This window comes from Paraburkholderia jirisanensis, assembly GCF_054782355.1.
This window is the reverse complement of the sequence record NZ_BAAGSQ010000026.1, coordinates 1191977-1305878: the sequence shown is the minus strand read 5'-3', so window position 1 is coordinate 1305878 and position 113902 is coordinate 1191977. Positions and strand designations below refer to the sequence as shown.

The 113902-nt window shown below is 62.3% G+C and carries 104 protein-coding genes (2 of these 104 cut by a window edge); 58 read left to right on the top strand and 46 right to left on the bottom strand.

The genetic code is table 11. From position 1 onward, the window contains the following. Positions 1–1326 carry the 3' portion of an SUMF1/EgtB/PvdO family nonheme iron enzyme gene (locus tag ACYVNQ_RS22175; protein ID WP_460904780.1) on the top strand. It extends 603 nt beyond the left edge of the window, so only the last 1326 of its 1929 coding nucleotides appear in the window; its start codon lies off the left edge, out of view; it ends in the stop codon at positions 1324–1326. Positions 1327–1407: 81 nt separating this feature from the next. Here ACYVNQ_RS22175 and ACYVNQ_RS22170 read toward each other — a convergent pair whose 3' ends face one another. Then, on the bottom strand, positions 1408–3582 hold the full coding sequence (locus tag ACYVNQ_RS22170) for a serine/threonine protein kinase (protein ID WP_460904779.1): 2175 nt from the start codon (positions 3580–3582) through the stop codon (positions 1408–1410). Between the two features lie 388 nt (positions 3583–3970). Between ACYVNQ_RS22170 and ACYVNQ_RS22165 the strand changes: the two genes are divergently transcribed. The 4 genes from ACYVNQ_RS22165 (at position 3971) to ACYVNQ_RS22150 (ending at position 6069) form a co-directional block, all read left to right on the top strand. After that, positions 3971–4240 carry a hypothetical protein gene (locus tag ACYVNQ_RS22165; protein ID WP_460904777.1) on the top strand — a complete coding sequence of 90 codons (270 nt, stop codon included), beginning with the start codon at positions 3971–3973 and terminating at the stop codon, positions 4238–4240. A gap of 132 nt (positions 4241–4372) precedes the next feature. Next, positions 4373–4648: a hypothetical protein gene (locus ACYVNQ_RS22160; protein ID WP_460904775.1), complete on the top strand. Its 276-nt coding sequence runs from the start codon at positions 4373–4375 to the stop codon at positions 4646–4648. A 169-nt stretch (positions 4649–4817) separates the two neighbouring features. Next, entirely contained in the window at positions 4818–5048 is a 231-nt protein-coding gene (locus ACYVNQ_RS22155; RefSeq protein ID WP_460904773.1) for a hypothetical protein, read from the top strand. Between the two features lie 430 nt (positions 5049–5478). Continuing rightward, on the top strand, positions 5479–6069 hold the full coding sequence (locus ACYVNQ_RS22150) for an IMPACT family protein (protein WP_460904771.1): 591 nt from the start codon (positions 5479–5481) through the stop codon (positions 6067–6069). A gap of 31 nt (positions 6070–6100) precedes the next feature. Here the strand turns inward: ACYVNQ_RS22150 and ACYVNQ_RS22145 are convergent, their stop codons facing one another. Further along, positions 6101–6922 carry an H-NS histone family protein gene (locus tag ACYVNQ_RS22145; protein ID WP_460904769.1) on the bottom strand — a complete coding sequence of 274 codons (822 nt, stop codon included), beginning with the start codon at positions 6920–6922 and terminating at the stop codon, positions 6101–6103. A gap of 656 nt (positions 6923–7578) precedes the next feature. Here ACYVNQ_RS22145 and ACYVNQ_RS22140 point away from each other — a divergent pair. Together ACYVNQ_RS22140 and ACYVNQ_RS22135 are read left to right on the top strand one after the other, a co-directional pair. Next, positions 7579–9591 (top strand): bifunctional DedA family/phosphatase PAP2 family protein, encoded by a 2013-nt coding sequence (locus ACYVNQ_RS22140; protein ID WP_460904767.1) that lies wholly within the window; start codon positions 7579–7581, stop codon positions 9589–9591. Positions 9592–9744: 153 nt separating this feature from the next. Beyond that, complete coding sequence (locus ACYVNQ_RS22135; RefSeq protein WP_460904765.1) at positions 9745–10782, top strand: VTT domain-containing protein; 1038 nt, start codon at positions 9745–9747, stop codon at positions 10780–10782. A gap of 49 nt (positions 10783–10831) precedes the next feature. Here ACYVNQ_RS22135 and ACYVNQ_RS22130 read toward each other — a convergent pair whose 3' ends face one another. After that, positions 10832–11923, bottom strand: a complete 1092-nt coding sequence (locus tag ACYVNQ_RS22130) for a diguanylate cyclase (protein WP_460904763.1) — start codon at positions 11921–11923, stop codon at positions 10832–10834. Positions 11924–12357: 434 nt separating this feature from the next. Between ACYVNQ_RS22130 and ACYVNQ_RS22125 the strand changes: the two genes are divergently transcribed. Next, positions 12358–13947, top strand: coding sequence for an inorganic phosphate transporter (locus ACYVNQ_RS22125; RefSeq protein ID WP_460904761.1), 1590 nt, complete (start codon positions 12358–12360; stop codon positions 13945–13947). 138 nt (positions 13948–14085) lie between these two features. Here ACYVNQ_RS22125 and ppk2 read toward each other — a convergent pair whose 3' ends face one another. Continuing rightward, positions 14086–15012, bottom strand: a complete 927-nt coding sequence (gene ppk2 / locus ACYVNQ_RS22120) for a polyphosphate kinase 2 (protein ID WP_460904759.1) — start codon at positions 15010–15012, stop codon at positions 14086–14088. Between the two features lie 178 nt (positions 15013–15190). Further along, complete coding sequence (ggt, locus tag ACYVNQ_RS22115) at positions 15191–16921, bottom strand: gamma-glutamyltransferase (RefSeq protein ID WP_460904757.1); 1731 nt, start codon at positions 16919–16921, stop codon at positions 15191–15193. A gap of 1032 nt (positions 16922–17953) precedes the next feature. Here ggt and ACYVNQ_RS22110 point away from each other — a divergent pair. The 3 genes from ACYVNQ_RS22110 (at position 17954) to ACYVNQ_RS22100 (ending at position 24338) form a co-directional block, all read left to right on the top strand. Further along, on the top strand, positions 17954–19156 hold the full coding sequence (locus tag ACYVNQ_RS22110) for a hypothetical protein (protein ID WP_460904755.1): 1203 nt from the start codon (positions 17954–17956) through the stop codon (positions 19154–19156). A gap of 45 nt (positions 19157–19201) precedes the next feature. Continuing rightward, entirely contained in the window at positions 19202–23344 is a 4143-nt protein-coding gene (locus ACYVNQ_RS22105; protein WP_460904753.1) for an RHS repeat domain-containing protein, read from the top strand. A gap of 97 nt (positions 23345–23441) precedes the next feature. Beyond that, positions 23442–24338: an RHS repeat-associated core domain-containing protein gene (locus ACYVNQ_RS22100; protein WP_460904751.1), complete on the top strand. Its 897-nt coding sequence runs from the start codon at positions 23442–23444 to the stop codon at positions 24336–24338. Positions 24339–24711: 373 nt separating this feature from the next. On the opposite strand, the gene ACYVNQ_RS22095 is transcribed toward ACYVNQ_RS22100, so the two are convergent. From ACYVNQ_RS22095 to ACYVNQ_RS22075, 5 genes are all read right to left on the bottom strand, one after another. Next, positions 24712–26115, bottom strand: a complete 1404-nt coding sequence (locus tag ACYVNQ_RS22095) for an MFS transporter (protein WP_460904749.1) — start codon at positions 26113–26115, stop codon at positions 24712–24714. Positions 26116–26277: 162 nt separating this feature from the next. Then, positions 26278–27042 carry a phosphocholine cytidylyltransferase family protein gene (locus ACYVNQ_RS22090; protein WP_460904747.1) on the bottom strand — a complete coding sequence of 255 codons (765 nt, stop codon included), beginning with the start codon at positions 27040–27042 and terminating at the stop codon, positions 26278–26280. Between the two features lie 34 nt (positions 27043–27076). Further along, complete coding sequence (locus ACYVNQ_RS22085; RefSeq protein WP_460904745.1) at positions 27077–28084, bottom strand: flippase-like domain-containing protein; 1008 nt, start codon at positions 28082–28084, stop codon at positions 27077–27079. Continuing rightward, entirely contained in the window at positions 28081–28899 is an 819-nt protein-coding gene (locus ACYVNQ_RS22080; RefSeq protein WP_460904743.1) for a HalD/BesD family halogenase, read from the bottom strand. The genes ACYVNQ_RS22085 and ACYVNQ_RS22080 overlap by 4 nt, the downstream gene beginning before the upstream one ends. After that, positions 28896–29594, bottom strand: a complete 699-nt coding sequence (locus tag ACYVNQ_RS22075; RefSeq protein WP_460904741.1) for a CDP-alcohol phosphatidyltransferase family protein — start codon at positions 29592–29594, stop codon at positions 28896–28898. Before ACYVNQ_RS22075 ends, ACYVNQ_RS22080 begins: the two co-directional genes overlap by 4 nt. A gap of 270 nt (positions 29595–29864) precedes the next feature. Between ACYVNQ_RS22075 and ACYVNQ_RS22070 the strand changes: the two genes are divergently transcribed. The 5 genes from ACYVNQ_RS22070 to ACYVNQ_RS22050 all read left to right on the top strand — a co-directional run bounded on the left by ACYVNQ_RS22070 (position 29865) and on the right by ACYVNQ_RS22050 (position 34169). Then, positions 29865–30299 carry a hypothetical protein gene (locus ACYVNQ_RS22070; RefSeq protein ID WP_460904739.1) on the top strand — a complete coding sequence of 145 codons (435 nt, stop codon included), beginning with the start codon at positions 29865–29867 and terminating at the stop codon, positions 30297–30299. Between the two features lie 234 nt (positions 30300–30533). Next, positions 30534–30965, top strand: a complete 432-nt coding sequence (locus ACYVNQ_RS22065; protein WP_460904737.1) for an HIT family protein — start codon at positions 30534–30536, stop codon at positions 30963–30965. 699 nt (positions 30966–31664) lie between these two features. After that, positions 31665–32816: a porin gene (locus ACYVNQ_RS22060; protein ID WP_460904735.1), complete on the top strand. Its 1152-nt coding sequence runs from the start codon at positions 31665–31667 to the stop codon at positions 32814–32816. A gap of 348 nt (positions 32817–33164) precedes the next feature. After that, positions 33165–33503: a sugar ABC transporter ATPase gene (locus tag ACYVNQ_RS22055; protein ID WP_460904733.1), complete on the top strand. Its 339-nt coding sequence runs from the start codon at positions 33165–33167 to the stop codon at positions 33501–33503. A gap of 117 nt (positions 33504–33620) precedes the next feature. Continuing rightward, a complete protein-coding gene (locus ACYVNQ_RS22050; protein ID WP_460904731.1) occupies positions 33621–34169 on the top strand; it encodes a metal-dependent hydrolase in 549 nt (182 codons plus the stop codon). Between the two features lie 52 nt (positions 34170–34221). Here ACYVNQ_RS22050 and ACYVNQ_RS22045 read toward each other — a convergent pair whose 3' ends face one another. The 5 genes from ACYVNQ_RS22045 to ACYVNQ_RS22025 all read right to left on the bottom strand — a co-directional run bounded on the left by ACYVNQ_RS22045 (position 34222) and on the right by ACYVNQ_RS22025 (position 39479). After that, on the bottom strand, positions 34222–34356 hold the full coding sequence (locus ACYVNQ_RS22045) for a hypothetical protein (protein WP_460904730.1): 135 nt from the start codon (positions 34354–34356) through the stop codon (positions 34222–34224). Between the two features lie 110 nt (positions 34357–34466). Beyond that, on the bottom strand, positions 34467–35639 hold the full coding sequence (locus ACYVNQ_RS22040) for an NAD(P)/FAD-dependent oxidoreductase (protein ID WP_460904728.1): 1173 nt from the start codon (positions 35637–35639) through the stop codon (positions 34467–34469). A 36-nt stretch (positions 35640–35675) separates the two neighbouring features. Then, positions 35676–37175, bottom strand: a complete 1500-nt coding sequence (gene amaB / locus ACYVNQ_RS22035) for an L-piperidine-6-carboxylate dehydrogenase (protein WP_460904726.1) — start codon at positions 37173–37175, stop codon at positions 35676–35678. 217 nt (positions 37176–37392) lie between these two features. Next, entirely contained in the window at positions 37393–38811 is a 1419-nt protein-coding gene (locus ACYVNQ_RS22030; RefSeq protein ID WP_460904724.1) for a heavy metal sensor histidine kinase, read from the bottom strand. Next, positions 38808–39479, bottom strand: a complete 672-nt coding sequence (locus tag ACYVNQ_RS22025; protein WP_460904722.1) for a heavy metal response regulator transcription factor — start codon at positions 39477–39479, stop codon at positions 38808–38810. Before ACYVNQ_RS22025 ends, ACYVNQ_RS22030 begins: the two co-directional genes overlap by 4 nt. 146 nt (positions 39480–39625) lie before the next feature. Here ACYVNQ_RS22025 and ACYVNQ_RS22020 point away from each other — a divergent pair, with 146 nt between their 5' ends. The 7 genes from ACYVNQ_RS22020 (at position 39626) to ACYVNQ_RS21990 (ending at position 45992) form a co-directional block, all read left to right on the top strand. After that, positions 39626–40255 carry a DUF5666 domain-containing protein gene (locus tag ACYVNQ_RS22020; protein ID WP_460904721.1) on the top strand — a complete coding sequence of 210 codons (630 nt, stop codon included), beginning with the start codon at positions 39626–39628 and terminating at the stop codon, positions 40253–40255. A gap of 98 nt (positions 40256–40353) precedes the next feature. After that, on the top strand, positions 40354–40998 hold the full coding sequence (locus ACYVNQ_RS22015) for a cytochrome b/b6 domain-containing protein (RefSeq protein WP_460904719.1): 645 nt from the start codon (positions 40354–40356) through the stop codon (positions 40996–40998). Next, a complete protein-coding gene (locus ACYVNQ_RS22010; RefSeq protein WP_460904717.1) occupies positions 40995–41825 on the top strand; it encodes a molybdopterin-dependent oxidoreductase in 831 nt (276 codons plus the stop codon). The genes ACYVNQ_RS22015 and ACYVNQ_RS22010 overlap by 4 nt, the downstream gene beginning before the upstream one ends. Positions 41826–41999: 174 nt before the next feature. After that, positions 42000–42791 carry an indole-3-glycerol phosphate synthase TrpC gene (gene trpC, locus ACYVNQ_RS22005; RefSeq protein WP_460904715.1) on the top strand — a complete coding sequence of 264 codons (792 nt, stop codon included), beginning with the start codon at positions 42000–42002 and terminating at the stop codon, positions 42789–42791. Between the two features lie 463 nt (positions 42792–43254). Then, positions 43255–44259, top strand: coding sequence for a catalase family peroxidase (locus ACYVNQ_RS22000; RefSeq protein WP_460904713.1), 1005 nt, complete (start codon positions 43255–43257; stop codon positions 44257–44259). 141 nt (positions 44260–44400) lie between these two features. Next, the gene (locus ACYVNQ_RS21995) at positions 44401–44964 is read left to right on the top strand and encodes an RNA polymerase sigma factor (RefSeq protein ID WP_460904711.1); all 564 of its coding nucleotides are present in this window, start codon (positions 44401–44403) and stop codon (positions 44962–44964) included. After that, entirely contained in the window at positions 44961–45992 is a 1032-nt protein-coding gene (locus ACYVNQ_RS21990; protein WP_460904710.1) for an anti-sigma factor family protein, read from the top strand. The genes ACYVNQ_RS21995 and ACYVNQ_RS21990 overlap by 4 nt, the downstream gene beginning before the upstream one ends. A 423-nt stretch (positions 45993–46415) precedes the next feature. Here ACYVNQ_RS21990 and ACYVNQ_RS21985 read toward each other — a convergent pair whose 3' ends face one another. Beyond that, positions 46416–47864, bottom strand: a complete 1449-nt coding sequence (locus ACYVNQ_RS21985) for a helix-turn-helix transcriptional regulator (protein WP_460904708.1) — start codon at positions 47862–47864, stop codon at positions 46416–46418. Between the two features lie 406 nt (positions 47865–48270). Between ACYVNQ_RS21985 and ACYVNQ_RS21980 the strand changes: the two genes are divergently transcribed. After that, entirely contained in the window at positions 48271–49059 is a 789-nt protein-coding gene (locus tag ACYVNQ_RS21980) for a winged helix-turn-helix transcriptional regulator (RefSeq protein ID WP_460904707.1), read from the top strand. Positions 49060–49506: 447 nt separating this feature from the next. Then, positions 49507–50136, top strand: a complete 630-nt coding sequence (locus ACYVNQ_RS21975; RefSeq protein WP_460904706.1) for a helix-turn-helix domain-containing protein — start codon at positions 49507–49509, stop codon at positions 50134–50136. Positions 50137–50165: 29 nt separating this feature from the next. Here ACYVNQ_RS21975 and ACYVNQ_RS21970 read toward each other — a convergent pair whose 3' ends face one another. Continuing rightward, on the bottom strand, positions 50166–53135 hold the full coding sequence (locus ACYVNQ_RS21970; protein WP_460904984.1) for an FAD-binding and (Fe-S)-binding domain-containing protein: 2970 nt from the start codon (positions 53133–53135) through the stop codon (positions 50166–50168). Positions 53136–53493: 358 nt separating this feature from the next. Continuing rightward, positions 53494–54633 carry a LysR substrate-binding domain-containing protein gene (locus tag ACYVNQ_RS21965; RefSeq protein ID WP_460904705.1) on the bottom strand — a complete coding sequence of 380 codons (1140 nt, stop codon included), beginning with the start codon at positions 54631–54633 and terminating at the stop codon, positions 53494–53496. 110 nt (positions 54634–54743) lie between these two features. Between ACYVNQ_RS21965 and pcaH the strand changes: the two genes are divergently transcribed. Beyond that, positions 54744–55448, top strand: coding sequence for a protocatechuate 3,4-dioxygenase subunit beta (gene pcaH / locus ACYVNQ_RS21960; RefSeq protein ID WP_460904704.1), 705 nt, complete (start codon positions 54744–54746; stop codon positions 55446–55448). 3 nt (positions 55449–55451) lie between these two features. Beyond that, a complete protein-coding gene (pcaG, locus tag ACYVNQ_RS21955) occupies positions 55452–56045 on the top strand; it encodes a protocatechuate 3,4-dioxygenase subunit alpha (protein ID WP_460904703.1) in 594 nt (197 codons plus the stop codon). Between the two features lie 169 nt (positions 56046–56214). Here pcaG and ACYVNQ_RS21950 read toward each other — a convergent pair whose 3' ends face one another. Beyond that, positions 56215–56469 (bottom strand): H-NS family nucleoid-associated regulatory protein, encoded by a 255-nt coding sequence (locus ACYVNQ_RS21950; protein WP_460904702.1) that lies wholly within the window; start codon positions 56467–56469, stop codon positions 56215–56217. Between the two features lie 467 nt (positions 56470–56936). On the opposite strand from ACYVNQ_RS21950, the gene ACYVNQ_RS21945 reads away from it, so the two are divergent. Beyond that, positions 56937–57575 carry a LysE family translocator gene (locus ACYVNQ_RS21945; protein ID WP_460904701.1) on the top strand — a complete coding sequence of 213 codons (639 nt, stop codon included), beginning with the start codon at positions 56937–56939 and terminating at the stop codon, positions 57573–57575. A 10-nt stretch (positions 57576–57585) separates the two neighbouring features. On the opposite strand, the gene ACYVNQ_RS21940 is transcribed toward ACYVNQ_RS21945, so the two are convergent. The 3 genes from ACYVNQ_RS21940 to ACYVNQ_RS21930 all read right to left on the bottom strand — a co-directional run bounded on the left by ACYVNQ_RS21940 (position 57586) and on the right by ACYVNQ_RS21930 (position 61226). Next, on the bottom strand, positions 57586–59226 hold the full coding sequence (locus ACYVNQ_RS21940) for an acyl-CoA synthetase (protein WP_460904700.1): 1641 nt from the start codon (positions 59224–59226) through the stop codon (positions 57586–57588). A gap of 111 nt (positions 59227–59337) precedes the next feature. Next, positions 59338–59646, bottom strand: a complete 309-nt coding sequence (locus ACYVNQ_RS21935) for a hypothetical protein (RefSeq protein ID WP_460904699.1) — start codon at positions 59644–59646, stop codon at positions 59338–59340. Between the two features lie 152 nt (positions 59647–59798). Continuing rightward, a complete protein-coding gene (locus ACYVNQ_RS21930) occupies positions 59799–61226 on the bottom strand; it encodes a M23 family metallopeptidase (protein WP_460904698.1) in 1428 nt (475 codons plus the stop codon). A 741-nt stretch (positions 61227–61967) separates the two neighbouring features. Between ACYVNQ_RS21930 and ACYVNQ_RS21925 the strand changes: the two genes are divergently transcribed. Beyond that, on the top strand, positions 61968–62948 hold the full coding sequence (locus ACYVNQ_RS21925; RefSeq protein ID WP_460904697.1) for a 2-dehydropantoate 2-reductase: 981 nt from the start codon (positions 61968–61970) through the stop codon (positions 62946–62948). On the opposite strand, the gene ACYVNQ_RS21920 is transcribed toward ACYVNQ_RS21925, so the two are convergent. The 3 genes from ACYVNQ_RS21920 to oxlT form a co-directional block, all read right to left on the bottom strand. Continuing rightward, positions 62849–63280 carry an aldehyde dehydrogenase family protein gene (locus ACYVNQ_RS21920; RefSeq protein ID WP_460904983.1) on the bottom strand — a complete coding sequence of 144 codons (432 nt, stop codon included), beginning with the start codon at positions 63278–63280 and terminating at the stop codon, positions 62849–62851. The genes ACYVNQ_RS21925 and ACYVNQ_RS21920 overlap by 100 nt on opposite strands. Positions 63281–63430: 150 nt before the next feature. After that, positions 63431–64441, bottom strand: coding sequence for a LysR family transcriptional regulator (locus ACYVNQ_RS21915; protein WP_460904696.1), 1011 nt, complete (start codon positions 64439–64441; stop codon positions 63431–63433). Positions 64442–64466: 25 nt separating this feature from the next. After that, entirely contained in the window at positions 64467–65807 is a 1341-nt protein-coding gene (gene oxlT / locus ACYVNQ_RS21910; RefSeq protein WP_460904694.1) for an oxalate/formate MFS antiporter, read from the bottom strand. Between the two features lie 361 nt (positions 65808–66168). On the opposite strand from oxlT, the gene ACYVNQ_RS21905 reads away from it, so the two are divergent. Further along, positions 66169–67113, top strand: coding sequence for a LysR family transcriptional regulator (locus ACYVNQ_RS21905; RefSeq protein WP_460904692.1), 945 nt, complete (start codon positions 66169–66171; stop codon positions 67111–67113). Between the two features lie 99 nt (positions 67114–67212). Then, positions 67213–67509, top strand: a complete 297-nt coding sequence (locus tag ACYVNQ_RS21900; protein ID WP_460904691.1) for a hypothetical protein — start codon at positions 67213–67215, stop codon at positions 67507–67509. A 102-nt stretch (positions 67510–67611) separates the two neighbouring features. Here ACYVNQ_RS21900 and ACYVNQ_RS21895 read toward each other — a convergent pair whose 3' ends face one another. The 6 genes from ACYVNQ_RS21895 to ACYVNQ_RS21870 form a co-directional block, all read right to left on the bottom strand. Next, complete coding sequence (locus ACYVNQ_RS21895; RefSeq protein WP_460904690.1) at positions 67612–68397, bottom strand: hypothetical protein; 786 nt, start codon at positions 68395–68397, stop codon at positions 67612–67614. Between the two features lie 50 nt (positions 68398–68447). After that, positions 68448–69263: a fumarylacetoacetate hydrolase family protein gene (locus tag ACYVNQ_RS21890; protein ID WP_460904689.1), complete on the bottom strand. Its 816-nt coding sequence runs from the start codon at positions 69261–69263 to the stop codon at positions 68448–68450. A gap of 152 nt (positions 69264–69415) precedes the next feature. After that, entirely contained in the window at positions 69416–70663 is a 1248-nt protein-coding gene (gene frc, locus ACYVNQ_RS21885) for a formyl-CoA transferase (protein WP_460904688.1), read from the bottom strand. 21 nt (positions 70664–70684) lie between these two features. After that, positions 70685–70810 carry a hypothetical protein gene (locus tag ACYVNQ_RS21880; protein ID WP_460904686.1) on the bottom strand — a complete coding sequence of 42 codons (126 nt, stop codon included), beginning with the start codon at positions 70808–70810 and terminating at the stop codon, positions 70685–70687. A gap of 597 nt (positions 70811–71407) precedes the next feature. Next, on the bottom strand, positions 71408–72130 hold the full coding sequence (locus tag ACYVNQ_RS21875; RefSeq protein WP_460904684.1) for a GntR family transcriptional regulator: 723 nt from the start codon (positions 72128–72130) through the stop codon (positions 71408–71410). Next, positions 72108–72332 carry a hypothetical protein gene (locus ACYVNQ_RS21870; protein ID WP_460904683.1) on the bottom strand — a complete coding sequence of 75 codons (225 nt, stop codon included), beginning with the start codon at positions 72330–72332 and terminating at the stop codon, positions 72108–72110. Before ACYVNQ_RS21870 ends, ACYVNQ_RS21875 begins: the two co-directional genes overlap by 23 nt. A 532-nt stretch (positions 72333–72864) precedes the next feature. On the opposite strand from ACYVNQ_RS21870, the gene ACYVNQ_RS21865 reads away from it, so the two are divergent. Together ACYVNQ_RS21865 and ACYVNQ_RS21860 are read left to right on the top strand one after the other, a co-directional pair. Continuing rightward, the gene (locus ACYVNQ_RS21865; RefSeq protein WP_460904682.1) at positions 72865–74265 is read left to right on the top strand and encodes an L-lactate MFS transporter; all 1401 of its coding nucleotides are present in this window, start codon (positions 72865–72867) and stop codon (positions 74263–74265) included. A 10-nt stretch (positions 74266–74275) separates the two neighbouring features. After that, a complete protein-coding gene (locus ACYVNQ_RS21860) occupies positions 74276–74404 on the top strand; it encodes an MFS transporter small subunit (RefSeq protein WP_460904681.1) in 129 nt (42 codons plus the stop codon). Between the two features lie 189 nt (positions 74405–74593). On the opposite strand, the gene ACYVNQ_RS21855 is transcribed toward ACYVNQ_RS21860, so the two are convergent. The 4 genes from ACYVNQ_RS21855 to katE all read right to left on the bottom strand — a co-directional run bounded on the left by ACYVNQ_RS21855 (position 74594) and on the right by katE (position 79883). After that, positions 74594–75814 (bottom strand): sensor histidine kinase, encoded by a 1221-nt coding sequence (locus ACYVNQ_RS21855; protein WP_460904680.1) that lies wholly within the window; start codon positions 75812–75814, stop codon positions 74594–74596. An 87-nt stretch (positions 75815–75901) separates the two neighbouring features. After that, positions 75902–76663: an ABC transporter permease gene (locus ACYVNQ_RS21850; protein WP_460904678.1), complete on the bottom strand. Its 762-nt coding sequence runs from the start codon at positions 76661–76663 to the stop codon at positions 75902–75904. After that, positions 76663–77586 carry an ABC transporter ATP-binding protein gene (locus ACYVNQ_RS21845; protein WP_460904677.1) on the bottom strand — a complete coding sequence of 308 codons (924 nt, stop codon included), beginning with the start codon at positions 77584–77586 and terminating at the stop codon, positions 76663–76665. Before ACYVNQ_RS21845 ends, ACYVNQ_RS21850 begins: the two co-directional genes overlap by 1 nt. Positions 77587–77780: 194 nt before the next feature. Further along, complete coding sequence (gene katE, locus ACYVNQ_RS21840) at positions 77781–79883, bottom strand: catalase HPII (RefSeq protein ID WP_460904676.1); 2103 nt, start codon at positions 79881–79883, stop codon at positions 77781–77783. 269 nt (positions 79884–80152) lie between these two features. Between katE and ACYVNQ_RS21835 the strand changes: the two genes are divergently transcribed. The 4 genes from ACYVNQ_RS21835 (at position 80153) to ACYVNQ_RS21820 (ending at position 84280) form a co-directional block, all read left to right on the top strand. Beyond that, the gene (locus ACYVNQ_RS21835) at positions 80153–80536 is read left to right on the top strand and encodes a hypothetical protein (RefSeq protein WP_460904675.1); all 384 of its coding nucleotides are present in this window, start codon (positions 80153–80155) and stop codon (positions 80534–80536) included. Between the two features lie 260 nt (positions 80537–80796). Beyond that, positions 80797–81897, top strand: coding sequence for a ligase-associated DNA damage response exonuclease (locus ACYVNQ_RS21830; RefSeq protein WP_460904674.1), 1101 nt, complete (start codon positions 80797–80799; stop codon positions 81895–81897). Continuing rightward, positions 81897–83561 (top strand): ATP-dependent DNA ligase, encoded by a 1665-nt coding sequence (locus ACYVNQ_RS21825; RefSeq protein WP_460904673.1) that lies wholly within the window; start codon positions 81897–81899, stop codon positions 83559–83561. The genes ACYVNQ_RS21830 and ACYVNQ_RS21825 overlap by 1 nt, the downstream gene beginning before the upstream one ends. Before the next feature lie 137 nt (positions 83562–83698). Continuing rightward, positions 83699–84280 carry a TetR/AcrR family transcriptional regulator gene (locus ACYVNQ_RS21820; RefSeq protein ID WP_460904672.1) on the top strand — a complete coding sequence of 194 codons (582 nt, stop codon included), beginning with the start codon at positions 83699–83701 and terminating at the stop codon, positions 84278–84280. Between the two features lie 161 nt (positions 84281–84441). Here ACYVNQ_RS21820 and phaP read toward each other — a convergent pair whose 3' ends face one another. Beyond that, positions 84442–84978, bottom strand: coding sequence for a TIGR01841 family phasin (gene phaP / locus ACYVNQ_RS21815; RefSeq protein WP_460904671.1), 537 nt, complete (start codon positions 84976–84978; stop codon positions 84442–84444). Between the two features lie 68 nt (positions 84979–85046). Then, positions 85047–85241 (bottom strand): hypothetical protein, encoded by a 195-nt coding sequence (locus ACYVNQ_RS21810; protein WP_460904670.1) that lies wholly within the window; start codon positions 85239–85241, stop codon positions 85047–85049. 364 nt (positions 85242–85605) lie between these two features. Between ACYVNQ_RS21810 and ACYVNQ_RS21805 the strand changes: the two genes are divergently transcribed. Beyond that, positions 85606–86016 (top strand): GFA family protein, encoded by a 411-nt coding sequence (locus tag ACYVNQ_RS21805; protein ID WP_460904669.1) that lies wholly within the window; start codon positions 85606–85608, stop codon positions 86014–86016. A 70-nt stretch (positions 86017–86086) separates the two neighbouring features. On the opposite strand, the gene ACYVNQ_RS21800 is transcribed toward ACYVNQ_RS21805, so the two are convergent. Further along, positions 86087–86239, bottom strand: a complete 153-nt coding sequence (locus tag ACYVNQ_RS21800; protein ID WP_460904668.1) for a DUF6496 domain-containing protein — start codon at positions 86237–86239, stop codon at positions 86087–86089. Positions 86240–86459: 220 nt separating this feature from the next. Between ACYVNQ_RS21800 and ACYVNQ_RS21795 the strand changes: the two genes are divergently transcribed. Next, entirely contained in the window at positions 86460–87032 is a 573-nt protein-coding gene (locus ACYVNQ_RS21795; protein ID WP_460904667.1) for a DUF1349 domain-containing protein, read from the top strand. A gap of 195 nt (positions 87033–87227) precedes the next feature. Here the strand turns inward: ACYVNQ_RS21795 and ACYVNQ_RS21790 are convergent, their stop codons facing one another. After that, positions 87228–88121 carry a LysR family transcriptional regulator gene (locus ACYVNQ_RS21790; RefSeq protein ID WP_460904666.1) on the bottom strand — a complete coding sequence of 298 codons (894 nt, stop codon included), beginning with the start codon at positions 88119–88121 and terminating at the stop codon, positions 87228–87230. A 174-nt stretch (positions 88122–88295) separates the two neighbouring features. On the opposite strand from ACYVNQ_RS21790, the gene ACYVNQ_RS21785 reads away from it, so the two are divergent. The 4 genes from ACYVNQ_RS21785 to ACYVNQ_RS21770 all read left to right on the top strand — a co-directional run bounded on the left by ACYVNQ_RS21785 (position 88296) and on the right by ACYVNQ_RS21770 (position 92291). After that, positions 88296–89666, top strand: coding sequence for an MFS transporter (locus tag ACYVNQ_RS21785; RefSeq protein WP_460904665.1), 1371 nt, complete (start codon positions 88296–88298; stop codon positions 89664–89666). Between the two features lie 290 nt (positions 89667–89956). After that, positions 89957–90871, top strand: coding sequence for an amidohydrolase family protein (locus tag ACYVNQ_RS21780; RefSeq protein ID WP_460904982.1), 915 nt, complete (start codon positions 89957–89959; stop codon positions 90869–90871). 189 nt (positions 90872–91060) lie between these two features. After that, positions 91061–91225, top strand: a complete 165-nt coding sequence (locus ACYVNQ_RS21775) for an FmdB family zinc ribbon protein (RefSeq protein ID WP_460904664.1) — start codon at positions 91061–91063, stop codon at positions 91223–91225. Positions 91226–91490: 265 nt separating this feature from the next. Next, on the top strand, positions 91491–92291 hold the full coding sequence (locus ACYVNQ_RS21770) for a DUF4410 domain-containing protein (RefSeq protein WP_460904663.1): 801 nt from the start codon (positions 91491–91493) through the stop codon (positions 92289–92291). Between the two features lie 73 nt (positions 92292–92364). Here ACYVNQ_RS21770 and ACYVNQ_RS21765 read toward each other — a convergent pair whose 3' ends face one another. Both ACYVNQ_RS21765 and ACYVNQ_RS21760 read right to left on the bottom strand, forming a co-directional pair. Continuing rightward, the gene (locus ACYVNQ_RS21765) at positions 92365–93273 is read right to left on the bottom strand and encodes a LysR family transcriptional regulator (RefSeq protein WP_460904661.1); all 909 of its coding nucleotides are present in this window, start codon (positions 93271–93273) and stop codon (positions 92365–92367) included. 271 nt (positions 93274–93544) lie between these two features. After that, complete coding sequence (locus tag ACYVNQ_RS21760; protein WP_460904660.1) at positions 93545–93940, bottom strand: hypothetical protein; 396 nt, start codon at positions 93938–93940, stop codon at positions 93545–93547. Positions 93941–94365: 425 nt separating this feature from the next. Here ACYVNQ_RS21760 and ACYVNQ_RS21755 point away from each other — a divergent pair, with 425 nt between their 5' ends. The 3 genes from ACYVNQ_RS21755 to ACYVNQ_RS21745 all read left to right on the top strand — a co-directional run bounded on the left by ACYVNQ_RS21755 (position 94366) and on the right by ACYVNQ_RS21745 (position 95557). Beyond that, positions 94366–94584: a hypothetical protein gene (locus ACYVNQ_RS21755; RefSeq protein WP_460904659.1), complete on the top strand. Its 219-nt coding sequence runs from the start codon at positions 94366–94368 to the stop codon at positions 94582–94584. Between the two features lie 206 nt (positions 94585–94790). Beyond that, on the top strand, positions 94791–95039 hold the full coding sequence (locus ACYVNQ_RS21750; protein WP_460904658.1) for a hypothetical protein: 249 nt from the start codon (positions 94791–94793) through the stop codon (positions 95037–95039). A 185-nt stretch (positions 95040–95224) separates the two neighbouring features. Beyond that, on the top strand, positions 95225–95557 hold the full coding sequence (locus tag ACYVNQ_RS21745) for a hypothetical protein (protein ID WP_460904657.1): 333 nt from the start codon (positions 95225–95227) through the stop codon (positions 95555–95557). A gap of 128 nt (positions 95558–95685) precedes the next feature. Here the strand turns inward: ACYVNQ_RS21745 and ACYVNQ_RS21740 are convergent, their stop codons facing one another. From ACYVNQ_RS21740 to ACYVNQ_RS21730, 3 genes are all read right to left on the bottom strand, one after another. Then, on the bottom strand, positions 95686–96057 hold the full coding sequence (locus tag ACYVNQ_RS21740; protein WP_460904656.1) for a DUF3331 domain-containing protein: 372 nt from the start codon (positions 96055–96057) through the stop codon (positions 95686–95688). A gap of 246 nt (positions 96058–96303) precedes the next feature. After that, positions 96304–97257 carry a helix-turn-helix transcriptional regulator gene (locus tag ACYVNQ_RS21735; protein WP_460904654.1) on the bottom strand — a complete coding sequence of 318 codons (954 nt, stop codon included), beginning with the start codon at positions 97255–97257 and terminating at the stop codon, positions 96304–96306. 187 nt (positions 97258–97444) lie between these two features. Then, positions 97445–99928 carry a PAS domain-containing sensor histidine kinase gene (locus ACYVNQ_RS21730; protein WP_460904653.1) on the bottom strand — a complete coding sequence of 828 codons (2484 nt, stop codon included), beginning with the start codon at positions 99926–99928 and terminating at the stop codon, positions 97445–97447. Positions 99929–100131: 203 nt separating this feature from the next. Between ACYVNQ_RS21730 and ACYVNQ_RS21725 the strand changes: the two genes are divergently transcribed. The 7 genes from ACYVNQ_RS21725 (at position 100132) to ACYVNQ_RS21695 (ending at position 106063) form a co-directional block, all read left to right on the top strand. Continuing rightward, entirely contained in the window at positions 100132–100782 is a 651-nt protein-coding gene (locus ACYVNQ_RS21725; RefSeq protein ID WP_460904652.1) for a response regulator transcription factor, read from the top strand. 131 nt (positions 100783–100913) lie between these two features. Then, positions 100914–101327, top strand: a complete 414-nt coding sequence (locus ACYVNQ_RS21720) for a response regulator transcription factor (RefSeq protein ID WP_460904650.1) — start codon at positions 100914–100916, stop codon at positions 101325–101327. A gap of 339 nt (positions 101328–101666) precedes the next feature. Next, positions 101667–102563 (top strand): LysR family transcriptional regulator, encoded by an 897-nt coding sequence (locus tag ACYVNQ_RS21715; protein WP_460904649.1) that lies wholly within the window; start codon positions 101667–101669, stop codon positions 102561–102563. An 89-nt stretch (positions 102564–102652) separates the two neighbouring features. Beyond that, positions 102653–103225 (top strand): TetR/AcrR family transcriptional regulator, encoded by a 573-nt coding sequence (locus ACYVNQ_RS21710; protein ID WP_460904648.1) that lies wholly within the window; start codon positions 102653–102655, stop codon positions 103223–103225. A 78-nt stretch (positions 103226–103303) separates the two neighbouring features. Next, a complete protein-coding gene (locus tag ACYVNQ_RS21705) occupies positions 103304–104170 on the top strand; it encodes an SDR family NAD(P)-dependent oxidoreductase (protein ID WP_460904647.1) in 867 nt (288 codons plus the stop codon). A 27-nt stretch (positions 104171–104197) separates the two neighbouring features. After that, positions 104198–104893 carry a Rossmann-fold NAD(P)-binding domain-containing protein gene (locus ACYVNQ_RS21700; protein WP_460904646.1) on the top strand — a complete coding sequence of 232 codons (696 nt, stop codon included), beginning with the start codon at positions 104198–104200 and terminating at the stop codon, positions 104891–104893. A gap of 201 nt (positions 104894–105094) precedes the next feature. Continuing rightward, positions 105095–106063, top strand: a complete 969-nt coding sequence (locus ACYVNQ_RS21695; protein WP_460904645.1) for a TIGR03571 family LLM class oxidoreductase — start codon at positions 105095–105097, stop codon at positions 106061–106063. On the opposite strand, the gene ACYVNQ_RS21690 is transcribed toward ACYVNQ_RS21695, so the two are convergent. Then, positions 106048–106683, bottom strand: coding sequence for a cupin domain-containing protein (locus ACYVNQ_RS21690; protein WP_460904644.1), 636 nt, complete (start codon positions 106681–106683; stop codon positions 106048–106050). The genes ACYVNQ_RS21695 and ACYVNQ_RS21690 overlap by 16 nt on opposite strands. 358 nt (positions 106684–107041) lie before the next feature. On the opposite strand from ACYVNQ_RS21690, the gene ACYVNQ_RS21685 reads away from it, so the two are divergent. The 3 genes from ACYVNQ_RS21685 to ACYVNQ_RS21675 all read left to right on the top strand — a co-directional run bounded on the left by ACYVNQ_RS21685 (position 107042) and on the right by ACYVNQ_RS21675 (position 109883). Then, on the top strand, positions 107042–108310 hold the full coding sequence (locus ACYVNQ_RS21685; RefSeq protein WP_460904643.1) for a M20 family metallo-hydrolase: 1269 nt from the start codon (positions 107042–107044) through the stop codon (positions 108308–108310). A 58-nt stretch (positions 108311–108368) separates the two neighbouring features. After that, entirely contained in the window at positions 108369–109067 is a 699-nt protein-coding gene (locus tag ACYVNQ_RS21680; protein WP_460904641.1) for a DUF1989 domain-containing protein, read from the top strand. Positions 109068–109133: 66 nt separating this feature from the next. Then, positions 109134–109883 (top strand): helix-turn-helix domain-containing protein, encoded by a 750-nt coding sequence (locus tag ACYVNQ_RS21675; RefSeq protein ID WP_460904640.1) that lies wholly within the window; start codon positions 109134–109136, stop codon positions 109881–109883. An 80-nt stretch (positions 109884–109963) separates the two neighbouring features. On the opposite strand, the gene ACYVNQ_RS21670 is transcribed toward ACYVNQ_RS21675, so the two are convergent. Then, positions 109964–110491, bottom strand: a complete 528-nt coding sequence (locus ACYVNQ_RS21670; RefSeq protein ID WP_460904639.1) for a MarR family winged helix-turn-helix transcriptional regulator — start codon at positions 110489–110491, stop codon at positions 109964–109966. Between the two features lie 350 nt (positions 110492–110841). On the opposite strand from ACYVNQ_RS21670, the gene ACYVNQ_RS21665 reads away from it, so the two are divergent. Both ACYVNQ_RS21665 and ACYVNQ_RS21660 read left to right on the top strand, forming a co-directional pair. Further along, on the top strand, positions 110842–112104 hold the full coding sequence (locus tag ACYVNQ_RS21665; protein WP_460904637.1) for an amidohydrolase/deacetylase family metallohydrolase: 1263 nt from the start codon (positions 110842–110844) through the stop codon (positions 112102–112104). 26 nt (positions 112105–112130) lie between these two features. Next, a protein-coding gene (locus ACYVNQ_RS21660; protein WP_460904636.1) for a xanthine dehydrogenase family protein molybdopterin-binding subunit crosses the window boundary here: on the top strand, positions 112131–113902 show its 5' portion. 649 nt of this gene lie beyond the right edge of the window; 1772 of the gene's 2421 nt are visible here — the first part of the coding sequence; its start codon is at positions 112131–112133; the stop codon falls past the right edge of the window.

The following is a 113902-nucleotide window of genomic DNA, read 5'->3' as shown; positions in this document are numbered from 1 at the left end:
GCGACGGCCCCACGAGGATTCGCAGCAGATGGCGCCGCACATGGCGTTTTTACTGCGGCATGGCTGCGTGAATTGACGCGCGCGCAGAGTCTGGACGTGAGCGCGCAATTGCAGCGTGCCGCGGCGTCGACCACTGCTGTCACCCATGGAAGGCAGACACCGTGGCTTGCCTCGACGCTAACGCGTCCGTTGTTTATTGCGCAGACGAACGAGAGCACGGCTCTCACCGCCGCGGTCGATGCGCAAGACCTGCGAGTCGTCGTTTCGCAAAGCCGCGGCATCATCCCCAAAGACAGCAACGAGCAATATGAACTGACGTTTTGGGATTCGATCAAGGACAGCAACTACGCGAGCGACTACGAGGCCTATCTGAAGGCTTATCCGAATGGGCGCTTTGCGACGCTTGCGCGCGCACGCATCGAACGTTTGAAGACCGCCGCGCCGAAACAGCCTCCAGCTGCGCCGCAAAGCGCACCGGCGCAAGCGCAACAGGCTCAGCCGGCGCCGGCCGCACAGCAACCGCAGGCGCAGCAGCAAAACCCGCGTGCCGTACCTGCCCCGACTCCCGCCCCCGCGCCTGCGCAACCGGTTGCCAAAGCACCCGTCGCCTCCGGCGACAGCAAGGATTGCGCGAACTGCCCGGTAATGGTCTCGCTGCCCGCCGGCTCGTTCACGATGGGTGGCACGTTCGGCGATCCATCTGAGCGGCCCCCGCATCATGTGACGATCGCCGCACCGTTCGCGATCGGCAAATACGAGGTCACCGTCGAGCAGTGGAATGCCTGCGCCGATGCGAATGCATGCCCGCGTCTGTCGCCGGAAAGCAACTCAGTCAAGAATGCACCCGCACGCGACCTGAGCTGGGACGATGCGCAGCTCTACGTCAAATGGCTGGCGAAGACTACCAGTAAGCCATATCGGCTGCCGACCGAAGCCGAATGGGAATATGCAGAGCGTGGCGGCACGACGACGAAGTACTGGTGGGGCGATCAGATGCGCAAGGGCCAGGCAAACTGCAAGGACTGTGGCGACCCGTGGCACAAGGAAGGACCTGAGCCGGTCGGCTCGTTCGCCGCGAATCCGTACGGTCTGTACGACATGAACGGCAGTGTCTGGGAATGGGTCAGCGACTGCTGGCACAACTCATACCAGAACGCGCCGAACGACGGCCATGCGTGGGATGCGCCCAACTGCAATGTGCGCGTGATTCGCGGTGGCTCGTGGCGCGAGGGCAGCGACTACATGCTCGCGACGACGCGTTTCAAGTACAGCCAAAGCGTGCGCCAGTCGCAGGACGGCTTTCGTGTGGCGAAAGATCTGAAATGAAATGAGGCCGCGTCGGCAGCGGTTGCGGTTGCGCAGCATTCGCTGCGGTTGCCGCATTAACGGCTTGTTCGCGCCCGATGCCTAGCGCGCCTTGCTTGAAATCGGCGCAATATCCGCCACGATGTGCTGCGCGCCATACTTCGCCGTAACCTGCTTAAGACGTGCATCGAGCGCACGTAGATAATCGGCGCGCGGCTCGCTCTCGGGCCGCAGGCCATCGAATAGCGGCACCGGCGAAACCAGCAGCACCACCAGTTCCGGTCCGAACGGCTTCGATACGATCCAGTCTCCACTACCGCCGATGGTCGCCGTGTAATTCGGCGGCGCCTGATTGGCCTTCGCGCGCGGCCCCGGCACCATATGCACGACACTGCCGTCAAGCACGTAGTAATCGACATACACGTACGAGTCGTAACCCGGCGTGGTTACGTCGACGATCAGCGGATCGCCTTCAGTCAACTGGCCGCCAGATGCGCGCGTCTGAATGGCGGCCACGTGGCCAGCCTGCCAGTTGCGCGTCCAGTAAGGGGCGTATGCATCGATCACTTCGCATTTGTCGGCGTCGACCGGTCGCACGTCGGTGTAGAGCGCGTCGACGCCCGGCAGCGCGCCGATCGTCTCCTTCAGCTTCGCAGCGCCATCGCGCTGCGGCACGAAACCGCGCACCTGGATCGTGCGATCGTTGATCGTCGCAGCGAGCGCGGAGCATGGCAGTTTGGCTAGTAATGGCGCGACTACCGCGAGCGTGGGCGGTGGTGCAGGTACGGCGCGCGCAGCCGGTGCTGGCTGCGCGGGCGATGCGCCGGAAGCGGCAGCGTCGGCGACGGTCGGTGCCGAAACCGGGGCGCCTTGCGCGGGCATCACCGGTGCCGAAGCAGTCGACGACTCTTCCAGTTGGCCACCCGCTGCACTGCGGTATCGATACACGCCGATGCCTGCCGCGATCAACACCGCCAGCCCCGCGACGCCCGACATCAGTTTCCAGTCGAGCCTGCGTGCAGATTGCGCTGCGCCATTCGTCTTGCCACTAGTCTTGCCGCCAGTCTTACCATTGCCCGGCCGCGCTTCATCCGCGCCGGCGGCAAACTCTTCGACGAACTGCTCAACGCTCGGCGTGCGCGAAGCGCGCTCGAGCGATAGCGCTGCGCGCAACGCACGCCACGGCCGCGCACCAAGATTCTCCGGACGCGCCGGTTGACGCCGCGCGGCACGCGCCTGGGTTGCGGACATCCGGTCGAACGGATGATGCCCCGTTAGCAGCTCATACGTAATGCAGCCGAGCGCATAGATATCGTCGCGCGGATCAGGCTCGAGGTGCTCGAGCATTTCCGGGCTGGCGTAGGCCGGTGTCAATGCGCCGAGACTGCCAGGATCGAACACGGTCGCATCGTTCTCTTCCTCGGTGCGCTGAAAGACTCGCGCAATGCCGAAGTCGATCACCTTCACTTCGCCGTGTTCGGTCAGGAACACATTCGCGGGCTTGAAGTCGCAATGCACGAAGCCGCGCTCATGCGCATAGGCAAGCGCATTCGACATGCCGCGCACGATCGGCAGCGCCGCATTGAGCGGCATGCCCTTGAAATCCTGGGTGCGCAGAATCTGGCTCAGCGGCTTGCCCGACAAGTGCTCCATCGTCAGATAGACGATCGCACCATCGCGATCGAAGTCGTACACCGTGACGATGTTGCGATGCGCCAGCACCTGCGCCTTGCGTGCTTCGCGCTGCAACGCGATCAGCGATTTCGGGTTACCGCGAAACTGCACGTTGAGCACCTTGATCGCGACGTATGGCTTGCGGTCCGATGCTTCAAGCTTGCGCAGATCGAGCGCCTTGTAAACGGTGCCCATGCCGCCTACGCCCAGACACTCTTCGAGCACGAAGCGGTTGTTCAATGTATCGCCAGTGCCCTTCACCTGATCGAAGGCTGCGCCCTGCGCCATTGCGCTGCCGGTGGTACCGGTCGTGCCGGCCGCCACCACAGAGGGCGTGACGGGCTGCCCGGGCACGGTCTGCATGCGCGTCTCTTCGCCGCCCGCTGCGACACTCGATACGGGTAACTGCTCGATCCTGCGACGCACCTCCGCGTACAGGTCAGCCGCCAATGGCAGGCGCGCGTGCGCTTCGCCCAGTATCTGCATGAGCTGCGTCGAACTCGCGCCCTCGGTCGTCAACGTGCTGTCGAGCTGTGCGACAAACGCGTCGTGCGACAGTGCGCCATTCTGGAAATCGCGGATCACGTGCGCAAGGTTAGTCATTTGGGCAGAGCGACGCAGTTCCTGTTGGGCGAAGAAAGATGCTGTCGTAATCAATTACATGCGCTCGTTCGATAGTAGCCCGCACATTTCGCTTTCGCAAACATTGGGCAGATTCGCCCGCATGCCGGTATCAACCCGACCTGTTGCGAAGCGGCCAACAGCATTGGGCGTGCAGTTGGCCTCGAACCGTCATCCGCGGCGCGCCATGCTTGCGTTCGAAGCCGCGTCGCTTGCCTGGCCAAACCCGCAGAGCCTTGCCCTGCAAAGGCGCAGGCGTTTTGTGCCCATTTCAGCCAGCGCATGGCACAGCCTATGCGTTAGTGACACTCGAGCAGACAAGATGCTCAACCAACCGCAAGTCCATCTGATCCTCTTTAGGAGAACTTCCATGAAAGCGCTGACCATCAAAGACCTCGCCGTGACCGAACAACTCGACAGCAAGGCCATGCAAGCCGTACGCGGTGGCTACATTGCCTACCCGGCATTCCCGAGCCTCTCGTTCAAGTTCGATAACAGCAAGACGGTCGACGCACAGCAGCTTGTAAATCAGACCGGCGACATCAGTGCTGTCGCGAACAACAACAACGCCTTCGCGCAGAACATGAACCTGAAGATCACGCCGACGATGACGGGCACCAACAACGTCAACGTCTACTAAAAAGATCACGCGGCTTGCAACGGGGGCCGGGAGCACGCGCAACGTGCTCCCGGCGCAAGGCAAAAGCCGCTCGCGCTGTCTCGTCACCACGCGTCACCGTCTCTCGAACTTCACGATTCCTTGGAGAACATCATGTCGTCCATCATCATTCGCGACCTGTCCGGCACCCGGCTGCTCGAGCGCCGCGCGATGTCCGCCGTATCGGGCGGCGCAGCACCCGGCAATTCATGGCTGGCTGGCCTCGGCCCGGTCGCTAACGTCAACGTCGGCGTGAGCCAGAACATCACGCAGATGCAGTTCGTCAACGTCGAAGCCTTGAACAACATCGGTGTGATCGGGGCCGGCTTTGTGCCGCCGAACCTGAACATCAGCCCCAAACTGTGGGCTAGCACCAATGCGGTGGTCTGAGCGTACGCCGAAGTGGAGGTCCGCGGACCTCCATACTGTGCGCTAGCGCGCGCTGCCGGATACCGGAAGCGCGCGCGATTTCCTATACTGGTTGATCCTGCTGTGCCGCGCCAATGCGGCATTTCATGCGATGCGCTGCAGCGCACGTTCACCCGCTTATGGAACAGCCATGGCCAAGCTCGTCATCAAAGATCTTTCCGCCAGCGTCGAACTCGATCGCGAAGCAATGACCGCGATCGTCGGCGGTGCGCGCAGCGGCGCCCGCTTCGCGGTAACGGCGCAGACCCAGCCGGCGGCGGCGCAAACCGTCGCGCGAGTCGTCGACTATCCGCCTGGATTTCCATCCGCGCAGCCGGTAGCCGACTCGCGTTTTCCGCGGCAAAGCCTGTTGCGCAAGTAGTTAATCTGCGTCGACGATTGAGAAAAGTCGTAACGGCCGCGCGTCAAATCCCGCATCAAGCCAAACGTACGAATACGCCAGCCGTAAAAAAGCCTCTCTACCCGCGTGCGGGTGGAGAGGCCATGAAGCACACTCGACTGCTCACAAAAGAAGGTGACGGATCGCCGGATTGAGGAGTCCGGCATCGCCCCAGCCAGAAGCTAGATCCGTCATGCCTGCGATTATGCGATGAGAGCCGCGCTTCGTCATTGCACAATTTGACAAGACACCCTTACCGGATCGCGCAGAATGCCGTCGCCGCCCTTGCGATATACATTGTGCGGTTTGCGTTCTGCCAACGAATATCGGCGGGTGGCGAGCTAATCACGCGTATCCGTTAACATGACGAATCGGCGCACCGCCCGGCGCGCTCCGCTACCGATTAACCGCCTTGCCAACCTATACGCTGCCAGCCGTACTCGAAGCGGAACTCGAAATCCGCAAAAGCCGTTTTATCGCCTACGCGATTCCGGTTACGGACCGCGATGCCGCTATGACTGAACTGCGCCGTCTGCGCACCGTCCATCCAACGGCAACCCATATATGCTGGGCGTTGCTAGCGGGCGGCCAGTCGGGCATGTCGGATGACGGCGAACCATCGGGCACCGCGGGCCGGCCGATTCTGGAAGTGCTCAGACACCACGACCTGGACGGTGTGCTAGCCGCCGTGGTGCGTTATTACGGTGGTGTCAAACTTGGCGCCGGAGGGCTGGTGCGCGCGTACACGGATGCGATCGCAAGTGCGTTGCAAGACGCGCCGCGGGTAGAACGCATCGCGTTCGCGCAACTGGTGGTGGAAATCGGCTATCCGGATGAAGCGCGCGTGCGCCGCTGGCTGGAGCAGCAGCACTATGCGCTAGAGAAAAGCGCTTATGCGATGAATGTGCAGCTGGTGGTACGCCTGCCGGCTAGCGCACTGGATAGCGCGCGCGCCGCGCTGCGCGACATCACGCAAGGCCGCGCCGGGTTTCCCGATACCTGAGCAGGCCGTGACCTGCTCAGGTCGGCCTGCTTCAGCTTAGCGTGATTGCACCATTGACCCGATCCGGGCCGGCCACATGCGACGACGAAGGCGAAGCCTTTCTCGTGGGACCCGCATGCTTGACGACCACATGCTTGACGACGCCGCTCGAGCCATGCGCAGCTGTCTTTTTGGCTGCAGCCTTTTTGACGGCGGTTTTCTTTGCGGCACCCTTCTTTGCTACCGCTTTCTTTGCCGCGCCAGGTGCTGCCCGCTTCGCTGCGGTCTTCTTCGCTGCGGTTTTCCTGGCAGCCGTCTTCTTCGCAGCCGCGCCCTTCACACCCGCCTTCTTTGCCGCAGTCTTGACAGCGCTCTTTGCCGCAGTCTTGACAGCGCTCTTTGCCGCGCCGGTCTTGCGTGCAGCAGCGCCCTTTGCGGTAGCCTTTTTAGCCGCGGCTTTCTTCGCCGCAGTCTTCCTGCCAGCCGTCTTCGCACTTGCCGCTGCCTGCGCGCCGCCCGCTGCGCTGCCGCCATCGATCAAGAACTTGCTTCTATCTTTCACGTCCTTGATCCATGCCGGCGGCCGTGCATGACCGCTCCAGGTTGCGCCCGTTTTCGGGTCGCGGTACTTCGGCGGCAACTTGCCTTTACTGGCGCTAGCACTGGTTGCCTTGCCGTCGAGACCGAGCCGTTTAGCTTGTGCCCGATCGCGTCTTGCCTTGGCTCGTGTTTCGATGTCATGCGTGGTTAGACCATGCTTGAGCATCAATTCCCGGATCTGATCGAGCGCACCTTGCGCACGCCTGGTGACGAGCGCTTCGGCTTGCTCTTGCAGTTTCTTAATGCGAGCCTGGATCTGCTCCAATTTGGCCATACTGATCTCCCGAGTTAATGACACAAGCGGACTATGCCATGGATAAAGCTCGAAGTGCGATGTTTTGAACGCAAAGTAAGGTAATAACAACAGTATTTCGATCCGCTAAGCGGGTGAAAAGCCGTTCGACAGCAATCGGTTTATGCAAAAGCGTCAGCAACACGGCTTATTACGGTTTTACATGCGCCGGCTTTACACGTGGCAGCACGCCGATCCGTTAGCGATCTTTAACAGAAACAGCGGCAATAGTTGCAACTGTTCATCGCTTGGGCAAGCGTATGCGGCATTTAGTTCAGCCTTTTAGCGAGCCTGCCAGATTTTGATCATTGCGGCGTAAGACCGCGCCATGCAAACCGCACCGTCCTTGCTCTTCGCAAAGCGCAAGAAAACTTCAGCTTCACGCATTGCATGGCGAATGAAAGACCGCGCATACGAACGCTGCACTGCGAATAAAGAGCCGCGCTTGCCCTGCATGCCCCTCCTAACCACCCCCATATGCATGGCCCGCACCGACGCATACCGCCTTCATGCTGTTGTGCGCGCAAGCGTCCATTGCCCTTAGACTGTTAGCTTTCGCCATAGGCTGTCGCGCTGCATCGCGCCGCGCACATGCCTGCGCAACAAACCATATTCACCTGACCATCGGGAGATCTCACATGGAGCACGCGTACGTCCAGTTGCTGCACCTGCTTGCGGGGCACGCTGGATGGACGTATGCCGTCGTCTTTCTGGCAGCATTTCTGGAATCTGTAGCGATCGTCGGCGTCTTCGTGCCGGGCAGTACCGCAATGTTCGTGGCCGGCGCGCTGGTCGGCACCGGCACGCTGAACCTGGGCTGGCTGCTGGTCTGCGCGATCGTGGGCGCAGTGGCCGGCGACGGCATGAGCTACTGGTTCGGTTACCGGTATCGCACGAAGATCGCAGGGATATGGCCGTTTCGCACTCACCCGAAGCTGCTGGAAAGCGGCGAACAGTACTTCAGAAAACACGGTCTGAAGAGTGTCGTGTTCGCCCGTTTTGCCGCGCCGTTGCGCGCCATCGTGCCGGTCGTCGCCGGCATGCTCGAGATGCCGCCGGGCCGCTTCTATGCAATGAACGTGCTGTCCGCCGTGCTATGGGCGCCCGCGCACATTCTGCCCGGCGTCGTGTTCGGCGCATCGATCCAGCTGGCCGGTGCGGTGTCGTTCAGGCTCGTCGCGGCACTTGCCATCGTGGTCGGCGCGATCTGGGCCATCTATGTGGTCACCCGTTTCATCGTGGCGCACGCGCGCAACTGGGCCGTCGCGTCGCAACACCATATCTCCGCCTGGGCACAGCAGCGTGACGGCGCCATCGGCCGCTTTGTGCGGGACCTCGTCGATCCGAGCCGACAGAGCGTCGGCCTGGTGATCGCGATGTCGATCGCGGTGCTGCTGTGCGCCGGCATCTTCTTCGGGGTACTGCAGGACGTCGTGCAAGGCAATCCATTGGTGCAGGTGGATCAGTCGGTCTACCGTTTCATGGAGTCGATCCGCTCGCCATGGATTGCCGATGCGCTGTCGTGCATCGCTGCGCTCGCGTCAGTACCCACGCTGATCGCGCTAAGCGCAACCGGTGTGTTGTGGATGACGTACGAGCGCCGCTGGCGCACCGTCGCCTACTGGCTGATCGCCGTGGCCTTCTCGCAGCTGCTGATTCTCGCGATCCAGTCGATCGTGCAGCGCGTGCCGCCGTGGAGCGCAAGTGGCGGCGACTTCGCCTTTCCCAGCAATCACGTTGCGGCGAGCGTGATCGTCTATGGCTTTCTCGGCTTCATCCTCGTAAGGCGAGCCGGCGTGTTCGTCGGTATCGTCGTGACGACGTTCTGCACCGCGATCCTGCTTGCCGCTGCGTTCGCCGGACTTTATTCGGGCCGCTTCTCGTTCTCGGATGCACTCGGCGGCGCCGCGTTCGCCGCGGTATTGGTCGCACTGGTGGCGCTGATCGCCGTGTGGCGGCATCCGGAAGCGCCGGCGGCGCGTCCGTTCATGCCGATGGTCGCACTATGCGTGCTCGCGGTGAGCGCCGCGCTGCAGTATCACGCGCATCCGTCTTCGATTTCGATGCCCGAGCAGACGAGTCGTGCACCTATCGTCATTAGCGAAGCGCAGTGGACGGATTCGCTATGGAAGACCTTTCCGTGCTATCGCTCCGATTTGACAGGCGATCGGCGCGAACCGATTACCGTGCAATGGAACGCCAGCGCGTCCGATATCGCTGCGCAACTGGAAAATCGCGGCTGGATTACCGGCACGCGTTTTTCGGCGCGCAGCCTGTTTTCGCTGATTTCGCCGGATGTGCCCGCGATGGACCTGCCGGTGCTACCGAAGCTCAACGACGGCGAGCCTTCGCCGCTGGTGTTTGCACGTCAGCGCGAACGCGCCGACGAACGCGACGTGCTGCGCTTCTGGCCGTCCGGCTACGTGGTCCGGCACAAGGCAGGGGCACCGGCCACGCCGATCTGGCTCGGCTCGATGGTGCACGAACGGCTGCTGCGTCCGTCCTGGCCATTCAATGTGCTGCGCACCGACCGTCAGTTCGACCCAATGATCTCCGCTCAAGGCAAGGCTGACTGGCAGGCATTCGAACTTTCCAGTAGTGTCGGCTGCAAGGGCATACCGGTTACGCTGATCGCAACGCTGTCGCATTGAGTGGCCGGCGGGCTTCGCTCATCGGGCTCGCCTGCCACTTCGTTTATTGCCACCACGCTGCGGCGGCCGCGCTTTCCATGCAACAATGCCCGCATCCCGATCGACCGCCGCGGCGCACCGCAAGTCCGCGGCGAATGGCAAGGAGCCCTTCGCGTGATCGAACTTCCGGCTGCCGCAATTGCAACGTGGGGTAGCGCGCTGGTATTTCTCAACGTGCTGATCTCGCGCCTCGGCGTGCCGATTCCGGCCGTGCCGCTGCTGCTGTTTGCCGGCGTCGCGATCGTCGACCACCGCCTGACGTTCGGACACGTGCTGGCGGCAGCGGTGCTCGGCGCGCTGACCGGCGACGGCGTGTGGTTCACGGCCGGGCGCATCCTCGGCCGCCGGCTGATTCATGCGCTCGCACGGCTGTCGGTAACCGTCGAAAAACGAGTCAGAAAGGCGCGGGCACTGTTCGTGCGCTTCGGGCCGGCCATCGTGGCGGTATCCAAATTCGTGCCGGGTCTCGCGATCATCACGCCGCCGCTCATGGGTACGACACGCGTGAGCCCGCTGGTCTTCTTCGCCTGGGACACGCTCGGCGTGACCGCGTGGGCTACCTTCTGGCTGCTCGGCGGCGCGGTATTCGAGCGGCATCTTCGAATGTTCGTCGAAATGGTGCGCGCGCACGGCGCCACGATTCTCGACGTGCTGTTCGTGATCGCCGTCGCGTATCTGGTCTATCGCCTCGTGCTGCGCTGGCGTGCGCAGCCGCCGTTGAAGCTCGTGCGTGTCACCCCCGAGCGCATCGATGCGATGCTGCGCCCCGCGATGCCGCCGATGATTCTCGATGCGCGCGCGGCGCAGGAGCGGCACAACAAGCCATTCCATCTGCCACGCGTGCTGCATATCGAGCGCAATTCGCTGGACGAAGTGGACGTGTCGCTCGTCACGCACAACACCGTTGTTTACTGCGTATGCCCCGATAGTGCGACTGCGCGCACGCTGTCGCAGCAGATGCGCGATAAAGGCTTCAAGCGCGTGCGCGCGCTTAGAGGGGGTCTCGATGCGTGGGAACGGCGCGGCTATGCGGTCGAACCGCTGCCGTCGCAACGCACGCCGTCCGGCGGCGGCCCGCTCGACGCAGCACGCGACGGCGAGCGCTGCGACAACATCACGCTGCGCGGCATCGCACCGCGGCAAGCCGCCTGAACGCCGGGCACGCGGATCGCTGCTGCCCGCGCCCGCACCGCACCGCGCTTCAGATTTTCGCGCTATCGGCGGCCTCCGGCAGCTCGATACCGGCCCCCGCTACGACAATCCGGTCGCGTCCCTGCGCCTTCGCCTGATACAGGCTGCGGTCTGCTTCGATCAGCCAGCGATGATAGTCAGGCATGTCAGGCATCAGTTGCGCGATGCCCGCGCTGATGGTGCACGGGCACGATGCGCCTGCATCTTTTGCCTGCGCGCGCACCTGCACCAGCAAATCGCGCGCGATCGCTTCGGTTTCGCGCAGCGTCGCGCCGGGCAGCACCACGCCGAATTCCTCGCCGCCATAACGGCCAATGCTGTCGCCCGCGCGAAAATGCCGGCGCAGCATCCCGGCGAACGCCACCAGCACCGCATCGCCGGCCGGGTGACCGCGTGTGTCGTTGATGCGCTTGAAGTGATCGAGGTCGATCAGCAGCAGACACGACGCGTAGCGGTTGGCGCGGCAACGCTCGAACTCTTCGGCAAGCCGCCCTTCCCAATGGCGCCGGTTCCATAGTCCCGTCAGCCCATCGGTACGGCTGAGCTGTTCGAGTTCGGCCGTACGCGCGGCCAGCTTGTGCGAAATCCGGTAAGTCGACCAGCCGAGCGCAAGCGGATACACAAGCAGAAACGGCAGGCACGCGAGGATGGTCGTCATGCTCGACATCGGGCTGAATGCAAAGCCGCATAACAACACGCCGAGCGCGAGCCCAACCCCATGCGCGCCCAGGCCGCGTACGAACAGGCGCATGCCGCCCGCCGCAATGTTGTCCATGCCGAGCATCGCGAACACCAGCACGCCGGGCAGCACGTTAAAGCGCATCGCGGCCACCCAGAACGCGCCGAATACCGAATCGACCATCAGGTTGCGACGCTCGCCGCGATACGGCACGTGGCAAGCCAGCGCGGCGCGGCGCGCGACATGCGGCCACAAGAAGCCGTGAAAACCCAGCAGGCTCCACAGCAGGATGCCACGCTGCTGCTCGGCGAATACCGATGCGACGCACAGGAATCCGAGTGCGGAACCGGCCATGCGCATCCGGTAGATGCGCTCGACGAAGCGCTTGCCCCGGCCCGCCGTCTGTTTTGTTTCTGACACCATCTGGCACCTGCGCAATTAACTGCGAAATTCGAAAAGCAACGGTGGGTGCAGCGCCGTGTGTCTGGCGTGTTTAGCGTTCGATCGAACCGCCCTATAGGGGTAAAAATTCTACCAGCTTATTTAAGCAGTTCTTAATCAGCGGCTGATTTTGATCGGGGTGCCTGTTACCGATGCGTATATTTACCCGAGCAATCGGGGCTAACCCGGCTAAATGCGGTGCAAACCGGGTGCAAACGCAGTGCAAACCGGGGCGCCCACCCGTCATCCCCTCGCCTTGATATGCGGCATCGGCCGCGCCTCATTTTCAGCTATCACTCACGGTGATTTGTCTGCATTTTCAGGGGCATATCCGTCATGCGATTGTCATAGTCACGACATACTTGGCCCGCAGGATCAATGGTTCCTTGCGACCATCTTTCTTCGGAGCCACCGCCATGCCCGAACTTTCATTCCCCCAAGCGGGTTCAGCAACCGGGAAAAGCCGCAGCGCCGGCCTAGTTGTGTTCCTGCTGGTGATTCTCGGCGGCGCCGCCTATTGCGCGACTCACCTGATCGGCGATCTGCAGCCGGTGCGTGAATCGTCGTTGTGGCCGTATCTGCTGCTCGGTATTGCCTTGCTGATCGCACTCGGTTTCGAATTCGTCAACGGCTTTCACGATACGGCGAATGCAGTGGCCACTGTTATCTATACGCATTCGTTGTCGCCGAACATCGCGGTCATGTGGTCGGGCATGTGGAATTTCCTGGGCGTGCTGACTTCGACCGGCGCAGTCGCGTTCGGCATCCTGCAGTTGCTGCCGGTCGAGCTGATCCTGCAGGTCGGCAGCAGTTCGGGCTTCGCGATGGTGTTCGCGCTGCTGATCGCCGCGATTGTGTGGAACCTCGGCACCTGGTACTTCGGTTTGCCGTCGTCGAGCTCGCATACGCTGGTCGGCTCGATCATCGGCGTGGGCCTGATGAACCAGCTGATGCAGGGTCCGTCGGGCACCAGCGGCGTCGACTGGAACCAGGCGCTCGGCGTCGGCAAGTCACTGCTGTTTTCGCCGCTGGTCGGCTTTCTGCTGTCAGGGCTGCTGTTGCTCGTGCTGAAGTCCCTCGTGCGCGTACCTGCGCTGTACGCGGAACCGAAGGGCAACGAACCGCCGCCGTTCTGGATTCGCGGCCTGTTGATCCTCACCTGTACCGGCGTGTCGTTTGCGCACGGCTCGAACGATGGTCAGAAAGGCATGGGCCTGATCATGCTGATCCTGATCGGCACGGTGCCGACCGCCTATGCGCTGAACAAGGCCGTCACGCCTGCTGAAACGCAGACCTTCCTCGCCGTTTCGCAGCAGGCCTCCACCATCATCGCCAAGTACGTGCCGGCTGGTGCGCCGCCGTCGGTGGCACCGCGCAGCGATGTCGAGCGCTACGTGCAGACTCGCCAGTTGCAGGCCACCACGCTGCCGGCGCTGGAGCAGCTGACGCAACGCATCGGCGCACAGGTCGGTTCGTCGGGTTCGATGGGCAATGTGCCGCAGGACAAGATCAACAACGTGCGTAACGACATGTACATCGCGTCGGAAGCGATCCGGCTGATGGAAAAAGCCAACAACCCGGCCTTCTCCGTCGACGATAAAAAGGCGATCGACAACTTCAAGAAACAGATGGACAACGCAACCAAATTCATCCCGACGTGGGTGAAGGTGGCCGTGGCGATTGCCCTCGGCCTCGGCACGATGGTCGGCTGGAAGCGTATCGTCGTGACGGTCGGCGAGAAGATCGGCAAGCAGCATCTGACCTACGGCCAGGGCGCGTCGGCGGAACTGGTCGCGATGCTGACGATCGGCGCCGCGGATGCATACGGCCTGCCGGTTTCGACCACGCATGTGCTGTCTTCCGGCGTGGCAGGCACGATGGCCGCGAACGGCTCGGGCCTGCAATGGAACACGGTGCGCAGCCTGCTGCTTGCATGGGTACTGACGCTGCCGGCTTCGATTGCGCTGGCAGCGGGCCTGTACTGGCTGTTCCGTACCGTGAGCTGATTGCGTTGATCGCGGCCGATAAACCACCGGCTTATCGGCCGCTAAGCTGCAGGTAACAAAAAACGCGGCGGAGATTCAATCTCCGCCGCGTTTTTACTTGTCCCGCGATATTGCGCTTAATGCGTCAACACAACGCCATCAATACAGGTCCGGCACGATCATCTGTTCGGGCACCGGCTGGCGGTTATAGTCCGGATGATGCACACGCTCAGGCAGCGTGATCACCGGGTGCTCCACTTCGTTGTATGGCACCTGGCTCAGCAGGTGATGAATGCAGTTCAGCCGCGCGCGCTTCTTGTCGACCGCCTGCACCACCCACCACGGCGCTTCCTCGATGTGCGAGCGCTGCAGCATCACCTCCTTGGCCTGCGTATACGCTTCCCAGCGGCGCCGGCTCTCGAGGTCCATCGGGCTCAGCTTCCACTGCTTGAGCGGGTCCTGAATACGCGCCTGGAAGCGGATTTCCTGCTCCTCGTCGGTGATCGAGAACCAGTACTTGAGAATCTGGATGCCGCTGCGCACCAGCATCTTTTCGAACTCAGGCACCGAGCGGAAAAACTCTTCGTATTCGTCGTCGTTGCAAAAGCCCATCACGCGTTCGACGCCGGCACGGTTGTACCAGCTGCGATCGAACAGCACCATTTCGCCGCCGGCCGGCAGATGGCTCACGTAACGCTGGAAATACCATTGCGTGCGCTCGCGGTTGTTCGGCGCCGGTAGTGCGGCAACGCGGCACACGCGCGGGTTCAGGCGTTGTGTAATGCGCTTGATCGCACCACCCTTGCCTGCTGCATCGCGGCCCTCGAAAATCACCACGACGCGGTGGCCGGTCTGCACGATCCAGTCCTGCAGCTTGACGAGTTCGCCCTGCATCCGGAACAGCTCACGGAAATAGGTCTTGCGCGAATCGCGCTGTTCCTGCGACAACGTACCCGAACCGTCGAGCAGGCGGTCGTCGACCTCCATCTCCAGTTCCTCGTCGTACGCGTCGATGAGGTCTTCCTCGAAACGCTGCTGCCTCGCGGCGAGCGACGCTGCGTCGGTCTCACGGTCAAACTCGTTCATCGCGATTCTCCACGGTTAGGCGCCGCATACCGAAACGGCGACGCCGAATGATCGATTATCGAAGCGCGAAGTGTCAGTCGTGTTACCGGGCTTTCAACAGGACGACATCGCGGCCATTGGCTTTCCCGAGTTTACCAAAGGGCAATGCGCGGACCACGCGAGGCGGCCCGCGCACGCCTTACTGGATCACCCGCGTCACGCCGCGGCCGCGCGGATCCGACATCGGCTCAGGCGTGTCGCCATTGATCTTGATCGCCTGAATATCGCCGTTGAAGTTCTGCGCCTGCAACGTGTAGCCCTTTGCTTCCAATTGTTTCGCGAGCTCCCCGTTGATCGGCAGGTAGGGCTCGTAGAAGATCGTGTTCGGCGGCAGCAACTGGTGATGAAAGCGCATCGCGGCCACGGCGTCCTTCAGCGGCATGTTGAAGTCGTACACGTTGTTGATCACCTGGAAGATCGACGTGAAGATGCGCGAGCCGCCGGGCGTGCCGATCACCAGCGACACCTTGCCGTCCTTCGTCATGATGGTGGGCGTCATCGACGAAAGCGGGCGCTTTTTCGGCTCGATCGCGTTCGCGTCGCTGCCGACCACGCCGAACATGTTCGGCACGCCAGGCTTCGCCGCGAAGTCGTCCATTTCGTCGTTCAGCACGATGCCGGTGCCTTGCGCGACCACACCCGAGCCGAAATAGCCGTTGATCGTGTACGTGTTCGATACCGCGTTGCCCCACCTGTCGACCACCGAGAAATGCGTGGTTTCCGCTTTCTCCGGCATCGATGTGCCGAGGCCCGGCTGGACGCTCTTTGTTTCAGAAGGTGTATCCGGATTGACCTCGGCCGCGCGCTTGGCGAGGTAGGGATCGTCGATCAGCTGTGCGACCGGCACCTTGTAGAAATCCGGGTCGCCGAGATATTGCGCACGGTCCGCGAATACGCGCTTTTCGATCTCCGAGATCAGATGGATGTATTGCGGCGAATTCAGTTCGACATTGTTGAAGTTGGACTTCAGGTCCGCTTTCATTTTCAACAGCTGCACAAGGCCTACACCGCCCGAGCTCGGCGGCGGCGCGGTGATCACGTGGTAGCCGTTCCAGTTCGCTTCGACCGGCTGGCGCCACACCGCCTTGTACTCCTGCAGATCGCGTTTGGTGATCAGCCCATGCCCGTGCATCGATGTGGCGATCAGGTCGGCGGTCTTGCCGTTGTAGAACTCTTTTGCACCGTTGTTTGCAATGCGCGTGAGCACGGCGGCGAGATCCGGCTGCTTGAAGGTCTCGCCTTCTTTCATGCTGCCGAAGTAGGTGTCGAAATTGGTCTTGCCGGAGAATTCTTTGGCTGCGTTATCGCGGCGCTGCTGCAGCAGTTCGTCGACCACGAAGCCATCGCGCGCATATTTGATTGCCGGTTGCAGCACCTGCTTCCACGAAAGCTTGCCGAAGCGCCGCTGCGCTTCCCACATGCCCGCTACTGTGCCCGGCACACCGACTGCGTAATATCCGATCAGGCTCTTGCCCTTGATCACGTTGCCCTGCTCGTCGAGGTACATCGTGCGGGTCGCCGCGAGCGGCGCGCGCTCGCGATAGTCGATGAAGTACGGCTTGCCGTTCACGTACAGCGTCATAAAGCCGCCGCCGCCGATATTACCGGCTTCGGGATAGGTAACCGCGAGGGTGAAGGCTATGGCGACCGCGGCATCGACTGCATTGCCGCCTTGCTTGAAGATCTGTTCAGCGGCGTCGGCGCTGAACTTGTCGGCTACGGCGATTGCGGATGCATCGAGTACCGCTTGCTGTTTTGCGGGCCCTTTCGCATAAGCGGGAGTGGGCTCGAGAAAACCACTCGAAAACGACACGAGCCCAGCGAGCGCCAGAGCCGTGATGGAGAGCTTCGTTCTATTGTTTGCCTTCATTGGCTGTCCCCCATGACAGGTTTACGTGGTTCACGGAAAGTCTGTCATGGGCTTATAACATGTCAATGCGCTGTTGCGAAGCCCGCGGGAAGGGTTAGGTGCTAGCGCAGCTGCGCTCATCAATGCTTACGCCGTGGCTTTGTCAGCCGTGGCCCTGCTAAAACGCACGACTCCTAGAAACCAGCCAATACGGGTTTTCGATCCATTGCCACACCGCGACGTCTACGTCGGACAGATCGAATGTATGTTGAGGGAACAGCGAGCCGGCAATCAGTCGCAGCCGTGTCGCAGGGCGCCTGCGGCCAACACGAAGCCTTCCCTTATCGACACCCCCGCCGATCCCAATGCACCAACGGATACTCAGGCTGACCGGTTCGCCCGGCGGATGGCGCAGCAGATCCTGTTCCGACACGTGCTTCTTCGGACCCCATCGGAACCTCTTCAGAAATTGCAGGCTTCGCGCAGCGATATGCCAACTTGCTGCAATTCCGACAACACCATTCCTGCCCAAAAGCTCCGTGGTATAGAGCTTTCTGCTTTGTTCAGAGCTACATTGATAAATAGTTCACGAGTTTCGTGTGTTACGCAAAGAACACTCCTTCGAGCGCCGAAATCAGAATACCTGGACCGATTTTCCGAAAAAGAAAGCGGTCATACTTCACGCAAAGCCTTTTGCAATAGAACCATTACTGCTCGCATGGAATTCACATAAAAACATAAATCACACCACCTCATCTATAGAAAATTATGTCCACAAACATCAAACATAGTTTCATTGAAAACAAACATTTCATGATGTCGCCGAACTCATACAAACATACCCCTTCACTTATCCCTTTCACTCACCTTGAAATAATTCCATCTATAAGCTACCAATAGACATACACCAATTCAAAGTGACAATCCACGAGGATCTATAACGTCCTGTTGATCTATCGGCCGCCCAAGTTTAGTAAGTGACGCCCGCGTAAGTTATGCCTAAATGGCAGATGTAAAATGTAAAACGGATAGCAAACACTCAGGAGATTCACCATGCTTTCCAAGCGCAGCGCAGCAGATTCCGTTGATCCAACACTGATCGAGTTGAGTATACTTTCAACGGAATCATCTCTTCAAGCGGGTAACCCAGCTTGCGTTTACAGCAATGGCGTAATGACCGCTAAAATCTGGTTAGGTTGGGTTTATAACGATAAAGACAGTACGCTGAATACATCTGATATAGAAAGCTACCTTCAGACCCAACAAAATCTTACATGGGGATATATAGATAGTGCGAATACAGCAGGAGGCTCTTTGGATGAATTGGGCTGGACGGTATCAACAACAGACAACGGTTTCGATCACGACTACTCAACCGCCGTAACAATTGAACCATCAACAACTCCGACATCCGATAACCTTCAAGGCAGTATTCCATATTATGTACTTCCAAACTACAACGCGTCGGATGGAAGAAATATCTATTGCTATTTGACACAATGTAACGACGACCCCACGAATGTGGAAACATACAACAAATATTACAGTACACTAAAACAGCAGTTTCCTTGCAGCGTGACGTGTAAACCTTGGATTTTTTATGTCGACGATTTTGAATTTCGGAACATTCCACAAGACGACGATAACAGCATGATGTTGAAGCAGATTTGCTACAAAAGCGATCCAACGTCGACCGGCCCAACCTTTATTTTGAGAAAATGGACAGATTTTCGTCCACGTACAAATTATTATGACGAACCGTACTCCTATCTCCCGTTTGACTGCGGATACGACGGCCAGCTTTTTGCAATAGTTTACTCTGGAAACGATTCCAACTGGAATAATAACAATACGATATTCCTGATTCAAAAGAACGAAACACTTGCGAAGGAGCTTGCGACTTCCAGAACCTTTAAGTCACGAGACCTCTACTACTACAACTACTCCAATCAATCCGGCACGGTATTTTATGAATGTTCGAACTGCATGTACAACACAGGAATGCCTCACAACTACAAGTGGGATGATGAATTGCCGGGAGTACTCATAGGCGGGTGCTTATATAAATACATTGAATGCACAGAAAATGGCAACGTTAAAATTCAGGTGAACTCCTATCCGAATGAACCAAAATATCATTTTTACGCAAATGCACAGGATAATTTTGGAACAAATGTCGAATTCGGATTACAGCTTGTCACCCAAAAATGGCAGTGCCCGGAAATTGATAGCGTTTCCTCTGTTCAACCAACGTGATTTTATGCCAATTTCGAAAAGCCACAATCATTATTCGCCTTGGACATGAAATTAATCGATTGGCAAGACTATTTTTCCTGGAATGGTGGAATTATGGCGCAATATTCAGCAGCTCGCAATGAAGATGGGTATCTTTCAGGCACACCAGATGCTCGCACCGGTCTTTTTTCCAAAACTCTGACGCTTGGAAAGATTTCTGGCAATTATCATAGTGGCCCTGAATTCTCCGTGAAACTAGGTTTCGACCCACAGACTCCAAGCTCAACATCGACATGGGGCAGTTTCGGGCTCGGCTGGACGCTATCGTTGTGTGCATATACTCCCGACGCGACGGCCCTACCGCTTGTAAAAGGTCATCTGACCTTACTCTCCGGTGGAACGTATTATACAGAGCCAACTACGGGAGAGCTGAAACTCGAAGGCTATTTGCTGAAAGACATGGTCGTAAATTGCACGTCAACACCTGACCTGACTTTTAGCATTGTTCATAAATCCGGTGCGCGAGAGTTATACGAAACTATTCCGATGGATAATACAGGCGCAGCCTATCTTACTCAAATTACCGATAAAACCGGGCGGTCGCTTTATCTGTCCTACCACTGGGATGGCTCGACAAGTCAACTAGTTTCGGTGTCGGATGACACGGAAACCATGTTATTCGAAACTGCACTCGATTCAACTCTTTCAACGATCACGCTTTACCCGGGAGCTGCGGAAGAGAGCTCATTCTCCCTTCAGCTCCAGGGAGGACAGTTGGTACTCTGCACTGGACCGGAAAACTATCAAGCTGAATTCAGCTACACGTTCCCGGCAGTCAACAATCAACTGACGATCGCAAGCGTAACAGACAATCAAGGATTGCAAGAGTTTGTCGATTACGGAATCGGGATAACTCAACCAGGCGGTGTGCTAAGGCAGGCGACAGTTTCCACCTACCGTCGAATAACCGACCCAAAATCTCCGGATAGCGACTATCTGGCAACCTACCTCTTTGACGATAGCGAGGCGAATTATTTGGGGTATCCCGTCATCGGGACGACGGACTCGAATCGCGACAGCTTGCTCAATTACGCCGATGCGTTTTCCTACACAACCAACTACACAGAGAGTCTGGGCTCGAACGGCGAAGTCAAAAAAACGACGACAACCTATAACAAATTCCACTCAATTACCGAACAGGCCGTTAGCTACGGTAGCAGCGGCTGCATAGTTACGAAGACCTGCGAATATAACGTAGACGATACCAAGGCCGTTGATGGCCAGGTGCCGACGTACAAATTGCCCACGAAGCTCACACAAACATGGACAAATACAGCTGACGGCGCGTCGTCTCCATATGCAGAGTCCCACGCGTTCAGTTGGTCCGACGCGGGCAACATCGAACGGATCATTGCGAGCACAGGAGTGGTCACGGATTTCACCTACTACCCTGCTGATAGTAATGAGACCAATTGTCCGCCAGACCCGAATGGATTTGAGGCACACCTCAAGAGCAAGACAGTCACCCCGGCGAAGCCTACCGACGAATCCTTGCCGGTCGCGCCGACACGCGAAACGCTCTACAGCTACGAGCTATTGCCCGTGTATGCCGGTGCCCCTGAAGATGGCGCACAACAATTCATCGTCCAGACACAAAAATCTCTACAGGAAGTGGCGGCAGGTGAAAATCCAACCGCAACTGCTATTTCTACTCAGCATTACACCCATATTAGCGATACTGCCGACCTCCTGTCCCATGGCCGCCTTTGGAAAGTCGCCGACGATGTCTACCATCTTGAAAGCGGGTCCACCGTCGCCTGCACCACACAGCACGAATTCACTTACTTGCCCGTCGACGCAACGACATCAATCCCGCAGCGGCAGGTATTGGTCACAACGACAGGCTATGACGGCGTGACTCAACAGATGTCCTTTAGCCGAAGCTGCCTCACCGGAAAGATCATCCAGATAGCCGATACGACGACGTCGTCTAAATCTGGAGCAGGGTCCGAATTGACCATCGATTTCACCTATGACGGACTTGGGCGATTGACGAGCAAGGTGGCTTGCATGGGCTCTCCTGATTTTAAGTCGGGTCAGACGTACATTTACGATGCCGTCGATTTAAATTCAGATAAACCTTATGCCTGCAAGACCACGATTGATGCCTATGGCGTCGGCACACGAACGTATTATGACGGCTCGAAAAACGTGCTATTCGAGGAGACTCAGGATGCCGACATGGTGGTCAGCGACAATGCATCGGCTTACTACGAAATGAGCCGGACCGAATATAACCCGATTGGACAAACCTTGTCGAAAACACTGACCGACTACCACAGTAGTTGGGCGGGTGCAATTGCAACCAGGACGACATATGAATACGACGACTGGGGCAACCAGTACAAAACCACACACGCTGATGGGCATCAGGAAATTTCTCAGGAGGACCCGCTGACGCAGACAACCACCAGTTGGCTAGTCGTCGATGGAACAAAGGAACAAACTGAGAAAACGGTAAAAGACCTGTTTGGCAATCCCCTGACGATCACACGTCTAAGCAGCGAGGGCAACACGTATTCTGTCGAGAGTTACGTGTACGACGGTTCGGGACGCGAAATCAAACATACTGATGTGCTTGGTGGCGTTACGGTTACCGTCTACGACTGCTTCGATCGTCCATCGCTCGTAACACGCGCAGATGGCAGTCAGACACAATTTGCGTATGCAAATTTCAGCAAAGACCAGTTAGCAACCAAGCTCTCAGCATCGGACGCAGAGAACGCTGACCAATATGACTTCGGTACACGAACGTTTGATGGTTTGGGCCGGCTGACACAATCGATAATAGGGGGACGAACGACCGTTTACGAGTACGACGCAAACGACGCTGCGCCTACTCCCGGTGCGATTACATTGCCGACGGGCGTTAAGCTGACTTATACGTACCAACCGGAAATCAGCTACGCCTTGCTCAGCATCGAGTCGAGTGCCAGCGATGAGCCGACGCAAACTTACGATTACGTTCCCGCGACTGCACTACAGAAGAGCGCAGTTCAGGCAGCAGCGGCGAATGGCGACAAGTCTTCGTGGAGCTATGATTATTTCCTGTCCGGCCGAACGAAAGGGAGGATACTCACCTACGTCGTGGATGGAAAGTCCGCGACTCGAAACGATTTCTACACTTATTCACTTGGCGGTCGACTCGTCGACTACACGGATGTTCAGGGACAAAAACACAGTCATACATACAATTCGTTCGGTCAAGTGACAACCAGCAACCTGGACGCAGGTGCTGTTTCTCAATACGTCTATGACGGCGGCGGAAGATTGAGCAATGCCGTCACGCAGGATATCGAGGGATACACGCTGAGCACAACGCTTACGTACGACGTGCAAGGCCGCGAGGAGACCAGGACGCTGACAGTAACGTCGCCATCGGACAATACGGGCAAAGGACAGACCTTGAACACGCAAAAGCAGACGCTTACGTATAACGTGGCCGACGCGGTTGTGGGAAAGGTGTTGGAGCGCGACGCGAACGTCATTCGAACAGAAAACTATTCATATACATCGATCGGGCAGTTGCAAGAATATCAGTGTAGTGGGACAGAATATCCCGAATCACCAGGCGGGTACAGACTGTTAGATCAGCAATTCGAATTTGATTTCATCGGAAACATAGTGGCTGTGACGTCCAGCGTGCTGGATGCCACTGGCGCAAGTATCGAGAATCGAGCGACCTATCAATATGCGGGCACCGATCGAACTCAATTGACCGGCATTACCAACGACAAAATAGCCGAATGGAATGCCACACTAGAGTATGACAAAAATGGAAATCTGACCAAAGACGAACAAGGACGATTTTTAACCGTCAACAGTCAAAACCAGCTTGTAGAGTTGAGCGATTCGTCGCAGACCTTGCTCGGCAACTATTGGTATGACGCGACCGGTACGTTGCTGGCGGAGAAAGCAGTGTCAGATACGGATGCTACGACGTTGTACTATCAGTCGGGGCAACTGGTCTCCGAACTGCGGGGAACAACGATTGCCACCTATCTCAAAGGATCGGCGCGAGTACTGGCCGATGCCGGAACTAAGACTGTCCAGTTGCTAGGCGCAGATCAACAGGGGTCGATCGTGCAGATTACCGACGAGGGCGAGGTGTCATACCGTGCATACGATCCATATGGCTATTGCAAGTGAAAAATAGGCCCAGGAGCGCATCGCCTGCCGTACGATGCGCATCCACGCTTACGCCGTGCAGTACGCCAGTTTCACAATCGGGCTGGAGGATTTAACGATGAAAAGCGATTTGGATACAGTCTCGCTGGGATATATTTGCCAACGCCGCTCAGCATTGACTGGAACATATCTACTTGGCAATGGCTACCGGAGCTTCAACCCTATCATCCGCCGCTTCAGTGCGTGGGATAGTCTCAGTCCTTTTGGCGATGGGACCGCGCATGGCTATGGATATTGCGCAGGCGATCCGATTAACGCAAGTGACCCTTCAGGACATCTTCCCATAATTAAAGCAATCCGCAAGATAACCGAAGAGTTTGTAATAGAGCGGGTCGTTCGCCGCCGCGGGACGGAAGCAATGGCGCGCGAGGTGAGCCAAGGAGCAGACACAATTGGAAGAGTAGTGACCAACGTCGTGGACCAAGCGGTCACTAGTGCTATGGATTCGCCCTTACTCAGCGCAGCGGATAGTGTTGCTGGTCTCGCAATTCAGGAAGGGGCGCCACGAGGAATTCGCACCATACAGGAGGCATTTGGTCATGCCGGAAGCGCTAAAATCACAAAAGTTGAAAGGTTGTCCAGGCCCCGTGGAGCTGGACGTTATATTAAACACACGGTTCACGACCTTGGCGTCGAATACGGCAATCGATGGCTTGAGCGCATGGAAGGATCCACGAATCTTTCCATGGAAGGTCTTTCAGAGCAAACCACACAACTGTACGGTGTGCCTGAAGGAATGGAGAATAAGACGCCAAGGATGAAAATTAAGGGAAGAGCACAGCGCCCACTGGACAGCAACAGAGTTCGCTACGATGTGATGCCCAGTAGCCGTACTTCAGAGTTCGACGCGGACAATGAAGTTGTCCAGGCGCTCAGCCATGTGCGCCGTTCTTCGTCGATGTCATCGACTGAAGAAGGGGCAATTGAAGAGTTACTTGAATTCACTCATCTTTAAAATTCTGGTGATCTTTGGCGATCGCGCGTGGGGACTGATACGCAGGCCAGCGAATGCGAACGCCGCCATCTTGCGACCGAACCGGCGCCGCTCCGTTGAGTTCTGGCCAGTTAGATAGTTCGTTGGCCCGCATCTCCACCAAGAGTTCCGGATTCGCGCACACTTATGTCGCGCTCGTATGGCGCAATGAATCCGCTGGTCGAAACCCATGAAGCGCCACGCCCATGAGCAGCGGATCGACCGTGCCTTCGCGATCGCAGGATCTACAGATCGAGCGCATCATCATCGGGCGTGATGCGACTTCGACTTGTGCCGTCGCCGTGGTCGATGTCGCCCACAGACGGCCATAGTCTAGATCAGGCATCGCGCATTTTCACGCACTGCCGCGCTTCCCCCGCGCCAACTCATCGCCCGCGCCCTGCGGCAATTTAGCCGTTACCGGAATCGACGCGAACGAGAACAGTCCGACCGCGAGGAACGCCGGCCAGAAGTCCGCGAACACGATCGCCTTGTGCCCCTGCACAGCATGCGAAATCTGCAGCACGATGCCCGCGATCGTCACGCCGAGGCCCAGCGAAAGCTGCTGGATCACGCTAGAAACGCCGGTCGCACGACCGACGTCGCGGCTCTCGATGTCCGCGTAAGCAAGCGAATTCAGCGACGTAAACTGCAGCGACGGAAAAATGCCGCCCACCAGCACGACGCACCAGATCAACCAATGCGGCGTGCCTGGAAAGAACAATCCATACACGGCAATCGCGACACCGGCCAAACCCGCGTTGACCATCAGCACGGTGCGAAAACCAAAACGCGCGAGCACCGGCGACGCGATGGTTTTCATGAAGATTGCACCGAACGCCGATGCACAGGTAATCGAGCCCGACTGAAACGCAGTCATGCCAAGCCCTTCCTGCAACGCAAGCGGCAACAGGAACGGCACTGCGCCAAGACCGATGCGAAACAGCGAACCGCCCACTACGCTCGCGTGAAAACTTGGAATACGCAGCAGCTTTAAATCGAGCACCGGAAATTCGACGCGGCTCGAATAAAACCAGTAAAGCAGCAGCAACGCCACACCGATCGCACACATTGCGAGCGACGTAAAATCGGACACGAACTCGCCGCCTACTAACGAAAGCCCCAGCATAAACAGCGCCGCACCGCTTGCAGACAGCAGGAAACCGAACCAGTCAAGCCGCCCCGGGTGCGCCTCACGCAGGTTCTCGATATGCCGGTTCGTCAGCCAGATGCCGAGAATGCCGATCGGCACATTGATAAAGAAAATCAACCGCCAGTGCAGATACGTCGTGATGAAGCCACCAAGCGGCGGCCCGACCACCGGCCCTAGCAACGCAGGGATCGTCAGATAGTTGACTGCGCGGATGAACTCCGACTTCGGCATCACCCGGAAGATGATGATGCGCCCCACCGGCACCATCAGCGCACCGCCGACACCTTGCACGAAGCGCGCCGCAACCAGCAGCGGCAGCGATGTGGACGCGGCACACATCAACGAGCCCGCGACGAACACGCCGATCGCCGTGCGGAACACCGTGCGCGAACCAAAACGGTCAGCCACCCAGCCGCAGATCGGAATGAACACGCCGAGGCCGATCACATAACTCGTGACGGCCAGTTTCAGTGTGATGGGGTCGGTGCCGAAGTCGCGTGCGATGACGGGCAGCGACGTGACGATAACGGTGGAGTCGACGTTCTCCATGAACATCGCGCACGCGACGATCAACGGAACGATAAAGGCGCCTAACGCAAGGGGCATGACAACGAGATCGCGGCGCAAAAACGCCGACGCAAAACCGCAATTATCGCATCGCGGCGATGACAGTTGAAATTATGCGAAAGCAGGTCGTGCGGATGGCGCCAGTCGTGCATTGAGCACGCCATGCCAATCCGCACGACCTTAGGACTGTTTCAGCGAGACTTAACGCCCTGCCCCGACCAGCGGCTGCAGCACCGGCAGAATCTCGGCGCTGGCGCGCTCGACATCGTTCGGGAAGTCGATTTCGATCCACGGCGCGCCGGTCACGTCGGCCGTTTCGAACTGATGGCTTTGCTCGAGCAGCAGGTCGCGCACCGCTTCTTCGTGCGGCAGATTCGCGCGGTTGCTGTCGATATAGCCCGCGACGATCTCGGCAAAGCGCTGCGCCGCCTCTTCCTTCAAACGGAAAAAGCCGACCGATTCGCCGATCGTGTCGTACTGCAAATTCGCCGCCACCTGCTTGCGCAGTTCCACTGGCACGCCGTCCTTCAGGCACAGCTTGACGGGTTCGTCGCCGGTTTCGAAATCGCGGTCGATCAACAGCCGGTTCGCCGATTCGCCTGCTACCAGCGGCGCCAGAATCCGTTCGTCGTACAGCACGTCGGCGTCCATCAGCAGCACGTCGCCGCCGCGCGTCAGCGCATCGGCCACCGTGTGCACGGTCAGCACGCTGCCGAGGTCGAAGCGCGGATTCAGCATGATCTCGACCTTGTGCGGCCAGTTGATCCGCTGCAGTTCCGCTTCGACCGTTTCCGGCTGGAAACCAAGCGCCAATACGACTTCGGTGACGCCTGCCGCGTCGAGCATCTGCAGATGACGCTCGAGCAGCGTCATGCCGTCAAAGCGCAGCAGGCATTTCGGAAACTGTTCGCCGGCCGGCTGCTGAAGGCGCAGGCCGAGACCCGCGGCAAGAATAATGGCGCGCATTCGCGGTCCTTTCTGTGACTGGGGGTGAATCGGATCAATCGGTGGCGGGCAGGCGCGTAGTGGCGCGCCGGCGTTGCCAGCTTCTTTCGCTGAAATGCATGTACAGAAGGCCCGGCACGCCGAGCAGCAGTTCGCGCGCGCGCTTCACCAGCGACAGCGCAAGTGCCGCTTCCGGCGGCAAGCCAACCAGCGGTGCAAGCAGCAGATAACCGCCTTCCTGCACGCCGAGCGAGCCCGGAATCGCGAACGCAGCGCCACGGATCGCCTGGCCGATGCTTTCGAGCAGCAGCGCATCGACCCAGTCGACCGGATGGCCGAGAAAGCGCAGCGCGAGCCACACTTCTGCGGTACCGACGATCCAGCCCGCGAGGCTCAGCGCGAAGCTCGCGGCGACGCGCGCGCGGTTTTCGTACATCGCGTGCACCGCGGCATCGACGGCGTCGGCGCGGGTGGTCAACGACGACCAGTCGCGCTTGCCGAACAGCTTCGACACGACACGCAGCGACCGCCCGAACAGGCCGCGCCGCTGCGCGATATAAAAACCGACGATCATCGCCGCCAGCACCGCAGTCGCGATGATCGCCGCCGTCTGCAGGTTATGCAATGCGCCGTGCGCCGCGGATGCCCCGAACAGCAGCAAGCCGAGCATCGCGAACACGATCTGCGCGACCGCCTGCATCGTCGTGCTGACGGTGATCGCCGCCGCCGAATCGCGCATCGACATGCCGCGTTGCGCGAGCTGGCGCACCATCATCACCGGGCCGCCAATCTGGCCGGCCGGCAACAGGCTGTTCACCGATTCGCCGATCCAGCGCGCGTACACCGCGTCGCGCTCGGTGAGCGGATCGCGCCGACGGTCGAACAGTACGGAAATTGCGCCGGCATCGAGGGCGAGCGGCACGAGGTGCAGCACGGCGACCAGCGCCACGCCCCAACCTGCCGCCATCAGCGTCGACGCGACCGGGCCGAAGCCCTGCCATGCGAGCAGCGCGACGAACAACCCGCCGCCGATGGTCAGCAGGATCAAGGCTGCCCGGCTCACGCGCGCCCTCCGCCGCCTTTCATGAACTGCTTGAACACCTGACGGAAGCCGAAGTACGCGATCGCATCTTTGAAGTTCGAAATCACGCGGCGCCACGGCCGCATGTTCGGGTTTGTCACGTATTCGAAAGTCAGCGACACGCGGAATTCGTTTTCACCGGCCGGCGAGATGCGGTGGCGCAGCGTGTCGCCATCGAAAAACACCAGGCCGCCCGGCGGAATCTGCACCGAACCCGGCACGTCGGCGACCTCCGGGTTGCGCGTGTGCAGTTCGTAATCGAGGCGGCACGACGATTCGTCGATCACGCCGAGCAACAACGTATAGCGGCGGCCATCGTAATACGACGTGTCGTAGTGCCAGCCGATGTGGTCGCCCGGGCGCGAGTAGTAGTACAGCGCGTAAGCATGCGGGTCGTCGGCGGGCGACACCTGCAGCTTTTCGCCGGTCAGCTGTTCGAGCCAGCCGATCAGCTTCTTCGAGCGGTACAGTTCGGCGATGAACGGCGCGAGCCGGTCGATCGTATGGCGGCTTACGCTGCCACCCTGCTTGTGGCCCGGCAGATAGTTGCGGTTGATTTCGCTGGTCAGCGCACGCGCCGCGGAGACCAACTGCGCTGTGGCGTCGGGCTCGAGAAAGTCGGCGAGATACAGGAACGAGCCCTGGTCGCTGAACTGCTTGCGCAATTGCGAACCGTCGAGGCCGCGCGCATGGCGCGCAATGGCTTCGTTGGGGTTCGAGGCGGCGGTCGTGGGGACGGCAGCGAAATCGGCAGGGTTCGAGGCGGGCGCGTATTGGGGCTCGGCTTGCGTACTCATCGGCTAACCCATGCTTGACTGGTTTCCTGGGCAGGACGGCTGCGGCGCATCACGCGCCAGTAATCGATCACGACCCACGCGGCAAACAGCGGCGCTCCAATCGACGCCGCCACGAGAAACGGCGTGACGCCGCCGAACAGCGTGACGAGCGGCAACAGGTACAACACGTCTTCCGTCTCGAAGCCGGCCATCGAAGCCTGTTTGGTACCCGCCTTGCCTTCCATGTCTTCGATGCGCATGCGCAGGAAGAATATCAGCGCCACCGCAACGCCCGCCACGCAGCCTAACAGGAACGGTGGCACGGCGACGCCGAGCAGCGCCTGCACGTTCGCCGCCTTGATGCCGTAGCCGAGACCGCCGAACAGCAGCACGGTGACGAGCGCATCGCTGGCGAGATCGTAAAAATGACCGATGCGGCTTGACTTGCCGCTGACTCGCGCGAGCTCACCGTCGGTGTGATCGACGAAGTTCGACAGGACGATCAGCAGCGCGCCGATGTTGGTCCACAGATAGCCGCCGCGCGCAAGGTAGATGCCGCCTGCGAGGCCGATCAGCAGGCGAACCGTGGTGAGATGGTTCGGGCTCACGCGGGTGTTCACGAGCGGCATGATGAGCCGTCGCGCGAGCCTTGCATCCCACATTCTGGGTAGTGGAATCGATTTCGGCTCTTTTAGAGGGTGTTCTTGCGAAGTCATAACCCGGAAATATATACGGGATTGCAAGTGTCTGCCTGGAATCACCCTAAATCTGTTGGTTTTCAGGGCTTGAGCGGTTGACCACCGACAGCAGAAATTGACAAATCCCGCTAAAGTGCCGGTCTTGTTACCGAATTGCTGTCATCGAGCTGACCCGCAGCTGACTGCATTTTACTGATCGACCGCCACACGCTACGTGTTTGTATAGTGACCTTCGCGGGGTTCGAAACCCTGCTGTCACGGGGCTAGCAACCGGACATGAAACCGGACATGAAACGTTTTATTTTCGGCGGCATCGCAGCGTTATACGCCGCGCTTCTGCCGCTCGCGGCCAGCGCCGCCGCACTCGACGAGCCGCTCGCCTGCAATCAGTCCGCGCACCGCTTTATCGCCGACCTCTCCGAGCAGCAGTTGATCGACCCGCAGCCGATGCGTGTCGAAAGCAATTCGATCAACGCGTTCCAGCCTTCGCACGGCACACTGTTGACTGCCTTCGGGTTCAACGTGATCGCCGTGGTCGGCTTCGAGCAGGACGATCCGCTGTTCAAGCCGGGCAAGGGTGAACCCATCGGCAAATCCGCGTATGGCGCGGTCGTGCTGGGTCGCACCGAGAAGGTTCAGGCCGCCGTCACGGCGGCGGGCAGCGATGCGATCGTGCATCACGTCGGACCGCTGGTTACTGCGATCTTTTGCAAGCGCAGCTAAAGGGCACATGCGACGCGAACTTCGTGCTCAGTTCGCAGGCAGCACGGCCCTCGCGACTTATCCCCACATTTTGTTCACAACGATGTGGACAACCTGCGCATACCCAACGTAAGTACCGGAGCGCAAACGGATCTCGCCAGCCGCGCGCGCCGCGAGCAACGCGCTTGCCGGCTGCCATGCGAGGCGTCCGCTAGAATGACCGCGGTCACGTCACTCTTCCCTTCTGGAGTCCGCATGAGCGAATACGATCCGCAAAATCCGTTTGCACGCATCCTGCGCGGCGAACTGCCGTCGATCCGCGTGTATGAAGATGAATTCACCGTCGCGCTGATGGACATCATGCCGCAGGCCGACGGCCACGTGCTGATCCTCACGAAGGAACCCGCTGCGGAATTGTTCGAACTGTCCGCCGACGGCGCCGCAGCCTGCATGCGCACCACGCACAGGATTGCGCGCGCGGTGAAGGCTGCACTTGTGCCGGCTGGTGTGCTGGTCGCGCAGTTCAACGGCCACGCGGCAGGACAAACGGTGCCGCACGTGCATTTCCACGTGATTCCGCGCGAAGCGGGCGAAGCGTTGAAGCCGCATGCCGCCGAACCGGCCGACACCGGCAAGCTGCAGGAAATCGCCACGCGCATCAAGGCAGCACTAACTAAAGACGCCTAAGAAGAACGCGTATCGGTGCTCCATCCGGCAAGCGTGCCTGACGAATTGCTCACAACCGATTGAGAATCGGCACGAATGCCGGATATCGCGCAAAGCTGATGCAATTCATACCGTGCATTGCAGGCCGCCGGTAATCCCGGCGTCGGCATCTTTGCTAATTCGCACGAAATTATTTCCCATCGCGATCAGAATCGACGACAATAAATTCGCAATTCGGTTCAATAAGACGCGATGCGAAAAAAAACGCGGCTGGAAAGCCGCGTTGAGAAAGTACAGATAAAAAAGACCACCCTTGGTCAAGGGGCAGACGGATTGTAGGGCCTAGCCGCGCGGCTGACGAGCGCACTGGCGGTAAAACTCAGTTGCAAAAAACCGCTGGAATAAATCCGTAAACGGGTAAAAGCATCGCAAAGCGAGAACGACGATTCCTGTTGCGCGAATGCTCGCGTCGCGCATCAACAACAAATAAACGGTTGACAAGCCCTCTGCGCAAACGCTTCAAAACAAAATTTCCCTTTGTTTAACAGAACTTATGGCGATTAAACGCGCTATTCCGAAATCAGGAACGCATTGTTGCGCGATGCGGGGCTAAAGCCACACACAACCAGAATAAACTTCGCTGCGGATCGTTGGTGAGTCGGACACGAAGCCGCTACGCCACCACTTGACGCGATTCTCACTGTTCGGAGTTTATAAAGCATGAAAAAAACCCTTATCGTTGCGAGCATCATGGGCGCGGCAGCCGCCCCCGCAGTACACGCACAAAGCAGCGTGACCCTGTACGGCACGCTGGACGCCGGCATCGTCTATACGAACAACCAGCAAGGTCATAACAACTTTCAAGAGTCGAGCGGCAACCTGTCGAACACGTACTTCGGCCTGAAAGGCAGCGAAGACCTCGGCGCCGGCCTGCATGCGATTTTCACGTTGGAAAGCGGCTTCAACCTGAATAGCGGGCAATTCCAGCAAAGCAACACGCTGTTCAACCGTCAGGCATTCGTCGGTCTGCAAAGCAACCAGTACGGCACCGTGACGCTGGGCCGTCAATATGATTCGACGGTCGACTACCTGGCACCGCTGTCGGAAGCAGGCGGCGGCTACGGCAACAACCTCGCCGGCCACCCGTTCGACAACGACAACCTCGACAATTCGTTCTCGGTGCAGAACTCGGTCAAGTACCAGAGCCCGAATTACTACGGCCTGCAATTCGGCGGCCTGTATGGCTTCTCGAACACCGCCGGCCAGTTCTCGAACAACCGCGCGTGGAGCGTCGGCGCATCGTATGCGAACGGTCCGCTGAACTTCGCTGCGTCGTATTTGCAGCTGAACCACGCAGGTTCGAACACGTCCGGCGCGGTGTCGGTCACCAACGGCGACGCGAACATCGCTTCGGAACAGCAACGCACGTACGGTGCCGGCGTGAACTATACGTATGGTCCGGCAACCGCAGGCTTCGTGTACACGCACACGCAGCTTGACGGCGTGCAAGGCCTCGCGTCGGGCGGCTTCACGCTGCCGGGCGTCTCGGGCATGAACCTGCACCTCGACAACTACGAAATCAACGGCAAGTACGCGTTCACGCCGGCGTTGAGCCTCGCTGCTGCCTATACGTTCACGGACGGCAAGGTGACGGGCACGGCCAACAACGGCGATCCGAAGTGGCACACGGTTTCGCTGACCGGCGATTACTCGCTGTCCAAGCGCACCGACGTGTACGTCGAAGGCGTGTATCAGCATGCATCGGGCGAACTCGGCAATTTCGGCGCGAACGTCGCGGCGATCAATACGCTGGCTCCGTCGTCGACCGGCAACCAGGTCGCGGCAACGGTGGGTCTGCGTCACCGCTTCTAAGCGATTGCTTCCAGGCTAACTTAAACCCGCTGTCAGGCTTAAGCACGCTGTTTCAGCGGCGCAGCCTGGCGGTGCAAGCTACACCGCCTTGTGCTGCATCAGAAACGCGCGCGTCAGTTCGACGCGCGCGTTTTTTATTGTGCGTGCACTTTGTGCCGATCAATTGCAACGGGTTACCGAATGTAAGCCGTCTTTTCGTGCATGATTTACGCGTGTGACAATCAATCGTTATGCATTTTTGGCGTGAGGCGTTTCACACGCGCTCTCGCCTGGCAGTCACCCCCTTTCCTTACGCGCGCATGTATGAATGCATCGATGCGCGCATCGCAATCCTGACGAGCCCGACTTATGAAAACACTTCTGCTACTCGCGCCGCTTGCCTTTCTCGCCGCTTGCGGCAGCTCGCGCGGCCCCGAAGCGGGCACCGCCGGCGAGCAGATGGTCTACGTGTCGTCAGCGCGCGCGGCCTCCGATATCGCACGCTGTCTCGACAGCCGGCTGTCGCGCGTGCACGTGGCAAAAGGCGACGGCGCGACGCAATTGACCATCGGCTCGTCGTCGAACGCTTCGTACTTCGTTACGTTGACGCCATCCGGGCGTGGCTCGGTGGTCAAAGTGGTGCGAGGCGCGTCGGAAGATCCACCTGAAGAGGAACTGCGCTTCGCGATCGCGCGTTGCACGACCTGAGTGCGATTGCATTTGATCTAAGTTCGACCCGCTCGAAACGCTGAATCACGACAAATCACGCTGAACCGCATTGAACCGCACTAAACAACAAGACGCACGCTAACGCGCGCCCTCCGAATGGCATCGAATCACGCACATCACGCGACCGGCTGGGCGGCCGGCGTAATCGCGGCCGCACTGGTCGCGCATGCGGGCGCAGGTGGGCCCTACCATCTGTGGCTCGCGGCAACGCTTATCGCCGGTATAGCGGGCGGCACGGCACCCGACTGGCTCGAAGTGGCGTGGTGGTCGCGTAAGCGCCGGCTTTGGATCACACATCGCACGGCCACGCATTGGGGCATTGGCTGGCTGCTTTTGCTGGCCGGGTCTTATCACTGGCTCGGTCGTGCGCCGCTCGCCGCGCCGGTCTTCGGCTTCGCCTGCGGCGGCCTGATGCATCTGCTCGCGGACTGGCCCAATCCGCTCGGTGTGCCGTGGATTGCCGCACGCCATTCGCTGAACTGGTGGAATAGCGGGCGCTGCGATCTGCTGGTGGTGGGCGCGTCGTGGCTTGCGGCGTGGTTCGTCGTCGCGCACTTATGGCTGCATGGGACGCATGGCTTGCCGGGTCTGCCGGGTTTCCATTTGCCGGCCATGCCGTGGCTGCACAGGCTGCGATCCGGTTGAGCGCACAACCCTGCTGCCCGATTCGTGTTGCGACGCTCAACATTCAATCGCATCAAGCACTTGCGGCGGTCTTGCGCAGGATGTCCACAGCCTTGTGAACAACAACTGTTGATAACTTGCGCGTCGCGAAGCGTTGCATCGCACGCTGATGCGCCGCGGCGTGCACGGCGATGAATTCATGACGCATCAAGCACTTGCGATGCGCATGCGCAGGATATCCACAGGCTTCTCAACAAAATCTGGGGATAACACGTCCAGTCCGCTTGCCCCACTCGCTAACGCGACGGCGACCGTTGCTCAAACAACATTCTTCTCGATGAACGGCCGGTTCTCGAGCACGCGCTCGAAACCAAGCATCGACAGGTCGAGCGTCGTATAGCGGCCGTACAGAATCAGTTCGCTGACGCCGCGCCCGGTTGCAGGCCCCTGTTGCAAGCCGTGCCCGCTGAAGCCGTTCGCGAAGATACAGTTGTCGACATCCGGATGCTTGCCGATGATCGCGTTCTGATCGAACACGTTGTACTCGTAATACCCGGACCATGCATTGAGCACACGTAGCGCTTCGAATTGCGGCACGCGGTGCGCGAGCGTCGGCCAGATCACGTCGTCGAACAGCGCGTGATCGACTTCGTCTAGCGGCAGATCATCGGGATCGTGGTTCGCAGCGGGCGACGTGCCGCAGATGTAGTGCTGCCCTTCCGGACGAAAGTACACGCCGCTGGGATCGATCAGCAGCGGGCAGCGTTCGAGCCGCGCCGGCGAACTCACGTTGAAGATACTGCGGCGCCGCGCGTATACCGGCAGGTCGATGCCAAGCATCGTCGCGATGCGGCGCGACCACGCACCCGCTGCATTGACGAGCACATCGCATGCATACGTGTCGCCGCTTGAAGTCTGCGCGTGGGTGACGCGCCGGCCGTCGCGTGCGAGCGCGACCACGTCGTCGGCGACATAGTGCGCGCCGAGCGCTTGCGCTTTCTTGCGCAGTGCCTGCACGAGACCATAGCCGTCGAACCAGCCCTCGCCGCTTTCGCCGAAAGCGCCGGCCGCGAGATCGTCGCGGTTCAACCATGGGAAACGGGCAGCGAGCGCATCGGGCTCAAGCAAACTGATCTGCGCGCCAAGCCGGGTCTGCAGCGCGTGATTCTGCCGCAGCGTCGCGACACCCGCCTGCGTAGCGAGAAACAGATAACCGCCCTCGTGCAGATCGATCGACGGCTGCACGCCGTTAACCGCAAGCCGGGCACCGATCGAGCGTAGAAACTCGATGCCGAACAGCGACATCTGCACCGAAAGCGGTGTCGAGAATTGCTGCCGGATCGACGCCGCCGACAGCGCCGACGACGAGCGCGCATAAGTCGGATCGCGCTCGATCACGGTTACGTCGACGCCGGGCTCCGCCAGCCGCAAGAAATACGCAACCGCGCTGCCGATCACACCGCCACCAACAACAACGACTTTCGGGCTCACCTGTGCCGCTCCGACGAGAAAGACGCGCGCCGCGCGTCAGCCGAGATTGAAGTCGATACCCTGCGCAAGCGGCAGCGCCGACGAATAGTTGACCGTGTTGGTCGCGCGCCGCATATACGCTTTCCACGCATCCGAACCCGACTCGCGACCGCCGCCGGTTTCTTTTTCGCCACCGAACGCGCCGCCGATTTCCGCGCCGCTCGGCCCGATGTTCACGTTCGCGATACCGCAATCGCTGCCTGCCGACGACAGAAAGCGCTCGGCCTCGCGCAGATCGGTGGTAAACACGCACGACGACAAACCATGCGCGGCCGCATTGTTGGCGGCCACGGCGTCGGCGAACTCGCGGTAGCGCAGCACGTAAAGAATCGGCGCGAAGGTTTCCTTCAGCACCACGTCCGTCTGCGACGGCATTTCGACCAACGCGGGCCGCACGTAGTAGCCACCCTCGTGGCCTTTCACGGTGATGCGTGCGCCGCCCGTCACCTTGCCGCCCTGGCTCTGCGCATCGCGCAGTGCCCCTTGCATCCGCTCGAACGACGGCTGGTCGATCAGCGGGCCCATCAGCGTGCCCTTTTCGAGCGGGTTGCCGATCGGCACCTTCGCATACAGTTGCTTCAGGCCCGCGACGGTCTCCTCGTACACGCTGTCGTGCACGAACAGTCGACGCAGCGATGTGCAGCGCTGCCCTGCCGTGCCGACTGCCGAAAACAGGATCGCGCGCAGCGCGAGCTCACGGTCCGCGCTCGGCGTGACGATGCCGGCATTGTTGCCGCCCAGCTCGAGCAGCGCGCGGCCGAAGCGCTGCGCGACCTGCGCACCGACCGTGCGGCCCATCGCCGTGCTGCCGGTGGCGCTGACCAGCGACGCGCGCGGATCGGCAACCAGTTGCGCGCCGACTTCGCGGCCGCCGGTGACGAGCGCGGTCAGCCCTGCGGGCGCATCGCCGAACTCCTTCAGTGCGTCGTGCAGGATGTGGTCGACCGCGAGCGCGGACAGCGGGGTTTTCTCGGACGGTTTCCAGATCACCGCATTGCCGCACACCAGCGCGAGCGCTGCGTTCCATGACCACACCGCGACCGGAAAGTTGAACGCCGAGATCACGACACAGGTACCCAGCGGATGCCACGATTCCGCCATCCGGTGGCCTGGGCGCTCGGAAGCGATAGTCAGGCCGTACAGCTGGCGCGACAGGCCGACCGCGAAATCGCAGATGTCGATCATTTCCTGCACTTCGCCGAGGCCTTCCTGCAGGATCTTGCCGGTTTCGAGCGCGACGAGACTGCCGAGCGCCTGCTTGTGCTCGCGCAGACGGTTGCCGAGCAGCCGCACCAATTCGCCGCGGCGCGGCGCGGGCACGTCGCGCCATACGGTGAACGCCTGTTGGGCCGCCGCGAGCGCCGCATCGACGTCCGCAGCCGCATGGCTCGCAACACGGCCGATCAGCTCGCCGTTGATCGGCGAATGCACGGCGAGATCGCCCGCTTGCGCCGCTTCGGCGATGCCCAGATCGGCGAGGATAGTCGAGGCGTTCATCTTGGCTCCTTGAATTTCCAATACGAAACAAAGTCGGTTCGCAGACTATACACGCCGGGTTTTATGGCCGCAAGGAAGATGACAGCGGGTCGCTCCGAGCGCCTTTATTCGCGCGAAAAGGGCCTTAACGAGGGTTTTCCCGCAACGCGCCGCGGCGCTGCGTCATCGGCTTGCCATCATCGCTCGCGCCTGTGCGATCGCGTTTCTTATCGGAAATTCAGAGCACCGGAAGCGCCGCTGCCGCCCTTGGAAAACGCAACTCGAAGCGCACCACGTGCGGCGCCGGGCAGCTCACCGTCGCGATACCGCCGTGCAGGTTCATGATCGCCTTGACGATCGCCAAACCCAGGCCGCTGGATTCGGTCAACCGGCTGCGCGCCGCATCGGCGCGATAGAAGCGGTCGAACAGCCGCCCGAGCAGATCGGACGAAATCTCGCCGTCGTTTTCGACCACCACCGTCGACCCCTGCTCGTCCTGCCGCCCCATCAGCCGCACCACCGAGTCGCTCGCGCCATAGCGCACCGCATTGACCACCAGATTGTTGATCGCGCGCCGGCATAGCATCGGATTGGCCCATAGCGCGCCATGCGCATCGATGTGAAAACGCATGCCGCGCTCATCGGCGATGCCCTCGAAATAATCGGCGATCTTGTGCAGCTCGTCGGCCAGACCGACCGGCTCGCGGTCGATCGTGAGCGCTGCATGATCGGCATGCGCGAGAAACAGCATGTTCTCCGCGAGCTTGCTCAAGCGGTTCAGTTCTTCGAGATTCGATTCGAGCGTCTGCTGGTATTCGTCGACGTCGCGCGTTTTCGCGAGCGTGACCTGGGTTTGTCCGATCAGCACGTTAACAGGTGTGCGGATTTCATGCGCGAGGTCGGCGGAGAACTGCGAAAGCCTTTGATAACCGTCGGCCAGCCGGTCGAGCATCGCGTTGAACGCATCGGTCAGCTGGCGTAATTCGGCTGGCGCCGCGCGGCTGTCGAGCCGCACCGACAGGCTGGTCGGACTGATCTGCGCCGCATGCATCGCAATGTCGCGCACCGGCCGCAGGCCGCGCCGCAACACGACATACGCGAGCAGCGTCGCAGCCAGCGCGCCCGCCAGCAACGCCATCAGGATGCGCAGGCGATCTTCGGCCAGCACGCGCTCTTCGCCGGACAGCGGATGCCCGGCGATCACTTCAACGGGCAAGCCGTCTTCGCGTGCTAGCGCACTCGCATAGGCCCAGTGCACCCGCACGCCGTTGGGCAGCACCGTTTCGACGATATCGGCCAGCGCCGGCTCATGCGGCATCGTGCCGCCGCCGAGCGCGGGCACCGGCACGCGCTCGGGATTCACGTCGATAAACGGTACCTCGCCTTGCCGGCGAAAGATCAGCACGTCCTGCTCCGCGCCGAGCATCGACTCGAACAGCAGCGGCCGCTCCTTCAGTTCGTTGACCGTGTACATCTGCCGCACGAGGCGGCTGAAGTGTTCGACGCGGCTCATCAGTGCGACGTCCGCGCGATGCTCGAGCGACGCGCGCGCCGAGTGGTAGAAGTACATGCCGAGCGCCGCGATCACCGCGCATGCAATCAACGCAAAAGACACCGTCGTGCGCGTGATCAGCGAACGGGACGACCAGAATTTCATAAGCGCTCGTCGAGCGTGTAGCCGATGCTGCGCACTGTATGGATCAGCTTGCGCTCGAACGGATGATCGATCTTCGCGCGCAGCCGCTTGATCGCGACGTCCACTACATTGGTATCGCTGTCGAAATTCATGTCCCATACCTCAGAGGCGATCTGCGTGCGCGACAGCGCTTCGCCCTGGCGCCGCACCAGCAGATGCAGCAGCATGAATTCCTTGTTGGTCAGCGCGATCTCGACGCCGGCGCGGGTCGCCTTGCGACGCAGTACGTCGAGCTTGAGGTCGGCCACTTCGAACACGTCACGTTCACGCGCCACGCCGCGACGCAACAGCGTACGGATGCGCAGCACCAGCTCGGTAAACGAGAACGGCTTGACCAGATAATCGTCCGCGCCCAGTTCGAGGCCGCGGATCCGGTCGCTGACATGATCGCGCGCGGTCAGGAAAATGACCCGCACGTCGCGCTGCGCGCGCAGCGTGCGCATCACTTCCCAACCGTCGATGCCGGGCAGCATCACGTCGAGCACGATCAGGTCGTACGGGTGCTCGAGCGCCATATGCAGACCGTCGCTGCCGGTGCGGGCGAGATCGACCGTATAACCGCTCTCGCGCAGGCCTTTTTTCAGGTAGTCGCCGGTTTTCGGATCGTCTTCGATGACGAGAATGCTCATCTTTACATGCCGCTGTCGTCGGTTGCGTCGTCGCATTCTATGCCGCGGCGCCCGATCGTTCATGACGTTTTTGTCATTCACCGGTCACGCCCGGGAGCCGACGGGCTTGCTACGCTGCTGCCACCCCACCACACGAGAGGCATTCGATGAAGTTCGTTTCAGGCAGTCTGATGCGCAACCTCGCCACGCCGATGCTGGTTGCCGGCGCGCTGCTGGCCGGCCAGGCCGCATTCGCGCAGAACGCGCAGCCCACCGGTGTGCGCGGCACGATCACCGCATTCTCCGGTAACACGTTGAAAGTGCATACGCGCGACGGCAAGGACCTCGACGTGAAGCTCGAGCAGAACACGCCGATCCGCGGTGTCACGCTCGCGAAAATCTCCGAAATCAAGCCCGACAGCTACATCGGCACCGCGGCGATCCCGCAGGCCGACGGCTCGCTGAAGGCGCTCGAAGTGCACGTGTTCCCGGCCAGCCTGCGCGGCAGCGGCGAAGGCCATCGCCCGTGGGACCTCGGCGCGAACAGCTCGATGACCAACGGTACGGTCGGCAGCGTGGTGGTCAGCAACGGCCGCACGATTACCGTCAAGTATCAGGGCGGCGAGAAGAAGGTGCTGGTGCCGGACGACGTGCCGATCGTCGATCTGGAACCGGGCGACCGTTCGCTGCTCGTGCCGGGCGCGAAAGTCGTGCTGTTCGCACACAAGGAAGCTGACGGTTCGATGACGGCGAATTTCATCTCCGCAGGCAAGAACGGCGTCAACCCGCCGATGTAAGCGCGCGGCGCGCGCCGGCTTCATCGTTCGGTTTTGTCACGCTGTGACATATCGCTGAACGCGCCGGCACGCGTTGCCCTTCGATCCAGAATCTCGTCATGGCTGTCAAGAAACCGGGCCGCGCGCCGCGCGTCGTCGTTCATTCGCTGATCGTGCGCATCACGCATTGGATCAATGCGTTCGCGATGGTTTGCATGGTGATGAGCGGTTGGGCGATCTACAACGCATCGCCGATTTTCCCGTTCCGCTTTCCGGCATGGGCAACCGTCGGCGGCTGGCTGGGCGGCTCGATCGCGTGGCATTTCGCGGCGATGTGGCTGCTGGTCGGCAATGGTCTCGTATATCTCGCGCACGGGCTCGCCACGCGCCATTTGCGCCGCCACTTGCTGCCGGTGCGTCCGCGCGAGGTGTTGCGCGACTTCGTGCGCGCGCTGCGCTTTCAATTGCCTCACGAAACCGGTAGCTACAACGCGGTGCAACGGTTGCTGTACGTCGCCGTGCTGCTGCTCGGCGTATTGCTGGTCGCATCGGGGCTGTCGATCTGGAAGCCGGTGCAGTTCTGGTGGCTCACCGCGCTGTTCGGCGGCTTCGATTTCGCGCGGCGCGTGCATTTTGTCGCGATGGCGGGGGTGGTCGGCTTCGTCGTCGTGCATCTCGCGCTGGTCATGCTGGTGCCGCGCACCCTGCCCTCGATGATCACCGGCCGCGCGCGGCAAGCCGTACATGAAGGAAGCGACGCATGAACGCGCCACGCCGCCCGCTCAAAACCGCCGCGCCGCGGACCATACCAACCGAAGGCACGCGCGATAGCCGCGCGCAGCAGATCCGCGAGCGCATCGTGCTCGCCGACCACAAACCGCAGATCGAGCGGCTGCAACGGCGTATGTTCCTGCGCTCGTCGTTGTCGCTGGGCGCGCTGACGATGCTGTCCGGCTGCAACATGCAGGACAATGATTCGGTCGACAAGGTGCTATGGGCGATGTCGCACTGGAACGACCGCGTGCAGGCGTGGCTGTTCAATCGCAACCGGCTGGCGCCGACCTATGCGGCCAGTCAGATCACGAACCCGTTTCCGTTCAACGCGTTCTACCCCGAATACAACGTGCCGGATATCGACGGCTCGGATTACGCGCTCGAAGTGTCAGGTCAGGTCGCGGACAAGAGCGCATGGACGCTCGAGCGCCTGCGCGCGCTGCCGCAGGCCGCGCAGATTACGCGGCATATCTGCATCGAAGGCTGGAGCGCGATCGGAGAATGGCGCGGTGTGCCGTTTCGCACCTTCCTCGAGCGGATCGGCGCGGACACGTCGGCGCGCTACGTCGGCTTCAAATGTGCGGACCACTATTACTCGAGCCTCGACATGGCCACCGCGCTGCATCCGCAGACGCTGCTCGCGCTCGATTTCGGTAGCGAGCCGTTGCCGCCGAAGTACGGCTATCCGCTCAAGCTGCGTGTGCCGACCAAACTCGGCTTCAAGAACCCCAAGCATATCGCGGCGGTTTTCGTCACCAATACGAACCCGGGCGGGTATTGGGAAGATCAGGGATACAACTGGTTCAGCGGGCTCTGACGCGGATCGCGGCGCGGCATACGCGCGCGCCGGAATATTGCTACGCGTCGGGTGTTTCATTTCGCTACACGTCTGTCAAGAATTCGCAGGCTGTGCGTGAACGCCCGCGGTCTGCACCAGGCTCCCGCATTCCCATCACGGCATTCGATGCCATCCAACCCCAGCGAGTTGAACATGTCCGACGTTCTGACCAGGATTATTGCCGTCAAACACGAAGAAATTGCTGCCAACCGGCAGGCAACATCGATCGAAGCCTTGCAGCAGCAGGCACACGCCCACCCGGTGCGCGACTTCGTCGGCGCGCTGCGCGCGAAGCACGCGCAAGGTCTGCCGGCCGTCATCGCGGAAGCCAAAAAGGCGAGCCCGTCGAAAGGCCTGATCCGCGATCCGTTCGAGCCCGCGCAGATTTCGGCTTCGTACCAGAAGCACGGCGCCGCGTGCATGTCGGTGTTGACCGACCGCAATTTCTTTCAGGGCTCGGGCGACGACCTGATCGCCGCGCGCAGCGCCTGCGATCTGCCGGTCTTGCGCAAGGATTTTATCGTCGACCCTTATCAGATTCACGAGGCGCGCGCGATGGGCGCCGACTGCATCCTGCTGATCGCCGCCGCACTCGAGCCCGCGCAGTTGCACGATTTCGAAGCGCTCGCACATCAGTTGCAGATGGCCGTGCTGGTCGAAGTGCATTCGCGCGAAGAACTCGAGGTGGCGCTGACGCTAAACACGCCTCTGGTAGGCATCAATAATCGCAACCTGCGCACCTTCGAAGTGACACTTGACACGACGCTCGGCATGCTTGCCGACGTACCGGGCGATCGCATCGTGGTCACGGAATCGGGCATTCTGAAGCCGGCCGACGTCGAGAAGATGCGCGGCTCGGGCGTCGATACGTTTCTCGTCGGCGAAGCGTTCATGCGCGCGGCCGACCCGGGCGCGGAACTCGCACGGCTGTTCTTTACTGCGTAGAAAATCGGCCAGCGACCACGACTGTACGCGCCGCGATAGCGGCGTGCTGCACGCGCCTTCGCATATGACGTATCGCGCATCGCGAGAACGCGATGAAATAGCCAGCGACGCAGCGCGCAATCGGAGCAACTGCTGCAATCGCTGATGCGGGTCCTTCATGCGACTTTCAAAAGCCTGAGCATCGAGCGGGCAAGTCAATGCGTCACCCAGTCATGACGCTGGCGACTTGCTTGCTGTTTTATTAAATTGTGCCGGCGGCAGTGCAGCAACATACGCGCTCGGCTATACTGGCCCGCTTCTTCGCGTGCCGCCCTGCTGGTTCACGCGAACAGCTCTCGCCGGGCTGCATATCATGGCAAGAACGTTCGATACCCTGAGTAAATGCTTGCGCGCGATAGCGCAGACAGCCTCCTTCCGTCATTCTGTTACGGTTCGCTACGCATCGATCGCCGTTGCGGTCGGCGTGCTTACGTACTCGTTTGCGTGGTCGGCAGGCTGGGTGACGTGGCCGGCGCATCGCGCGCGGCTTTCGGCGGAGCACGTGGTCAACGCTTTCGAATCCAGCGCGGGCGCGCACCCCGGCTTCCGGCGCAATCACGCGAAAGGCATTTGCGTGACAGGCCGCTTCGAAAGCAATGGCGCGGGCGCTGCATTGTCACGCGCGATAGTGTTCGAAAAAGGCGTGGTGCCGGTGGTGGGCCGCTTCTCGGTGCCGGGCACCAACCCGACGCAGACGGACAGCGCCGCGCAACTGCGCAGTCTTGCGCTGCGTCTCACGGCGAACGACGGACAGCAATGGCGCACCGCGATGAATTCGGTCCCGGTGTTTTCGGTGAGGACGCCGGACGAGTTCGTGAAGGAGCTTGGCGCGATGCACGTCGATCAGGCCACCGGCAAGCCCGATCCCGCGCGGCTCGCCGCGTTCGATGCGCAGCACCCCGAAACGCGCACGTTGCGCGATTGGCTCGCGAATCATCCGCCATCGTCAGGGTTCGGCAACGCAACGTATTACAGCATTAGTGCATTCCGCTTCATCGATTCACACGGCGCGGCGCGTTACGTGCGCTGGAGCATGGTGCCTGAAACGCCCTACCGGCCGGTCGGCGATGCGGAAAGGCACGATCCGGATTTTCTCGCGCATCGGCTGGTTACCGGCCTCGACGGCGGCGCCCCGATGCGCTGGCATCTGATGCTGGCGGTTGCCCAACCCGGCGACGCAATCACCGATTCGACCCGCATCTGGCCGCAAACCGCCGATCGCGTGCGGGTGGATGCAGGTACGCTTGTCATCGAGCGCGCGCAGACGCAAATCGACGGCCCGTGCCGCAATATCGATTTCGATCCGCTCGTGTTGCCGGCCGGAATCGAACCGTCGGGCGATCCGCTACTTGCGGCGCGTTCGGCAACTTATATGGAATCTTTTTCGCGTCGCATGGCTGAAGAAGTGCATTTTGCGCGCAGACGTTAGGTCGATTTTTCGAACAATGCTGAGCAGACTTTATTACGAGACGATACACTCGTATATTGCCGAGTCTTCCCAAACCCGGTGGTTTTACGCGCTACAGCCAGCGCGCCTCAATTACTACAAGGGACAAAAGGAACTACGTCGATGACCGACGCAGACGACTTACCCAACCTTCTTCCCGGTATGCTGCCGCGCCTGTGGGCTTTTGCGCTGCGCATTACCGGTGACCAGCACGACGCGGAAGACCTCGTACAGCGCGCGTGCGTCCGCGCGCTCGAGCGGTCGCATCAGTTGAAGCCGGACACCGCGCCGCTCAGCTGGATGTTTTCGATTGTGCATTCGACGTGGATCAACGAGCTTCGGGCACGCAGCGTGCGCAGCCGTTCCAGCATGCAGTGGGACGATGCGCTGCTGGAAACGGTCGCCGATCCGACCATGCTGACGCCCGAACAACAGGTATCGAACGGCCAGGTTATCGATGCGGTGTCGCGCTTGCCCGAAGCGCAACGCGTCGTTATGCTTCTGGTTGCTGTGGAAGGCCTGAGCTATAGCGAGGCGGCAGAAGTCCTCGAAGTGCCTGTCGGAACGGTCATGAGCCGTTTATCGCGGGCACGCCAGGCGATCGGCGCACATTTCGGTGTGCGAGACGGCCAAAAACTGGGCCAAAAGATGAAGAACACGGTAAAGAGCAAGGGTGAAGTCTCATGAAACTAGACGACATCCTATTGATGGCATACGTCGACGGCGAGCTATCGCCGCAGGAACGTCAGCAGGTCGCGCAGCAGATTGCCGCGTCGCCCGATGCGCAAGAACGCATCGAGCATCTGAGCGCGTCGCGCCTGCCTTTCAGGGAAGCATTCGGCAGCCAGAAGCTGCCGCCCGTCCCGGATAGCCTGACGAAAAAGATCGAAGAACTCGCACGTGCGCACAAAGCTGCGGCGGCGAACAGCGCGGCAATCGCGGACGCGGTGAACGGGGCGGTACCGGAGGCGACGGGCGCAATTCCGCTCGCTGCCGTTACCCCGGTTACTCCGGTTACCTCGCTTTCTCCGGTTACTCCAGTCAGCGAGCACAGCGCCAACGACGATCAGATCGAACACAACGCACAGCTGCCGCCATCGGCGCCTGTGCGTTCGCGTTTGCGCTTTGCCCCCGCATGGCTCGCAGTGGCGTTCGTGGCCGGCGCGTTTTGCTTCGGCGCGGTGCTGCGGTTAGCGCCGGGTGCGATTCCGGGCGCAGTCATGACCACTGCCTCCGCCAACCCGTCGCCGTGGATCCGCGCGGTGGTCGATTATCAAAAACTCTATGCGCGCGAAACCGTTGCGCTCGGTATGGTCGACGCTGCGGTGTCTTCGCAGACCGTCGCGCAGATTCGCGACGACGACAAGCTCTCGCTGCGCGTGCCCGACCTGAGTGCGGCCGGCCTGCAGTTCAAGCGCGTCACACGCCTGCGTTTTAATGGCAAGCCGCTGGTGCAGATCGAATATCTGCCGCCGCAAGGGCCGCCGGTGGCGCTGTGTGTGATGAAGGACGTGCGGCCCGACGAAGCCGTGGCGCAGTCGAAGGTGTCGGAAATGGACGTCGTCACGTGGCGGCAGGATGAACTGCATTACGCGTTAGTCGGCGGCAACAAGGCGGTCGATCTGATGTCGCTTGGCAAACAGATCTCCGGGCGCAGCACCGACCAGCTGTTCGGCAAGAATGGCGCAGCCGCGCCGCTTCGCACCATCAGCTGATTCGCCAGAGGCCGTCCGCGTCGCTTTAGCTTTAGTTTGAGCGGCTTGCTGTGCCGGGCGGCACATTGTTTAGCAACTCCGGCTAAACAATCGGCCAAAAAAATTCCAATAGAAATATTTGGTAAATTGCAGCAGCCGTTTTATACGATCAATTGCGGCGCTTTATGTGATTAATCGCGATCGCGTAGAGAGCCGATTGGATTGATGCCGTGTGTCAATGGCGATTGGCCGAATGCAGCATCACGGCCTGAAACGCCGCAATAAAAAATGCCGGTGACGCACTCGCGCATCACCGGCAGACAGGGAAAACACAGAGAAAAATTAGCGCAGCGCGAACCGCTGCTACGGCATCGCAGCCACGCCACCGCTATCGTGCAGCAGCAAGCCCGCATTTTAACGTTTGCGCGGCCGCGCGCAGAGCGCTCAACGGTTTAGCGTATCCGAAGGCGCCTCGTTGAATTCACGCCGGTAGCTGTTCACCAGCGTCGACCGGTTGCTGACGCCCCACTTGTTCGCCGTGGCCAGAATGCCGTTCTCATGCGCACCGTCGGACGTCTGCAGTTCGGCGCGAATGCGCTCCATGCGCAGGCGGCGCACGATTTCACTCGGCGTCGATCCCAGGCTGCTCTTGAATGCGCTTTGCAACGCGCGCTCAGTCACGCCGATTTCCGCGGCGATCTCGCGAATCGACAGATCCTTGCGATCGAGGTTGTCGACCAGATAGCGATACGCGCGTCGATAACGCGCCGGCAGGCGCGCGCCGATATCGTCGAGTTGCTCCGGCACGCGCACGGTGCGCTGCGCGTAACGCGCAAGCGCGCCCGCCTCGTCGCGAATGCAGCGCATCGCGGTGAGTGCGTAACGGGTGTAGACACGCAGCGACTCCGCGTTGCGCTCCTGCTGATGACGCAGCTTCGCGAAGCAATACAGGTATTCGAGCTGCCGGTGGCTTTGCGGCATGCGCACTTCGGAATTGAGCAGCGTCAGGATCGATTCGGCGAGCGCCGGCGCACCACCCGCGAGACTCGCAAGCACGATCTCGATGCGCACCGAGCCCTGGTAGTTGATGATGCCTTGCTTGCCCGCCCATTCCGCGTGTGCGCCGAGCACATGGCCGATGTCGCGCTCGCCGTTGGCGAGTTGCATCAGTTGCTTCAGATACTCGGTGCGGGCGCGCAGCAGCAGCGTCTGCACGGTGTACGTGCTGACGCGCGGCGTGGCGCCTTGCAGCGGCGCGATGCGCGGCGTGCCTTCGCCGGCAAGGCCGGATTGCCAGTACACGTGGTCGCTGAGTTCCGGATGCGAGCGCAGTTCGCTTTGCGTGGCGACGTCGAAGCGCACCGCGGTCAGCAGTTCGCGCCAGCCGCGTGCGTGCTTCAGCGTCGGGCCCGCGTTGTCCAGCAGATCGTCGAGCGCGTCGAGCACGGCGTCCGCATCGCGCAGCCGGCCAAGGCCGAACAGCACGCCGAACATGCCGAAGTAGCCCTCCAGACGCAGCGCCAGTTCGCCACCCGGCTGATCGACGAGGCGCATGAAGCACGACATCGCGGTGCCGTAACGGCAGCGGAACAGCGCCTGCCAGCCCGCGTTGCGGCACGACGCGAAGCGTACCTGCTCTTTCGATGCACGCATCAGCTTCTGCGCTTCGCGATACGACTCTTCGGCGTCGACGTCCATGCCCACGGCCATTTGCAGATCGCCATGCAATTGCAGGAGCCCTGGCAGCAGATCGGGCTCGCATGCGTCGATGTGGCGTGACGTCTGCGCGGCCGCCGCCTGGATCCTGCCCTCGCTGATCAACTCGGATAGCGCGGCAGGGATCGATGTCGACGTAAGCATCGACACGTAAGGGAAATAGAAAGTGGCAAGCATGGTGACGGACTCCGTTGGCGATCCGATGCGAAACGCGGCAAGGCGTTCCAGGCGCTGGGCAGAAACCCAACGCCGTAACGGACCTCAATGTAGCCAAATCGTCGACCGGGGATTCTCAAATCTCCGGCACGTCACATGATTTTGAGCATTGTTGAGAATTGACGGCCACTGGCGTACGCATCGCGCGCACGCTTTCCATTGCCTTACAAGACTCGATAGCCACGCTGCCGGAACGATAAACAAGCGATTAATCGCAAGTTTGACGTGTGATCAGGGAATAGGCCACAGCTATTGCGTGTTGTGTTGATCAAGCACGGCACGAGCGTCGTGCCATACCAATTGATTAGAGACCTGACGGGGTGGGCCGCGACTCACGACCTAACGCGGCGATCGTTACGGAGAAATCATGCAGATTGCCTTTTACACACAGAACGACACATTGTTTCGCGAGATCGACAAGGCATTCGAAGAAGATGGCAGCTACCGCTGCATTCGCTTCACGAGCGAACTGCCGCTGATCCGCTTCCTCGAACGTCACGATGCCGCGCTCGTATTGTTTGACGCGGGCCGCACCTGCGCAGCGGGCCGTGGCCTGCTGTCTTGGCGCGCCTGCCACTTCCGCCGCGACCTGCCGGTGATGATGATCGGCCAGTCGTGGGACAGCGACAGCATCATCGAAGCACTCGATGCCGGCGTCGACGACATCGCGGTGAACGCGCCCAGCGCGAAGGAAGTGTTGGCACGTGCGCGCCGTACGATCGTCAAGAGCGGCAGCGGCGTGAATTCGGACAGCCGCATTGCGCTTGGCGAATACACGATCGATCGCTCGACCAGCGCGATCAGCGTGAACGGCCAGCATATCAAGCTGACGGCGCGCGAGCTGACGCTTGCGTGGCTGCTGTTCGCGAACGCCGGCACCTTGCTGACCCGCGAGCAGATTGCGCGCGCGGTGTGGGGCAAGGAAGCGGGCATTGCGAGCCGCTCGATCGAGCAGCACATCTACAAGCTTCGCAGCAAACTGTCGCTCGATGAGCACAGCAATCTCCAGCTTAAGACCGTCTATTCGATCGGTTATGTGTTCGATCTGGTGCGTGCCCAGCCTGCGCCGCTGCCCGGACTACCCTCGTTGGCATCGCAACAGCCATCGGTCCGGCACGAACATCCTGCTGTGCACGCGGCAGTGCATTCGTACTGAAGCGCCGCCCCTCGCAAGGGCGACCAGGCTGCACAGTTAGACACGCGGATTCCCATAGACGCATTTGTAGCTTATTGAATGCGTCCCGCCTGTCGAACTTGCGAAGGGTCGCGCGTGCGGGCGAACCTCGTTACCCGGGATGCGGTAAGTGACCGAATAGAGGAAGGCTCGCAGCTGGAATGGCGCGAGCCTGTTGCTGCGGTGGCCTTTGATGGGCGACACGCGCTTGCATGAGCGCGCATTGTTTATTCGCTCGAGGGCGACGCGCGATGCGGCCAGGCCGAAGTTGTGATTTCCGATCAGAAACGATGTCGCATGCGCGCCTGGCGCGCTGCGACATCGGCGCAGGCGGGCACGGTACGGCGCTGATGCTATGATCGGAAACCCAATGAAGCGCGGCTGAAAGCGCGCGCCGTCCAGCCTCGCCTCGCCGTCATGCCTGCCAACATGGAAACACCGACCGCCAAATCTGCCGAACCGGGTTCGTCCGATCTCGGCAGGCGCGTGCGCAGCGCGCGGCTTGCGCTCGATCTGACGCTCGAAAACGCGAGCCGCCTGTGCGGGGTGTCGCGCTCGACGCTGTCGAAGATAGAAAACGGCTTGATGTCGCCGACCTTCGACGTGCTGCAGAAAATCGTGCTCGGCCTGCAGATCGATCTGGCCGACCTGTTCGGCACCGCGCATAAAACCACCGCGAGCGGCCGGCGCGCACTAACGCGCAAGGACGCGGGGCAACGTCACGCGTATCGCGGCTATCAGATGGAACTGCTCGCCACCGATCTCGCGCACAAGGCGATGCTGCCGTTTCGCATCCGCATCTCGGCGCACACGCTCGATGCCTTCGACGATTGGGGCCGCCATGAGGGCGAAGAGTTTCTGTATGTGATCAGCGGCAGCGTGTGCCTGTATTCCGAGCTCTATGCGCCGACCCATCTGAATGCGGGCGACAGCCTTTATTTCGATAGCCGTACCGGCCACGCGGCGGTGTCGACCAGCGACGAAGACGCCGAAGTGCTGTGGATGGCGACCGGCGCCGACCTGGTGAAGTCCGGCGCCGGCGAGCCGGCGAAGAAGTGAGCGCAACGCGTACGTGGGCTCGTTAAGCCTCACGCACGCACACTGCCCTCGGCGATCGCCGAATCGCCCGGTCCGCGCACCGTACCCGCCGCCAGCGCGCGCTGCGCCAACTGCGCGATATGCAAGGCCGTACGCCCGGTGCCGTGCTCGATCTGCTCGCGACAGCTAAAGCCGTTGGTCAGCACGATGGTCTGCGGCGCGGCCGCGCGCAGTGCCGGAAACAGCGTGTCCTCGCCGATCTGCTGCGACATCGCATGGTGCTTGTCGTTGAAGCCGAACGAGCCCGCCATCCCACAGCAACCGGTGTCGAGCAGCTTCCACTGCACGCCGAGCCGCTCGAGCAGCGCAGTATCGCCTTGCATGCCAAACAGCGATTTCTGGTGGCAGTGTCCATGCACGATCACTTGCGCATCGAGCTTCGGCCAGTCGAACGGCTCGCGCGCGACAAAATCGGCGAACAGGAAGGTCTGCGCGGACAGCCGGCGCGCGGCCTCGCTGTCCGGCAGCTGCTTGAGCAGCTCGTCCTTGAATACCGACAGGCAGCCCGGCTCCAGGCCCACCAGCGGCACGCCGGCCGCGATGTCGTCGGCGAGATCGTCGAGCACGTTGACCAGCAGTTCGCGGGCACGCTCGAGCAGGCCGTAGTCGTATAGCGGACGGCCGCAGCACAAACGGCGTTTGGGCAACACGACGCGATATCCGAGCTGCGTCAGTACATCGGTGGCTGCCGCGGCGACGTCGGGCGTGAAGTGGTCGTTAAAGGTGTCGACCCACAGGATCACCTTGCGCGATGCCGACGCGGATGCCGATGCCGGGGGCTGCGTCGCCTGCAAGGTTTCTCGCGCGCGCTGCCGCCCCGTGCGACGCGCGAATACCGGCAGGCTGCGCGCCTGCGCCACACCGGCGATCCATTTGCCCAATGGCGCGACGAGCGGCGCGGACGTCAGCAGATTGACGAGCGGTGCAACGCGCGCCGCAAGCGGCGCCCAATCGCCGATACGCCCCATAAACAGCGCCTGGCGCGGGCGCCGATGCGTGTCGTAGTAATGCGACAGGAACTCGGCCTTGTATGACGCCATGTCGGTATGCGTCGGGCAATCGGACCGGCAGCCCTTGCACGCGAGGCACGTGTCGAGCGCGTCCTTCACCGCATCGTTCTGCCAGCCGCCGTCGAGCACTTCGCCTTGCAGCATCTCCCACAACAGATGCGCACGCCCGCGCGTCGAGTACGCTTCTTCGCGCGACGCGCGGTAGCTCGGGCACATCGTGCCCCCTTCCAGCGAGCGGCATTTGCCCATACCGATGCAGCGTTCGACCGCGCGCTGAAAACCGTTGCCTTCGCGGCTCGTGAAATTCAGCTTCGTCTGCAGCGTGACCGGGCGATAGGTCGGGCCGAGCCGCAGGTTCTCGTCGACGCGGTACGGATGCACGACCTTGCCCGGATTGAGCCGGTTGGACGGATCCCAGATCGCCTTGAACTGCTCCATCGCCTGCATCAGTTCCGGGCCGTACATGATCGGCAGAAACTCGGCCTTCGCCTGGCCGTCGCCGTGTTCGCCAGATAGCGAGCCGCCGAATTCGACCACCAGATGCGCGGCTTCGCGCAAAAACGAGCGCCATGTACCGATGCTCTGCGCGGTGCGCAGATCGAAGGTGATACGCGCATGCACGCAGCCGTCGCCGAAGTGACCGTATAGCGAGGTCTGATAGCCGTAGCGGTCCACCAGCGCCTGAAACGCGCGCAGATAGTCGCCCAGACGCAGCGGATCGACCGCGGCGTCTTCCCAGCCGACCACCGGGTCAGGGCTGCCGGGCTCGATCGTCAATGCCACCGCCGAAGCACCGGTCTCGCGAATCGACCACACCTTGTTTTGCAGCGCGCGCGGCTCGACGAGCCGCGTCGAGATGTCAGGACCGGCCTCGCCTGCCGCGAAATAGTGTGCCGCTGCCTGCGCGGCTTCAACCGCCTGCTGCTGCGTATCGGCACCGAATTCGAGCACGACCCACGCATCGCCCTGCGGCAGCAGCGCGATTTCTTCGGCTTTCAGATTGCGCGCCTGCAGGCCGCGGATCATCACACGGTCGAGTCCTTCGATCGCGATCGGCTGAAAGCGCATGAAATGCGGCACCGCATCCGCGGCGGTGTAGATGTCGGTGAAACCGACCACCAGCAGCACCCGCTGCGCGGGGCTATGCACGAGACGCACCTTGGCCTGCAGCGTCACCGCGCAAGTGCCCTCGGTGCCGACCAGCGCACGCGCGACGTTGAAGCCGTTTTCCGGCAGCAGTTGATCGAGGTTGAAGCCGGATACGCGGCGCTTGATCTGCGGAAACTTCGCGCGGATCAGGTCCGCGTACCGGTCGCGCAGCGCTTTCAACGCGGCGTAGATTTCGCCTTGCCGGCCGCCGGCGGCGATGATGCGCGCGAGTTCTTCTTCGGAGGTCGGGCCGACCCAGAAGCGCGCACCGTCATGCGTCAGGACTTCGAGCGCTTCGATGTTCTCGACCGTCTTGCCGGCCATCACCGAGTGCGCGCCGCACGAGTTGTTGCCGATCATGCCGCCGAGCGTGCAGCGGCTGTGCGTGGCGGGATCGGGGGCGAACGTCAGACCGTGCTGCTCGGCCGCATCGCGCAACGTGTCGCAGACCACGCCCGGCTCGACGATCGCGGTGCGCGCGAGCGGGTCCACCGACACGATGCGGTTCACGTACTTGCTTGCGTCCGCCACCACCGCGACGTTCACGCACTGTCCGCTTTGCGAAGTGCCGCCGCCGCGCGGCAGAAACGGCACGTCGTGGCGCCGGCATGCGGCGAGCGTTTCGATCAGGTCGTCGACGTCGCGCGGCACGACGACCGCGATCGGCACCTGGCGGTAGTTCGATGCATCGGCTGCGTACAGTGCCTTCGAACCCTGGTCGAAGCGCACCTCGCCGCGCACGTGCTGCCGCAAATCGGCTTCGAGTTTCGCCAGCAGCGCGGCGCTGGCGTTGAAAGGCACCGCCGCTGCAGGTGCGGCCGCGCCGGGGGTTAAGGTTTCGCTGCGGGTTTCGCTGCGATTCACGCTTACTTCGCTCACGCTGTCTGCCCTGCCGTCATGATGAAAACCTCCTGTGCGATGCCCGTGGCGCCGTGGCCGGCGGCGCGAGCCCTGTTGGACGAAGGATACGCGTAATCGTCGCGCTTTCAGCCAACGATGCGCTTACGGTGATGTGTTGCGGCGCGTGGCATGGCATGCGGGTTTCGTGCTGTTCGTGCTTTGTGCCTTGCTTTGTTTCCTGCTTCTTGCCGCTTCGCGCAGCGCTTCTTGCCACGTGCACGCCGCGCCTCGCCTCGCTCGCGCATTGTCGCGCTGTCCGTCATTTGCCCTTTCCCGCAGGTCGAACGCTGCGCTCGCCAATGCCGTTTGCGCCGCCGCGCTCGTTACGCGCCTTTTGCCCGCTGCCGCGCTGAGACTTTGACTTTGTCTTTGTCTTTGCCTTCGCTGCGGCGGCCTGTTCCAGCCTGAGCCGCCCCGTCGTGCGCATCGCATCGATCAGCGCGCGGCCTGCCGGCGACGGCTGCGTGTCGGTACGCAGGATCAAGCCGACCGGCTCCTCAGTGCCGGCAACCGGAAGTCGCAACGTCACGAGCATCCCGTGTGCAAGCTCGTACTCGACCGCGCTGCGCGGTACGAACCACACCGCATCGTTTTCGAGTGCGAGCGCGCGACCAACCGACACCGACAACGCCTCGACGAAGGTCGCGAGCGGCGGCACGCCCCATGTCGCGAGCAGGCCGTCCGCCGACTGCCGGATCAGCGTGCCGAACGGCGGCAGCACGACCTGGAAGCGCGCGAGCAGCGCCGCGGCCGGCACATCGTCGCCTGCTTCGTTGCTTGTGTCGCTCCGCTTTTCACCGTCTGTTCCACCGCTTTTTCCACCGCGTTTTCCACCACTAGCCAGCGGATGCGCGGCGCGCACCACCGCAACGAGCGGTTCGCTACCCAGTTGCTCGAAGCTCAGGCCAATCATCCGTTCCGGATCGGCCAACCGCCCCACCGCGAATTCGATCGTGCCGGCTTTCAACCGTTCGAGCAGTTCGGTGTTGGCAGCCGTCGCGATGCGCACCACGACGTTCGGCCACGGCCCGGCGAACAGCCGCAGCGCACTCGGCACGAGCGCCGCGGCGACCGTCGGCAGTACGCCGATCTCGAGGGTCGCGGCGGCCTCGCCCTCGGCGCGCGCCAGCAGATCGACGCCTTGCCGCAGCGCGCTGACGCACGCGCTCGCATGCGGCATGAACAGCAGCGCCTCGCGAGTCGGCACCGCGCCGTGCCGGCCGCGCTCGAACAGCCGCACGCCGAGGATCGCCTCGAGTTCGGCGACCGTTTTCGACACCGCCGGCTGGGTGATCGACAGGCTCTGCGCGGCCCTCTGCACGCCGCCGAACTGCGCGACTGCGAGAAAACACTGCAGATGACGAAACTTCACGCGGCTATCCGCGAGGCTGCGTTGCATAACCGGCCGTTATAGGAACAGGGAAAAAAGCTCATTTTCCATAACTTCGGCGATTGTATAAAGTCCCTTCATCGCTTAAGCCCCACACACCCACCAAAAAGGAGACGCAGATGGACGATCCAGTCCTGACGCCGCGCGATTTCCCGCAACATCCCGCTTATGTGCATCCCGCCTATGGTTCGTCGACGAAGCGCGGCCCGCAGCAGCCGCTGATTCCGCTACGCGAGCGCCTGCGCGACCAGCGCGTGCCGGTGTACGGCGCGGAAGATCTCGGCGCGCTCGACCACGACCTGACCCGCAATGCAGTGCGCAATGGCGCGCCGCTCGGCGAACGGATGGTCGTGACCGGCCGCGTGCTCGACGAAGGCGGCCGCCCGGTGCGCAACACCCTCGTTGAAGTGTGGCAAGCCAATGCGGCCGGCCGCTATGTCCACAAGGCCGACCAGCACGACGCACCGCTCGATCCGAACTTCCTCGGCGCAGGCCGCTGCGTGACGGACGCAGAGGGCCGCTACCGCTTCATGACGATCAAGCCGGGCGCTTACCCGTGGGGCAACCATCCGAATGCGTGGCGGCCGAACCATATTCACTTCTCGCTGTTCGGCGACTACTTCGGTTCGCGGCTCGTCACGCAGATGTACTTCCCCGGCGACCCGCTGCTCGCGCTGGATCCCATTTTCCAGGGCACGCCCGCCGATGCGCGCGAACGCCTCGTTTCGCGTTTTTCGCTCGACGTCACCGAGGAAGGCTTCGCGCTCGGCTACGAATTCGATATCGTGCTGCGCGGCCGCGATGCCACTCCGATGGAGCGCTAAACCATGACGACCACGCTCAAGCAAACGCCTTCGCAAACGGTCGGCCCGTACTTCGCGTACGGCCTGTGCCCGCAGCAATACGATTTCGATTTCAAAAGCCTCTTTACGCCGGTACTCGCAGAGCGCGAAGCAGCGGGTGAGCACATCACGATCGTCGGCCAGGTGCTCGACGGCAACGGCGCGCCGGTCGGCGACGCGATGCTCGAAATGTCGCAGGTGGACAGTGCCGGCAACTACCCAACTTCGCGGGCGCAAGCACAGGCGAGCGGCTTTCACGGCTTCGCGCGAGTCGGCACCGGTACGGATCCCGAACTGCGCTTTGTCGTGCAAACGGTGAAGCCGGCAGCTGCCGCGCCTGGCGAAGCGCCGCATATCAACGTCATCGTGATGATGCGCGGCATGCTGCTGCACACCTTCACGCGTATCTATTTCGACGATGAAGCGGCGGCCAACCAGCGCGACCCGGTGCTGTCCACCGTGCCGGCAGAGCGGCGCGCAACGCTGATTGCGCGGCGCGAGGGCGGCCCGGGAAGCACGCGGTACCGCTTCGATATCCGCATGCAGGGGCCTGAAGAGACGGTGTTTTTCGATCTGTGATGGAACTGCAGAAGCTGGCGACGACGGCGCGCAACACATGGATTCATGCGGCGCCGCCGCCGGAATTCACAATCTGTTCACATTGCGGGTTTAAAGTGCGCCTGCGAGTTAATCTCGCAACGAAACTCCTAGCAGTTATTTCGGCCCGCAAAATGCGGGCTTTTTTTTGCTAGCAGCGAAAATGCTCGATGTCCTGCCCCGCGTTGATCGCGCGCGTGAGCCAGTCGGGGCGCTCGCCGGTGCCGTCCCACGAATTGCCGAACGCATCGCGATAGCGCGGCATGGCGGCCTCCGCAGTGAGTGCCGCAGCCAGTGCCTCGACCGAAATACCGTACTCTTCCATACGGTGTCTTATCCAGCGGATCAGCCGCTCGCGCGCTTCGCCGTCGTGGTCGAATAACCGTTGTTCTTCTCGCTGGTTCATGCTGTTCCGGGGAATTGCGGCTGAATGAGCTGACGCTACAAAACACAAAGGTTTCGCCACTTTTCAGCAAAACCTTATGCGGACCTGATGAACGCTGCGGCGCGTGTGATGGTGAAATGTGCCGGCCGTGTTCAGGCTTCTGATTTACCTCGCGGCTCGCAAATGCCCGTTTTACCGGGCGTTGCCGCCGTGTACCTTCGCTGCAATGGCGCCGGACTAACAACCGGCTGCGGTTATTTGCCTGCGATTCTAGCACTCCTTTTACGCAGCGCCAGCGTTATCCTTATCGTGCGCTGCAACGATAAAGGCGAATAAGCGGTCAATTACGCCGCATGGTTATTTCTCGCGAATTAGTAATGCTATTACGCACCGCTTCAGGGCGAAGCCTAATTCGCCGTGTTAAGGTGCCGATCTGAACGGCTATAGCCGCGCAGCGCGGTGCAACCAATCTTCAGGAGGAAACGCGGATGACACCCCAAGCCGCACTAGCCGCCATTCTCGGCGCATTGTTGATCGGCGCAATGAGCCCCGGTCCCAGCTTTCTGGTGGTCGCACGCAATTCGATCGGCCTGTCGCGCAGCGATGGTCTCGCCACCGCGCTCGGCATGGGCATCGGCGGCGTATTCTTCAGCGCCGTTGCACTGCTCGGCCTTTATACGGTGCTCGCAGCCGTTCAATGGTTATATGTGAGCCTCAAGATCGCGGGCGGCCTGTATCTGATCTATATCGCGTTCAGGATCTGGCGCGGCGCCAAGGCGCCGCTTGCCTTCGAAGTGCAGCAGAACAACGGGCGCAGCGGCGTGCGCCGTTCATTCTGGGTGGGCTTGTCCACGCAGTTGAGCAATCCGAAGACGGCAATTTTTTATGGCAGCATCTTTGCGGCTCTATTGCCGCAGCATCCGCCGGCATGGTGTTACGCGGTGTTGCCGCCTGCCGTGTTCGCGATCGAAGCAGGATGGTATACGGTGGTTGCGCTGTTTTTCTCGAGCCGTCATGCGCGCGATCTGTACAGCAAGGCCAAAACCACGATCGATCGTATCGCTGCCTCCGCTATTGCCGCGCTCGGTTTGCGGCTGATCTTTACTGCGCATCGTGCGGGAATCTAGTTTTCAGGCTTTAGCTATTCTCAGGCGCTGCGTTCGGCTTGACCCGCGCACGCAGCTCGAATTTCTGGATCTTGCCGGTCGCCGTTTTCGGCAACTCGCAGAACACCACTGCCTTGGGTAACTTGAAGCCCGCGAGCCACGCGCGGCAGTGCTCGACGATCTGTTCCGCCGACACCTGCGCGCCCTCCTTCAGTTCGATAAACGCACACGGCACTTCGCCCCACTTCGCATCCGGCATCGCGACCACCGCCGCTACCGATACGGCCGGATGCCGGTACAGCGCATCTTCCACTTCGATGCTCGAAATGTTCTCGCCGCCCGAGATGATGATGTCCTTGCTGCGGTCCGTGATGCGCAAGTAACCGTCCGGCATCAGCACGCCAAGATCGCCGGTGTGGAACCAGCCGCCGCGAAACGCTGCAGCGGTGGCGTGCGGGTTCTTCAGATAGCCCTTCATACAGATGTTGCCGCGGAACATGACCTCGCCAAGCGTTTCGCCGTCGCACGGTACCGGCTCGAGCGTATCGGGGTCGAGCACCGCGGCCGCAGCCTGCAGGTGATAGCGCACGCCCTGCCGTGCGTTCAGGCGCGCGCATTCGTCGTCGTCGAGTGCGTCCCATTGCTGCTGTTTTGCGCATACGGACGCCGGTCCATACACTTCGGTCAATCCGTAGACATGGGTCAGATCGAAACCGATCGCCTTCATGTGCGCGATCAACGCAGGCGACGGCGGCGCGCCCGCGACCATCGTCGATACGCGATGCCCGATGCCTTCGCGCCACTGCGCCGGCGCGTTCGCGAGCGCGCCCTGTACGATCGGCGCGCCGCAATAGTGCGTCACCCGTTCATCGCGAATCAGGTCGAACACCGTCTTCGCATCGAACTTCCGCAGGCATACGTTGACGCCCGCGCGAGCTGCAATGGTCCACGGAAAACACCAGCCGTTGCAGTGAAACAGCGGCAGCGTCCACAGATAAACTGGGTGCTTCGGCATATCCCATTCGAGGATGTTGCTTAGCGCATTCAGATACGCGCCGCGATGGTGGTACACCGCGCCCTTCGGCTCACCCGTCGTGCCTGATGTGTAATTCAGCGCGATGGCGTCCCATTCGTCGGCGGGCGGTGTCCAGACGAACTGCGGGTCGCCACTCGCAAGGAATGCTTCGTAATCGGTCGCGCCGGGGAAGCTCTGCGGATCGGCCGGCAACACGTCGCTGACGCTGACGATGCGCAGTGCCGGTATCTCGCGGGCCGCGTGCTGTGCCAGCTCCGCGTATTCGGTATCGACGATCAGCAGCTTCGCTTCGCCATGCCGCAGCATGTACAGAATCGAAGCGGCATCCAGACGCGTGTTGATCGTGTTCAACACGGCGCCCGCCATCGGTACGCCGAAATGGGCTTCGATCATCTGCGGCAGGTTCGGCAGCAGGACGGCTACCGTGTCGCCGCGCGCAATGCCGCATTGCTCCAGCGCGCTCGCGAGGCGGCGCGTGCGCTGATACGTTTCGTCCCATGTGCGGCGCACATCGTGATAGATCACCGCGAGGCGCTCGCCATAAACTTGCGCGGCACGCGCGATGAAATCGAGTGGTGTCAGCGCGACATGATTCGCGTCGCGGCGTTCGAGACCTTCATCAAACAGGTGAGCCATCGCGGGTCTCCTCAGTGAGATGCGGTCGCGGGCACGCCGCGCGTGCGCACCGCCGACGTGCGGCCGTTGCCGCACGCCGCCCCCGGCGCAATGTCGTGAAGGATCGGGTCGTCAGACCCTGGGAAGATCGTCGATGAATTTTTCGACGTGCCCGTCCGGCACGTCCGTATCGATACCGTCGAGACCGTCGGCGTGAGCCACCGTCTTGATCTTGGGTCCCAGCAGATTCATCCCGCCAAGCGTGAAAAACGACCAGACGGCATTCCCGCCGTGAATGGCGGTGACGACGTCAGAAATGGCCACGATCTCATGTGGCGACAGCCACTCGTTCGTCTTCGGATTGACGAGCGCCCAGCGGACGTGGGTGACGCGGTCGGTCGTGGGGTTAATGCGTACGGCATCGATAGCGTAAGTAGCCATTTCCACCTCCATCATCGTCGTCAGGGCATCGTAGCACTTCTGCGATGCAGAACGAACTGGTCTGAACGATAGGGGAAAAACCGGATGCCGATAAAACGGAGTACTGTGCGCTGCGCTAGCTGGAGCGTCTCGCGAGCGCACGGCCGTGCAGATCAGAAAAACGGCGCTGGACGATTTGCAGCCACCCGCGTGCCGACGAACGGTGCTGCTGCGAGCTGCTCGCGCGCTGCGCCTGTTACGCGCTCGAAAGTGAAACGCTGCTCTGCGGTGAGCGGTGGCGCATAGTTGCGCTCGGTGAGCGCGAGTGGATCGACTGGCTGATCATTCCTCCGCACTTCGAAATGTAGATGCGGGCCGGTTGCCACGCCAGTGCTCCCCACCGAGCCGATCCGCTGACCTTGCGCGACCTGATCGCCCGGCCGCAAACCATGCATGAAGCGCGACAGATGCGCGTACCACGTCGTATAGCCGTCGCCATGATTGATCACGACGTTACGGCCATAGCCGGACATTGCGCCGACGAATTCGACCGTTCCCGCCGCCGCGGCAAACACCGGCGCGCCGCTATGCGCGGTCAGATCGACACCCGTATGAAAACGCTCTTCGCCGCTGACCGGATGCAGGCGTTCGCCGAATGGAGAACTGATGCGCTCGTAATCGAGTGGCATTGCAAAGACTTCGCCGGGCAGCAGCTGGCCGTCGAAAGCGTAGTACTCGCCGCGCGCACTGCCTGGCGCGACAAACCACACCGCGCTGTAAGTGCGCTCGCCGAGGTGAATCTCCGCAGCGCTCACGCGCGGATGGCGCGTCACCGCATCGGTCTGGTCACCGTTTTCATAGATGATGCGAAAGGCGTCGTCGGGTAGTGCCGTCATGCTCGCGACAAGCCGTCCGGCAAACAACCGGTCGAGCTGCGCGACAACATCAGGCGGCACATCGGCCTCAGTCAGCGCGTCGTGCACATCATGCTCGATGTGGCCGGCGCGCGCGACGTAGCGGGCGTCTTCGACGGGTGCGGACATCGTCCACGGTACCGCGCCGGCGAGCGACGGGCGGGCGGCGCCAGCATCGCTTGCGGCCGTGCCCATGCCCGCGCCCATGCCTGTTGCTGCGAGCGCTGCGTCTGCATCGTTGGCAGCATCGAGCAGTGCCTCCGGCACGCACAGCACGATCGCCGCGCGGCACATCGACGCGAGAATCGGTGCACCGTAGCGCAGCGTCGTGTCGGCCGGCTCCGGCGTATCGACGCGACTCGCCCACAACGCGCCGTCAGCATCGAAGGCCAGCCGCAGCGACGGCATACCTGCGAAATCGCGCAATGCGGGCGCGCCGGAATCGCGCAACCTTGCATCGCCCGCAACGAATGATCGGGAGGACTGATCGCTATGTGGCGCATTTTGTGCGGCCGTGCCGGTGAGCGTGGTCGGCCACGCCGCACCACTTGGCGTGAGCCCAGGTGCGCAATACGCGACGGGCGTCGCGTAACCGGCAGCAAGGCCGACCATGAGTGCCGCACGCGCAGCGGCGATGAACGATGAAGAGCTTTTAATCGGCGCAGGGACTGCAGTCTTGCCAGACATACGGGGTCCGTGCGCGAAGAATGAACGTAGGCGAACCGTCACGTGGAAAATTCTCGCAGTCGGAAACAGAAGGCTGCGGGGCGTGGGCGGCAGTGCAGGAACACACAGCAGCGGCGCGACGTTCTACGAATGGAGTAACTCGACTATCGACTGATGAATAGCCACCTCAATCGCGCCGCGCGGCCCGGCAAATGAAGCATCAGTTTATGGGTTTGCGCATGTTACAGGAATAGGACAATTCCTGAGTGCGTAATCGCACATGCATGCCCCCTCCATTCGTACGATCGATGCATGGGTAATGGCGGCAATTTGTCGATATCGCGAAGCCGATGATTTGCGCTTCGTTGCGTTCGGCGCGCGAGATTTCTTTTGCTCGAGCAGTACGTGCGACATGCAGGCGGAGCATCACTCATCACTCATACGTGCCGCTCCACAACGCGAATTTCACTGCGATCGGCATCAGTGTTTGTGCGGGGGCGGCGCCCGAGGGCTGCCGCGCCAAAAGCCGCAAAGCCTTACCAGGCGTAATCCATAAACGATTGCTAATGCTTTTTTCGATAAACTTTAACTGTCCTCAATCATAGCCTGCCCCTATGCTGACACAATCGCCCGCCACGGCTGGGCCGCAGCGGCGCGCGCCATCGCGCGACGCAAGTGAGGTGCGGTGCACGGCGCACGATGTCGGTAACGGCATCGAAGATTGCGGGCAAGCGGGTTTTCAATGTCATTGAGGCGAACATCATGAAGATCTGTGTTTTCGGGGCAGGAGCGATCGGCGCCCTGATGGGCGTGCAGCTGGCGCGTGCCGGGGCGGATGTCAGCTTCGTCGCGCGCGGCCCGCACCTGGCTGCCATGCGCGAGAACGGCGTACGCATTCTCGGCAACGATGGTGAAGAGGTTTCCGCAAAGGTACGCTGCACGTCCGATCCGAGCGAGCTCGGTGTGCAGGACTACGTGCTGATCACGCTGAAGGCGCATTCCGTGCCGGGCGTCGTCGAAGCGATGCAGCCGCTGCTGGGCAAACATACGGCGGTCATCACCGGCGTCAACGGTATTCCCTACTGGTACTTCCACAAGCATGGCGGCGAGTTTGCCGGCACGCAGCTCGCGAGCATCGATCCGGATGGCACGCAGTGGAACCGGCTCGGACCGGAACGCGCGATCGGTTGCGTGCTGTACCCTGCCGCCGAAATCATCGAGCCGGGTGTGATCAAGCACGTGTACGGCAAGAAGTTTCCGATCGGCGAGCCAAGCGGCGAACGTACGCCACGCATTCAGGCGCTGCACGAAATGATGACCGCAGCCGGCTTCGATGCGCCGATTCGCGACAACATCCGCGATGAGATCTGGCTGAAGCTGTGGGGCAATCTGTGCTTCAACCCGATCAGTGCGCTCACGCATGGCACGCTCGATCTGCTGGCCGGCGATGCGGGCACCCGCAATGTGTGCCGCACCATGATGGCCGAAGCACAACGCATCGCCGAGCCGCTCGGCGTGCACTTTCGCGTCGATATCGAACGGCGCATCGATGGTGCGGGCTCAGTCGGCGCGCACAAGACGTCGACGCTGGTCGACCTCGAACATCGCCGGCCGATGGAAATCGATCCGCTGCTGACTGTGGTTCAGGAGATGGGGCGCCTCGTCGGCGAGCCGACTCCGACCATCGACGTCGTGCTTGCGCTCGTGAAGATGCGCGAACGGATGGCGCTGCAAGCGGCCTGAAGCATGCGGGCGTGACGGCGTGGCGACGCGCGCAAACCTGGCGCGGCCGCGCGTCGCGTTGTCGCATGGAGCGCCAGGCCGTCAGTGATCGATCGTAAGCCAGACTGTCTTCGGCGTGAATTTGCGATTGCGGCTGCGATGTGCTCGCGCCCGAAGCCCCAGTCTCCCACCCCACCCCACGGCAGCCGAACATCGGTGTAGCCGTTCGTATTGATCCATACAGCGCCCGACTTCAACGCATGCGACTCGCGCTGCACGCGTTCAATCCCGGCGCTCCACAAGCGCCTGGATGCAAGGCGGTGTAGCGCGCCTATTGGCGAGCCGCGCTGCATATGCGTCGTCATCGCCAGCGTCCCCCACAGGTCCATCGTCATACTCCCTGCATGATGGATCCGACGGCCAACCGGACTGGCAAGCCTGACGCGGCTAGCGTCAGGCTCGCTGCAAGGCTCGCGACGGGACCGCAGAGGGACAGGACAGGCTCAGGCCTGACGAGGCTCGCACAGCGGCGCTGCGCCGCCGGGCAGGGCCGGCAACGGCTCGTGGATCGCCTGCTGGATACGAGCCGCCGGTACGTCAGCAGACCCAGTCGCCCGGCCTGGCGTGCGTCCGCGATCGCTGAACAGCGACCACACGGCCTGCGCATTGGGTCGTAGCGTCCGGTTGCGATGCCTGACCAGCATCGTCGTCAACGTTACTTCCGGTAGCAGCGGACGTGCAACGAGGCGCGCCGAAGGCGCCGGCCAATGCGCGCCAACCGGCAGCACACCGATGCCAAGCCCCAGTTCGATCATGCGCATAACCGCCGCGACGTGCCCGCATTCCTGCACGCGACGGCTCGGCACACGGTGCGCCGCAAGCGCACGCTCGACGCATGCGCGACTACCCGCGTCGGCGTTCAGCGTGACGAGCGGTGCATCGGAAAGCGCGCTCCACATCAGCGTCGTGCCGCGCGCAAGGGAATGCGAATCGGGCAGCACAGCGCACAGCGGCGTCGTGAACAATGGTTGCACGTGCAACGAGTCGGCGGTCGCGGCATCGAAGTCCGACACCAGCCCGAAGTCGACGTCGCCCTGCTCGACGCTCGCCAGTACCGCGTCTTGCGGCTGGTCCTTCACGTCGATGGAAAGCCCTGGGAACAGCGCGATACAGCGCGCGATGCACTCGGGCACCCAGCGTGACGAGAGCACCGCGTTGCTCGCAATCGTCACGATACCGGTGTGGCCATGATGCGCCGCGCGTTCCTCGCGCAAGGTCAGGTCGATCTCATCGAGCAACTGCCCGATGCGGCGCGCGAGGCTCGCGCCGGCCAGCGTCAGTTCGACGTTACGCGTAGTACGGTCGAACAGCCGCAGCGAGATCGCCTCTTCCAGTTCGCGTACGCAGCGGCTGACCGCCGACTGCGTCAGATCGAATTCGCGCGCCGCGCGCGTGAAGCTGCGCTGGCGCGCGACGGCGACAAACACCTTGAGCTGCTGCAATGAGACGTTCATGTCGCCATTCGACTCCTTGCGGACTTCATTCGCCGGTTTGCTCCGGCCACGTGCTCAGTCGCGACGGGGTGCCGCCCTGGCTTTTGTTGTCGAGTTCAAGCGAATTGCTCTGCGCGATCCAGCGAGCCCGCATCGGCGCGAGGACAAACTTGGCCGAGATGCCGGCTGCGATCGTGATCACCGCCGCAGCGATAAACACCGCATTCCAGCCGCCGGTTGCCGCGAGTACCGAAGCGACCGGCACCAGCAACGCGGCCGTGCCCTTTGCGGTGTACAGCGTGCCCGCATTCGCCGCTGCGTACTTGCTGCCGAACGTGTCTGCGCAGATCGCCGGGAAGATCGAGAAAATTTCGCCCCAGAACAGGAAGATCAGCGCCGCAAACGTCATGAACGCATACGGGTTCTGGCCGTATTCCATCAGCCCGAGCAACGCGAGACCTTCACCGATGAAAATCGCGAACATGGTGTTTTCGCGGCCGATCTTGTCGGATACGAAGCCGCACAGCGGACGCGTAAAGCCGTTGCAGATGTTGTCGATCGACAGCGTCATCGTCAACAGCGGCAGCGTCGCGCCGAAGATCGTCATCGGCAGCTTGGCGAGGCCCCAGTCTTTCGCGATCGGTCCGATCTGCGCCGTGGCCATCAGGCCGCCCGCCGCAACCGCGACGAAGCACACGTAGATCACCCAGAACACCGGCGCCTTGATCATCTGACCCGGCGTGTAATCGGCATTCGTCACCGCGAACTTGCGTTTCGCAGCGGGTAGCTTCTTACCGTCCGGCTTCATCAGGAACAGCGCGAGAATGAAGATCGACACACCCTGCAGAATGCCGAAGAACAGGAACGTGTGTTCATAGCCCTTCGCGGTGATCATGTTTGCGATCGGAATCACCGTCACCGCCGCGCCCGCGCCGAAACCCGCTGCCGTCAAACCGGCTGCGAGACCGCGGCGATCCGGGAACAGTTTCAGCGCATTGCCGACGCACGTGCCGTACACGCCGCCTGCGCCGATACCTGCGATGACCGACGCGGCGTACAACTCCGGCAGCGTCGTTGCGTACGAATTCATCACCCACGCGAGGCCTGCGCACAACGCGCCGACTGCCACCACCGGACGCGGTCCGAAGCGGTCGACGAGATAGCCTTCGAGCGGCACGAGCCACGTTTCAGTCAGGATGAAGATCGAGAAAGCAAGCTGGATCGAAGCCTGCCCCCAGTGGTGCGCCGTATTCATCGGCGCGACGAAGAGCGTCCATGCATATTGCAGATTGGCAACCAGCGCCATGCAGAGGATGCCGACGAACAGTTGGAACCAGCGATTGCGCCATACAACGGGCGCCGGCGCCTGCCGGGTGATGTCGTTCATGTGCTTTGTCTCCGATATCTATTAGTGCAACCGGCCGGATTGCCGGTTTACATACATGCCACCTTATTTTTATCCCCGAAACGACCAGCTTTCAGGTTTTAAAGCGCGACGCTGAACGAATTGCATTGATCCAGATGGCTGCGGGTTAATCCCGATTCCTTCAGTCATATAAATCAGCAATCGGCGCCGTAAAACATGTATTCAGGTTCGCCCAACCCCTTTATCTACGCGTAAACCCCTATATTTCAAGGGTTTTCCGCTACCTTACGAATTACTCATTAATGCATGCTAGGGACATTGCTTGATTACGGATAATTAAAGTTTGTTACTATGTCGATTCATATTTGCTTATACATCAACCATGACAATGAGGAACGCAACGCTGCGCCAGCTGAAGGTTTTTGAAACCGTGGCGCGGCACCTCAGCTTTTCGCGCGCGGCCGAGGAATTGCACCTGACACAGCCCGCCGTTTCCACCCAGGTCCGGCAACTTGAAGAGCATGCGGGGTTGCCGCTGTTCGAACAGCTCGGCAAGAAAATCTACCTGACGCCCGCCGGCACCGAGATGCTTTATTACAGCCGCGCGATCATCCAGCAGTTCCACGAAGTGGATGAAGCGATGGGCCAGCTCAAGGGCATTTCGGGCGGCAAGCTCAACGTCGCGGTCATCAGCGCAGGCGACTACTTCTTTCCACGGCTGCTCGGCGAATTCACGCAGCGCTATACGGGCGTCGTATTGAACCTTGCGGTGCACAATCGCGAAGAGCTGCTGCATCAGCTGGCGACGAACCAGACGGATCTTGCGGTGATGGTGCGCCCGCCGCACGAGGCCGATTCCGTCAACGAAGCGTTCGCGCCGCATCCGTACGTGATCGTCGCGGCACCGAACCATCCGCTCGCAGGCAAGCACAATATCAAGTTTGCGCAGCTCGCCGACGAGGCGTTCATCGTGCGCGAGCGAGGCTCCGATACGTGGAACTCGATGGAAGAAGGCTTTGCGGGCCGGCTGACGAACCTGAAGATCGCGATGGAGATCAAGAGCACCGAGACCATCAAGCAGGCGGTGATCGCCGGCATGGGCATCGCTTTTCTGTCCGCGCATACGATCAGCCTCGAACTGCAGGTCGGCAATCTCGTCGTGCTCGACGTCGAGAGCTTCCCGGTGATGCTCAACTGGTACGTCGTGCACCGCAGGAACAAGCGCCTGCCGCCGGTTGCGGAAGCGTTCAAGCATTTCCTGCTCGACGAAGGCGCGGGCCAGATCGAGCAGATCACGCATGTTTCCCGGTTGATCAACCATAAGTAGTTCTTTATGAATTTCCAATAAAACTTTAACTATTGCAAATCCATCAGGGCCCCTATGCTTGAGTCGAGTCTCATCACTCGTCTGCCAAGGAGTCCTGCCATGAATCACGCTTCGGTCCTCGCTCATTTCGATTCGCCCGCCGCGCGCGGCGCCACCCCCGTAGACGCGACCCTGTGCGCGTACAACTCGGCATTCAGCGATCTTGGCCTGCGCTTTCGCTGGGACCACGATACGCTCGACGTGCTGATGGAAGAATTCAACACGGAACTCGCGCGCATTACCGGTTATATCGAGCGTTTCCATTCGCACCTGCTGAAAGCCTACGATGCCGATTTCCTCGCAGAACTGATCTTCCAGAAGAAGACCGAGTTCTACCGTGCGGCTTCCGCCGCTTGAGGCCATGTCTGCGCGGCTGCGCCTGCCGGTTTTTCACCGGGCAGGCGTGCCTTGTTGCTCGTACCTTGTTGAAATCAATACCGTTCGTCTTTCTGCCCGTTTCTAGACGCGTGCACGTGCCACGCGTGCATTGATGTTGCGGCTACGCCCGCGCGTTGCCACCGCCCTGCTGCTGCGCTGTCTGCTCTGTGTAGATGCAACGCTGACGGTCCAGCGCTGCGTAAAGTCGTCGCCTGGGCGTATGTCCATCGCGTCGTCACGCCACTCGAACTGCACCTGCAACGCGTGCCGCTGCGGCATGCCGCAATGCACGCCGGAAATCCGCCGCCCGGAGGCCGTGGCCCACACGGGGCCGCCAAACCAGCCGTAACGCTGGTCAATCGTGATGGTCAGATGCGCGCCGAGAGCCGCAGCAAGGCCACCCGCCGCGAGCAGCACAGCGAGGCCCAGCATCGGCGCTGCATCGGTGACGAATCCATAACCGAGCCACACGCACAGCAGCAATGCGACGAAATCGACGAGCGCGCAACCGGGACAGGCCGCGACATGGGCACGCACCGCGGCGCGCACCGCATGGCGCAATCTGAAGAACGCGAGTGCGGAAGTGGCCAGCAGCAGCGCACCGGCGCACACCGCTAGATAAAGGCCGATACGCTCGGCACTGCCGTTCGTCGCCGCCGAAAGATAGCGGACGAAAGCGGCGATCAATGCGGCAAGGCCCACGGCACTGCACGCGATCGTTGCAAACACAACATACTTGCGACGGCGCCCGCCAACGGCGGCGCGCGCGGCGTTGCCGCCACGCCCTACCCCCGTCGCGATGCTGAGCCACGCCGCCGCTACCAGCACGACGGCGGCACACGCTGCGCCGGCCGCTACGTTAGGCATGCGCTTTCCTTGATGCTGAGTATCGTGTTGTGGCGTTCATGCCTGATCGATCATGCGGTGCCTGCGACGGCCGCGGATGCAGCCTGCGCTGCTTCGTCCGTTGCCGCAAGCATATTGCTCAAAACGCCGATGCCTTCGATCGTGATCGAAACAGTAGCACCGTCCTTGATCGAACCGACACCGATCGACGTACCGCATGCGATCACGTCGCCAGGCTCGAGCGTCATATCCTGCGAAATCATGCTGACCTGTTCTGCCGGCGTAAACACCATGTCCGAAATCGGATAGTTCTGTCGCTCGACACCGTCGACCGTCGTCACCACGCGTGCCGATTGCCAGTCGAAATTCGACGCAATCGCCGGCCCGATACAGCAGAAAGTATCGAAGCCCTTCGCTCTGCACCATTGAGGAAAGTGCGGATTTTCGTTGAGCAGCTCCGCCGCCGTCACATCGTTGACGATCGTGTAGCCGAATATCGACGCGGCCGCTTCTTCGACGCTCGCGTTGCGGCAGCGTTGCCCGATCACGATGCCGAGTTCGCCCTCGTACGCGATCTTGCCCGCATAGTGTTTCGGTCGCACGATCGGTTCGTCGGCGCCGATCACCGATTCGGCCGGCTTCAGCAGAAACAGCGGGTGCGCAGGCACCGGCTTGTCGAGCTTCGCCGCCAGCGCGTGGAAGTTGTTCCACAGCGCGATCACCTTGCGCGGTGCGCACGGCGCAAGCGCCTTCAACGCACGCGCCGGCAACACCGCGCCGGTCGGCACCGGGTGCTCGAGGCTCAGGTGCTCGTGCAGATATCCGTTCTCAAGCTTGCCGAACACGACCCGGCCATCGTTCGACAAAAACCGCATCCACGTTTCCATATGTACTCCGTTGCACGGCGGACCTTCATGCTGTCGCGAACCTGGCGCGAAACCTACATGAAGCACGCCGCCGTTGATTGCAGACACAACTATCTAGCTGACACTGACGAGCATATGCACAGATCGTGCATATGCTGCGTCTTCTCGCATGCTCAGATTGCACCCGCAGTGCGCAGCAGCGCGACCTGTTCCGGCGAATAACCGAGTTCCGCCATCACTTCGTCAGTGTGTTCGCCAAGCAGCGGCGAACGCGTCACTTCGGTCGGGCTGTCCGATAACTTGATCGGATTGCCAACCGTCAGGTACTTGCCGCGCACCGGATGATCGACTTCGACGATCGTACCGGTCTTGCGCAGCGACTCGTCTTCCGCGATTTCCTTCATCGACAGGATCGGACCGCACGGAATGTCGTACTTGTTGAGGATATCCATCGCCTCGAACTTGGTCTTCGTCATCGTCCAGCGTTCGACTTCGTCGAAGATGTCTTTCAGATGCGGCAGACGGGCTTCAGCGGTGGCGTAGCTCGGATCGGTCGCCCACTCTTCCCTGCCGATCACGTTGCAGATCTTGGCCCACACCGGCGCCTGCGTAATGAAGTAGATGTACGCATTCGGATCGCCTTCCCAGCCCTTGCACTTCAGGATCCAGCCCGGCTGGCCGCCGCCCGACGCATTGCCGGCGCGCGGCACCGCTTCGCCGAACGTGCCGTTCGGATATTGCGGATATTCCTTCATTACGCCGGTGCGCTCGAGGCGCTGCTGGTCGCGCAGCTTCACGCGGCACAGATTCAGCACACCGTCCTGCATCGCGGCGAGCACCTTCTGGCCGCGGCCGGTCATCGTGCGCTGATACAGCGCGGCGACAATGCCCAGCGCCAGATGCAGGCCGGTGCCGCTATCGCCGATCTGCGCGCCAGTCACCACCGGCGGGCCGTCGTCGAAGCCGGTCGTCGATGCAGAGCCGCCGACGCATTGCGCGACGTTCTCGTACACCTTGCAGTCTTCGTAGGGACCGGGACCGAAGCCCTTCACCGATGCGACGATCATCCGCGGATTGATCGCGTGGATGTGCTCCCACGTGAAGCCCATCCGGTCGAGCGCGCCCGGCGCGAAGTTTTCGACCAGCACGTCGCATTTGCGAATCAGCTCATCGAGAACCTTCTTGCCCTCAGGATTCTTCGCATCGACCGTTACCGAGCGCTTGTTGTGGTTGAGCATCGTGAAGTACAGGCTGTCCGCGCCGGGGATGTCGCGCAACTGGTCGCGCGTGACATCGCCGGAACCGGCCTTCTCCACCTTGATCACGTCCGCACCAAACCACGCGAGCAGCTGCGTGCAGGTCGGTCCAGATTGAACGTGCGTGAAATCAAGAATGCGCACACCGTCGAGTGCCTTGCTCATGATCTGTCTCCTACGTGTGCGTTACAGATGCTGCGCGCGGTTGCGGGTCACGCGCGTGCGCTGGCGCGACGCGTTGCTATCAAGGCCAGACGCGACGCTCGCGCACTGCGGCACGCGAGCGGTGGGGATCAAAAGCCATGCGGACATAGTCGTCTCCTGGTCAATCGTTATTAATGGATATCGATGGACGTGGCCGGTTCGATGGCGCCGCGGTGTGACAAGCATCTCGTTGCCCCGTCCAATACGGTATGTGATATATCAGAAGCGATCAAGACCAATTTCAGGCCTTGGTGGATACCCTTCGATTGGCCACATAACCTTTACCAGTATGGCTTTGTGGGTGAAAACGACCCGTCTTTTGAGGCCGTCTCAGAGCCCAACCGAGGGAAAACACCGACCAGCTATTGTCTCTTGCGCTGACGTGATATATCACATACCATATTTCAAACGACGTCAACTGGTCTTTCCCCGAATCGCGCTGCGGCGCATGGATTTGTGGTGAACGAGGGAGCGAACGAGGGTGTCGATGTACCGGCAGCAGGTCGGGCGCGTTCCGACGAAGCGGTGCGGCGCGGGCATGGCGGCACAGCAGGCACGCGATACGACGCGCCTGCTATCTAATTAGAAGGTGGTAAAGCGGGTTCGCACAGGCAGCAGGTAGTACAGGCAACAAAAAAGCCAGCGGGTCAGCCCCGCTGGCTTTTCCATACTCATCTGCCCTGCCGCACTATGCCGACAAGCGCATCAATCCAGAAAGTCGCAATTCGCCTCGACGAAGTCCGCCAGATCCAGCGAGTGCTGCCGCACTAGCCGCTCGGCGAGTTCGGTATCGCGCTCCTCGAGCGCCTCGATGATGCGCAGATGATCGACGATCGACCGCGATGCGCGGTCGCTTTGCGAAATCGTCATGCGCCGGATCGCCCGCACGTGGATGAAGATATTCTTGATCGTCTCAAGAATGATCTGCGACCGCGATAGCTCGACGATCGCCTGGTGGAACGCGATGTTCGCATCCGAATACTCGGCGATATGTTCAGCGGGTGTGGCATCGCGAAAGCTGTCGAACATATGGCGCAACCGGGCAATTTCAGCATCGGTTGCATGCAGCGTGGCAAGGCGCGCGGCCATACTCTCGAGCGCCGCCCACATCTGGATCATTTCGACGATTTCACGCTTGCTCTTGCGCACGATATAGATGCCGCGGCGCGGCACCATGCGCAAAAAACCTTCCTGCTCGAGCAGCGTCATCGCTTCCCGAACCGGTGTGCGGCTCACGCCCAGCGTCTCGCTCAACAGACGCTCGTCGAGCCGGATCTCTTCCTTCGACTGATAGATGTCTGCGTCGGCGATCGCCTGACGCAGCATTGCATAAGCCTGGTCACGCAGGCTGGCGCTGGCATTGATGGGCTGCAGCGACAGCGTAAGCGGCGAGGCCGCTGCAGGTTCAGTTTGAAGTTCTGACGACATTCATCGCCTCTTTGTTAGCGGGTGTGCGATACGGCACTTCGAGAACCGGATCGCCAATGCCGCCGGCAAGACCCGCGAAACGCCCATGCTGCGCTGCGCGCGCGGCGATGTGTTGCGGAATCATACCGGTCAGCAGAACGGTTGCGGCTGCGCCGAGGCCAACAAAACCAACGGCAAGCAAGGCCAGAGATACGAAATCCATTTGCAGCTCCACATGACTGAGTGATCGAATGACTCAATCATATGCTGCGCCGCCACATACGTCAATACTTTGTATGTGATATATCAGAGACGCGGTGTTTTTCAACAACGTTGCAAAAAGGTAACACGGCTGTTGTGGAAGCGGCTGCGTGGCATACGAAATACATTATATGTATAGCGAATCTTGCGTGCGCCGCAATCGCATCGCGTCTTTCGTTGCAATGCCGCACAAGTTTGCTAAGCTCGCGGACCCCGTCGCCTTACAGCAAGCAAGGGCGCTGTATCGCGATGCGTCATAGACAACCCCTTCTGCATATGCACAACTGCGACATATTGCCACCCGCACAGGGTGGCTATATCGTCTCGCAATTGCGGATTCGGCGTCCTGAGTGCGATGGCTTGATATGCAATCGCACTACATATAGCCGGCCGCTCGGTCTCTTCCAGGACGAGCGTCGGCGGCGCCAGAACCTCAAGTTTCGGTTCTAAACGACCGATAACGAACCAGACGCACCCCACTGGAGACCGACCACATGAGCAGTATTACAAAGCCCGGCGACAACTCCGGCGCACCTTTCTTTTCCAAGCAGGCGACTGTCGCCGGCCCAGGCTTTTCGCGCTGGATGGTGCCCCCGGCAGCCCTCGCCGTGCACCTGTGCATCGGCCAGGCTTATGCATTTTCCGTATTTAACGGTCCGCTGACGAAAGTCATCGGTATCACGCAATCGGCACCGGACGACTGGTCGCTGACCACGCTCGGCTGGATCTTCTCGCTGGCGATCGTGTTTCTAGGCCTGTCGGCGGCGTTCGCCGGCAAGTGGCTCGAACACGTCGGTCCGCGTCGCACGATGTTTACTGCGGCGTGCTGTTTCGGCGGCGGCTTCGTCGTGTCGGCGATCGGCGTGTGGACTCACCAGATCGCCCTGCTCTATCTAGGTTATGGCGTGATCGGCGGCATCGGTCTTGGCCTCGGCTACGTGTCGCCGGTGTCGACGCTGATCCGCTGGTTCCCGGACCGCCGCGGCATGGCGACCGGCATGGCGATCATGGGCTTCGGCGGCGGCGCAATGATCGCCGCGCCGCTGTCGGTGGCACTGATGAACCACTTCAAGAGCGCTACCAGCATCGGTGTGGCTGAAACCTTCATCGTGCTCGGCATTGCATACTTCATCTCGATGTCGATCGGCGCACTTGCGATCCGCGTGCCGCCGGCAGACTGGAAGCCGGCCGGCTGGACGCCGCCCACCGCCAGCACCACGAAGATGATCACGCGCAATCACGTGCACATCGACCAGGCGCTGAAAACCCCGCAGTTCTATCTGATCTGGCTGGTGCTGTTCCTGAACGTGACGGCCGGCATCGGCGTGCTCGGACAGGCTTCGCTGATGATTCAGGAAAGCTTCAAGAGCACGGTCACGGCTGCGGCCGCCGCGGGCTTCGTCGGGCTGCTGTCGCTGTTCAACATGGGCGGCCGTTTCCTGTGGGCCTCGTCGTCGGATTACGTGGGTCGCAAGAATACGTACTTCATCTTCTTCGTGCTCGGCGCGATCCTGTACTACTTCGTGCCGACCTTCGCGGACTCCGGCAACATCGCGCTGTTCGTGCTGTCGTACTGCGTGATCCTGTCGATGTACGGCGGCGGCTTCTCGACCGTGCCGGCATATCTGGCCGACATGTTCGGCACTGCGTTCGTCGGTGGTATTCACGGGCGTCTGCTGACCGCGTGGGCCGCGGCAGGCGTGGCGGGCCCGGTGCTCGTCAACTACATCCGTGCGTACGAAGTTGCACACGGCGTCGCGAAAGCGGACGCATACACGCTGACCGTGCACCTGATGGCCGTGCTGCTCGTGATCGGTTTCATCTGCAATCTGCTGGTGAAGCGCGTCGACGAAAAGCACCACATGACCGAAGCCCAACTGGCCACCGGGAAATAAGGAGATTCACATGCAAACCACCACTCAGGCACATCCGACCAATAAAGGCCTGCTGGCTGTTTTCTGGCTATACGTGTTGATTCCGCTGGTTTGGGGCGTGACCAACACGCTGCTGCAGGCGGTCAAGCTGTTTCACTGATTCAGCTGAACGTGGCGACGTGTGCCGGGGCAGTGAGCTGGTACACGCGGCACGCTGACACCAAAGGCCGGGCTCGATTAGCCCGGCCTTTTGTTTTTGCTGCAGGCAACGGCAGCGAAAACAAAAGCAGCAACGGGGTCAAACGCCACAGCAAACGAAGCGCGGCACTCAAACCTGCCGCGCGAGCGATCACTCCGTACCGTTGTCGAGCTGCAACGGAAACGTAATCTCGAACGTCGTGCCCCTGCCCTCAAGCGACGCGAAGCGCATCTGCCCCTGCAACAGCCGGCACAATTCGCGGACGATCGCGAGCCCAAGGCCGGCACCCGGCACATCGTCCTGATTCGCCCGCTCGAAGGCTTCGAACACGCGCTCGCGATCCGCCTCGCCGATGCCCACGCCGGTGTCGGATACGCGCAGGCACCACGCGTTAGCGTCGCACTCGCTCATCTCGAACTGCACTTCCCCCGCCTTTGTATATTTGACTGCGTTAGTCAGCAGATTCAGCGCGACCTGCTTGAGCTTCAGACGATTCGATGTAATGGTCGACAGCTTGCCATCGAATCTGCTGACGAGCCGCAGGCCCTTGCTTTCGATCGACGGCCGGCACGATGCGACCAGCTCATCGAACAGGCCACGCAAATCGAACGATTCGGCGGCGAACGGATTGGTATCGCCAAGCACGATCGAATATTCGACCAGCTCGTCGACCAGCGTTTTCATATCGGCGGCCTGCCGGTTCGCCAGCGCAAGCGCCGCGTCGAGCTTGGCCGGCGCACGTGCAATCAGCTGCAGCGCCATCGAGAACACATTGAGAAAATTGCGCAGATCGTGCACGACGCTGCGCGTGATCTGCATGCGCGATTCGTACAGTTCATTGACCACACGCTCCTTGAGCGCCAGTTCATGATTCGCGCGTTCGAGCCGGCCGGTGTATTCGTCGATCTTGCGCTCGCGCGCGGTGACCGCCTCGCGAATCGACGTCAGCGTGACGAAGCTCACCGCTTCGTCGATGAATTGCCTCGCGCGCTCTTCATGGCGCCGCGTAAACGGCGCATGCTCTTCAGCAAAGCGCGTAATCGCGCCCATCAGCACCTGGCGCAGCAAATCGAGCTCGCGCACGACTTCGTCGATCCGGTAGCCCTGCCGCCAGCGCATTTTGCCGTGCTGCCGCGCGTCGTGTTCGATGGCGGGCTCGATCTGGTCGAGATCCTGATTCTCGAGCGCACCGCAAATTTCCTCGAGCATCGCCGGCACGTGGTCGGCCAGTTGATCGTAGGTCAGACGATCGGCCTCGGAGAGGTCCGCGTCGTTGAACACGGCCTTCATCCAGCGTTCGATCAACTCGACGCGCTGCTGGCGCAGACGCTCCGCAAACGCGTGTAGCGGGCGCGACGGCTGACTTGCCATGGCAATGGACCTCCATACGAAGGATCGCGTGCATGGGCCGCCGGTCAGCGAGATCTGCTGCCGCGCACGCGGCAAAAGTCCATCGTACTACGACTTCATCCGGTAGCCGGTCTTGAAGATCCACGCGATCACGCCAAGAAAGATCACGAGGAACAGTGCGGTCATCCCAAGGCTGATGCCGACGCCGACATCCGCGAGCCCAAAGAAGCTCCAGCGAAAACCGCTCACCAGATAGACGATCGGATTGAACAACGCGACCACGCGCCAGCCGGGCGGCAGCATCGCAACCGAATAGAAGCTGCCGCCGAGAAACGTCAGCGGCGTGACGATCAACAGCGGCACGAGCTGTAGCTTCTCGAAGTTGTCAGCCCAGATGCCGACAATAAAACCAAGCAGGCTGAAGGTAACCGAGGTCAGCACCAGAAACGCCAGCATCCATAACGGATGCTGGATCTGCAACGGCACGAACAGCCCCGCGGTAGCGAGAATGATCAGGCCGAGCACGATCGATTTGGTTGCGGCCGCACCCACATAGCTGATCACGATTTCGAGGTACGACACCGGCGCCGAAAGCACTTCGTAAATCGTGCCGGTAAAGCGTGGAAAGTAGATGCCGAACGACGCGTTCGAAATGCTCTGCGACAACACCGACAGCATGATCAAACCCGGCACGATGAACGAGCCATAGCTGATCCCTTCGACCTCGCGAATCCGCGAGCCGATTGCCGCGCCGAACACGACGAAATAGAGCGAGGTCGAAATCACCGGCGCGATCACGCTTTGCATCAGCGTGCGGCCGGTACGCGCCATTTCGAACCGGTAGATCGCCCGGATTGCATGAATATTCATCAATTGCCTCTCACCAGGCTCACGAAGATGTCTTCAAGCGAGCTTTGTGACGTCTGCAGGTCTTTAAAGCGAATGCCTGCGCGGTTCAGATCGTTGAGCAGCGCGACGATGCCCGCGCGCTCGCGTTGCGCATCGTAGGTGAAGATCAGCTCGGTGCCGCCGTTGCCGATTTCGAGCCCGTATTCGGCCAGCTCGGCCGGCACCGCGCCGAGCGGTTCTTCCAGATGCAGCAGCAACTGCTTCTTGCCAAGCTTGCGCATCAGCTCGGCTTTATCTTCGACCAGCACGATCTCGCCAGCATTGATCACGCCGATGCGATCGGCCATCTCTTCCGCTTCTTCAATGTAGTGCGTGGTCAGCACGACCGTCACGCCGTTCGCGGTCAACGAGCGCACGAGGCGCCACATGTCGCGGCGCAACTCCACGTCGACACCGGCAGTCGGCTCGTCGAGAAACAGCACGCGCGGCTCGTGCGACAGCGCCTTGGCGATCAGCACGCGACGCTTCATGCCGCCTGACAGCGTCATGATCTTGTTGTTGCGCTTGTCCCATAACGACAGATCGCGCAGCACCTTTTCGATGTAGGCGGGATTTTTGGGTTTGCCGAACAAGCCGCGGCTAAACGAAACCGTCGCCCAGACGGTTTCGAATGCATCGGTGGTGAGTTCCTGCGGCACGAGGCCAATCAGCTCGCGCGCGGCGCGATAGTCGGTCTGGATATCGTGGCCATCGACGGACACGGTGCCGGTGCTAGCCCTGACGATCCCGCAGACGATGCTGATCAGCGTCGTCTTGCCCGCGCCGTTCGGCCCGAGCAACGCGAAGATTTCACCGCGGCGGATCGACAGATCGATTCCTTTGAGCGCGTGGAAACCCGATGCGTAGGTTTTTGACAGGTTGGATAGGGATATGATCGGTTGCATGCCCGCGACGATAGCAGATACGGCCCTGCTTTGCGCGACGCTCGCGTGACAGTGCAGATGCACAACCGACGTGCGGCGATGCACGGGCGGCGCGCAGTTCTCCGGACATTTGCGCTTTGGTCGCGCCGCCTGGCGCTTCTAGTCAGGACAGCGCGGCATGGCGCTCGTGCAGCAACCCGAGCGCCATCCCATCGTCAAGCCGGCACCGACTCCGCGGCCTCCGCACGCGACCACACGCGATGCTGGCCAGCCGCTTCAACGAACGCCTTCAACACTGCGTCGACCTCGTTATCGTCGCCGGTCGCGACACCGTCCGCATGATCGGGCAGATGCGCGGCGCGCAACACATCGCGCCCCGCGCCGAGCGCCGCGATCGCCTTCAGATGCTTGAACGCTTCGAGCACGAAATGCCGGGCATCGCCCGACTGCGCCAGCAGTTTTGCGCCCGCTTCGCCACCGCACAGTATCAACGCATCGAACATGATCGACGGCATGCCGGCTACCGTTGCATCGGGTTGCACAGCGCCGATCGGCGCCAGCGTCGGGGCAATCACCAGCGGTGCGGCGCCCTCTTCCGCAAGTTTCTTGCGCAACGTCTTAAGCGTGGTCTCGTCCGAGCCTGGCGCTGCCAGCAGCGCGATCTTGCGCGTCTTGATGCCGGGCTTCACACGGTTGAGTAGACTCAGCGCCGGCGAAACCTGTTGCTTGCCGACCGCGCGCGACCCTCGCTGCGGTTTCGGCATCCCGAGCCCCGCCGCAACGGTCTGCGCAAGGCCAATATCGTAGTTCGCCAGAATCTCATTGACGACACGAGCCCGGATCTCCGGCTGTCTGACCTTGCCAAGCTCGAACTGATACGCAGCGGCGATATGCTGCTGCTCGATTTCGCTCATGCTCTGATAGAACAATGCGGCCTGCGAGAAATGATCGGCAAACGATTCGCTGCGCACGCGGATCTTCGTTCCCTCCATCGGCTCGGGGTAGCTTTCGTAACCGCCATCACGCGGCGCGGGATCGGTCTCCTTCGGCCACGCATCGCTTAACGAATTAGGCTCATACGACGCCTGCCCAACGTTGATTGTCTGCCGATGCATGCCATCGCGCTGATTGTTCTGATACGGCGCGAGCGGCCGGTTGATTGGAATCTCGTGGAAATTCGGGCCGCCCAGCCGGCTCAATTGCGTATCGGTGTACGAAAAGAGCCGCCCCTGCAACAGCGGATCGTTCGAGAAATCGATCCCCGGCACCACGTGCCCAGGGTGAAACGCAGCCTGCTCCGTCTCCGCAAAGAAATTGTCCGGGTTGCGGTTCAGCGTCATCTTGCCGATCATTTTCAGCGGCACGCGCTCTTCAGGGATCAGCTTGGTCGGGTCAAGCAGATCGAAGCCGAACGCATGCTGATCCTTTTCTTCGACGATCTGCACACCGAGCTCGAACTCGGGAAAATCGCCGCGCGCGATGGCGTCCCACAAGTCGCGCCGGTGAAAGTCCGGATCTTTGCCGGCGATCTTCTGCGCTTCGTCCCACAGCAGCGAGTACGACCCCAGCACCGGCCGCCAGTGAAACTTCACGAAGCGCGACACGCCTTGCGCATTGACGAAACGGAACGTGTGCACGCCGAAGCCTTCCATCGTACGCAGGCTGCGCGGGATCGCGCGGTCCGACATCGTCCACAGCACCATGTGCGTCGTTTCCGGCACCAGCGACACAAAATCCCAGAATGTGTCGTGCGCGGACCCACCGGTCGGCATTTCATCGGGCGCCTCGGGTTTCACCGCATGCACGAAGTCGGGAAACTTGATCGCATCCTGAATGAAGAACACCGGCATATTGTTGCCGACCAGATCGTAGTTGCCTTCGGTGGTGTAGAACTTCACGGCAAAGCCGCGCACGTCGCGCACGGTATCTGCGGAGCCGCGCGGCCCCTGTACCGTCGAAAACCGCACGAATACCGGCGTTTGCACCGATGTATCCTGCAGGAAAGCCGCCTTGGTCAATTCAGTCTGCGGCTCGTACACCTGAAACACGCCGTGGGCGGCCGAGCCGCGTGCATGGACGATCCGCTCCGGAATGCGTTCATGGTCGAAGTGCGTGATTTTTTCACGCATAATGAAATCTTCGAGCAACGACGGGCCGCGCGGCCCTGCGCGCAGCGAGTTCTGATTGTCGGCGATCTTCACGCCCTGATTGGTACGCAGCGCCTCGCCGGCTGGCCGCACGCGCGACGCCTCAAGTGCCTGCGACTTCGCGTCTTCCGATGGCGCGCCGGACGGACGGTTGCGTGGTTTGCTTGCCATTGTGGGAACTCCTTGCTGGGAACGGCGCGGACGCGAGACGCGCCGCGCAACGTCAGACAGTGGCGCAAACGTCGTTCCAGCGCGGTTTTTCTCCCCGCTTTAAGCGCGATGCCTGGCGGCAGTACAAATCGCCCACACACATCTGGTTGCGCGCGCATCCATCTGGCTGCAACGCCCGATGCAAGCACGCGCGGCACGCGGTTTGCGCTAGTCGATGGGCAGGCGAGCTCAACTCGCTCGTGTTCCTGAACCCTCTCGGAGAAACGACGATGAAACGCACAATGAAGACGATCCTGGCCTCGGCACTCGTGATGGCACTGTCTGGCGGCGTCTACGCGCAAGCGGGCGGCGGCGCAGGTGGTGCGGGTGGTGCAGGCGGCGGTAGCGCGGGCGGCGGCAGTTCGTCTGGCAACGGCGTGGGTGCCGGCGGCGGTACGACCGGCGGCGCAGGTGGCGTGGCCACGCCCGGCACTGGCGCGAACCGCGGCATGAACCGTCCCGGCACCAATGCCGATGGCGGCTATGGCACCCCGGGCGTGACCGGCACGGGTGGCGGCATGGGCACCGGCACTGGCGCCGCGCCCGCACCGGCAAACCGCGGCATGGCGCCCGCGCCGGGCACCACGGGCAATTCGATGCAGAACGGTCAGTAAGAGGTGGCAGAGGAAGTAACCAGCAAGCCGGCCAGGCGCCGGCGGCCGCTATACGAAGCGCGATGAAGCCGCCCGGTTTTCATCGCGCGACAATCGCGTACGATGCTGCCGGACAGCCGACACGTAAGCGACCCGGCGGCAGCATGCTCCTGCACCGAACGACGCAAGCAACCCATCACTGCCGCGCAACCGCACTGCAGTTACGCCGCGGTTAAACTGAACAACATCTGAACGCACCGCCCTGTCACGGAGAAAGACCCTTGGCGAGCACAGCGGATCTGATCGTCGCGCGCGCAGAAGGCCTGTATTGCCCGCCCGGCGATTTCTACATCGACCCATGGCAGCCCGTCGAGCGCGCTGTCATTACTCACGCGCATTCCGATCACGCACGCTCCGGCCATCGTCACTATCTCGCTGCCGCGCCCGGGGCGGACGTGCTGCGCACGCGCCTGCCCGACATCGATCTGCAAACCGCGGCATACGGCGAGCGCATCGCGATCGGTGGTGTCGACATCTCACTGCATCCCGCCGGGCACGTGCTCGGTTCCGCGCAAGTGCGTGTCGCGTACCGCGGCGAGGTGTGGGTCGCGTCGGGCGACTACAAGCTGGACCCGGACCCAACCTGCACCGCATTTGAAGCGGTCGAGTGCGATACCTTCATCACCGAATCGACGTTCGGCTTGCCGATCTATCGATGGGACGCGCCGCGCGCGATCTTCGACAGCATCGATGCATGGTGGCGACACAATGCCGCGAACGGGCGCGCATCGGTGCTGTTCTGCTATGCGTTCGGCAAGGCGCAGCGCGTTCTTGCCAGCGTCGATGCGGGGATCGGCCCGATCTTCTGTCACGGCGCAGTCGAACCGCTGAACCGCGCCTATCGCGCCGCGGGCATCGCCTTGCCCGACACGCACAACGCGTCCGAGGTCCCTGGCCGAAACAAGGAAGCGTTCAGGCAGGCGCTGATCGTCGCGCCGCCTTCCGCACAAGGCAGCGCGTGGCTGCGCCGCTTCGGCGATTACAGCGATGCATTCGCGTCGGGCTGGATGCGCCTGCGCGGCACACGGCGGCGGCGCGGCGTCGATCGCGGCTTCGTGCTGTCCGATCATGCGGATTGGCCCGGCCTGCAAAACGCGATAGCCGCGACGGGCGCGAGCCGCGTCATCGTCACGCATGGCCAGCTCGAACCGATGGTGCGCTGGCTGCGCGAGCAGGGTCTCGATGCCGGCTCGTTCGCTACGGAATACGGCGGTGACAACGTCGAGGCGGACGCACCGGCGGCGCAACAGGAGACCGCAACGTCCGTGGACGCATCCGGATCTGAATCCGGGTCCACAGCCGGCCACGAGGCGCGCACCTGATGAAGCGCTTCGCCGCTCTCTACACCGCGCTCGACGCGACCACCTCGACGCGCGACAAACTCGATGCGCTGACAACCTATTTTTCCGCCGCGCCGCCGGAAGACGCAGCGTGGGCGTCGTACTTCCTTGCCGGCGGCAAACCACGTCAGGCAGTGCCGACGCGGCTGCTCAGCGATATCGCTCGCACTCGCGCCGGCTTGCCCGAATGGCTATTCGACGAGTCGTACCAGGCGGTCGGCGACCTTGCCGAAACCATCGCACACGTACTGCCGCCGGCGTCGCGTACCTCCGAACTCGGCCTCACACAGTGGATCGAACAACGCGTGCTGACCTTGCGCGGCGCAGCGCCTGACGAGTTGCGCACGCGTCTGGTCGAGTATTGGGACGAACTCGACTGGAGCGGCCGCTTCCTGCTGACCAAGCTGATCGGCGGCGGCTTTCGCGTCGGCGTCGCGCGGCAGCTGGTGGTGCGCGCGCTCGCCGACGTTGCGGGCGTCGACCACAAGCTGATCGCGCAACGCATGGTCGGCTGGACCGATGCACGACAGGCGCCCGACGCGGCGCGCTATCTGCGCCTGATCGCACCGCAAACCACCGACGATGCAGAAGCTGCGACCGACAGCGAGCGCGCGCTGCCTTACCCGTTTTTTCTCGCCCATCCGCTGCAAGCCGATCCACACACGCTCGGCGATCCCGCACACTGGCTGATCGAATGGAAGTGGGACGGCATCCGCGCACAAGTGGTCAAGCGCGACGGCCGCGTGTGGATCTGGTCGCGCGGCGAAGACCTGATCACCGAGCGCTTTCCCGAAGTGCAAGCGCTCGGCGACACATTGCCCGACGGTTTCGTGCTCGATGGCGAAATCCTCGCGTGGCAGCCGGGCGCGCAGGCGCCGCTGCCATTTGCGCGGCTGCAGCCGCGCATCACGCGCAAATCGCTAACGAAGAAAGTGCTCGCCGATTCGCCTGCCACGTTTCTTGCCTACGACCTGCTCGAAGCAAACGGTACCGATCTGCGCACCACGGCGCTGGCACAGCGGCGAGCGCAGCTCGACACGCTCGCGGCCACGCTCGGCGACACCTTTGCGCGCGACCTGCTGCGCATTTCGCCGCTGGTCGACGCCGCGTCATGGTCCGCACTTGCGGAACTGCGTGGCGAAAGCCGCACGCGCGGCGTCGAAGGGCTGATGCTGAAAGAACGCCAGTCGATGTACGGCGTCGGCCGCACGAAAGCATCGGGCACCTGGTGGAAATGGAAAATCGACCCGTACGCGATCGATGCGGTACTGGTCTATGCGCAGCGCGGCCACGGCCGGCGCGCGAGCCTGTACACGGATTTCACCTTCGCCGTCTGGGACGAAAGCGACGGTGTACGCACCCTGGTTCCATTCGCCAAAGCCTATTCGGGCCTCACCGATGAAGAAATGCGCGAAGTCGATGCAATCGTGCGCAAGACTACCGTGGAGAAGTTCGGCCCGGTGCGCAGCGTCACGCCGACGCTGGTGTTCGAAATCGGCTTCGAAGGCATTCAGGCCAGCCCCCGGCACAAATCCGGCGTTGCCGTGCGCTTTCCGCGCATGCTGCGCTGGCGCACCGACAAGCACATCGACGATGCAGACACGCTAGCAATGCTCAAGGGCTTTACCGACCCCACACCGGCATGATCCGCGCGGCGCGGTACCGTCACGCTCCGGTAAACTGGAAAGGCAAGCTAAATATCGGGTTTGCAAAATCCGCTTTGCGCATCTTCGCCAATGATGTCAAAATACGCCACCCAGACTTTCTACGAAGAGGCCCAGTCATGGCGGGAGTTCGGCAATTCGATGAAGACAGCGCCTTTACACAGGCACTAGATGTTTTCTGGCGCAAAGGCTTTCGCGCAACGTCGATGCTCGATCTGGCCGAGGCCACCGGCGTGCAGCGCGGCTCGTTGTACAACGCGTATGGCGACAAGGAAGAAATTTTCGTCCGCGTGTTCGAGCGCTACACGGGGCGTTTCATTGCCGATGCGCGCAAGGCGCTCGACAAGGCCGATCTGCGCGATGCATTGAATGCGTTCTTCGCGTTCGCCATCCGCTCGATCACGCAAGGCTCGCCCGCACGCGGCTGCCTGTCTACCAAGACCGCCATCGAGGTGGATGCGGAAGCACCGCGCCTGCGCGAAGCCGTACAGGGCATGCTGGACGAGCTCGAAGCCGCGTTGCTCGACGTGCTGAACACGAAGGAAGCACGCGCGCAGCTGTCGGTGCCGCCGCAACAGGCAGCCAGCATCATCGTGACGATGACGCGCGGCATCGCGGTGATGGAGCGCGTGTCCGACGACACGAAGCGCCTGAAGCAAACCGCCGCCGCCCTGGTCGACGCGCTGACGCCCAAGCGCTAGTTCCGCCGTTGCGCGGCACGGCGCCGCGCAACAGGCAAAAAAAGAGACCCGCTTGTACAGCGGGCCAGAAAATCGCCGGACGCGGGGATCGCGTCCGGAATACTGCATTGAGCACCCATCGCGCAGTGCGTGGCGCGGCGTGCGTGCGATCTACCTGCTTCCTACTTACGACCGCCTGCCGCATGCGTTGCGGTTGCGCTTGCCTGCGCGCGCTGCGCCGCACCCGCCACGACGTTCATACCCGACTCCGCCGTTTCTACAGCCTGACGGGCGGTCTTGTACAGCGTGTCGTACCACGAGTTGGTCGCGCTGATCATTGAATGCAAGGCCGCCACCGCGGCTTCCGAACCGGCGGGACCACTTTTCGCTGCGTCGTCGATGCCGGTCTGCACCTTGTGCGCCTGCTGCTGATACTGTGCGCCGGCCTGCTCCGCCAGCGCCGCCTGCGCGTTCATCCAGATCCCAAAGAGCTGCCGATGGTAAGCGGCAACCCGCTCGGCAAACGGCGGCACACCCGGAGGCGGCTCGAAAAACGCAAGTGGGCCCTTGCCGGACAGCGCATTGAGCCAACGCGCCTCACTGGCCTCGAGCGACGCTCTTGCAGTTTGCATATTCAATTGCACGACCTTCTCGACACTGCTAAACCAGCCAGTAGCGAAACGGTACAGCGCGTCGGTATTGGCCTGCTGAGTTTGCATAAGCTGCTCGGTCGAAAAATAACTCATCTGACGAAACCCCCGGAAAAGTTTCAGGTTGCGCCGCAGCGCTAGCGCATTACGTGAAGCCGAGCCAGCAATGCATGACCGCGATCGGTCACGCGCGGTGGCTGGGTTACGCCTGCGGCGTCGAATTCGACCAGCTTCCGGTCGAGCAGCGTGCGAAGGTCCGACTGATCGAAGTCGGCAGTTTGTTCGGCATGCTTGACAAGCATGAGCGTAGCGAACTCATGTGGACTGAGCATACATGTCTCCTGATTTGCGAACGGCGGCCCGCTTCCTTGTGAGAAGCGCAGCAGCGGTTTAATCTGACTATTCCCCGTGCTTGCTCAAGGCGTTGCACCTCGACGGGGACCCCATCCTAATGCGGCATCACACTTATTTCAATCAGTATGCGTCCTGCTTTACCGATTTTTTTGTGTAGCCGCAAAGTGCCGGGAAGTCTTGCATGCGATTTTAAGTGTGATCGGCAATTCCTCCCTCCACCGCGCATTAGGCGCTTACCGATTTAGTTTGCATTCCAATCGATCTTAAGCGCATGCACCACATGCGCATCGGGCGGCCCAAGCTTTGCTGAACTGACAGCCGTGTTTGACATGGAGGTGACATATGGAACAGCTAGCGCATACAACTGAAGTTCAGCAAGGCGGTTGCGCATGCGGTGCCGTGCGGTTTCGCACGTCTGCCGCGCCGCGGCGCGTGGGCATCTGTCATTGCATGACGTGCCGCCGCATTCACGGCTCCGCATTCGGCACGTATGCCGTATTCGCGCGCGACGACGTGCACTTCTCCGGTACAACCCAGGTATGGCGCAGCTCCGAATTGGGCCGCCGCCACTTTTGCCCAGTCTGCGGATCGACTGCGTTCATGGAGTACGGCGACGAGCCCGAGATCGACGTGCCGTTAGGCGCATTCGATCGCACCGGCGTGTACGAGCCGAGCTACGAGTTATGGTGCAGCCGCCGCGAGCCGTGGTTGCCGCGCGGCGTGCGTACCGAGTTTGCGCAGGACCGCAGTTGAGCCGCGCGCGCCGGCTCACACTGCACGGCGACGTCGCGCGCGGGCGGCGCGCCACGTCGCGCCTTACCGGTCACTTGTCGCTTTTGCGTGGAATCCTGGCGCCTGACTTGCGCGCCTGGTTCAGCGCAATTGCCACGGCCTGTTTCTGCGGCTTGCCATGGCGCTTCTCCGTCTTGATGTTGTCACTGACGGTTTGCTTCGAGGTTCCTCGTTTCAGCGGCATGATGTGCTCCTGTCGCGCAACGCGCGCGGGTTGGTACAGTGTGGCCTGGTGCGCCGGCCGGCGGATCGATGCAAAGCAACGCGCATAGCGTACTCAGCTGTTTCGCATCGCGCCGGACACAGTCGACGCAATGCGCATTCAGCATCTGCTGTACCCGTTGCTATTCCAGTCGGTTTGCATCGGGATCGCCGTGCCACGGCATCCCACACAGGAGACAACCGTGTTCGATAAAGGCGAATGGCTGAATGAACCCGCGCAGTGGACACTCGATGACAACCGCCTGCACGTGATCACAGATCGCGCCACCGACTTCTGGCGCGAAACGCATTACGGCTTTACACGCGATTCCGGACATTGCTATGGCGTGCGCACGGCCGGCGACTTCAGCGCGCAGGTGCGCATCGACGGCCGCTTCGAGACCTTGTACGACCAGGCCGGGCTGATGGTACGCATCGACGACACGCAATGGGTAAAGGCCGGGGTCGAATTCACCGACGGCGTGCTGCTGCTCAGCAGCGTGCTGAGCGTCGGCCAATCCGACTGGGCGATCGGCTCGCGGATCGACGCCGCCGGCTTCTGGATACGTGCGAGCGTCACGCAACGCGTACTGCGCCTGCAATACTCGACCGATGGCAAACATTGGCCGCTACTGCGGCTCGCGCCGTTTCCGCACGCTGCGAGCTACTTCGTCGGGCCGATCTGTTGCACGCCGGAGCGCGGCGGTCTTGCGGTCGAATTCAGCGAATTCCGCGTTGGCGCACCGAACGGTAAGGCACTGCACGACCTCACGTAAGGGCATCGCGCGACAGGCTTTCCGCGGCCCTGTAGGCAGGGTGTCCGTGCACGCCTCGTTGCGCTGCGCGGCGACGCCGCGACCGGCATTGTTACATCGCGGCGCGCGACCCCTTGCCCGGCGCCGCGAGCTCGAGCTAGTCCGCGCCGATCCACGCCAATCCGCGCCACGTATGGTCGAGGCTCCGCCCGCCGCCTAGTCCGCCTCATACGGCCGGATCAATTCCGCAAAGCGGTCCGCCAGTGTCGGCCGCGCGCGAGCCGGCCAGATCGCGCTCAGTTCGAAGCGCGGCAGCGTATCCCCGTCGACGATTTCGCGCAGCCGCACACCGCTGAACTGCAGCGTGCGCACCGAGCGCGGCAGCAGCGACACGCCGCAGCCCGCGGCCACGCACGCGAGCACCGTCAGCGAGCGGTTCGCGTCCTGCACGATTTCGACGTCGCAGCCGGCCTGGCGAAATGCGCTCAGAATTCCCGCGCGGATCACCGGTAGATGATCGTGAGGAAACCACACCAACCCGTGCGGCGCGAGATCGCGCAGCGCCAGCGGCGCGTCGCCGTCGTGCGCGAAGGAAGCAGGCAGCACCGCTAGCAGCCGCTCGCGCGCAATCAGCTTTTCCTTCATCCGACCACCCACTGCCACCGGCGTATGCAGCAGGCCAAGGTCGATCTCGCCCTTCTCGAGCGCGTTCACCTGCTCGGCGTTGCTCATCTCGCGCAGCACCAGTTCGACGCCCGGCACGTCTTCGCGTAACGCCGCGATCGTGCGCGGCAGCACGCCGAACAGCGCCGCCGACGCGAAGCCGATCGCCAGCCGCCCGGCGCGCTCCGCGCCGATCGCGCGAGCGCGCAGCGCGGCCGCGTCGATGCGCGCGACCGACAGCCGCAGGTCGTCGACGATCGCGAGGCCGGCTGGCGTCAGCGCCGCCCCGCGCCGGCTGCGCTCGAAGAGTTTGACGCCCCACTCCTTTTCCATACGCGTCAGCGCCTGGCTCAACGCCGGCTGTGCGACGCCGAGCCGCTCGGCGGCGCGGGTCACGCTGCCGGCGTCGGCGATCGCCAGGAAATAGCGGAGACTGCGAGTTTCCATATCAATGTGTGATGAATATTGATTGATTTCATAATACAACGCTATCCATCGAGTCCCTAGAATGCCTTTTCATGGGAAGCGCCGCGCGGCAGCCTGCATGCCGCGTGCGACGTTTCGAACCACGGCAGGCCCGCGCTCGCGCAAATACACGGCCGCACAACAATGGAGACCGCAATGAACTGGTATCGGGAAATCTCGCCGATCGAGAAGCGCACGTTATGGAGCTGCTTCGGCGGCTGGGCCCTCGATGCGGTCGACACGCAGGCCTTCAGCCTGGTGATCCCGACACTGATCGCGAGCTTCGGCATCGGCAAAGGCCAGGCCGGCCTGATCGGCGGCGCGACGCTGGTGGCGGGCGCGCTGGGCGGTCTGTTCGCCGGCATGCTGTCGGACCGCTTCGGCCGCGTGCGCGCGTTGCAGATCACCGTGCTGTGGTTTTCGCTGTTCACGCTGCTGAGCGCCTTCGCGCAGAACTTCGAGCAGTTGCTGGTGCTTAAATCGCTGCAAGGGCTCGGCTTCGGCGGCGAATGGACCGCCGGCTCGGTCCTGCTCAGCGAGACGATCCGCGCCAGACATCGCGGCAAGGCGCTGGGCATCGTGCAAAGCGCGTGGGGCTTCGGCTGGGCCGGCGCGGTGCTGCTGTACGCGGTGGTGTTCTCGTACGTGTCGCCGGAATGGGCGTGGCGTGTGCTGTTCGCGCTGGGTGCGGTGCCGGCGCTGCTGGTGCTGTACGTGCGCCGCAACGTGCCGGAACCGGCGCGCGAGCCAGGTGCGCAAGCGGGCGCACAGCCGGGCACACAGCCGGGCACACAGCCGGGCGCACAACCGGGCACACAGCGGGGCACACAGCGGGACGCAACAGCGCAGCCGGTCGTCAGCATCTTCGACCGCTCGGTGCTACGCACCACCCTCGTCGGCGGGTTGATCGGTCTCGGCGCGCACGGCGGCTATCACGCGATCACGACATGGCTGCCGACCTATCTGAAGACCGAACGGCATCTGTCGGTGCTTGGCACCGGCGGCTATCTGGCGATGGTGATCGTCGCATTCATCTGCGGCTGCTTTGTCAGCGCGTGGCTGCAGGACCGGATCGGCCGCCGCAAGAACCTGATCCTGTTCGCGGTGTGCTGCGCCGTGACGGTCAACCTGTACGTGTTCCTGCCGATCGGCGATAGCGCGATGCTGGCCCTGTCGTTTCCGCTCGGCCTGTTCTCCGCCGGCATTCCGGCGACGCTCGGTGCGCTGTTCAACGAGCTGTACCCACAAGGCGTACGCGGCACCGGTGTCGGCTTTTGCTACAACTTCGGACGCATCGTCGCGGCGGGCTTTCCGGTGCTGGTAGGCCATATGGGCAACTCGATGCCGATCGGCTCGGCGCTCGGCATCGACGCGGGCATCGCGTATGGGCTCGTCGTGCTGGCCGCGCTGATGTTGCCCGAAACGCGCGGCCGGCGTATTGCCGCGGGCGCGGCTGACGAAGGCAAGCGTAGCGGCGAAACAAACGTCGATGCGAACGGCAAAACCGCGCAGGCACAGCGCATGTGACGCAATTGATGCACTCCGTGCAGCCACCACGGCAAGCAAAGCTACACGCACATGGCCACGCGTACCACACAGCGTCAGGCACGCAGCTCAGGCGCACAGCCACAGGCACAGGCACAGGCACAAGTGAACGCGCAGCTCGCACCGCTGACGGTACGCGGCGCACGGAAGCACGCTGTCCAGCCGCCAACCACCAACCGCCGACAGCCCGTAGCCGCGCGGCTCGTCGAACCCATCAACCTTCTCAACTCATGAACAGCAAAGCGATCGCATCCGGCTCGAGCCATCCCGAACTGCAGCAGCCGGACTCCGCTCCGGCACCGCATGCCAACGCTGCTGCGCCCACCCGCACGCTGCATGATTGGCTCGACGCGCCCCATCCGCCGCTGATCGCCGTCGATACCCACGCGCACGTATTCATACGCGGCCTGCCGCTCGCCGCGCAACGGCGCCATGCACCCGACTACGACGCAACCGTCGAGCAATTCGCCGGTTACCTGCAGCCCAACGGCCTGTCGCACGCGGTGCTCGTGCAGCCGAGCTTTCTCGGCACCGACAACCGCTTTTTCGTCGACGTGCTGCGGCGCTACCCTGCGCGCTTTCGCGGCGTCGCCGTGATCGAGCCCGGCATCACCGACGCTGCGCTCGATGCACTCGCGCAAGCGGGTGTGGTTGGCATGCGGCTGAATCTGGTCGGCCTGCCGAACCCGGATCTCACGCAGCCCGAGTGGCGGCATCTGCTCGCACGCGTAAACGCGCTGCGCTGGCATGTCGAAGTGCATCGCGAAGCGGCTGCGCTGCCGGCGCTGCTCGGCGCACTGCTGGAGCAGGATTGCACGGTGGTCGTCGACCACTTCGGCCGGCCCGCGCCCGACCTCGGCGAACGCGATGCGGGCTTTCGCTTCCTGCTGACGACGGCGCCGACCCAGCGCGTCTGGGTCAAACTGTCCGGCGCGTACCGCAACGCCCCCGCCGGAACGGGCGACGGCGCCGAATCTGGCGCACACCTCGCCGCGCCGCTGCTCGCCGCATTCTCGCCGGCCCGGCTGCTGTGGGGCAGCGACTGGCCGCATACACAACATCGACCGTGGGTCGACTACGACGCGACGCGTCGCGCGCTCGAGCGCTGGGTGCCCGATGCTGCAGCGCGCGACACGATCCTCAAGAGCTCGGCGCAAGCCTTATATCGCTTCACGAGCGCGCACTGATGACGGCCAGAGCAGCCTGCAACGCGACGGAACCCTGGCCGATCCACCCTTTTCTGTCGCACCCCGCACACTGCACTTGCACACGCGATTTGCGCACTAGAATCAATTTACCCAGTGCCGCGCACGGCACCTCGCCGCCTCTCTCCGCGCGCGCCGTCATCTGCCCAACTCACGTTGCGGAGGTTTGCCATGCCTACCTACGAATACCGCTGCGAAAGCTGCGGCGAGAAGTTCGAGCACACTGAACACCTGACCGAACACCAGAGCGCCCAGCCGCCCTGCCCGAAATGCGGTAGCGAAAAAGTGCAGCACATGCCGACACCATTCGTCGCGCACACCTCTCGCAAAAGCTGACGCAAAGGCACACACAAAGTCCCCTCGGCAGAGCCTGCGGCAGACCCCCGCGAGCACGGCTCAAAGCCTTACCCATCAAGACTCTCGCGCCCCTGACATAGCGCGACATAATTGCTCGATAGCCTGTGCGCCGCGCGTCGACCATACTCGCTTCGCGTGCCGGCCTTGTGAAGCGTAAAGCCCAACAGAAACAGGCGAGTCACGCAACCGTGACATCGCCGAATCGTCGGACGATACGTACCAACTCTCAAGCACAGGGTCAGCCATGTTCAACTCGCTCAACACCTTCAAGTCTGTCGGCCGCAAAACCGCACGTCATGCATCGGCCGCGCTACTGTTCAGCAGCATTCTGCTGACCGGCTGCGCAAGCGGCATCACCAACGTCGCGAATGCCAGCCAGAACATCGCACCGACCGCGACCACCGCCACCCAGCAAGTGCGTCCGGACAACATCTACGTGTACACGTTCGCAAGCAACGCGAACGACGTGAAGCTCGATAACGGCGGCGTCGCCCACAAGCTGATGACACGCTTCACCGGCGACACGTCGGCCTCGCAGCAGTCGGCGGATGCCACCGAGGCGAGCGAGGAAGTCGCCAACGAAATCGTCCATAAGCTGCAGTCGATGGGCTTGCGCGCGATCCGTTCGGACGTGCCGCCGCCCGCCGGCCAGAACGTGCTGCTGGTGCAAGGCAACTTCGATACGATCGATGCCGGCAATCGCCGCCGCCGCACCTTGATTGGTCTGGGCGCCGGCAAGAGCGACGTGGGCACCACCGTGCAGATCCTGTACAAGCCGGCCGGCGGCGACGTGACGCTGGTGCAGAGCTTCGACGCGAATGCGGATAGCGGGAAGATGCCCGGTGTGGTCGAAACGGCGGGTGTGGGCGCGGCGGCCGGCCACGTCGCCACGTCAGCGGCGATGGGCGGCAGCCTGCATGCGGTCGGCGAAACGAAGCACGACACCGTATCGCAGGACGCAAAGCGGCTCGGCGATTCAATCGCGAAGCAGATTGCGCAAATCGGCGTATCGCAAGGCTGGTTGTCGGGCAGCGTGGTCAGGTAACGCGGCGCTGCGATAGAGCGGCGGGCGCAACCGACCCATGCGCCGCGCCGCTCTCCCTACCTTTGCCGCACGCTCAGCCGTTCAGGTCCGGATTGCCTTGTGCCAGTTCATTGACCCAACCGGTAAACGCACGCAGCCGCGAGCTCAGATTGCGGCGATGCGGATAGATGATCGACAGCGGTGTAGACGGGCTCTCGTAGTCGCTGAGGATTTCCGTCAACACGCCTTTCTCGATCAGGTCGGTCACCATGTAGCGCGACGGCTGAATGATGCCGTGCCCGAGCACCGAGGCGCCGATATAGACGCTGCCGTCGTTGACGCCAAGCACACCCTTCATCTGCACCTTCACGGTCTCGCCATTCACCAGGTATTCGAACGGAAACGTCTTGCCGGTGCGCGCGGAAATATAGTTGACTGCGCGATGCTCGGCGAGCTGTTCGAGGTTTTTCGGCGTGCCGTGTTCAGCGAGATACGCCGGCGCTGCGCAGGTAACCAGGCGCGCATTGCCGATGCGGCGCGCCACGAGGCTCGATTCTTCCAGATGCCCCATGCGGATCACGCAATCGACGCCATCCTGGATCAAATCAATGTTGCGATCGGCTAGCCCGAGACGCAGGTCGATCTGCGGAAACTTCGCGTAGAAATCGTCGAGCGCCGGCAACAACAGCGCGCGCGCCAGCGTGCCCGACGTATCGCAGCGGATCGTGCCAGCCGGCGTCTCGCGCTTGCTCGACAGCGACGACTCCGCATCGGAGACGTCGGCGAGAATACGTACGCAGCGCTCGTAAAACAGCGCACCGTCTTCGGTCACATTCACCTGGCGCGTCGAGCGGTTCAACAGCCGCACACCGACATGTTCTTCGAGCGCCTGGATGGTTCTGCTGACCTTGGCACGCGGCAAGTCGAGCGATTCCGATACTTTAGAAAAGCTGTTCGCTTCGACCACGCGCGTGAATATCTCCATTGCCTCCAAGCGGTCCATTTATCGTGCCCTATTGTGAATTCGCGCTAAACGCAGGTATTAATCGGGAAATGCGGGATACTCGACGAAAATTCCTCGCGCCCGACCAAGGCGGAGGGAAATCAACTCTCGTACAACGCAAGATCTTACGCTAGGGCAATAAAAATCTCACTCGCCACGGCGCGCGCCCTGATACGGGCGCCTGCGAGTGCTGGAGGGAAGGAACTGAAGATCTAACGGAATCTGACGGATCGGACCGACATCCGGCATTGCGCCGGACCGCCGCACGCGCTTATGAACGCTGCCAGCGGCCCCATGCCGCCAGCCCCGAGTGGCGCAGCAGCGCGACGATCGCGAGCGACTTCAGCGTGCACTCGGCGGCCGACAGCACGAACGCGATCTGGTCGTAGCGGAATTCGCCGGGCAACGCCGGCACCACCGCCAGCACACTCGCGCCGCACACAAACAGCGCGATCAGACGCGCCAGCGAAGAGCGGCCACACGCGAAAAAAATCAGCAGCGCCAACAGCAGTTTCGAGCACACCACCGCAACGGCCTGCGCGCCGCTCGATGAAGCGGCCACCTCAAACGGCGCTTCGATCAGCGAGCAGACCAGCACCGCACCCAACGCCGCCTTCAGCAACGGAGTCGCGCTGCGATGGCCATCGTCATTCAAAGTCAGAATCATGACAGCGCCTCCAGATTATTTTGCTAACGCGCGCATTGCAGCTCGCGATCGTAGGACCTTCTGTGTGGATCCCATGCGCATCACAGTAAGACGAGATAGCCTGCCGCGCTTTTTCACCTGTACAAGGTCTTCACGATTCGCACGGCAATCAGGGCCGACGACGTGGTAGGTAAACCCGCGGCAGGTTCAGCATAAACATCTGTGCGCAGCACAAAAGAGCACACATCCGCTTTCGTCGGACCAGCACAGCGCCATGCTGCGCGACGCCGAAAAAACCTGCGAGGCGGCACGGCATTTTCGAAACCACCCCTTCGTTTGCGCAACGGCGCCGCACCGCGCAGAGGCACGATGCATAGGTGGGCTGTTCACGCAGTTGCGCATCGGGCGCGTCTGTCTCGATGGCGCGGCCCGCAGCGGAGACGGATATGGACATTCTGAAGATGGCGAAGGACGCCGGCATGCAGGTCGTGCTGGACGCGCGGATCGGCAACGCCGAATACCACAGCGTGCACGGCACGGTTGCGGCACTGGTCAAGTTTGCGCGCGCGTTGATCGAAGCACAGGTGCGCTGCGAGGATTTACCCGCGGCACCGGGCGACGCCGAACCTCGCCCCTGTGAGTCGGCGCAAACCGAGGATCGCTAAAGCGCAGTCGCGCTGCGCGTGCAACGGGTTCGCAACACGCAGCGACGGCCATCCATACACTACAGGCTATCGTAAACAACAAAAGCATTAACTGTCATATTTACGTTGACGCCCTACGCTGAAGTCATCGCCATCGCTGTTCTGCCTTGCCGGCCCGGCGCCGGCGCAGTTGCGGCGGCCAGTGCGACTGACGGACGGAGGCCTTCATGAACAGCAGCGCGACATCCTTGCATCTGCTCGTCGACAAGTGGCTCGCGCCGGCAACCGTATTGCACGTACGCGTGATCCGCTCAGGCCGCATGCCGCGCCAGCGCGCCCGCTTCATCTACGTCGAAACACATACGCCGGAAGGCCCGCGCGGCATGTTCTTCTTCCGGCACGAGGACCGTTGCTGGCACGTGTTTCCGCCGCACGACGCGCGGCCGACGCTGTGCTTGCACGCGCTTGCGGCATGAGCGCGCCGCGGCTTGCCGCGCGTTGCCGTGATGTGCGGCGAGCCGCCCGGTGCAAAACTCAAAGCAATCGTGCTGGACTGCAAAACCCGAATCGGCGTGCGGACCATACTGAAAGCATGAAAACGGCTTCGGCAAGCGCGGCGCACACCACGCCGGCGGTTCGGGTCCGTCTGCTGGAGCGCATCATGCAAACACACCCGTCCGCCTGGGTTCGACGCGCACTGCTGATCAGCGCGGCCGGCTGTCTGTCGATCAGCGTCTACACGGGTGTGCCGGCAGGGCTCGCCGATGCGCTCGACAAGGTGGGCAACGCAGCGCAATTGCCGCTGGAAACGCTCGCGATCGAACAGGTGACGGATGCGCGCGATGCTGCACTCGCCGGGCAGCAGATGCCGGCCGCATCGGTATGGCAATCGCGCGACTCCGCGACGATTCGCCGGGACGTGCGCGCCGCGCACGAACGCGCGCCCGGTGTAGTGCACTCGATCCGCTTCGAAGACTTCAAGCACTGGACCTGACTCGCGCGCAGCGCCCGCTGACGCGGGTCCACCTCCCCCCTAAACAGACACGGCGCGCACGATCGCAGCATCATCGTGCTGCGATCGTGCGCGCCGCGCGGCCTGATACCGCGGCTCACGCAATCGATTTACATCCAGCACCCAGGCGGCGGCGCCGGCATCAACGTATTCACCGCGCTGGCCAGCATCATCGCCTGCGAATTGGTCGGCATCAGCTTGGCCGCGCGCGGCCGGAAGATCGTGTCGCCGTAGGAGATCGTCGCTCCGCTCAGCGCGCACACGCCGTCGCGGCGCGCGATCGCGATCACCCACGGCTGGTCCGGATAGCAGCACGAGGTCGGGTCGCTCCAGCTGACCGTCAGCAGACGCTCGCCCACCCGCTCGACCAGCCGCGCCGTGCCGGTGCACGAGCCGGCCTGCCCCTTGGCGCCGCCGCAGCGCGTACGCGGCGCGCGCACCCGGCCGGAGGCTTTGGTCGACAACGAAGACAGAAGAACCAACGTCTGGGACCAAGCGTCACAACGAGTAGCAACGTCTGACATTTCAATGCTCCTGAGGGGCGGCCGCGTGGCGGCGGCGTGTCGGGTCTGATCGGAAGGAAAGGGACGGCAGGCCTTTTTCGCGGGTCGCCGCCTTCGCACCGGTGCACAGGAAACACCGGCAACGTGCGCGCGACACTGCGTCAGGCGCGCAAAACCGCACGCGCGGCGGCGGGCGGACCGCGCTCTGCACCGCAGTGACGGACCTCATGCGTCAGCATGCTGGTTGTCCCTCCAGCGCTTGGGCGTCGAGCCGACGACCCGCTTGAATACCGTCGTGAAGTGCGCCTGCGAGCGGAAGCCCGCCAGTTGCGCGGCGTCGAGCAGCGAATACTCGTCGTCGGCGAGCAGCTGCTGCGCGCATTCGATGCGCCGCCGCAGCAGGTACTCATGCGGCCGCAGCCCGGTCGCCGCACGGAACTGCGCGGCGAAGTGCATACGGGTGAGGCCGGCGGCCTGCGCCACATCTTCGAGACCGATCGAGTCGGCCAGATGTGCATCGATATATTCGACGGCGCGCTTGAGGCGCCACTTCGGCAGCGCCGAGCGCCGCTCCTGAGCGGGCTGCAGCGGCACGCGCAGCCGCAGTTCGAGCAGGCGGCTCACCAGCGCGAGGTTGATGCTGTCGACGTACATCTGACCAAACGACGTAAAGCTCTCGTCGGCGAACAGCAACGCCTGGCTCAGACGCTCGATGCACGGATCGCGGCTCACCGACGGGTCTTCGATCATCACGCTCGAAGCAGGCTCGACGCCCATCGCTTCGCGATGGCACGTATCGAGCACGGTCTGCGGCACGAACAGATGCAACACGTCGCATGACGAATGAAACACCGCGCGCGCCGCATGCCCTGGCGCCGTCACCTGGAACATGCCGGGCATCATGCGGCCTTCGTAGCCGAGCCGGCCGTCGTGCAGAAACGTGATGTCGGTCGAGCGCAGGCACACGCCCACCGTATAGATGCCGTCGCCCGCAACCGCCGATACCTCGGCCGGATCCGCACCGCTCTGGCTCCAGCGCGCGAGCTTCAGACCCGCGCGCGCGCCATCGGCTGCATGGTCGGTTTGCGCCGGCAGCCGCCACGCATCTTCATTGCGTATGTAGGACTTGAGAAGATCCGCGGATAGCATGTCGCTACCGCGAAAAGATGACGTTTGCATGACCCACGCTCCTTGCTCTCCGATGCTTCGAATGCATTGGCCGGACGACGCTTTGCTCATCGCGGCGCTGTATGCTCAAAGGTAGTGGAGAAAAGCGTGGCGCTCTATCGTACAAAGGTTCCCTGCAACGGTGTATAGGTGTCATCTACCTATACTTTGGTACCATTCGACGCAACGGAAGCAGGGGTTACGCGGGTATCCCTGCGGGAATACCGCTACTCGCCGCCGGATCGGGCGCGCAACCTGGCAGCACGAAACTCAGCGTCGCACCCTGCCCTTCACGAGCATAAGCACGAATCCTGCCGCCGTGTGATTCGACGATCGATCGGCAAATCGACAAGCCCATGCCCATGCCGTCCTCGCGTGTCGTGAAGAACGGCTGGAACAGGCGCTGCAAGTCGGTTTCGGCAATTCCGGGCCCGCTATCGGCCACGCTCACGCGCGCCTCGCGCACTTCGTTGCCGTCCTGTACGCCGCGTACCTCGCAGGCGGAACGCACCGTCAGCCGGCGTGGCACACCGAGCGTGCCGGCCATTGCCTGGATCGCGTTCATTATCAGGTTGATCACCACCTGCTGCAGTTGCACGCGATCGCCGACGATCGTCAGGCTGCCGGCTGCGAGTTGCAGATCGAGGGTGACGGCATGCACGCCGATCTCGCGCTGCACCAGCACCACCGATTCCTCGATCAATGCATTGAGGTCGAACGGAACACGATTTGGCACGCTCTTCTTCGCCAGCGCGCGGATGCGCTGCACGATCCCGCCTGCGCGTTGCGCGTCGCGCAACATGTTCTGCAGCGCTTCACGTACTTCGCCCATCTGCGGCGGATCGCGTTCCAGCCAGCGCAGGCCGGCTTCGGCGTTAGTCATGATGGCGGCAATCGGCTGGCTGACTTCATGCGCGATCGATGCGCTCAATTCGCCGAGCGTCGTGATGCGCGTGACGTGCGCGAGCTCGGCAAGCGAACGGTGCAACGCATCCTGCACGTTGCGCGCCTCGGTCACGTCCATCAATGCGCCACGATAGCCGTACGCCTCGCCGGTGTCGATTGCATGCGCGACCAGATGCACCTGCCTGACCACGTCGCCGGGCATCTGCAGCCGATATTCGACATCGATGTCGTGCAAGTCGGTCGCCGCCATTTGCAGCAGCGCGGCGACGCGCGCGTGATCGTCGGGATGCACACGGGCGAGCATGCGCTCGAGCGATGGCTCGAGCGACTCCGGATATTCGAAGATCCGGTAAGCCTGCTTCGACCAGAACATGTTGAAGTCCGGCAGCGCAAAGCCGATGCTGCCGGTCTGGCTCAGGGTTTCCGCTTCGGCCAGAAAGGACTCGCTACGCGCCAGCGCTTCGGCCGCACGCCGGCGTTCTTCGATGTCGGCGTTTGCACCATACCAGCGCACGATCTGGCCGTCTTCGCTGGTGAACGGCGCGGCGCGCAGCAGCATCCAGCGATACGAGCCGTCGCCGCGCCGGATGCGCGATTCGTTTTCGAACGCGCCGCCGCTTTCGAGCGCGCGCAACCAGTCGTGCCGCAACTGTGGCAGGTCGTCCGGATGCACGAACTCGAACCAGTTCGAACCGCTCTCGTCGAGCGCAAGGTTCAGCTCCGACCAGCGCTCATTGACGAACATCGTGCCGCCATCGGTCGACGCGATCCATACCATGGCCGGAATCGCGTCGATCGCCGCGCGGATCTCCTGCTGCTGCCGCTCGATCTCGCGCTCCATCCGCTTGCGCTGCGTGATGTCGTTGTTCGTGACCAGCACTGACATCGGCTGGCCCTGGGTGTCGCGCCGCAGCGACCAGCGGCTCGCGACATCCACCTGGCTGCCGTCGCGCCGGGATTGCGTGAGTTCGCCTTCCCAGCGGCCGGTGCGCAGCAGTTGCGCCTCGATCTGCGCGAGCGGCACCGGAAACCTGGTCTGCACCAGGTCGTGCGTCGCGCGGCCAAGCGCTTCTTCGGCCGTGAAACCGTATAGCGCCTGCGCGCCGCGGTTCCAGTAACCGATCACGCGCTGCATGTCGAACGCGACGATCGCGTCGCTGGTCAGGTCGAGCAGCAGCACCTGCTCGCGCAGCACCTCGGTGGCCGCCATGTTCTTCAGCGTCAGAAAACCGGTGATGCCGATCGCCGCGAGACTGACGATGCAGCGCCCGACCGGCGCGGGCAGATAGGTACTGCCGTGCGACATCATGAACGCGGTGACGGTAAGCAGCATCAGCGTGCAGCACAGTGCCAGCACGCTGCGCTGCGAACAGACCGGCGCAGCAACCAGGATAACCACCACGTAGAGCACCGCGACTGCGATATCGAAGGTGGTGAGTGCGTCGACCGCGAAGATCGCCAGCGCGATCGCCAGCGCGCTGCCGATGCGCCATAGGCGCGTCCGGCTGGAGCTCGGCGCGGCCTCAGCCGCGCGCAGATTGGCGGCGCGGGCGCGGCGCTGTGCGCCCCGCGCGCCGCCGGGCGAGGGGCGGTTCGGGAAGGTCTGCGCGGTGGAACTGCCGTGGCTGGGGCCGGGTCCCGCAGCGGACTCTGCGGTCGATTCTATTGCGGCCCCCGCTGTGGGCTCTGCCTCGGCAGGCCCGGGTTGAACCGCAGCCGCCGTACGAGCTTCAGTCGAATCGGCGCCCACGGCGGGGCGGCGGTTCAGATCAGACATATCAGCGCCTTAACTTTATCGGGCATAGCGGCAAAATCGGCTGGAAGTCGCATCGCATGGGCATCCTTTGCTGCGCGTGACGCTCAGAACATGCGAAGATAATGCAGTTGTCAGTTTTCGCCTGTTTCTTTCCCACAACATGCGGCAAGAGCCGCAGACGGGGCGTCCGTGCAGCAACGGCGCCGCGACTTGCCCGATCAATTATGGACCATGTCCCGTACGATTCCGGCCGTGACGATGAACCTGTCGTCTTCGTCGTCGACGACGACGATTCGTTTCGCAACGCCCTGGTGAATCTGCTGCGCTCGGTCGGCATGCAAGTCGAGGCCTTCGCATCGGCCCAGGGCCTGATGACCGCCCAATGGCCCGAGGCACCCGCGTGTATCGTGCTCGACGTGCGCCTGAAAGCGGACAGCGGGCTCGCGGTGCAGAACGAGCTGGCACGCGCCGGCGTCGAACTGCCGATCATCTTTATGACCGGCTACGGCGACATCCCGATGACGGTTCAGGCCATGAAAGCCGGCGCCGTCGATTTCCTCACCAAACCGTTTCGCGACCAGGATCTGCTCGATGCGGTCACGCGCGCGGTGAACGGCGACCGCACACGCCGTGAAGCGCAGAAGTCGCTATTACAACTCAAGCAACGCTTCCAGACACTGTCGTCGCGCGAGCAGCAGGTGATGACGCTGGTCGCCAAAGGCCTGCTCAACAAGCAGATCGCAGCGGAACTGGGCTTGAGCGAAATCACCGTCAAGGTCCATCGCGGCCAGGCGATGAAAAAGATGGGCGCGCGCACGCTTGCCGATCTGCTGCATCAGGCGGTGATGTTGAAAATCCGCGAAGAGCACGCGTAACGCGCCGCGCTGCGGCGCACGCACGCTGCCCGTTCCTTATACCTATATATAGTTGTGAACTCGGGTGCCTCCGGTAACCTGTGATCAACCGTTGCCTCTGCAACGGCTTTATTTTGTGATCCAGGTTCGCAATGCCGAGTTTGCTTCCCTTTCAGGTCGTGTCGATCATCGACGACGACGAGTCGGTACGCCTCGCCACCGCTAACCTTCTCCGGTCCTTCGGCGTGCAAAGCTGCACTTTCATCTCAGTGGAAGCGTTTCTTGCGTCCGAATACATCGACCGCACCGCCTGCGTGATCTCCGACATGCAGTTGCCCGGCATGAACGGTGTCGAACTGCAAGCCACCTTACGCGAGATGCAGCGGCCGATCCCGATGGTGTTCATCACCGCGTTTCCAGACCACGCGTTGCGCAGCGTCGCGCGGGCGAATGGCGCCACGTGCTTTCTGACCAAGCCGGTCGACGGCAACACGATTCTCTCCTGCATCGATCGCGCAATCCGCGGCAGTGCGTGCGACGAGTGCGCGCCGGAAGAGCACGAGTAGCCGCACCGTGTTACGCGGCGCCGCATGCCGTGTAATGTGAAGCGGCCGCTATACATTCGTATAAACGTAAGCGTTCGCGATCGGGCAAACAAGCTCGCGTGTCTCGCATGCGTTTGTCGAGGCGCCCTGGCCGCCCGGGATATAACGTGTGTGCGTCATTCTCAAATCCGCATGAGGCTTGTTCGATATCTGCGGCGCGCCATCGATACCGGCGCGGCCGCGCAATCGGCCTTCACTGAAATTCATCAGTTATCCGTGCGATTTCGATACGCCGACGTAGGCTTGCGATTCGGTTAGACTGGCAGCCATTTCAATCCGGCTCGACAACCACAAACCGCCGTGGACAGAACCCGTGCGTTGACCCTCTTTCTCGCGGTGGCGCGTGCGGGAAGCTTCAGCCGCGCCGCCATCGAGGCGGGCCTCACGCCGCAGGCGATGAGCAAATCGGTGCGCCAGCTCGAAGCGCACCTGAACGTGCGACTGCTGCATCGCACGACGCGCAAGCTCAGCATGACCGACGAGGGCAAGCGTCTGTTCGAGCTGGCCGACCCCGGCATGCGTATGCTCGACGATGCGCTTGAACAGGTCCACGCGAGCCGCGAGGAAGCGGGTGGCCTGATACGTGTGGTCGCGCCGCCATCGCTCGGCGCGAAGTTACTGGTGCCGCTGATTCGCGCATTCCAGCAGCAGCATCCGTCGGCGCGTTTCGACGTGCTGCTTGAAGACCGCAATACGGATCTCGTCGAAGCGCGCATCGACGTCGGCTTTCGGGTAGGCACGTCTGCCGAACGCAATGTGGTTGCGCGTCGGCTGCGCGACGTGCAACTCGTGATCTGTGCCGCGCCCGCCTACCTCGCCGAGCATGGCGAACCGGCCACCCTCGCACAATTGCTCAAGCACCGTTGCACCGGCTTTCGCCACCCGAATACCGGCAAGACGGTGCCGTGGGAGTTCGCGAAGGACGGCACGATCGTCTATCAGGAAGTGCCCGCGGTCGCGACCTTCAACGACGTGAACACCGAAATCGAAGCGGTACGCCGCGGCATCGGCATCGGGCAATTGCAGGCTTACATGATCCAGCAGGAACTCGACGACGGCAGCTTGATTGGGTTGTTACCGCAACTATCGAGCGCGCGGCTCAGCGTGTTCATGTACTACCCGCAGCGCACACAGATGCCGTCGCGCGTGCGGCGCTTCGTCGATTTCGTGGTTGAAGCGAACCGGCGCGGTGCGTGAAAATCGCATGCCATCTGGCTGCTTGCACATGATTCCACTGCCGGGTTATTATTGAGCCCGCACTCATTAATACCCTGCCCAACTCGTCCATGGCCCGTCCACGCAGCGAAGACAAACGCAACGCCATTCTTGCCGCCGCGCTCGAAGTGATCGCCGAGCAAGGCGTGGCGGCGCCTACCGCGCGCATCGCGAAGCTCGCGGGGGTCGCGGAAGGCACGCTGTTCACATACTTCGACACCAAAGACGAATTGCTCAACCAGTTGTACCTCGAGATCAAGGGCGAATTGCGCGAGGTGATGATGGCGCAGTATCCGAAGGCCGGCACGCTGCAGGCGCGCGCGCGCCACGTGTGGATGAAATATGTCGACTGGGGCGTCGCGCAGCCCGCGAAGCGCCGCGCGATGGTCCAGCTCGGGGTATCCGAGCGCGTCTCCGAACAGGCGAAGCACGCGGGCATGCAAGCCTTCGCGGACGTCAATCTGCTGGTGCAGGAAAGCATTGCGAAAGGCGTGCTGCGCGATCATCCACCGGCCTTCGTATCGGCGATCATGGGCGCACTCGCGGAAACGACGATGGACTTCATGATGCGCGACCCGGGCCATGCGGACCGTTACCGCAGCGCGGGCTTCGACGCATTCTGGAACGCGATCTCCAAAGCGTGATGATGGAATCGCGCTTTTTTTCGACGCTTTAAATGAGTGAGTACACATTCATAACGTACTAAAACAGGAGTTTCTGCAATGGCTAAAGTCTGGCTGGTTACTGGCAGTGCGCGTGGTCTCGGGCGCGCGATCGTCGAAGCGGCGCTCGCCGCTGGGGAACAGGTCGTGGCCGGCGCGCGCGATCCGGGCGCGCTTGTCGAACTGAGCGCGCAGTACGGCAAACAACTGCGCACCGTCTCGCTCGACGTGACAGATGCCGACGCGGCACAACGTGCAGTGCAGGTTGCACTCGATTCATTCGGCAAACTGGACGTGGTTGTCAATAATGCGGGGTACGGCCACATCGCGCCGTTCGAGCAAACCTCCGAGGACGATTTCCGCGAGCAGATCGACACCAATTTCTACGGCGTCGTCAATGTGACGCGCGCGGCGCTACCGGTACTACGCCGGCAGCGCGCAGGGCACATTTTCCAGATTTCGTCGGTCGGCGGACGCATCGGTACCGCTGGGCTCGCCGCCTACCAGGCAGCGAAGTGGGCGGTCGGTGGCTTCACCGAGGTGTTGCGCGACGAGCTTGCGCCGTTCGGCGTGCACATCACAGCGCTCGAGCCCGGCGGCATGAAGACCGGTTGGGGTCACGAAGCCGGCCGCGCGGTACCGGAATTGCTCGCAGACTATGAACCGTCGGTCGGCGCGCTGCTGCAGTTGCTGAAGCAACATGTCGGCCAGGAAACCAGCGACCCGGCGAAAGTCGCGAAATTGATCGTGCGGCTCGCCTATCACGATGCGTTGCCGCCGCATCTGCTGCTCGGTGCCGATGCACTGCATTACTGCGGCGCGGTGGAAAATGTGCGCAGCGAGCAGGCACAGCGCTGGCGCGAGGTCAGCCTGTCGACCGGCTTTGCGTCCGATGCGGCAGAACCCGCATTGCCGGCGCACCCGTAACCCGCTGAAGCAACGAGGAGGAACACCATGCGTATCCTGATGTTCGGCGCGACCGGGATGGTCGGCCAGGGCGTCCTGCGCGAATGCCTGCGCGCACCGGACGTCGAATACGTGCAGACGGTCGGGCGCACGCCGAGTGGCCAGCTCGATCCGCGTCTGTACGAAGTGATGCATCGCGACTTCAACGACTACCGGTCGATCGAAGGCTCGCTGATGGGCTTCGATGCGTGCTTCTTTTGTCTCGGCGTGTCGTCGGCGGGAATGCGCGAAGCGGACTATACGCGGCTCACGTACGACGCGACGCTCGCCGCCGCGCAAACGCTCGCGCGCCTTAATCCGCGTATGACGTTCATCTATGTGAGCGGCGCCGGCACCGACAGCACCGAACAGGACTCGACGATGTGGGCGCGTGTGAAGGGACGCACTGAGAATGCGCTGCGGCGTCTGCCGTTCAAGGCGGTGTATCTGTTCCGGCCGGGCGTGATCCAGCCGCTCCATGGCGCGCGCTCGAAGACGCGTGCGTATCGCGTGTTCTACGCGCTCGCCAAGCCGCTGCTGACGCCGCTGCGCCTGCTGCTGCCGAACCACGTGCTATCGACCGAGGATATCGGTATCGCGATGCTGGCGCTGGCGCGTGAAGGGATCGATCGGGCGGTGCTCGAGACGCACGATATTCGTGCGGTGTGTCGCGCGGCAGCGCATCGGACGGCAGCGCTTGCGTGAGCGGTGAGCGGTGAGCGGTGAGCGGTGAGCGGTCGGCGGTCGGCGGTCGGCGGTCGGCGGTCGGCGGTCGGCGACGTTAGCCCTTGACTCAGTAGCCGTGCCGCAAGCTGCCGTCACCGCGCACAACACGGTGCTACCATCGCCAGACATCGACCGCCGCCCAGGTTCGATGCACCTCCGCCCAACTCGCCCAACTCCGCGATGCCCGTTCACGAAGCCCCGTTCGCGCCGCACGAACCGATTGAAGCGCGCGTGTTCCGCGCCGATCAACTGTCGATCGGTCTCACATTGCCGCTGCTGCCCGCTGGGCAAATCGTCGCGGACTTCAACGAACAGATCGAGCTCGCACGCCATGCCGATTCGCTTGGCTTTCGCGCGCTGTGGGTTCGCGACGTGCCGCTCAACAGCGCCGACTATCCCGATCCGGTTGGACATCTCGACCCGTGGGTACTGCTCGGCGCGCTCGCAACGCACACGCGGCAGATCGCGCTGATAAGCGGCGCGATCGTGCTGACGTTGCGGCATCCGCTGCATATCGCCAAGGCGGCGATCTCGGTACAGACACTATCGCGCGGCCGCTTCATTCTCGGCCTCGGCTCGGGCGACCGGCCGCCCGAATACGCAGCGTTCGGCGCAGACGGCGACGCTCGTCGCGAGTTGTATCGGCGCCACTGGGAAACGGTAGCCGCCGCGCTCGCGCCGCAGCCGCGCGTGATTCCGGATGAAGCGCCAGACGGCGCGCCGGAGTTTTCGCTGTTGCCGCAGCCGCCGCTTCCAGTGCCGATGCTGGCGGTCGGCTCAGGCGGTCAAAGCGTCGACTGGATCGCGCGTCATGCGCTCGGCTGGATGACCTACCACCGCGAGCCGGACGCACAGCAGGCGCGGCACAGCATGTGGCGCGCGGCCGTCGGGCGCGCTGCGCCGGGCGCGTTTCGCGCATTCGGCGCGGCACTACGGCTCGAGCTAGGTGCCGATCCGGACGAACCCGCGACGCCCGTCACGCTCGGCTACCGGACCGGACGGCACGCACTCATCGCGCTGCTGCAGGCGATGCGCGAGCAAGGCATGCATCACGTGTCGTTCAATTTGCCGGCATCGGAGCGTGCGCCACGCGAGGCGATCGAAGAACTCGCGCGATACGTGCTGCCGGAATTTCATCGCGACGCGTGATCGATATCGACGCGCCACAAACGCACCAGCGGCCCATCGTGCCCGCCCAACGGATCCGACGCAGGAAACCCCACCTGCCGCATTTTCTGCAACCCTTCGGCCGATAAGCTGACGCGGCTGATGCCGGTGTCCTGATCCGGCGGATACGCACCCACCACCAGAAAATCCGCGGTCGCTTCCAGCTTGCAATGACCGGTGCCCGCCGGCAGCACGACGACGTCGCCTGCCTGCACGGTCACTTCGCGGCCAACCGGCACGGGACCGCCGAGCACGAGTCGCGCGCTGCCACTGGCGAAGCCAAGCACTTCATGCGTAGCTGGATGGAAGTGATGAAAGCTGTAGACGCCATTGCGCCACAGCGGCGGCCAGCCGTTGCGCGAGAACGCTGCTTCGAAACGCGCTGCGGGGTCACGCGCATCGAGCGGCACAGCCGCGCGATAGATCAGCACGGGCAAGCGCGGGTTGTTCGGAATCCAGCCGTTGGGTGCGAAGCTAAGGGTTTCGGGCTGTACCGGTGCATGACCGGTTGCCGCAGCGTCCACAGCTTCGCTGAATGCCGCTGGTAGCAATCCGCCTGCGGCACCTGCCGCACTGACGTGTCGGCGCTTGCTGTCCGTCATCGAAGTTCTCCGTGCTCGCTCGGGTTGGTTCAGCTTAGACGAAATCAATCGCGCGCATATGGCAGCGCGGCAGTGCATCGGCACGTGCATTCGCTCACGCTCGCGGTGCACGATCAGGCAAACGAATACGCCCTTACAGTGCATCGCTCGTGCCCAAGGCTTGCGGCCGCCAGACCAGACCACGCCCCGCAGAAACACTCGCAGACCGGCACGCATCATGCTTGAAGAAAATGATTCAAGTCGCTTGAACTGCGTTCACTATGCTTAATTCGCGCCCCATTCGAGACACGTGCGAGTTACGTCGAGCAAACCATCACCTGTCGATCCAACCCTTTCCTTCGCGCCGCATGGAAACACGATGACCGCCACCCCCGCCCCCACCACCGACGCCCTAAGCGCCGCCCACCACGTCGACCCCACCCGCCTGCTCCAGTCCATCGCCGCGCTCGCCACCATCGGCGCGCGCAGCGACGGCGGTGTTGACCGCCCCACGCTATCCGCACTCGATCTCGAAGCGCGGCGCGGCCTGATCGAGCGCGCCCACGCGCTTGGCTGCACCGTCGAAACCGACGCCTGCGCCAACCTGTTCTTCCGTCGCGCCGGCCGCGAAGACCTGCCACCTGTTCTGACCGGCAGCCACATCGACACCCAGCCGACCGGCGGCCGCCTCGACGGTGCGTACGGGGTGCTGGCCGGCTTCGAATGCCTCGCGGCACTCGCCGCGGCAGACATCGTTACGCGCCGGCCGCTCGAAGTGGTGATCTGGACCAACGAGGAAGGCTCGCGCTTCCAGCCCGGCGCGATGGGTTCGAGCAGCTTCGTCGAACCAGAGCGGCTGGCGGCCTATCGCGCCGTAGCGGATGCCGCCGGCACCACCGTCGGCGCCGCTCTCGACGCGCATCGCAGCGCGTTCCCCGCGCTCGCGACGCGCGCCCCCGCCGCTGCGCATGCCTTCATCGAACTGCATATCGAACAGGGCCCACTGCTCGAACTGTCCGCCACACCGCTTGGCGTGGTGACCGGCATCCAGGGTGTGCGCTGGCACTCGGTGCGCTGCGACGGCGCAGCCGCCCACGCGGGCACTACGCCGATGCACGCACGCCGCGATGCGATGACGCTAGCCGTCAACGTGCGCGCACAGATCGAAGCCTTCGCGCTGGAACTCGGCGGCGACGCGGCGCGCATCACGTTCGGCAGCTGGAGCATCGCGCCGAACTCGATCAATACGATTCCATCGCGCGTGATCTTCACAGTCGATTTCCGTCATCCCGATCCCGCGGTGCTCGCGCGCTTCGATGCGGCGCTTGCCGAATGCATCGCCAGCCACGGCGCCGCGGTGCAGATCGAAGCACTGTTTTCGCACGCGCCGGTGCAATTCGCCGAGCGCGCCGTCGCGCACGTCCGCGCGGCCTGCAACGCACTCGAAGCGCGCTCGCAGCCGATCGTGTCCGGCGCCTTCCACGACGCGCTGCATCTGGCGAAGCAGTGCCCTACCGCCATGTTGTTCGTGCCGAGCCGCGGCGGCATCAGCCACAACCCGGCGGAAGCCACCGACGACGATCATCTCGTACTGGGCACGCGCGCGCTCGCGCATTGCCTCGTCGAGCTTTGCAACGAAACGCCCTGAGCTCGCCAGGCCAGGACCCAGACTAACAACGCCTCTCCGACCCATCAAGGAACCACCGATGAACACCCCTCACGCGCATTCTCACACGCACGACGACAACGGCACCGCACACGGCGAAAACGCGACGCTGCACGAACCGATCTCGGCCGACGGCACGCCCGAACTGGGCCATACCTATACGGTGCCGGCGCGTTGCGGCCGCGCGGTCCGCCTGCAGGCCGGCCAGACCATTCGCATCGCGAACCCGCACGGCACGCAGGTCTGCGATACGTGGATCTTCAATGCGGAGCACCTGAGCGAATTTCTGTCGTTCGAGCACACGCGCGCGTTTATCGACAAGCTGATTCCGCAGGTCGGCGACCCGCTGATGACCAACCAGCGCCGCCCGATCGCGGAACTGGTGGCAGACACCTCGCCCGGCGTGCACGACACGCTGATCGCGGCGTGCGATCTGTTCCGCTACAAGACGCTCGGCGTGACGGGTTATCACGACAACTGCGCGGACAATATGCGGCTCGCGCTGAAGGCGATCGGTTTGCGCGCACGCGAAGTGCCGCAGCCGTTCAACCTGTGGATGAACATTCCGGTGAAGCCCGACTACTCGATCGAATGGCTCGCGCCGGTTTCCAAGGCAGGCGATCACGTCGACATCAAGGCGACGATGGATTGCGTGGTGGTGCTGTCTGCGTGCCCGCAGGACATCGTACCGATCAACGCACTGAACCCGCTCGAAGTCGAGTTCACGGTATTGGCCTAAGCGTGCAGCAACGCGACGGTGGTGATGGTGGCGATATAAAGCTTTTTCGGAACGTGCCAATCAGACATGAGTAAAAACAAAACCGCACCGCTTGCCACCGCAGCAACGGCCGCGCCGGTACCGGTGCGTGCCGCGCGCACCCCACGCGCGCGCCCGAAGGCAGCCACAAACGGCAGCGCAGCTGCACCGGCGCGCGCAGCACCCACGCCTGTGTCCGCATCGCCTGCGCCATCGCGGCACACCACGTCCACGAACCCCGCCGATGCACTGGGCGTGCGCCTCAAACACGCGCGCATGGTGCGCAAGCTGACGCTAAAGGCGCTAGCCGACACCGTCGGCTGCTCGGAAAGCCTGCTGTCGAAACTCGAACGGGGCCACGCGAGCCCCTCGCTTGCGACGCTGCACAAGATCGCGCAAGCACTCGATACGCACATCGGCGCCCTGGTTGCCGGGCCCGCGGTCAACACGTCGCCCGTGCAGCGCGCGGAGCAGCGGCCAGCCGCCAGTTTTCCGTCGGCGGACCCGCGTGCGGCGATTCTGCTCGAGCGCGTGATCGTGCCGGCGCCCGGCCAGCTTCTGCAAAGCGATATCCACGTGATCGAGCCGAACGCGAACAGCGACGAGCAGATCAGCCACGCCGGCGAAGAGCTCGGCTATGTGATCGAAGGCGAACTGGAATTGACGCTCGACAACCGGCTCTACCGGTTGAAAAGCGGCGACACGTTCTATTTCCCGAGCACCGTGCCGCATAGTTATCGCAACCCGGGCACGACCGCCGCGCGCGTGTTGTGGGTCAACACACCGCCGACGTTCTAAGCCGAGGTTCTAACGCAGCCTCAGCCGCAGTCGCGCGCAATCAGCCGCGTACCGCGGCAAGCCCGACGCCCACCCCCCACTCACTCCTGCGGCAACCGGAACGGCACCACGCTGTCCTCGTTATTCGCCTCGACGAGCCGGATCATCTGCAGCATGAACAGGTCGCGCTCCGCCGGCGGCAGATGTTCGATCGTGCGGTCGTGCGCGCGCTGCACCGCGGGCGCCATCTTCAGCACCAGCCGCTTGCCTTGGCGCGTCAGCTTGACGAGCTTCACGCGCTTGTCGTATTCCGCCTGGCGGCGGTCGATCAAACCGCGCGCCTGCAGCCGCGGCATCACTTCGGCCACACTCGAGCGTTCCAGCCCGACTTCCAGCGCGAGGGTGTTCTGATCGAGTTCGCCCATTGCGTCGAGCGCGGTCAGCAAGCTGTATTGCACCGGCGTGATGCTGAATTCGGCGGTTTCCTCGGCGAACAGAAAACCGTGGATCTGATGCATGCGGCGGATCAGAAAGCCCGGCCGGTTGAACAGCGGCGAGCGCGCCTGGCACGCCTCGAGTTCTTCGCGCACCGAGCGGGTGGCGGTTTCGTCGTTGATCGTAGTCGACATCGGGTTCATTCCATCGATACGCGCGGCAGCCGCGAGGCCGCTCCCGCAATGACCTGCATTCTAATTCGAAGCGTGCACCGGGACCAACATCGGGGTACACCACGCAATTCACCATAATCATGCGCAACGCCTTGATACGGTGCGTCGCACTGCCGTGCACGCCTTGATGCTGTGCATGGCGGTCACGCCGCAGGCTGCCGGCGCGGACCGCCGCAAGCCAGCGCAAAGCTCATGCCGACGCGCCCCGGCCGCGCATCGCCAGCGCTCGCGCACCAGCCCACGCACGACCGGCACACTATTTGCGGTACACCACGCATTTTCCACTCGTGCCCTTGAGCCCGTTACCGCATATGACCCAGGTTCTACTGAAAGGCGGCCACGTCATCGATCCCGCAGCCGGCCTCGATGCGACGCTCGACATTCTCGTCGAAGACCAACGTATCGCCGCCATCGGCCCGGACCTGGGCGCCAGCGCCCCCGGCGCCGAGACGATCGACTGCCGCGGGCGGCTCGTGCTGCCCGGCCTGATCGACACGCACGCCCACGTGTACCAGTACGTGACCGGCCGCTTCGGCCTGAACGCCGATATGTGCGGCGTACGCTCCGGCGTCACGACGCTGGTGGACCAGGGCGGTGCGAGCTGCATCACGATTCCGGGCTTTCGCCATTTCGTTGCCGAGCCGGCCGCCACGCGCGTGCTGTCGTTTATCTCCGCGTATATCGTCGGCGGCCTCGAAGGCCACTACTACCCCGACCTGTATCGCCCCGAGTGTCTCGATGCGGCCGCCACGGTGAAATCCGCGGCCGCCAACGCCGACCTCGTGCGCGGCGTGAAAGCGCATGCCGAGATCGGCGGCTTCGCGCGCTGGGGCCTCTCCGTGATGAAGATCGCGTCGCAGATCGGCCGCGACGCGCAGTTGCCGGTGTACATCCACTTCGGTCAGCTGTGGCCGAAGCCGGAGAGCGGCGGCCTGCCGGTCAATCCGGATTCGATCTTCAACCAGGTGGTCGATACGCTAAAGCCCGGCGACATCCTCGCGCATCCGTTCAGCCGCCATCCGGGCGGCTTCGTCGAAGAAAACGGCAAGCTGCATCCGCTGGTGCCGGAAGCGATTGCGCGCGGCCTGAAGATCGATGTCGGCCACGGTTCGCATTTCAGCTTCAAGACCGCGCGCATCGTGCTCGACGCGGGCGTGATGCCCGATACGCTCGGCGCCGACATGCACGGCTACAACACGCACGTGCCCGCCCCTGCCGGCACGCCTGACAGCCATCCGGACGAAGAGCACTCGTTCCTCGGCCGCACGCAGTTCAGCCTCGTCAGCGCGATGACCAGCATGCTCGCGCTCGGCCTGCCGCTCGCGCAGGTCGTGCGGATGACCACGTCCAACGCGGCAAAGATGATCGGCATGGAAGGCGAACTCGGCACGCTGAAAGTAGGCGGCGTGGCCGATATCAGCGTGCTCGAAGATCGCCGCGGCCGCTGGGTACTCGAAGACAACGAAGGCACCCAGCTCGTGACCGACCGGATGCTGACGCCGCTGCTGTGCCTGCGCGATGGCGTGCGCTACGAAGCCGATGCGCCGAGCCTGCCGCTCGCGCGCGCCGCCTGAGCGGTACCGAGCAAGGAACCCGATACATGATCAAACGCCCGTCGAAACAACTACCGCCGAATCGGCCTTCACCCCAGCGCCCGCAAGGCATCGGCGCATCGCTCACGCGCAAGGAAGACGCGCGCTTCATGCACGGGCGCGGCGAATACGTCGGCAATATCCGCATGGTCGGCATGCTCGACGTCGCGTTCGTGCGCAGCCCGATTGCGCATGGGCACATCGTCGGCATCGAAAAACCGGCGGGTCTCGAGCACGCGGTTTATACGCTTACGGACCTCGAAGGCGTTGCGCCGATCGTCGCGAACTCCGGCTTGCCGGGCTTCAAGAATTCCGAGCAGCCGGTGCTCGCGCACGGCAAGGTGCGCCAGGTCGGCGAGATGATCGCGATGTGCGTGGCCGACACGCGCGCGCAGGCCGAAGATATCGCCGCGCAGGTGTTCGTCGACTTCGAGGAACTGCCGGCCGTGGTCGACATGCTCGATGCGCGCCGTGAAGGCAGCGCGCTGGTGCATGAGCACTGGGGCGACAACGTCTTTCTGGAAACCTTCGTCGATGCCTACAACGAACTCGATCTCGACGAGATCCGCCAGCATGCGCCGATCCGCGTGCAGCGCAAGCTGCGCACGGCCCGCCAGAGCATGGCGCCGATGGAAGGCCGCGGCGTGGTGGTGCACTGGGACCGGCGGCTCGCGCAGCTGATCGTGCACACTTCCGCGCAGATGCCGCACATCACGCGCACGGGTCTTGCCCAATGCCTCGGCCTCGATGAAGGCCAGGTGCGCGTGATCGCACCGGACGTCGGCGGCGGCTTCGGCTACAAGGGCATTCTGCTACCCGAAGAAGTGTGCTGTAGCTGGCTGGCGATGCAGCTGGAGCGCCCCATCCGCTGGATCGAAGACCGCCGCGAGCAGCTCACTGCCAACGCGAACTGCCGCGAGCACGACTACGACATCACCGCCTACGCAGACCGCGACGGCCGCCTGATCGCGATCGACTGCGAAGCCACCGTCGATTCGGGCGCGTATTCGTCGTATCCGTTTTCCGCGTGTCTCGAAGCGGCGCAGGTCGGCAGCATTCTGCCGGGCCCGTACAAAATGGACCGCTACCGCTGCCGGACGTGGTCGGTCGCGACCAACAAGCCGCCGATCCTGCCGTACCGTGGCGTCGCGCGGACCGGCGTGTGCTACGCGATCGAAACGATGATGGACGCGATCGCCGTGCAAGCCGGGCTCGAACCGCACGAAGTCCGCTTGCGCAATCTGGTCGAGCCGCACGAAATGCCGTTCGACAACATCACCAACAAGCACTTCGACAGCGGCAACTATCCGGAAGCGGTGCGCCGCGCGGTCGCCGCGATCGATCTGCCTGCGGTGCGTGCACGGCAACAGCGTGGCGAACCGGACGGACGGCGCATCGGCTTCGGCCTCGCGGTGTTCTGCGAGCAAGGCGCACACGGCACCTCCGTGTATCACGGCTGGGGCATTCCGATGGTGCCGGGCCGCGAGCCCGCGGTGCTGCGTCTGACACCGGACGGTGTGCTCGAAGTGCGCGCCGGTGTGCATTCGCACGGCCAGAGCATGGAGACCACGCTCGCGCAGATCGCGCACGACGTGTTGGGCATCGACACCGACCGCGTGCGTATCGTCCTCGGCGATACGGGTGTTACGCCCTATTCCACCGGCACGTGGGGCTCGCGCTCGATCGTGATGGCCGGCGGCGCCGTCGGCCAGGCCGCAAAGGAACTGAAGGAGCGCATGCTGAAGATCGGCGCATGGCTGCTGAAGGAACCCGTCGATCA

What these genes read in the sequence shown, in the direction of transcription:
- ACYVNQ_RS21980 (WP_460904707.1), top strand. Translation starts at nt 48,271, where the DNA reads ATGCAGATTGCCTTTTACACACAGAACGACACATTGTTTCGCGAGATC.
- ACYVNQ_RS22015 (WP_460904719.1), top strand. Translation starts at nt 40,354, where the DNA reads ATGGCTGTCAAGAAACCGGGCCGCGCGCCGCGCGTCGTCGTTCATTCG.
- ACYVNQ_RS21965 (WP_460904705.1), bottom strand. Translation starts at nt 54,633, where the DNA reads ATGCAACGCAGCCTCGCGGATAGCCGCGTGAAGTTTCGTCATCTGCAG.
- ACYVNQ_RS21985 (WP_460904708.1), bottom strand. Translation starts at nt 47,864, where the DNA reads ATGCTTGCCACTTTCTATTTCCCTTACGTGTCGATGCTTACGTCGACA.
- ACYVNQ_RS21920 (WP_460904983.1), bottom strand. Translation starts at nt 63,280, where the DNA reads ATGCAGCGCGGCTCGCCAATAGGCGCGCTACACCGCCTTGCATCCAGG.
- ACYVNQ_RS21895 (WP_460904690.1), bottom strand. Translation starts at nt 68,397, where the DNA reads ATGCCTAACGTAGCGGCCGGCGCAGCGTGTGCCGCCGTCGTGCTGGTA.
- trpC (WP_460904715.1), top strand. Translation starts at nt 42,000, where the DNA reads ATGTCCGACGTTCTGACCAGGATTATTGCCGTCAAACACGAAGAAATT.
- ACYVNQ_RS21705 (WP_460904647.1), top strand. Translation starts at nt 103,304, where the DNA reads ATGGCTAAAGTCTGGCTGGTTACTGGCAGTGCGCGTGGTCTCGGGCGC.
- ACYVNQ_RS21755 (WP_460904659.1), top strand. Translation starts at nt 94,366, where the DNA reads ATGGACATTCTGAAGATGGCGAAGGACGCCGGCATGCAGGTCGTGCTG.
- ACYVNQ_RS21785 (WP_460904665.1), top strand. Translation starts at nt 88,296, where the DNA reads ATGAACTGGTATCGGGAAATCTCGCCGATCGAGAAGCGCACGTTATGG.
- ACYVNQ_RS22160 (WP_460904775.1), top strand. Translation starts at nt 4,373, where the DNA reads ATGTCGTCCATCATCATTCGCGACCTGTCCGGCACCCGGCTGCTCGAG.
- ACYVNQ_RS21790 (WP_460904666.1), bottom strand. Translation starts at nt 88,121, where the DNA reads ATGGAAACTCGCAGTCTCCGCTATTTCCTGGCGATCGCCGACGCCGGC.
- ACYVNQ_RS21875 (WP_460904684.1), bottom strand. Translation starts at nt 72,130, where the DNA reads ATGTCGTCAGAACTTCAAACTGAACCTGCAGCGGCCTCGCCGCTTACG.
- frc (WP_460904688.1), bottom strand. Translation starts at nt 70,663, where the DNA reads ATGAGCAAGGCACTCGACGGTGTGCGCATTCTTGATTTCACGCACGTT.
- ACYVNQ_RS21700 (WP_460904646.1), top strand. Translation starts at nt 104,198, where the DNA reads ATGCGTATCCTGATGTTCGGCGCGACCGGGATGGTCGGCCAGGGCGTC.
- ACYVNQ_RS21690 (WP_460904644.1), bottom strand. Translation starts at nt 106,683, where the DNA reads ATGACGGACAGCAAGCGCCGACACGTCAGTGCGGCAGGTGCCGCAGGC.
- amaB (WP_460904726.1), bottom strand. Translation starts at nt 37,175, where the DNA reads ATGAACGCCTCGACTATCCTCGCCGATCTGGGCATCGCCGAAGCGGCG.
- ACYVNQ_RS22165 (WP_460904777.1), top strand. Translation starts at nt 3,971, where the DNA reads ATGAAAGCGCTGACCATCAAAGACCTCGCCGTGACCGAACAACTCGAC.
- ACYVNQ_RS22065 (WP_460904737.1), top strand. Translation starts at nt 30,534, where the DNA reads ATGAGCGAATACGATCCGCAAAATCCGTTTGCACGCATCCTGCGCGGC.
- ACYVNQ_RS22045 (WP_460904730.1), bottom strand. Translation starts at nt 34,356, where the DNA reads ATGCGTCATGAATTCATCGCCGTGCACGCCGCGGCGCATCAGCGTGCG.
- ACYVNQ_RS21925 (WP_460904697.1), top strand. Translation starts at nt 61,968, where the DNA reads ATGAAGATCTGTGTTTTCGGGGCAGGAGCGATCGGCGCCCTGATGGGC.
- ACYVNQ_RS21845 (WP_460904677.1), bottom strand. Translation starts at nt 77,586, where the DNA reads ATGCAACCGATCATATCCCTATCCAACCTGTCAAAAACCTACGCATCG.
- ACYVNQ_RS21665 (WP_460904637.1), top strand. Translation starts at nt 110,842, where the DNA reads ATGACCCAGGTTCTACTGAAAGGCGGCCACGTCATCGATCCCGCAGCC.
- phaP (WP_460904671.1), bottom strand. Translation starts at nt 84,978, where the DNA reads ATGCAAACTCAGCAGGCCAATACCGACGCGCTGTACCGTTTCGCTACT.
- ACYVNQ_RS21935 (WP_460904699.1), bottom strand. Translation starts at nt 59,646, where the DNA reads ATGGCTACTTACGCTATCGATGCCGTACGCATTAACCCCACGACCGAC.
- ACYVNQ_RS22090 (WP_460904747.1), bottom strand. Translation starts at nt 27,042, where the DNA reads ATGCGCGCCATTATTCTTGCCGCGGGTCTCGGCCTGCGCCTTCAGCAG.
- ACYVNQ_RS21825 (WP_460904673.1), top strand. Translation starts at nt 81,897, where the DNA reads ATGAAGCGCTTCGCCGCTCTCTACACCGCGCTCGACGCGACCACCTCG.
- ACYVNQ_RS21760 (WP_460904660.1), bottom strand. Translation starts at nt 93,940, where the DNA reads ATGATTCTGACTTTGAATGACGATGGCCATCGCAGCGCGACTCCGTTG.
- ACYVNQ_RS22080 (WP_460904743.1), bottom strand. Translation starts at nt 28,899, where the DNA reads ATGAGTACGCAAGCCGAGCCCCAATACGCGCCCGCCTCGAACCCTGCC.
- ACYVNQ_RS21770 (WP_460904663.1), top strand. Translation starts at nt 91,491, where the DNA reads ATGTTCAACTCGCTCAACACCTTCAAGTCTGTCGGCCGCAAAACCGCA.
- ACYVNQ_RS22110 (WP_460904755.1), top strand. Translation starts at nt 17,954, where the DNA reads ATGCTTTCCAAGCGCAGCGCAGCAGATTCCGTTGATCCAACACTGATC.
- ACYVNQ_RS21725 (WP_460904652.1), top strand. Translation starts at nt 100,132, where the DNA reads ATGGACCATGTCCCGTACGATTCCGGCCGTGACGATGAACCTGTCGTC.
- ACYVNQ_RS21720 (WP_460904650.1), top strand. Translation starts at nt 100,914, where the DNA reads ATGCCGAGTTTGCTTCCCTTTCAGGTCGTGTCGATCATCGACGACGAC.
- ACYVNQ_RS21835 (WP_460904675.1), top strand. Translation starts at nt 80,153, where the DNA reads ATGAAACGCACAATGAAGACGATCCTGGCCTCGGCACTCGTGATGGCA.
- ACYVNQ_RS21730 (WP_460904653.1), bottom strand. Translation starts at nt 99,928, where the DNA reads ATGTCTGATCTGAACCGCCGCCCCGCCGTGGGCGCCGATTCGACTGAA.
- ACYVNQ_RS21710 (WP_460904648.1), top strand. Translation starts at nt 102,653, where the DNA reads ATGGCCCGTCCACGCAGCGAAGACAAACGCAACGCCATTCTTGCCGCC.
- ACYVNQ_RS21855 (WP_460904680.1), bottom strand. Translation starts at nt 75,814, where the DNA reads ATGGCAAGTCAGCCGTCGCGCCCGCTACACGCGTTTGCGGAGCGTCTG.
- ACYVNQ_RS22055 (WP_460904733.1), top strand. Translation starts at nt 33,165, where the DNA reads ATGAAAACACTTCTGCTACTCGCGCCGCTTGCCTTTCTCGCCGCTTGC.
- ACYVNQ_RS21850 (WP_460904678.1), bottom strand. Translation starts at nt 76,663, where the DNA reads ATGAATATTCATGCAATCCGGGCGATCTACCGGTTCGAAATGGCGCGT.
- ACYVNQ_RS22070 (WP_460904739.1), top strand. Translation starts at nt 29,865, where the DNA reads ATGAAACGTTTTATTTTCGGCGGCATCGCAGCGTTATACGCCGCGCTT.
- ACYVNQ_RS21735 (WP_460904654.1), bottom strand. Translation starts at nt 97,257, where the DNA reads ATGCAAACGTCATCTTTTCGCGGTAGCGACATGCTATCCGCGGATCTT.
- ACYVNQ_RS22100 (WP_460904751.1), top strand. Translation starts at nt 23,442, where the DNA reads ATGAAAAGCGATTTGGATACAGTCTCGCTGGGATATATTTGCCAACGC.
- pcaG (WP_460904703.1), top strand. Translation starts at nt 55,452, where the DNA reads ATGACGACCACGCTCAAGCAAACGCCTTCGCAAACGGTCGGCCCGTAC.
- ACYVNQ_RS21990 (WP_460904710.1), top strand. Translation starts at nt 44,961, where the DNA reads ATGAAACTAGACGACATCCTATTGATGGCATACGTCGACGGCGAGCTA.
- ACYVNQ_RS21915 (WP_460904696.1), bottom strand. Translation starts at nt 64,441, where the DNA reads ATGAACGTCTCATTGCAGCAGCTCAAGGTGTTTGTCGCCGTCGCGCGC.
- ppk2 (WP_460904759.1), bottom strand. Translation starts at nt 15,012, where the DNA reads ATGAACGAGTTTGACCGTGAGACCGACGCAGCGTCGCTCGCCGCGAGG.
- ACYVNQ_RS21745 (WP_460904657.1), top strand. Translation starts at nt 95,225, where the DNA reads ATGCAAACACACCCGTCCGCCTGGGTTCGACGCGCACTGCTGATCAGC.
- ACYVNQ_RS22170 (WP_460904779.1), bottom strand. Translation starts at nt 3,582, where the DNA reads ATGACTAACCTTGCGCACGTGATCCGCGATTTCCAGAATGGCGCACTG.
- ACYVNQ_RS21775 (WP_460904664.1), top strand. Translation starts at nt 91,061, where the DNA reads ATGCCTACCTACGAATACCGCTGCGAAAGCTGCGGCGAGAAGTTCGAG.
- ACYVNQ_RS21865 (WP_460904682.1), top strand. Translation starts at nt 72,865, where the DNA reads ATGAGCAGTATTACAAAGCCCGGCGACAACTCCGGCGCACCTTTCTTT.
- ACYVNQ_RS22075 (WP_460904741.1), bottom strand. Translation starts at nt 29,594, where the DNA reads ATGACTTCGCAAGAACACCCTCTAAAAGAGCCGAAATCGATTCCACTA.
- ACYVNQ_RS21880 (WP_460904686.1), bottom strand. Translation starts at nt 70,810, where the DNA reads ATGTCCGCATGGCTTTTGATCCCCACCGCTCGCGTGCCGCAGTGCGCG.
- ACYVNQ_RS21870 (WP_460904683.1), bottom strand. Translation starts at nt 72,332, where the DNA reads ATGGATTTCGTATCTCTGGCCTTGCTTGCCGTTGGTTTTGTTGGCCTC.
- ACYVNQ_RS22095 (WP_460904749.1), bottom strand. Translation starts at nt 26,115, where the DNA reads ATGCCCCTTGCGTTAGGCGCCTTTATCGTTCCGTTGATCGTCGCGTGC.
- ACYVNQ_RS22030 (WP_460904724.1), bottom strand. Translation starts at nt 38,811, where the DNA reads ATGAAATTCTGGTCGTCCCGTTCGCTGATCACGCGCACGACGGTGTCT.
- ACYVNQ_RS21975 (WP_460904706.1), top strand. Translation starts at nt 49,507, where the DNA reads ATGGAAACACCGACCGCCAAATCTGCCGAACCGGGTTCGTCCGATCTC.
- pcaH (WP_460904704.1), top strand. Translation starts at nt 54,744, where the DNA reads ATGGACGATCCAGTCCTGACGCCGCGCGATTTCCCGCAACATCCCGCT.
- ACYVNQ_RS21800 (WP_460904668.1), bottom strand. Translation starts at nt 86,239, where the DNA reads ATGCCGCTGAAACGAGGAACCTCGAAGCAAACCGTCAGTGACAACATC.
- ACYVNQ_RS22010 (WP_460904717.1), top strand. Translation starts at nt 40,995, where the DNA reads ATGAACGCGCCACGCCGCCCGCTCAAAACCGCCGCGCCGCGGACCATA.
- ACYVNQ_RS22155 (WP_460904773.1), top strand. Translation starts at nt 4,818, where the DNA reads ATGGCCAAGCTCGTCATCAAAGATCTTTCCGCCAGCGTCGAACTCGAT.
- ACYVNQ_RS21905 (WP_460904692.1), top strand. Translation starts at nt 66,169, where the DNA reads ATGACAATGAGGAACGCAACGCTGCGCCAGCTGAAGGTTTTTGAAACC.
- ACYVNQ_RS22105 (WP_460904753.1), top strand. Translation starts at nt 19,202, where the DNA reads ATGAAATTAATCGATTGGCAAGACTATTTTTCCTGGAATGGTGGAATT.
- ggt (WP_460904757.1), bottom strand. Translation starts at nt 16,921, where the DNA reads ATGAAGGCAAACAATAGAACGAAGCTCTCCATCACGGCTCTGGCGCTC.
- ACYVNQ_RS21940 (WP_460904700.1), bottom strand. Translation starts at nt 59,226, where the DNA reads ATGGCTCACCTGTTTGATGAAGGTCTCGAACGCCGCGACGCGAATCAT.
- ACYVNQ_RS22060 (WP_460904735.1), top strand. Translation starts at nt 31,665, where the DNA reads ATGAAAAAAACCCTTATCGTTGCGAGCATCATGGGCGCGGCAGCCGCC.
- ACYVNQ_RS21995 (WP_460904711.1), top strand. Translation starts at nt 44,401, where the DNA reads ATGACCGACGCAGACGACTTACCCAACCTTCTTCCCGGTATGCTGCCG.
- ACYVNQ_RS21860 (WP_460904681.1), top strand. Translation starts at nt 74,276, where the DNA reads ATGCAAACCACCACTCAGGCACATCCGACCAATAAAGGCCTGCTGGCT.
- ACYVNQ_RS22125 (WP_460904761.1), top strand. Translation starts at nt 12,358, where the DNA reads ATGCCCGAACTTTCATTCCCCCAAGCGGGTTCAGCAACCGGGAAAAGC.
- ACYVNQ_RS22130 (WP_460904763.1), bottom strand. Translation starts at nt 11,923, where the DNA reads ATGGTGTCAGAAACAAAACAGACGGCGGGCCGGGGCAAGCGCTTCGTC.
- ACYVNQ_RS21950 (WP_460904702.1), bottom strand. Translation starts at nt 56,469, where the DNA reads ATGAACCAGCGAGAAGAACAACGGTTATTCGACCACGACGGCGAAGCG.
- ACYVNQ_RS22025 (WP_460904722.1), bottom strand. Translation starts at nt 39,479, where the DNA reads ATGAGCATTCTCGTCATCGAAGACGATCCGAAAACCGGCGACTACCTG.
- oxlT (WP_460904694.1), bottom strand. Translation starts at nt 65,807, where the DNA reads ATGAACGACATCACCCGGCAGGCGCCGGCGCCCGTTGTATGGCGCAAT.
- ACYVNQ_RS21900 (WP_460904691.1), top strand. Translation starts at nt 67,213, where the DNA reads ATGAATCACGCTTCGGTCCTCGCTCATTTCGATTCGCCCGCCGCGCGC.
- katE (WP_460904676.1), bottom strand. Translation starts at nt 79,883, where the DNA reads ATGGCAAGCAAACCACGCAACCGTCCGTCCGGCGCGCCATCGGAAGAC.
- ACYVNQ_RS21750 (WP_460904658.1), top strand. Translation starts at nt 94,791, where the DNA reads ATGAACAGCAGCGCGACATCCTTGCATCTGCTCGTCGACAAGTGGCTC.
- ACYVNQ_RS21805 (WP_460904669.1), top strand. Translation starts at nt 85,606, where the DNA reads ATGGAACAGCTAGCGCATACAACTGAAGTTCAGCAAGGCGGTTGCGCA.
- ACYVNQ_RS22145 (WP_460904769.1), bottom strand. Translation starts at nt 6,922, where the DNA reads ATGGCCAAATTGGAGCAGATCCAGGCTCGCATTAAGAAACTGCAAGAG.
- ACYVNQ_RS21685 (WP_460904643.1), top strand. Translation starts at nt 107,042, where the DNA reads ATGACCGCCACCCCCGCCCCCACCACCGACGCCCTAAGCGCCGCCCAC.
- ACYVNQ_RS21765 (WP_460904661.1), bottom strand. Translation starts at nt 93,273, where the DNA reads ATGGACCGCTTGGAGGCAATGGAGATATTCACGCGCGTGGTCGAAGCG.
- ACYVNQ_RS21945 (WP_460904701.1), top strand. Translation starts at nt 56,937, where the DNA reads ATGACACCCCAAGCCGCACTAGCCGCCATTCTCGGCGCATTGTTGATC.
- ACYVNQ_RS21930 (WP_460904698.1), bottom strand. Translation starts at nt 61,226, where the DNA reads ATGTCTGGCAAGACTGCAGTCCCTGCGCCGATTAAAAGCTCTTCATCG.
- ACYVNQ_RS21810 (WP_460904670.1), bottom strand. Translation starts at nt 85,241, where the DNA reads ATGCTCAGTCCACATGAGTTCGCTACGCTCATGCTTGTCAAGCATGCC.
- ACYVNQ_RS21670 (WP_460904639.1), bottom strand. Translation starts at nt 110,491, where the DNA reads ATGTCGACTACGATCAACGACGAAACCGCCACCCGCTCGGTGCGCGAA.
- ACYVNQ_RS21680 (WP_460904641.1), top strand. Translation starts at nt 108,369, where the DNA reads ATGAACACCCCTCACGCGCATTCTCACACGCACGACGACAACGGCACC.
- ACYVNQ_RS22050 (WP_460904731.1), top strand. Translation starts at nt 33,621, where the DNA reads ATGGCATCGAATCACGCACATCACGCGACCGGCTGGGCGGCCGGCGTA.
- ACYVNQ_RS21695 (WP_460904645.1), top strand. Translation starts at nt 105,095, where the DNA reads ATGCCCGTTCACGAAGCCCCGTTCGCGCCGCACGAACCGATTGAAGCG.
- ACYVNQ_RS21820 (WP_460904672.1), top strand. Translation starts at nt 83,699, where the DNA reads ATGGCGGGAGTTCGGCAATTCGATGAAGACAGCGCCTTTACACAGGCA.
- ACYVNQ_RS22020 (WP_460904721.1), top strand. Translation starts at nt 39,626, where the DNA reads ATGAAGTTCGTTTCAGGCAGTCTGATGCGCAACCTCGCCACGCCGATG.
- ACYVNQ_RS21675 (WP_460904640.1), top strand. Translation starts at nt 109,134, where the DNA reads ATGAGTAAAAACAAAACCGCACCGCTTGCCACCGCAGCAACGGCCGCG.
- ACYVNQ_RS21890 (WP_460904689.1), bottom strand. Translation starts at nt 69,263, where the DNA reads ATGGAAACGTGGATGCGGTTTTTGTCGAACGATGGCCGGGTCGTGTTC.
- ACYVNQ_RS22140 (WP_460904767.1), top strand. Translation starts at nt 7,579, where the DNA reads ATGGAGCACGCGTACGTCCAGTTGCTGCACCTGCTTGCGGGGCACGCT.